Annotated in this window: 109 protein-coding genes, 2 tRNA genes and 6 pseudogenes (1 of these 117 only partly in view); 58 read left to right on the top strand and 59 right to left on the bottom strand. The window is 63.7% G+C overall.

Translation table 11 applies throughout. The annotated features are described in order from the left end of the window. Together AUC70_RS18280 and hpt are read left to right on the top strand one after the other, a co-directional pair. A partial coding sequence (locus AUC70_RS18280; protein WP_162273586.1) for an FxLYD domain-containing protein occupies window positions 1-801 on the top strand: 801 nt, incomplete at its 5' end. Between the two features lie 66 nt (window positions 802-867). Further along, on the top strand, window positions 868-1,413 hold the full coding sequence (hpt, locus tag AUC70_RS03215) for a hypoxanthine phosphoribosyltransferase (protein WP_069443577.1): 546 nt from the start codon (window positions 868-870) through the stop codon (window positions 1,411-1,413). Here the strand turns inward: hpt and AUC70_RS03220 are convergent. The 5 genes from AUC70_RS03220 to argH form a co-directional block, all read right to left on the bottom strand. Then, window positions 1,410-2,516 (bottom strand): DUF2333 family protein, encoded by a 1,107-nt coding sequence (locus tag AUC70_RS03220; RefSeq protein WP_069443578.1) that lies wholly within the window; start codon window positions 2,514-2,516, stop codon window positions 1,410-1,412. The two genes, hpt and AUC70_RS03220, sit on opposite strands and share 4 nt — an antisense overlap. A 98-nt stretch (window positions 2,517-2,614) precedes the next feature. Then, a complete protein-coding gene (locus AUC70_RS03225; protein ID WP_069443579.1) occupies window positions 2,615-5,335 on the bottom strand; it encodes a TIGR02302 family protein in 2,721 nt (906 codons plus the stop codon). 114 nt (window positions 5,336-5,449) lie between these two features. Next, the gene (gene lysA, locus AUC70_RS03230) at window positions 5,450-6,733 is read right to left on the bottom strand and encodes a diaminopimelate decarboxylase (protein WP_069443580.1); all 1,284 of its coding nucleotides are present in this window, start codon (window positions 6,731-6,733) and stop codon (window positions 5,450-5,452) included. Between the two features lie 40 nt (window positions 6,734-6,773). Continuing rightward, window positions 6,774-6,962: an LPS translocon maturation chaperone LptM gene (gene lptM / locus AUC70_RS03235; RefSeq protein WP_158007347.1), complete on the bottom strand. Its 189-nt coding sequence runs from the start codon at window positions 6,960-6,962 to the stop codon at window positions 6,774-6,776. Between the two features lie 106 nt (window positions 6,963-7,068). Continuing rightward, entirely contained in the window at window positions 7,069-8,466 is a 1,398-nt protein-coding gene (gene argH / locus AUC70_RS03240; protein WP_069443582.1) for an argininosuccinate lyase, read from the bottom strand. A gap of 268 nt (window positions 8,467-8,734) precedes the next feature. Here argH and AUC70_RS03245 point away from each other — a divergent pair, with 268 nt between their 5' ends. Together AUC70_RS03245 and AUC70_RS03250 are read left to right on the top strand one after the other, a co-directional pair. Continuing rightward, window positions 8,735-9,205 (top strand): TlpA family protein disulfide reductase, encoded by a 471-nt coding sequence (locus AUC70_RS03245; protein ID WP_141701930.1) that lies wholly within the window; start codon window positions 8,735-8,737, stop codon window positions 9,203-9,205. After that, window positions 9,202-9,750 carry a DUF924 family protein gene (locus AUC70_RS03250; RefSeq protein WP_342021948.1) on the top strand — a complete coding sequence of 183 codons (549 nt, stop codon included), beginning with the start codon at window positions 9,202-9,204 and terminating at the stop codon, window positions 9,748-9,750. The genes AUC70_RS03245 and AUC70_RS03250 overlap by 4 nt, the downstream gene beginning before the upstream one ends. 7 nt (window positions 9,751-9,757) lie before the next feature. On the opposite strand, the gene AUC70_RS03255 is transcribed toward AUC70_RS03250, so the two are convergent. The 3 genes from AUC70_RS03255 to AUC70_RS03265 form a co-directional block, all read right to left on the bottom strand. Continuing rightward, on the bottom strand, window positions 9,758-10,159 hold the full coding sequence (locus AUC70_RS03255) for a hypothetical protein (protein ID WP_069443584.1): 402 nt from the start codon (window positions 10,157-10,159) through the stop codon (window positions 9,758-9,760). Between the two features lie 96 nt (window positions 10,160-10,255). Continuing rightward, window positions 10,256-11,245, bottom strand: a complete 990-nt coding sequence (locus AUC70_RS03260) for a D-alanyl-D-alanine carboxypeptidase family protein (RefSeq protein WP_069443585.1) — start codon at window positions 11,243-11,245, stop codon at window positions 10,256-10,258. A 268-nt stretch (window positions 11,246-11,513) separates the two neighbouring features. After that, window positions 11,514-12,287 (bottom strand): TIGR01458 family HAD-type hydrolase, encoded by a 774-nt coding sequence (locus AUC70_RS03265; protein ID WP_069443586.1) that lies wholly within the window; start codon window positions 12,285-12,287, stop codon window positions 11,514-11,516. A 175-nt stretch (window positions 12,288-12,462) separates the two neighbouring features. Here AUC70_RS03265 and AUC70_RS03270 point away from each other — a divergent pair, with 175 nt between their 5' ends. Next, window positions 12,463-13,197, top strand: a complete 735-nt coding sequence (locus AUC70_RS03270) for a polyamine aminopropyltransferase (protein ID WP_069443689.1) — start codon at window positions 12,463-12,465, stop codon at window positions 13,195-13,197. Continuing rightward, window positions 13,194-13,535, top strand: a complete 342-nt coding sequence (locus tag AUC70_RS03275) for a TraR/DksA family transcriptional regulator (protein WP_069443587.1) — start codon at window positions 13,194-13,196, stop codon at window positions 13,533-13,535. The genes AUC70_RS03270 and AUC70_RS03275 overlap by 4 nt, the downstream gene beginning before the upstream one ends. A 12-nt stretch (window positions 13,536-13,547) precedes the next feature. Here AUC70_RS03275 and AUC70_RS03280 read toward each other — a convergent pair whose 3' ends face one another. After that, complete coding sequence (locus AUC70_RS03280) at window positions 13,548-14,810, bottom strand: glycerate kinase type-2 family protein (protein WP_069443588.1); 1,263 nt, start codon at window positions 14,808-14,810, stop codon at window positions 13,548-13,550. Between the two features lie 146 nt (window positions 14,811-14,956). Here AUC70_RS03280 and AUC70_RS03285 point away from each other — a divergent pair, with 146 nt between their 5' ends. The 9 genes and pseudogenes from AUC70_RS03285 (at window position 14,957) to AUC70_RS03325 (ending at window position 26,712) form a co-directional block, all read left to right on the top strand. Further along, window positions 14,957-16,663 (top strand): formate--tetrahydrofolate ligase, encoded by a 1,707-nt coding sequence (locus AUC70_RS03285; protein WP_069443589.1) that lies wholly within the window; start codon window positions 14,957-14,959, stop codon window positions 16,661-16,663. A 128-nt stretch (window positions 16,664-16,791) separates the two neighbouring features. After that, entirely contained in the window at window positions 16,792-18,003 is a 1,212-nt protein-coding gene (locus AUC70_RS03290; RefSeq protein ID WP_069443590.1) for an aminotransferase class V-fold PLP-dependent enzyme, read from the top strand. Window positions 18,004-18,131: 128 nt separating this feature from the next. Continuing rightward, window positions 18,132-19,073, top strand: a complete 942-nt coding sequence (locus AUC70_RS03295; RefSeq protein ID WP_069443591.1) for a D-2-hydroxyacid dehydrogenase — start codon at window positions 18,132-18,134, stop codon at window positions 19,071-19,073. Between the two features lie 19 nt (window positions 19,074-19,092). Continuing rightward, on the top strand, window positions 19,093-19,953 hold the full coding sequence (locus tag AUC70_RS03300; protein ID WP_069443592.1) for an NADP-dependent methylenetetrahydromethanopterin/methylenetetrahydrofolate dehydrogenase: 861 nt from the start codon (window positions 19,093-19,095) through the stop codon (window positions 19,951-19,953). Next, window positions 19,953-20,585, top strand: a complete 633-nt coding sequence (gene fchA / locus AUC70_RS03305; protein WP_069443593.1) for a methenyltetrahydrofolate cyclohydrolase — start codon at window positions 19,953-19,955, stop codon at window positions 20,583-20,585. The genes AUC70_RS03300 and fchA overlap by 1 nt, the downstream gene beginning before the upstream one ends. A 66-nt stretch (window positions 20,586-20,651) precedes the next feature. Next, window positions 20,652-21,830 (top strand): malate--CoA ligase subunit beta, encoded by a 1,179-nt coding sequence (locus AUC70_RS03310; protein ID WP_069443594.1) that lies wholly within the window; start codon window positions 20,652-20,654, stop codon window positions 21,828-21,830. A gap of 25 nt (window positions 21,831-21,855) precedes the next feature. Continuing rightward, window positions 21,856-22,740 carry a succinate--CoA ligase subunit alpha gene (gene sucD / locus AUC70_RS03315; RefSeq protein WP_069443595.1) on the top strand — a complete coding sequence of 295 codons (885 nt, stop codon included), beginning with the start codon at window positions 21,856-21,858 and terminating at the stop codon, window positions 22,738-22,740. Window positions 22,741-23,015: 275 nt separating this feature from the next. After that, window positions 23,016-25,723: pseudogene (locus AUC70_RS03320) on the top strand (phosphoenolpyruvate carboxylase); the annotation flags it as partial. 17 nt (window positions 25,724-25,740) lie between these two features. Further along, entirely contained in the window at window positions 25,741-26,712 is a 972-nt protein-coding gene (locus AUC70_RS03325; RefSeq protein WP_069443596.1) for an HpcH/HpaI aldolase/citrate lyase family protein, read from the top strand. 128 nt (window positions 26,713-26,840) lie between these two features. On the opposite strand, the gene AUC70_RS03330 is transcribed toward AUC70_RS03325, so the two are convergent. The 3 genes from AUC70_RS03330 to AUC70_RS03340 form a co-directional block, all read right to left on the bottom strand. After that, the gene (locus AUC70_RS03330) at window positions 26,841-27,626 is read right to left on the bottom strand and encodes a hypothetical protein (protein WP_069443597.1); all 786 of its coding nucleotides are present in this window, start codon (window positions 27,624-27,626) and stop codon (window positions 26,841-26,843) included. 177 nt (window positions 27,627-27,803) lie between these two features. After that, on the bottom strand, window positions 27,804-28,250 hold the full coding sequence (gene lysM / locus AUC70_RS03335) for a peptidoglycan-binding protein LysM (protein ID WP_069443598.1): 447 nt from the start codon (window positions 28,248-28,250) through the stop codon (window positions 27,804-27,806). A 124-nt stretch (window positions 28,251-28,374) separates the two neighbouring features. Further along, the gene (locus tag AUC70_RS03340; protein WP_069443690.1) at window positions 28,375-29,343 is read right to left on the bottom strand and encodes a tellurite resistance TerB family protein; all 969 of its coding nucleotides are present in this window, start codon (window positions 29,341-29,343) and stop codon (window positions 28,375-28,377) included. A 773-nt stretch (window positions 29,344-30,116) separates the two neighbouring features. On the opposite strand from AUC70_RS03340, the gene AUC70_RS03345 reads away from it, so the two are divergent. Beyond that, the gene (locus AUC70_RS03345; protein WP_069443599.1) at window positions 30,117-30,353 is read left to right on the top strand and encodes a hypothetical protein; all 237 of its coding nucleotides are present in this window, start codon (window positions 30,117-30,119) and stop codon (window positions 30,351-30,353) included. Here the strand turns inward: AUC70_RS03345 and AUC70_RS03350 are convergent, their stop codons facing one another. After that, entirely contained in the window at window positions 30,354-30,818 is a 465-nt protein-coding gene (locus tag AUC70_RS03350; protein ID WP_069443600.1) for an MEKHLA domain-containing protein, read from the bottom strand. 799 nt (window positions 30,819-31,617) lie between these two features. Between AUC70_RS03350 and AUC70_RS17035 the strand changes: the two genes are divergently transcribed. The 3 genes from AUC70_RS17035 (at window position 31,618) to AUC70_RS03365 (ending at window position 33,889) form a co-directional block, all read left to right on the top strand. Next, a complete protein-coding gene (locus AUC70_RS17035) occupies window positions 31,618-31,893 on the top strand; it encodes a phasin family protein (RefSeq protein WP_158007349.1) in 276 nt (91 codons plus the stop codon). An 85-nt stretch (window positions 31,894-31,978) separates the two neighbouring features. Further along, on the top strand, window positions 31,979-33,244 hold the full coding sequence (locus tag AUC70_RS03360) for a type I glutamate--ammonia ligase (protein WP_069443602.1): 1,266 nt from the start codon (window positions 31,979-31,981) through the stop codon (window positions 33,242-33,244). A gap of 93 nt (window positions 33,245-33,337) precedes the next feature. Next, window positions 33,338-33,889 carry a hypothetical protein gene (locus AUC70_RS03365; protein WP_141701931.1) on the top strand — a complete coding sequence of 184 codons (552 nt, stop codon included), beginning with the start codon at window positions 33,338-33,340 and terminating at the stop codon, window positions 33,887-33,889. 6 nt (window positions 33,890-33,895) lie between these two features. On the opposite strand, the gene AUC70_RS03370 is transcribed toward AUC70_RS03365, so the two are convergent. Continuing rightward, window positions 33,896-34,516, bottom strand: a complete 621-nt coding sequence (locus AUC70_RS03370) for a cysteine hydrolase family protein (protein WP_069443604.1) — start codon at window positions 34,514-34,516, stop codon at window positions 33,896-33,898. Between the two features lie 84 nt (window positions 34,517-34,600). Between AUC70_RS03370 and AUC70_RS03375 the strand changes: the two genes are divergently transcribed. From AUC70_RS03375 to AUC70_RS03385, 3 genes are read left to right on the top strand one after another with little or no spacing between them, the layout of a single operon-like run. After that, window positions 34,601-35,041, top strand: coding sequence for a nuclear transport factor 2 family protein (locus AUC70_RS03375; RefSeq protein ID WP_083241218.1), 441 nt, complete (start codon window positions 34,601-34,603; stop codon window positions 35,039-35,041). Beyond that, window positions 35,031-35,411 carry a cupin domain-containing protein gene (locus tag AUC70_RS03380; protein WP_244505476.1) on the top strand — a complete coding sequence of 127 codons (381 nt, stop codon included), beginning with the start codon at window positions 35,031-35,033 and terminating at the stop codon, window positions 35,409-35,411. Before AUC70_RS03375 ends, AUC70_RS03380 begins: the two co-directional genes overlap by 11 nt. Before the next feature lie 5 nt (window positions 35,412-35,416). Next, window positions 35,417-35,680: a DUF6582 domain-containing protein gene (locus AUC70_RS03385; RefSeq protein ID WP_069443606.1), complete on the top strand. Its 264-nt coding sequence runs from the start codon at window positions 35,417-35,419 to the stop codon at window positions 35,678-35,680. A 13-nt stretch (window positions 35,681-35,693) separates the two neighbouring features. On the opposite strand, the gene AUC70_RS03390 is transcribed toward AUC70_RS03385, so the two are convergent. Next, window positions 35,694-36,164: a DUF6790 family protein gene (locus AUC70_RS03390; RefSeq protein WP_069443607.1), complete on the bottom strand. Its 471-nt coding sequence runs from the start codon at window positions 36,162-36,164 to the stop codon at window positions 35,694-35,696. A gap of 59 nt (window positions 36,165-36,223) precedes the next feature. Here AUC70_RS03390 and AUC70_RS03395 point away from each other — a divergent pair, with 59 nt between their 5' ends. After that, entirely contained in the window at window positions 36,224-37,495 is a 1,272-nt protein-coding gene (locus AUC70_RS03395; protein WP_158007350.1) for a cytochrome P450 family protein, read from the top strand. A 3-nt stretch (window positions 37,496-37,498) separates the two neighbouring features. Here the strand turns inward: AUC70_RS03395 and AUC70_RS03400 are convergent, their stop codons facing one another. From AUC70_RS03400 to AUC70_RS03415, 4 genes are all read right to left on the bottom strand, one after another. Continuing rightward, complete coding sequence (locus AUC70_RS03400; protein ID WP_069443608.1) at window positions 37,499-37,852, bottom strand: hypothetical protein; 354 nt, start codon at window positions 37,850-37,852, stop codon at window positions 37,499-37,501. Window positions 37,853-37,964: 112 nt separating this feature from the next. Then, window positions 37,965-39,083: a ligand-gated ion channel gene (locus AUC70_RS03405; RefSeq protein ID WP_141701932.1), complete on the bottom strand. Its 1,119-nt coding sequence runs from the start codon at window positions 39,081-39,083 to the stop codon at window positions 37,965-37,967. Beyond that, window positions 39,067-40,011, bottom strand: a complete 945-nt coding sequence (locus AUC70_RS03410; protein WP_083241220.1) for an alpha/beta hydrolase — start codon at window positions 40,009-40,011, stop codon at window positions 39,067-39,069. Before AUC70_RS03410 ends, AUC70_RS03405 begins: the two co-directional genes overlap by 17 nt. 343 nt (window positions 40,012-40,354) lie before the next feature. Next, a complete protein-coding gene (locus tag AUC70_RS03415; RefSeq protein ID WP_069443610.1) occupies window positions 40,355-40,900 on the bottom strand; it encodes an SH3 domain-containing protein in 546 nt (181 codons plus the stop codon). 228 nt (window positions 40,901-41,128) lie between these two features. Between AUC70_RS03415 and AUC70_RS03420 the strand changes: the two genes are divergently transcribed. Then, window positions 41,129-42,478: a CapA family protein gene (locus AUC70_RS03420; protein ID WP_069443611.1), complete on the top strand. Its 1,350-nt coding sequence runs from the start codon at window positions 41,129-41,131 to the stop codon at window positions 42,476-42,478. A 39-nt stretch (window positions 42,479-42,517) separates the two neighbouring features. On the opposite strand, the gene AUC70_RS03425 is transcribed toward AUC70_RS03420, so the two are convergent. Next, window positions 42,518-42,603, bottom strand: a tRNA-Leu gene (locus AUC70_RS03425). Window positions 42,604-42,740: 137 nt separating this feature from the next. Between AUC70_RS03425 and AUC70_RS03430 the strand changes: the two genes are divergently transcribed. The 4 genes from AUC70_RS03430 to AUC70_RS03445 all read left to right on the top strand — a co-directional run bounded on the left by AUC70_RS03430 (window position 42,741) and on the right by AUC70_RS03445 (window position 45,064). Continuing rightward, complete coding sequence (locus tag AUC70_RS03430; protein ID WP_069443612.1) at window positions 42,741-43,322, top strand: YqaA family protein; 582 nt, start codon at window positions 42,741-42,743, stop codon at window positions 43,320-43,322. Window positions 43,323-43,415: 93 nt separating this feature from the next. Beyond that, a complete protein-coding gene (locus AUC70_RS03435; protein WP_141701933.1) occupies window positions 43,416-43,823 on the top strand; it encodes a disulfide bond formation protein B in 408 nt (135 codons plus the stop codon). A 107-nt stretch (window positions 43,824-43,930) separates the two neighbouring features. Further along, window positions 43,931-44,323, top strand: coding sequence for a thioredoxin family protein (locus tag AUC70_RS03440; protein ID WP_069443613.1), 393 nt, complete (start codon window positions 43,931-43,933; stop codon window positions 44,321-44,323). 21 nt (window positions 44,324-44,344) lie between these two features. Then, window positions 44,345-45,064: a cytochrome c biogenesis CcdA family protein gene (locus AUC70_RS03445; RefSeq protein ID WP_069443614.1), complete on the top strand. Its 720-nt coding sequence runs from the start codon at window positions 44,345-44,347 to the stop codon at window positions 45,062-45,064. Window positions 45,065-45,087: 23 nt separating this feature from the next. On the opposite strand, the gene AUC70_RS03450 is transcribed toward AUC70_RS03445, so the two are convergent. The 4 genes from AUC70_RS03450 to AUC70_RS03465 all read right to left on the bottom strand — a co-directional run bounded on the left by AUC70_RS03450 (window position 45,088) and on the right by AUC70_RS03465 (window position 47,281). Further along, window positions 45,088-45,654: an HNH endonuclease gene (locus tag AUC70_RS03450; RefSeq protein ID WP_069443615.1), complete on the bottom strand. Its 567-nt coding sequence runs from the start codon at window positions 45,652-45,654 to the stop codon at window positions 45,088-45,090. A gap of 118 nt (window positions 45,655-45,772) precedes the next feature. Then, window positions 45,773-46,444 carry an alpha/beta hydrolase gene (locus AUC70_RS03455; protein WP_069443616.1) on the bottom strand — a complete coding sequence of 224 codons (672 nt, stop codon included), beginning with the start codon at window positions 46,442-46,444 and terminating at the stop codon, window positions 45,773-45,775. Window positions 46,445-46,473: 29 nt separating this feature from the next. Continuing rightward, a complete protein-coding gene (bfr, locus tag AUC70_RS03460; RefSeq protein ID WP_069443617.1) occupies window positions 46,474-46,971 on the bottom strand; it encodes a bacterioferritin in 498 nt (165 codons plus the stop codon). A 58-nt stretch (window positions 46,972-47,029) separates the two neighbouring features. Then, entirely contained in the window at window positions 47,030-47,281 is a 252-nt protein-coding gene (locus tag AUC70_RS03465) for a (2Fe-2S)-binding protein (RefSeq protein ID WP_069443618.1), read from the bottom strand. A 375-nt stretch (window positions 47,282-47,656) separates the two neighbouring features. Here AUC70_RS03465 and AUC70_RS03470 point away from each other — a divergent pair, with 375 nt between their 5' ends. Together AUC70_RS03470 and AUC70_RS03475 are read left to right on the top strand one after the other, a co-directional pair. Further along, a complete protein-coding gene (locus AUC70_RS03470; RefSeq protein ID WP_069443619.1) occupies window positions 47,657-48,613 on the top strand; it encodes a sensor histidine kinase in 957 nt (318 codons plus the stop codon). Next, window positions 48,613-49,008: a response regulator gene (locus tag AUC70_RS03475; RefSeq protein ID WP_244505484.1), complete on the top strand. Its 396-nt coding sequence runs from the start codon at window positions 48,613-48,615 to the stop codon at window positions 49,006-49,008. Before AUC70_RS03470 ends, AUC70_RS03475 begins: the two co-directional genes overlap by 1 nt. 6 nt (window positions 49,009-49,014) lie before the next feature. On the opposite strand, the gene AUC70_RS03480 is transcribed toward AUC70_RS03475, so the two are convergent. Beyond that, window positions 49,015-51,015 carry a protein meaA gene (locus AUC70_RS03480; RefSeq protein WP_069443621.1) on the bottom strand — a complete coding sequence of 667 codons (2,001 nt, stop codon included), beginning with the start codon at window positions 51,013-51,015 and terminating at the stop codon, window positions 49,015-49,017. A 394-nt stretch (window positions 51,016-51,409) separates the two neighbouring features. Here AUC70_RS03480 and ccrA point away from each other — a divergent pair. From ccrA to AUC70_RS03535, 11 genes and pseudogenes are all read left to right on the top strand, one after another. Beyond that, a pseudogene (ccrA, locus tag AUC70_RS03485) lies at window positions 51,410-52,716 on the top strand (crotonyl-CoA carboxylase/reductase). Window positions 52,717-52,908: 192 nt separating this feature from the next. Beyond that, window positions 52,909-54,557: pseudogene (locus tag AUC70_RS03490) on the top strand (acyl-CoA dehydrogenase family protein). Window positions 54,558-54,566: 9 nt separating this feature from the next. Then, window positions 54,567-55,076 (top strand): TspO/MBR family protein, encoded by a 510-nt coding sequence (locus AUC70_RS03495; RefSeq protein WP_069443622.1) that lies wholly within the window; start codon window positions 54,567-54,569, stop codon window positions 55,074-55,076. A 10-nt stretch (window positions 55,077-55,086) separates the two neighbouring features. Next, window positions 55,087-55,914: an SDR family oxidoreductase gene (locus AUC70_RS03500; protein ID WP_069443623.1), complete on the top strand. Its 828-nt coding sequence runs from the start codon at window positions 55,087-55,089 to the stop codon at window positions 55,912-55,914. A 79-nt stretch (window positions 55,915-55,993) separates the two neighbouring features. Continuing rightward, window positions 55,994-56,194, top strand: a complete 201-nt coding sequence (locus tag AUC70_RS03505; protein ID WP_069443624.1) for a twin transmembrane helix small protein — start codon at window positions 55,994-55,996, stop codon at window positions 56,192-56,194. Between the two features lie 126 nt (window positions 56,195-56,320). After that, complete coding sequence (locus AUC70_RS03510) at window positions 56,321-56,899, top strand: cob(I)yrinic acid a,c-diamide adenosyltransferase (protein ID WP_069443625.1); 579 nt, start codon at window positions 56,321-56,323, stop codon at window positions 56,897-56,899. A gap of 17 nt (window positions 56,900-56,916) precedes the next feature. Continuing rightward, window positions 56,917-57,630 carry a rhomboid family intramembrane serine protease gene (locus AUC70_RS03515; protein WP_069443626.1) on the top strand — a complete coding sequence of 238 codons (714 nt, stop codon included), beginning with the start codon at window positions 56,917-56,919 and terminating at the stop codon, window positions 57,628-57,630. 138 nt (window positions 57,631-57,768) lie between these two features. Continuing rightward, window positions 57,769-58,518 carry an electron transfer flavoprotein subunit beta/FixA family protein gene (locus AUC70_RS03520; RefSeq protein WP_069443627.1) on the top strand — a complete coding sequence of 250 codons (750 nt, stop codon included), beginning with the start codon at window positions 57,769-57,771 and terminating at the stop codon, window positions 58,516-58,518. After that, window positions 58,519-59,469 (top strand): electron transfer flavoprotein subunit alpha/FixB family protein, encoded by a 951-nt coding sequence (locus tag AUC70_RS03525; RefSeq protein ID WP_069443628.1) that lies wholly within the window; start codon window positions 58,519-58,521, stop codon window positions 59,467-59,469. It abuts the gene before it with no gap. A gap of 41 nt (window positions 59,470-59,510) precedes the next feature. Beyond that, the gene (locus AUC70_RS03530; protein WP_069443629.1) at window positions 59,511-60,434 is read left to right on the top strand and encodes a 3-hydroxybutyryl-CoA dehydrogenase; all 924 of its coding nucleotides are present in this window, start codon (window positions 59,511-59,513) and stop codon (window positions 60,432-60,434) included. A 69-nt stretch (window positions 60,435-60,503) separates the two neighbouring features. Further along, window positions 60,504-61,127, top strand: coding sequence for a hypothetical protein (locus AUC70_RS03535; RefSeq protein ID WP_069443630.1), 624 nt, complete (start codon window positions 60,504-60,506; stop codon window positions 61,125-61,127). Between the two features lie 3 nt (window positions 61,128-61,130). Here AUC70_RS03535 and AUC70_RS16645 read toward each other — a convergent pair whose 3' ends face one another. The 11 genes from AUC70_RS16645 to AUC70_RS18730 form a co-directional block, all read right to left on the bottom strand. Further along, a complete protein-coding gene (locus AUC70_RS16645) occupies window positions 61,131-61,610 on the bottom strand; it encodes a hypothetical protein (RefSeq protein WP_141701934.1) in 480 nt (159 codons plus the stop codon). Window positions 61,611-61,715: 105 nt separating this feature from the next. Next, entirely contained in the window at window positions 61,716-62,408 is a 693-nt protein-coding gene (locus AUC70_RS03540; protein ID WP_244505477.1) for an ion transporter, read from the bottom strand. 41 nt (window positions 62,409-62,449) lie between these two features. Further along, window positions 62,450-62,593 carry a hypothetical protein gene (locus tag AUC70_RS17755; RefSeq protein ID WP_244505478.1) on the bottom strand — a complete coding sequence of 48 codons (144 nt, stop codon included), beginning with the start codon at window positions 62,591-62,593 and terminating at the stop codon, window positions 62,450-62,452. A gap of 197 nt (window positions 62,594-62,790) precedes the next feature. Then, on the bottom strand, window positions 62,791-63,075 hold the full coding sequence (locus tag AUC70_RS03545) for a hypothetical protein (RefSeq protein ID WP_069443631.1): 285 nt from the start codon (window positions 63,073-63,075) through the stop codon (window positions 62,791-62,793). A 212-nt stretch (window positions 63,076-63,287) separates the two neighbouring features. After that, window positions 63,288-64,121: an LssY C-terminal domain-containing protein gene (locus AUC70_RS03550; protein ID WP_069443632.1), complete on the bottom strand. Its 834-nt coding sequence runs from the start codon at window positions 64,119-64,121 to the stop codon at window positions 63,288-63,290. Between the two features lie 105 nt (window positions 64,122-64,226). After that, entirely contained in the window at window positions 64,227-65,537 is a 1,311-nt protein-coding gene (locus AUC70_RS03555; protein ID WP_141701935.1) for an outer membrane protein, read from the bottom strand. A 114-nt stretch (window positions 65,538-65,651) separates the two neighbouring features. Then, a complete protein-coding gene (locus AUC70_RS03560) occupies window positions 65,652-66,476 on the bottom strand; it encodes a 3-hydroxybutyrate dehydrogenase (RefSeq protein ID WP_069443634.1) in 825 nt (274 codons plus the stop codon). Window positions 66,477-66,652: 176 nt separating this feature from the next. Next, window positions 66,653-66,787 carry a cytochrome bd-I oxidase subunit CydX gene (cydX, locus tag AUC70_RS03565; protein WP_069443635.1) on the bottom strand — a complete coding sequence of 45 codons (135 nt, stop codon included), beginning with the start codon at window positions 66,785-66,787 and terminating at the stop codon, window positions 66,653-66,655. 17 nt (window positions 66,788-66,804) lie between these two features. After that, window positions 66,805-67,968, bottom strand: a complete 1,164-nt coding sequence (gene cydB / locus AUC70_RS03570; RefSeq protein WP_069443636.1) for a cytochrome d ubiquinol oxidase subunit II — start codon at window positions 67,966-67,968, stop codon at window positions 66,805-66,807. A 5-nt stretch (window positions 67,969-67,973) separates the two neighbouring features. Continuing rightward, window positions 67,974-69,635: a cytochrome ubiquinol oxidase subunit I gene (locus AUC70_RS03575; protein WP_069443637.1), complete on the bottom strand. Its 1,662-nt coding sequence runs from the start codon at window positions 69,633-69,635 to the stop codon at window positions 67,974-67,976. A 108-nt stretch (window positions 69,636-69,743) separates the two neighbouring features. Next, window positions 69,744-70,580 (bottom strand): ATP-binding cassette domain-containing protein, encoded by an 837-nt coding sequence (locus AUC70_RS18730; protein WP_141701936.1) that lies wholly within the window; start codon window positions 70,578-70,580, stop codon window positions 69,744-69,746. 112 nt (window positions 70,581-70,692) lie between these two features. On the opposite strand from AUC70_RS18730, the gene AUC70_RS16655 reads away from it, so the two are divergent. Then, window positions 70,693-71,106, top strand: coding sequence for a hypothetical protein (locus tag AUC70_RS16655; protein WP_141701937.1), 414 nt, complete (start codon window positions 70,693-70,695; stop codon window positions 71,104-71,106). Window positions 71,107-71,401: 295 nt separating this feature from the next. Here the strand turns inward: AUC70_RS16655 and AUC70_RS03585 are convergent, their stop codons facing one another. Next, window positions 71,402-73,111: an ABC transporter ATP-binding protein/permease gene (locus AUC70_RS03585; protein WP_069443638.1), complete on the bottom strand. Its 1,710-nt coding sequence runs from the start codon at window positions 73,109-73,111 to the stop codon at window positions 71,402-71,404. A gap of 167 nt (window positions 73,112-73,278) precedes the next feature. On the opposite strand from AUC70_RS03585, the gene AUC70_RS03590 reads away from it, so the two are divergent. Then, window positions 73,279-73,683 carry an Ivy family c-type lysozyme inhibitor gene (locus AUC70_RS03590; protein WP_158007352.1) on the top strand — a complete coding sequence of 135 codons (405 nt, stop codon included), beginning with the start codon at window positions 73,279-73,281 and terminating at the stop codon, window positions 73,681-73,683. A 63-nt stretch (window positions 73,684-73,746) separates the two neighbouring features. Here AUC70_RS03590 and AUC70_RS03595 read toward each other — a convergent pair whose 3' ends face one another. The 3 genes from AUC70_RS03595 to AUC70_RS03605 are packed head-to-tail and all read right to left on the bottom strand — an operon-like array spanning window position 73,747 to window position 76,027. Then, complete coding sequence (locus AUC70_RS03595) at window positions 73,747-75,072, bottom strand: sensor histidine kinase (protein WP_069443640.1); 1,326 nt, start codon at window positions 75,070-75,072, stop codon at window positions 73,747-73,749. Next, window positions 75,069-75,737 carry a response regulator transcription factor gene (locus AUC70_RS03600; protein ID WP_069443641.1) on the bottom strand — a complete coding sequence of 223 codons (669 nt, stop codon included), beginning with the start codon at window positions 75,735-75,737 and terminating at the stop codon, window positions 75,069-75,071. The genes AUC70_RS03595 and AUC70_RS03600 overlap by 4 nt, the downstream gene beginning before the upstream one ends. Beyond that, complete coding sequence (locus AUC70_RS03605) at window positions 75,737-76,027, bottom strand: PepSY domain-containing protein (protein ID WP_069443642.1); 291 nt, start codon at window positions 76,025-76,027, stop codon at window positions 75,737-75,739. The genes AUC70_RS03600 and AUC70_RS03605 overlap by 1 nt, the downstream gene beginning before the upstream one ends. 165 nt (window positions 76,028-76,192) lie before the next feature. Between AUC70_RS03605 and AUC70_RS03610 the strand changes: the two genes are divergently transcribed. Further along, entirely contained in the window at window positions 76,193-76,477 is a 285-nt protein-coding gene (locus tag AUC70_RS03610; protein ID WP_069443643.1) for a PepSY domain-containing protein, read from the top strand. Between the two features lie 187 nt (window positions 76,478-76,664). Here the strand turns inward: AUC70_RS03610 and AUC70_RS03615 are convergent, their stop codons facing one another. After that, window positions 76,665-77,072: a DUF3138 family protein gene (locus AUC70_RS03615; RefSeq protein ID WP_069443644.1), complete on the bottom strand. Its 408-nt coding sequence runs from the start codon at window positions 77,070-77,072 to the stop codon at window positions 76,665-76,667. Window positions 77,073-77,141: 69 nt separating this feature from the next. Beyond that, entirely contained in the window at window positions 77,142-77,561 is a 420-nt protein-coding gene (locus AUC70_RS03620) for a winged helix-turn-helix domain-containing protein (protein ID WP_069443645.1), read from the bottom strand. Window positions 77,562-77,939: 378 nt separating this feature from the next. Between AUC70_RS03620 and AUC70_RS03625 the strand changes: the two genes are divergently transcribed. The 4 genes from AUC70_RS03625 to AUC70_RS03640 all read left to right on the top strand — a co-directional run bounded on the left by AUC70_RS03625 (window position 77,940) and on the right by AUC70_RS03640 (window position 81,024). Further along, window positions 77,940-78,236, top strand: coding sequence for a hypothetical protein (locus AUC70_RS03625; protein WP_069443646.1), 297 nt, complete (start codon window positions 77,940-77,942; stop codon window positions 78,234-78,236). A 9-nt stretch (window positions 78,237-78,245) separates the two neighbouring features. Further along, window positions 78,246-78,710, top strand: a complete 465-nt coding sequence (locus tag AUC70_RS03630; protein ID WP_083241224.1) for a substrate-binding periplasmic protein — start codon at window positions 78,246-78,248, stop codon at window positions 78,708-78,710. After that, window positions 78,707-79,033: a type 2 periplasmic-binding domain-containing protein gene (locus AUC70_RS03635; protein ID WP_069443648.1), complete on the top strand. Its 327-nt coding sequence runs from the start codon at window positions 78,707-78,709 to the stop codon at window positions 79,031-79,033. The genes AUC70_RS03630 and AUC70_RS03635 overlap by 4 nt, the downstream gene beginning before the upstream one ends. Window positions 79,034-79,332: 299 nt before the next feature. Continuing rightward, window positions 79,333-81,024 carry a mechanosensitive ion channel family protein gene (locus tag AUC70_RS03640; protein WP_141701938.1) on the top strand — a complete coding sequence of 564 codons (1,692 nt, stop codon included), beginning with the start codon at window positions 79,333-79,335 and terminating at the stop codon, window positions 81,022-81,024. Window positions 81,025-81,128: 104 nt separating this feature from the next. On the opposite strand, the gene AUC70_RS03645 is transcribed toward AUC70_RS03640, so the two are convergent. Beyond that, window positions 81,129-81,205: transfer RNA gene (locus AUC70_RS03645), tRNA-Arg, on the bottom strand. A 173-nt stretch (window positions 81,206-81,378) separates the two neighbouring features. On the opposite strand from AUC70_RS03645, the gene AUC70_RS03650 reads away from it, so the two are divergent. Next, window positions 81,379-82,788 carry a multicopper oxidase family protein gene (locus tag AUC70_RS03650; protein ID WP_069443650.1) on the top strand — a complete coding sequence of 470 codons (1,410 nt, stop codon included), beginning with the start codon at window positions 81,379-81,381 and terminating at the stop codon, window positions 82,786-82,788. Window positions 82,789-82,823: 35 nt separating this feature from the next. On the opposite strand, the gene ppk2 is transcribed toward AUC70_RS03650, so the two are convergent. Beyond that, the gene (gene ppk2 / locus AUC70_RS03655; RefSeq protein WP_069443651.1) at window positions 82,824-83,753 is read right to left on the bottom strand and encodes a polyphosphate kinase 2; all 930 of its coding nucleotides are present in this window, start codon (window positions 83,751-83,753) and stop codon (window positions 82,824-82,826) included. Window positions 83,754-83,954: 201 nt separating this feature from the next. Here ppk2 and AUC70_RS03660 point away from each other — a divergent pair, with 201 nt between their 5' ends. Further along, window positions 83,955-84,791 (top strand): thermonuclease family protein, encoded by an 837-nt coding sequence (locus AUC70_RS03660; protein WP_069443652.1) that lies wholly within the window; start codon window positions 83,955-83,957, stop codon window positions 84,789-84,791. A 94-nt stretch (window positions 84,792-84,885) separates the two neighbouring features. On the opposite strand, the gene AUC70_RS03665 is transcribed toward AUC70_RS03660, so the two are convergent. The 3 genes and pseudogenes from AUC70_RS03665 to AUC70_RS03675 all read right to left on the bottom strand — a co-directional run bounded on the left by AUC70_RS03665 (window position 84,886) and on the right by AUC70_RS03675 (window position 86,773). Then, window positions 84,886-85,581, bottom strand: coding sequence for a CarD family transcriptional regulator (locus tag AUC70_RS03665; protein ID WP_371515046.1), 696 nt, complete (start codon window positions 85,579-85,581; stop codon window positions 84,886-84,888). Window positions 85,582-85,845: 264 nt separating this feature from the next. Further along, a pseudogene (gene fdxA, locus AUC70_RS03670) lies at window positions 85,846-86,183 on the bottom strand (ferredoxin FdxA). 224 nt (window positions 86,184-86,407) lie between these two features. After that, window positions 86,408-86,773: an RNA-binding S4 domain-containing protein gene (locus AUC70_RS03675; protein WP_069443654.1), complete on the bottom strand. Its 366-nt coding sequence runs from the start codon at window positions 86,771-86,773 to the stop codon at window positions 86,408-86,410. Between the two features lie 214 nt (window positions 86,774-86,987). On the opposite strand from AUC70_RS03675, the gene AUC70_RS17770 reads away from it, so the two are divergent. After that, window positions 86,988-87,305 carry a hypothetical protein gene (locus tag AUC70_RS17770; RefSeq protein WP_244505479.1) on the top strand — a complete coding sequence of 106 codons (318 nt, stop codon included), beginning with the start codon at window positions 86,988-86,990 and terminating at the stop codon, window positions 87,303-87,305. A gap of 94 nt (window positions 87,306-87,399) precedes the next feature. Then, window positions 87,400-87,726 (top strand): hypothetical protein, encoded by a 327-nt coding sequence (locus AUC70_RS17775; protein WP_244505480.1) that lies wholly within the window; start codon window positions 87,400-87,402, stop codon window positions 87,724-87,726. 472 nt (window positions 87,727-88,198) lie between these two features. On the opposite strand, the gene AUC70_RS17780 is transcribed toward AUC70_RS17775, so the two are convergent. The 3 genes from AUC70_RS17780 to AUC70_RS03690 all read right to left on the bottom strand — a co-directional run bounded on the left by AUC70_RS17780 (window position 88,199) and on the right by AUC70_RS03690 (window position 93,341). Continuing rightward, a complete protein-coding gene (locus AUC70_RS17780; RefSeq protein WP_244505481.1) occupies window positions 88,199-90,001 on the bottom strand; it encodes a helicase-related protein in 1,803 nt (600 codons plus the stop codon). A 447-nt stretch (window positions 90,002-90,448) separates the two neighbouring features. Then, on the bottom strand, window positions 90,449-91,654 hold the full coding sequence (locus tag AUC70_RS03685) for a hypothetical protein (RefSeq protein ID WP_069443655.1): 1,206 nt from the start codon (window positions 91,652-91,654) through the stop codon (window positions 90,449-90,451). 589 nt (window positions 91,655-92,243) lie between these two features. Next, the gene (locus AUC70_RS03690; RefSeq protein WP_083241225.1) at window positions 92,244-93,341 is read right to left on the bottom strand and encodes a DUF3108 domain-containing protein; all 1,098 of its coding nucleotides are present in this window, start codon (window positions 93,339-93,341) and stop codon (window positions 92,244-92,246) included. A gap of 241 nt (window positions 93,342-93,582) precedes the next feature. On the opposite strand from AUC70_RS03690, the gene rpmB reads away from it, so the two are divergent. Next, window positions 93,583-93,891, top strand: a complete 309-nt coding sequence (rpmB, locus tag AUC70_RS03695; RefSeq protein WP_069443657.1) for a 50S ribosomal protein L28 — start codon at window positions 93,583-93,585, stop codon at window positions 93,889-93,891. Between the two features lie 34 nt (window positions 93,892-93,925). Here rpmB and AUC70_RS03700 read toward each other — a convergent pair whose 3' ends face one another. From AUC70_RS03700 to AUC70_RS03715, 4 genes are all read right to left on the bottom strand, one after another. Beyond that, window positions 93,926-94,972 carry an esterase-like activity of phytase family protein gene (locus AUC70_RS03700; RefSeq protein ID WP_069443658.1) on the bottom strand — a complete coding sequence of 349 codons (1,047 nt, stop codon included), beginning with the start codon at window positions 94,970-94,972 and terminating at the stop codon, window positions 93,926-93,928. Beyond that, window positions 94,973-96,868: a cobaltochelatase subunit CobT gene (gene cobT / locus AUC70_RS03705; protein WP_069443659.1), complete on the bottom strand. Its 1,896-nt coding sequence runs from the start codon at window positions 96,866-96,868 to the stop codon at window positions 94,973-94,975. Between the two features lie 49 nt (window positions 96,869-96,917). Then, on the bottom strand, window positions 96,918-97,907 hold the full coding sequence (cobS, locus tag AUC70_RS03710; protein ID WP_069443660.1) for a cobaltochelatase subunit CobS: 990 nt from the start codon (window positions 97,905-97,907) through the stop codon (window positions 96,918-96,920). 103 nt (window positions 97,908-98,010) lie between these two features. Then, on the bottom strand, window positions 98,011-98,634 hold the full coding sequence (locus AUC70_RS03715) for a J domain-containing protein (RefSeq protein ID WP_069443661.1): 624 nt from the start codon (window positions 98,632-98,634) through the stop codon (window positions 98,011-98,013). 179 nt (window positions 98,635-98,813) lie between these two features. Here AUC70_RS03715 and AUC70_RS03720 point away from each other — a divergent pair, with 179 nt between their 5' ends. Then, window positions 98,814-99,098, top strand: a complete 285-nt coding sequence (locus AUC70_RS03720) for a BolA family protein (protein WP_069443662.1) — start codon at window positions 98,814-98,816, stop codon at window positions 99,096-99,098. Window positions 99,099-99,104: 6 nt separating this feature from the next. On the opposite strand, the gene AUC70_RS03725 is transcribed toward AUC70_RS03720, so the two are convergent. The 3 genes and pseudogenes from AUC70_RS03725 to AUC70_RS03735 form a co-directional block, all read right to left on the bottom strand. Next, window positions 99,105-100,427: an HlyC/CorC family transporter gene (locus AUC70_RS03725; protein WP_069443663.1), complete on the bottom strand. Its 1,323-nt coding sequence runs from the start codon at window positions 100,425-100,427 to the stop codon at window positions 99,105-99,107. Beyond that, window positions 100,424-101,591 (bottom strand): annotated as a pseudogene (aroB, locus tag AUC70_RS03730) (3-dehydroquinate synthase). The gene AUC70_RS03725 and the pseudogene aroB overlap by 4 nt, the downstream one beginning before the upstream one ends. Before the next feature lie 6 nt (window positions 101,592-101,597). Continuing rightward, a complete protein-coding gene (locus tag AUC70_RS03735; protein ID WP_069443664.1) occupies window positions 101,598-102,212 on the bottom strand; it encodes a shikimate kinase in 615 nt (204 codons plus the stop codon). 450 nt (window positions 102,213-102,662) lie between these two features. On the opposite strand from AUC70_RS03735, the gene xerD reads away from it, so the two are divergent. The 4 genes and pseudogenes from xerD to AUC70_RS03760 all read left to right on the top strand — a co-directional run bounded on the left by xerD (window position 102,663) and on the right by AUC70_RS03760 (window position 106,964). Further along, window positions 102,663-103,640, top strand: a complete 978-nt coding sequence (gene xerD, locus AUC70_RS03745) for a site-specific tyrosine recombinase XerD (RefSeq protein WP_083241226.1) — start codon at window positions 102,663-102,665, stop codon at window positions 103,638-103,640. Window positions 103,641-103,812: 172 nt separating this feature from the next. Further along, a pseudogene (locus AUC70_RS03750) lies at window positions 103,813-104,764 on the top strand (acetyl-CoA carboxylase carboxyltransferase subunit alpha). Between the two features lie 218 nt (window positions 104,765-104,982). Beyond that, the gene (locus AUC70_RS03755; RefSeq protein WP_069443667.1) at window positions 104,983-105,972 is read left to right on the top strand and encodes a L,D-transpeptidase family protein; all 990 of its coding nucleotides are present in this window, start codon (window positions 104,983-104,985) and stop codon (window positions 105,970-105,972) included. Window positions 105,973-106,082: 110 nt separating this feature from the next. Further along, complete coding sequence (locus tag AUC70_RS03760) at window positions 106,083-106,964, top strand: L,D-transpeptidase family protein (protein ID WP_069443668.1); 882 nt, start codon at window positions 106,083-106,085, stop codon at window positions 106,962-106,964. On the opposite strand, the gene AUC70_RS03765 is transcribed toward AUC70_RS03760, so the two are convergent. Further along, window positions 106,939-108,711: an SLC13 family permease gene (locus tag AUC70_RS03765; RefSeq protein WP_069443669.1), complete on the bottom strand. Its 1,773-nt coding sequence runs from the start codon at window positions 108,709-108,711 to the stop codon at window positions 106,939-106,941. The two genes, AUC70_RS03760 and AUC70_RS03765, sit on opposite strands and share 26 nt — an antisense overlap. A 76-nt stretch (window positions 108,712-108,787) precedes the next feature. Further along, window positions 108,788-111,015: the 3' portion of a preprotein translocase subunit SecA gene (secA, locus tag AUC70_RS03770; RefSeq protein WP_069443670.1), read on the bottom strand. 538 nt of this gene lie beyond the right edge of the window; only the last 2,228 of its 2,766 coding nucleotides appear in the window; its start codon lies beyond the right edge, outside the window; it ends in the stop codon at window positions 108,788-108,790.

Here is a 111,015-nt window from a genome sequence, read left to right on the forward strand (position 1 = left end):
GCTGCGCCGCCGCCGGCACCTCCGGGCTCGCCCTCTGGTTATGCGCCGCCCCCAGGGCCCGGCCCGGCCGCACCCCCGTCGCCGCCCGAGCCGGAAGCCGGAGCAAAGGGCGGCCTCTTCGGTAAGCTGATGGGCAAGTCCAAGCCTGAGCCTGCAGCGCCGCCGCCTGAGATGGCGCCGCCGCCCGACATGGCTCCGCCGCCGGGCGAGATGCCGCCTCCGGGTGCTGCGTCAGGGCCGGCGGATGCCGCGTTCGACGCATCCTTCCCGGGCATCGATGACGACCCCTCGGCGGCGGATGCGAATTTGGCCGCTGAGGCCTTCGGCGAATCGCTTGCCACCGCGAGCGCGGAGCCGGAAAAGAAGAAGCCGCCTGTCGTGGCGATCGGCTGGGGCATCCTCGGCATCATCGTGTTGGGCGTGCTCGGCCTGTTCTTCCTCGCGCCGCAGACCACGGTCTCGATCCTTCCCGGCGCCTCCCATCTGTACTCGGCGCTCGGCATGCAGGCCGGTGCGCAAGGCCTCCAGTTCGAGGGCGTGCGCTACGGCTGGACTAATGCCGGCGGACAGAACGTCCTCGAGGTGCAGGGCAGCGTGCGCAACACGAGCTCAGGGGCGATGAGCGTACCGACGGTGATCATCGTTCTACGCGACGAGAACGGGGAGGAGATCTCCGAGTGGACGACCGAGGTGGGTGCCGCAGAGCTCGGGCCCGACGAGGATGCACCGTTCTTGAAGCAAATTCCGGCGCCGCCCAGCAATGTGCGCAGTCTGAAAGTGCGCTTCGCAAAGGCAGGCTAGGGATCGTTCGGCCCGGCCGATGCCGGGCCGTTGATACAAGGCCGGCTGGGCAAGGGCAGCTTTGCAATGGCGGAACCGCCCGCGTTACATCCGATCGCGACACTCTACAGCGCGAAGGCGATCGCGGCGCGTGTCGATGCGCTGGCGGCCGGGATCGCCGATCGCAAGCTGCATGCCCCCCTCGTCGTCGCGGTGCTGAAAGGCAGCTTCATCTTCGTCGCCGATCTGATCCGCGCACTTCACGCCCATGGTCTGACGCCTGAGATCGACTTCATCTTTCTGGCGAGTTACGGCAGCGATACAGAAGGCGGTGCCGTCGAAATTCTGCGTGACGTGGAATCGGATATCGCCGGCCGCGACGTGATGATCGTCGACGATATCCTGGACTCTGGCCGGACGCTTCTCTTCGCCAAGGAGCGGCTGCGCGCCAAGGGCGCACGAACCGTGCTGAGCTGCGTTCTCCTCGACAAGAAGGCCCGCCGGACAGAGATGGTGACCGCGGACTTCACCGGCTTCGAATGTCCAGACCGCTTCGTGGTCGGCTACGGCATGGACCTCGGCAACCGCTACCGCGAGCTGCCCTTCATCGGCACTATCGAACCGGCCGGCTAGCGGTCGAGGATCGTGCGGATCTCCACCAGGTTCGCGCGCACCCTCAGAATGTAGAAGCCGAGCGTTGCCAGATGCGACGGCATGATCCAGCCGGCCTCCGCGCCGTTGGAAATGATGAACGGCGTGATGTTGAGCGAAGCGCGCAACTGCTCTTCCAATTCATCCCAAATGGCTTCCAAGCGTCGTTCCTTGATGACGTCCTCGAAGTCCGCGCGCGCCGCGGTCAGGATGCCGTAATAGGCATACACCTGTCCGTACGCGAACCAGAAGCGGTCGTCGGCCCGCGTGTCGAACCAGCCGCTGTTGTAGTTCTCGGAGCGCTCGCGCAACACGGCGGAGGTCGCGCCGATGTCCCTGGCGATGCGGTCGACAAATTCCAACAGGTTGTCGGCCCGTGCATCGAAGACCGCGTCGCATTTCTCGAGCCGGTCGTTGAACTTGTTCAGATCCTTGATGGCCGACCGGTAGAAGCTCGGCGTCGGCGTCTTGGGGCCGAATGGGCTCAGGGAAAAATACCACGTGGATTCGTTGAACTGCAGATCGCCGCGCGCTTCCTGCAGGTCCTTGTCGACCTGGGAGGTGCCCCGCACGCGGCCCAAAGCGTCGACCAGTTCCACCGAGGTCCGCTGGACGGCCTGATGCGCGCCGCGCTGGAACGCCGCCTTGTTGTCGAAGAACGGCGTCGCCTCCCACGGGATGCCGAACAGGCCCATCTTGTACAGCAGCATCGACGAGATCCAGGCGTTCTCGTTGACGTTGAAGTCCGTCAGGTTCGCGGTGGCATCGACGATCATCGAACGCCGGCAAGTCTTGTCGTTCGACCGGCTGGCCGCCTTGTCGGCTTCGTCCGGGTCGCCGCTGACAATGCCGCCGCTCGGCTCGGGAAGGTCGCCCGCTTCCTTCGTGGCGTTGGAATAGGCCTGCGCGTAATCGGGGTCGAATCCGTTCCAGACCTGGGTAGTCCAGAAGAAATAGCCGTAGAGCGGCACGAGCACGATGAGGAGGACGATGATCGTTATTTTGAGGATCATGCCGACGCGTCCGAACAGACCGCCGAGCCAAATGAAGGGTTTCGCAATGAAATTGAGAATGGATTTCAGCATGGACGGGCCGTCTCCTGACGCGAAAGGACTGTTGCCCAGACATATAGGGTGAGGGATGGCAGTTTTCTGACGGCGCCGTCAAAAAAGGCGCGGGAAACCTAGAAGGAGCGGATCAAGCGCTCCAGGTAGTCGAGCTCGAGGGTCGGCCGGCTGGGGTCGCCGATCCGCCGGCGCAGCTCGTCCAAGACCTCGCGGGCCTTTTGAATGTCGATCTCGTCGGGAACCGCTACCGACAGTCCAAGGTCGGGACGGTTGGAGCGGTCCGGCCGTCCCAGCGGGTCGCGGCCGTTGGAGCCGGGGCCTTGTCCGCCCTCCATCTCGCCTTGCGCCATCATTTGCTGCGCCATGGACTCGGTGCCTTCGCGCATCCGGTCGAGGGCCAGCGTCTGGTTCTGCGCCGCGCGGTCGTAGTTCTGCTCGGCGATGTCCTGCTCGGCCTGCTCCATCGCATCGCTCGCGCCTTCGAACTGCTCGGGCGGCTCTCCGCCCGCTTGGCGCATGCGCTCGATCAGCTGGTCCAGCTTCTTGCGCAAAGCCTCCTGGCGTTGCTGAAGGCTGCCTTGCGAGCCTTGCTGTTGCTGCTGGCCGAGTTGCTCTTCTCCGCCGCCGGGGGCGTCGCCTTGGCGTCCCGATTGGCCTTGCGCCCGTGCGCCGGCCTGACCGCCTTGGGGCATCTGGTCCGACAGCGGCGACATGGCGTCGCCGAAGCCCATGGGTGAGCCGGGCGGGCTGACGTCGAACTGCTGGTTCTGGCTACGGCCCTGACCCTGGCCTTCGCGCTGCTTGCGCTTCTCGCCAAACGTCTCGTCGAGCAGTTCCTGCTGGTCCGAGGCGACCTCGTCGAGATCGCGCATCATCTCCTGCGCCTTTTGCTGCTGCTCGCTCTGCGGTTGGTTGTCCGCTTGCAGCCGGTCGAGGATGTCGTTCAGCTCCGACAGCATCTTCTCGGCCATGTCCTTCGAGCCCGCTTCCGCGAGGTCCTTGATGCTCTCCAGCATCTTGTCCAGGTCCTGCTCGGAGACGAGATCATCCCGATTGTTCTTGGGCTGACCGGCAATGTCGGTTTGGTCTTTCTGCTGCGCCGCGAGGGCCTGCAGATAGCGCGACAGCGCCGCGCGCAATTCTTCGATGCGCTTCTTGATCTCTTCGGCCGGCGCGTTCTCGCGTAGCGCCTGCATGAGAGCATCCTGTGCGGACCTCAGATCCCGCTCCGCGGCCGGCAGGTCGCCTTCTTCGATGCGCAGGGCCGTGGACCACAGTTGATCGACGACTGCCTTCACCGACTCGATCGAGGGATCGTTGTCGAGCCGCCAGTATGCGTTACGCAGGGATAGATAGACGACCGTGTCTTCGGTCGCCTTCTCGCCGCCGAGCGTCAGCGCGCCCAGCGCGCGGGCGACGCGGGGTGTTTGGCCGGGGTCCATCACCAGGTTGCGGCGCTGCTCGATCACGGCTCTGGCCAGCGGTTTGGTGAAGCTGCGGGCCGGCAGGATCAGCGGATAGGGTTCGCTCGTGCCGACCTGGTCGGCCTGGTCGCGTGCGGTCAGGGTCATCACGACCTGAAGTCCGGCCCAGGGATGGGCGGTCAGATCCTGGGTGGCCCGGCCTTCGACCTTTTTCGCGTTGCTGCGCGGCAGCTGCAGCACGATCTTCGGCGGCGCGAACAGGGGCTCGACTTCGGCGAGGTCTCCCCGCTCTTCGTCGGGCATGTCTCCGGCCATGTCTTCAGCCATGTCGGACATTTCGCTTCCGGCCAGAACGAACTGAGCCTCGGCGCTCGCCACGCCGTAGTCGTCGGTTGCGCCGTACTCGACCCGTAGAGCGCCGCGCGGCATTGAGGTCGGCGCGGTCAGAAGGCTGATCTGGGGCGCGGCGTCCTCGATCATCGAAAGTTGCCATTGTGCGACCGTCGATCCGCCGATGCGGAGATCGGCCGTCACGGGGCTTAGGAGGCCGGCGTGAAATTCCATCAGACCCGCTGCCGACCCTTCCTTAGGCTCGACGGTCCGGGTCTCGCCCGTTTCGTCGGCAAGCGTCAGGGTCACGCGATCGCCGTCGGGCGCATGGGCGCGGACAATGAGTTGGCTGCGCACGGGTACGGACAGGGCCCGGAAGGTCTCGGCTCCCCGGCCCACTTGTTCCGTTCCGTCGGCGAGGACCACCGGCGCCATGGCGGTATAGACAGGCGGCGTGATCCACGCATCGAGGCGCACCAGTTGCGTCGAAGCGGTGGCTGCCGGAAGGAATGCTGCCTTGATCCGCGATCCCGCATCGCCGCCCGCGGCGAAGAATGCCACGACGAGCGTCAGCACCAGTGCGGCCCGGATTGCAAAGGGATCGTCGCGATCCGCCCGCGGCTTCGGCCAGGACGGCTTCAAGCGGGCCACCAGCCGCGCCAGACGCTTCCGGTGCAACGCCCAAAGCTGAGCCGGTGCCGTACCGGGAGCCGCTTCGAGCGTGTCCTCGTAGGACGAGGCGGGCCGGTGCTGGATCCCCGAATCGCGTTCGAGCCGCCGCAGGGCCTCGGCGCGCGTCGGTACGTCGATGCGCCAGAGCGGCACCAGCGCGACCACGAAGGCGACGAGGAAAAGGCCAAGAAGGATCTGATGGGCCAGCGCCGGGAGCAGGCTCCAGCCGCCGAGCAGGGAAAAGACGAGGAACGCGCAAACCACGACGAAAGGCCAGAGCAGCGCCTCGAACGCGCGCTCGACCAGAAGCGAGAGCCAGCTCAAGCCGACACGGCGCTCGAAGCGGCGCTTCAGCGTGTCCGGGGCGGGTGCAGTGGTTGCAGCGTCTTTCGAGCGGGACGGTCTCGCCATGATCCGAAATATCTAGCACAGACGGGCGCGGAGCCCAGATTACATCACGGTAATTTTCCTAGAACTTTCCTTGGCCAACCGGGCGAATTCGGGGCGCGGCGGCGCCGAATTCGCCTAGAGCCAGTCCGGAAGGCGCTCGGCCGCCAGCATGTCCTCGTAGCTCGGCCGGGGCCGGGTCACGCAATAGTCGGAGCCCGAGACCAGCACTTCGGGGACCAGGAGGCGGCTGTTGTATTGAGAGGCCTGGACCGCGCCATAGGCGCCGGCGGTCATGACGGCGATGAGATCGCCGGGATTGAGCTCCGGCAGGGGCCGCGCGAGAGCGAGATAATCGCCGGTCTCGCAGACGGGTCCCACCACGTCCGTGATGCGTGTGGCCGTCTCGGGCCCGGGTTCGACGACCGGCAGAATCCGGTGATAGGCCTCGTAGAGCGTCGGCCGGATCAGATCGTTCATGGCAGCGTCCACGATCGTGAACGTCTTTTCCGGCGCGGTCTTCACGTAAAGGACTCTCGACACGAGGATCCCCGCATTACCGGCGATCATCCGGCCCGGCTCGAACAGAAGCCGCACGCCGAGGTCGCCCATGGACTCGTTGACGAGCCGTGCATAGTCCGTCGGCAGCGGCGGATCCGGCTCGTCGGTCCGGTAGGGAATGCCGAGCCCGCCGCCGAGATTGACGAACTCGATGGCAACGCCCGACCCGCGCAACGTCGTGACCAACTCCTTGAGGAGCGCGAAGGCGTTTGCGAACGGTGCAAGGTCGGTGATCTGGCTGCCGATATGCATATGGACGCCCGCCGGCTGGATGCCGGGAAGCTCGGTTGCCTGGCGATAAAGCGAGGGCGCCGCGCCGAAGGGGATGCCGAACTTGTTCTCCGCCTTGCCGGTCGAAATCTTGTGGTGCGTGCCGGCGTCCACGTCCGGGTTCACGCGAAAGGCGATACGGGCCGTCTTGCCCTTCGCGGCCGCGACCTCGCTGAGGGCGTAGAGCTCCGGTTCGGACTCGACGTTGAAGGCGTAGATGCCTGCGTCCAGTGCGAACGCCATTTCGTTCTTGGTCTTGCCGACTCCGGAAAAGACCACGCGCTCACCCGGCACGCCGACGGCCAGCGCCCGGCGCAGTTCGCCTTCGGAGACAACATCCATGCCGGCGCCTTGCTTGGCGAGCGTCGCCAGCACGCCGAGATTGGAGTTGGCCTTGATGGCGTAGCAGACGAGCGTGTCCGCGCGCGCGGCGAACGCATCGGCGAAGACGCCGATGTGCCGCTCGAAGGTCGCGGTGGAATAGCAATAGAAGGGCGTTCCGACGTCGGCGGCCAAAGCGCACAGATCGACGTCCTCGGCGTGCAGCACAGGGTCCTCGGATACGCCGCGCCGGTAGGCGAAATGATGCATGGGACGAAAGTTGTCTGGGGCCTAGATCGTTCGGGCCGGGCTAGTGAATAATGTCGTCGAGGATCGGGATGCGCCGATCAGGAGCGTCGGACTGTTTGGTGGAGGGGTCGGCGGGAACCTCGGGGTAGCGGGCCTCGGGACGCTCGAGCGAACCGCGGCGCCCGCAGCCGGAAAGGCCGACGGCGAGAACAAGCGCCAATGATAAGAGAATGCGCGCGGCGCTTCCCATCACTACCATCCCTTGAGGGTCTGACCCTGTCTTCGTCTAAAACGCGTGTCCCGCGAAATAAAGTCCCGTACCGGCGGGCGTCTTGCGCGCCCGTCCAGACCTTCTTTTATCGCGAGACGGCGTCCTTCTCCAAACGCTTTATCCAGCGCTTGGCCTCGCGCCTCACGTTCGAGGGGGCCGTGCCGCCGTAACTGGTCCGGCTTTTCGCGGAGCGGGCGGGATCCAGGACGTTGAACACGTCGTCGGTGATCCTGGGTTCCACGCCCTGCAGGTCGGACAGCTGCAACCGCTTGAGGTCTATGCCTTTTTTCTCCGCAAGCGCCACGATCGTGCCGGTGATGTGGTGCGCCTCGCGGAAGGGCGTGTCGAGGTTCTGCACGAGCCAGTCGGCCAAATCCGTCGCCGTGGAGTATTCGCTCCCGGCGGCTTTCTTCATGGCCTTGGCGTTCACCTCGAGGTCGGCAACCATGCCGGAAAGGGCGGAAATCCCCAATTTCAGGGCATCGAGCGCGTCGAAGACGGGCTCCTTGTCCTCCTGCATGTCCTTCGCATAGGCCAGCGGCAGCCCCTTCATGACCATCAGCAGCGCCTGGAAGGCGCCGGCGATGCGGCCGGTCTTGGCCCGCACCAGCTCCGCCGCGTCCGGGTTGCGCTTCTGGGGCATGATCGAGGACCCGGTGGAGAACGAATCCGACAGCCGGGCAAAGCCGAACTGAGGCGATGTCCACAGCACGATCTCCTCGGCAAGCCGGGAAAGGTGGATCGCCGCGATGGAGGCGGCCGCCAGCGTCTCGAGCGCGAAGTCCCGGTCGGAGACCGAATCGAGGGAATTGGCCGTCGGCCGGTCGAACCCAAGCGCCTTCGCCGTGTGCTGCCTGTCGACCGGGAAGCTCGTGCCGGCGAGCGCCGCCGATCCCAGCGGACACTCGTTCAGCCGCTTGGCCGCGTCCAGAAACCGGCCGCGGTCGCGGGCGAACATCTCCACATAGGCGAGGCAATGATGGCCGAACGTGATGGGCTGGGCGGTCTGCAAATGGGTGAACCCCGGCATGACCGTCGCGGCTTCCTCGAGCGCCCGGGTCGCCAACGCAAGCTGAAGCTGCGCGAGTCCAGCCTCGATGAGGCCGATCTCGTCGCGGACATAGAGCTTGAAGTCGGTGGCAACCTGGTCGTTGCGGGACCGGGCCGTATGGAGCTTGCCGGCCACCGGACCGATGATCTCCTTCAGCCGGTTCTCCACATTGAGGTGAATGTCCTCCAAGGCTCGCGAGAAGTTGAAGTCGCCCGCCTCGATCTCGGCAAGGATTTGGTCGAGTCCATCGGCGATCTTGGACGCATCGCCGGGCGCGAGAATGCCTGTCGCCTCGAGCATGGCGACGTGCGCTTTGGACGCCTCGATGTCGTGCCGCCAGAGCCGCTTGTCGAAATCGATGGAGGCATTTATGTCCTCCATGATGTCGGAGGGGCTAGAGGCGAAACGGCCGCCCCACATTGTGTTGGTCATGATGGTCCGGTCTGAAACTTAGGTGAGTTCTTAAGAACTCAGGTTCAAAGAGAACGTCGTGAACAGTTCGCAGAAACGCAAGCACACGATATCCCCGGCCACATATGCGGTCGCAGTCGCGGTCGCACTCCTTGCCGGGTTCGGCACGGTATATTGGCTTTCCACCCCCTCTGACAATCGTTCGGACGCAGCTTCCTCGTCAGGGTCCGCTTCGGACCGGACCGGCGGCGCGGTCGCGGGGCCTCTCAAGGGACTGAATACCGGCGCTATGACGGCTTTCGTTGTGCGGCCCGAGCCTGTGACGCTCCCTGATTTCGCCTTCGAAGCCCCCGGCGGAGCGACGGTGACGTCCGAGGATCTGAAGGGCAAGGTTGTGCTCTTGAACGTCTGGGCCACGTGGTGCGTGCCATGCCGGGAGGAGATGCCCCAGCTGAACGCGCTGCAATCCGAGCTGGGCGGCGATGGCTTCGAAGTGGTCGCCCTCAATATCGACAAGGGCGGTCCGGAAAAGGCCGAGACGTTCCTGGAGGAGACAGGGGCGACCGATCTCAAGGCCTATTACGATCCGAGCGGCAAACTCTTTTCGACGCTCAAGGCGGTGGGCATGCCGACCACGCTGCTGATCGGCCCGGAAGGGAAGGAGATGGGGCGTCTCGTCGGCCCCGCTAATTGGGCCGCCCCCGAGGCCAAGGCCTTGATTGAGGCTGCGATCGGCGCAGCGCAAAGCGGATCCAAGTGACGCAAGTCCAGCCCGACGAGGTGGTCCGCTATTGGTTCGAGACGCTCTCGCCGGATGACTGGTATCGAGCGCCGCCCGAGGTCGATGCGGAGATCGCGCGCCGGTTCGGCCAACTCTATGAGAGTCTGAGAGATGCGGTCCCCGGCGACTGGCTACGGACGCCGCAGGGCAGGCTTGCTGCGATCCTCGTGCTCGATCAGTTTCCCCGTAACATCCATCGCGGCACACCTCAGGCGTTTGCGACGGACGACAAGGCCTTGGCGCTCTCGAAGGACGCCATCGCGGCCGGGGCGGATATGGAACTGCCGGAGGAGCAGTGCGCCTTTCTCTATATGCCGTTCCAGCACGCGGAAAACTTGGCGGAGCAGCGCCGGTCCCTCGAGCTCTTCGAGGCCCTGGGCAACCCGAACAATCTGGATTTCGCCGTCCGCCATTATGACATCATCGCGCGGTTCGGCCGGTTCCCGCACCGGAACGACGTACTCGGCCGGGAGTCCACGCCGGAAGAGCTCGCGTTCCTGAAAGAACCCGGCTCGTCGTTCTAGGCCGCCGCTAGCGCACGGGCGCGAGCGCGTCTTCCTCGAGCCGATAGGTGTAGTTGCAGGTTTCTTCCTTGGGCCGGTTGCAGGGCAGACCGTAGGTCGTCACATGCATCTGACGCTCTTTTCCGCTCGTGGAGAATTTGTGGCTCTTCACGAAATCCTCGAAGACCTTGTCCCAGTCATCGCCGCTCGAATAGTAGAGCTGCAACAGGCAACCGTTCTCGCTACAGGCCGGGTTGCTTCCGTTCTTACAGACGAGCTTGCTGTAGTCGGCGATCCAGTCAGGCCGGCCGTCGCCGTTGAGGTCGTCACTCTGCAAGACGTTGGCGACGTCGGGCTTCCCGTCTTCCTTGCGACACCGATCCGCGGCCTCTGCGACGGTCTCGGCCATCTCGTCCGGGAACTCCGCCATAAGCTCCGCCGCCGCATGTGGCGCAAGCGGGCCCGATAAACAGGCCAAGGCTGCGAGGGTCGAAAGGGTAAGCCTGAATGTCACGGTGCGAGGGCTTCAGTTCAAGGGTGGCAACGGTGTCGGTATGTCAGCCAGTCGCGTGACCGGCGTCTGCGACGGGAACAGGTCCGGCGTGAGTTCCGGCCGAATGGCCCCGTAGTTCGGACCGCAAATGATCTTCCCAAGATGTACCGGACGGTCGTCCCGGTCGGCCGGCAGGGGCAGACCGTTCAAACTGGTTCCGAACAACGATTTCCAGAAATAGCGTTTGAAGCCGTTCTCGAGGAGTTGAGCGGCGCGTTCGTTTCGGATGCGGGTCGATTTTTCACCGAGGACAACGGCTACCAGCTTACGGCCGTCCCGTGTCGCGCTGACCACGATGTTGAAGCCGGAGTGGCAGATGAATCCCGTCTTCATGCCGTCGGCACCGTTGAAGGTGCGCAACAGGCCGTTATGTGTCCGGAGCTGCCGCTTCGCGACGCTGACCGATTTCATCGAGAAGATATCGGCGTATTCCGGGAACTCGATAATGAGCGCGCGCGCAAGGCGCCCCAAATCGCGTGCGGTCGTATATTGCTGCTCGTTCGGCAGGCCGTGCGGATTCGCAAATTGGGTGCTGGTCATCCCCAGCCGTTTAGCCGCCTCGTTCATGCGTTCGATAAAGGCTTCCTCGGATCCGCCGACGGTCTCCGCCACCATGACGGCGACGTCGTTGGCGGACTTGACGATGATGACGCGGATCGCTGTTTCGAGCGGAATCGACGAGCCGACGGGCAGTCCTAGCTTCGTGGGCGGCTGGGCCAGGGCATTCTTGGTGACGATGGCCGGCGTGTCAGGCTTGACCTCGCCGTTGCGCAGCGCGTGGAAGGCGACATAGGCCGTCATCATCTTGGTGAGCGAGGCCGGAAACCAGAGCGTGTCGGGGTCCTCGGCGTAGAAGACGGTGCCGTTGTAGGGTTCGAAGACGAGGGCGGGGCTGGCTTTGGCGGCGCTTGAACCCAGAAGCGCGGCAACGGCGACAAGGCAAAAAAAGGCACGCCTCAGCATGAAAATTTATCCCCTTCGGTCCTTGCGCCGCGCATATGTCCGGATCGCCGCGGCACGGCCGAGACTGCACGGAAACATGTCTCCGGCTCAATCCCCCAGCGCGGATCGGCCGCCTTGTTTCACACGCAAATTCGACTGTTCCGTGACAGGCACCACCCTGGTGGCCGCAAGACCTGTGCAGCCACTCTACCCGCCGCAACACTAGCGTCCTTGCGCGGTTTCGCAAGCCGCGGCGGGTGACTTCCGGGCCCTTTTCCGCCGGCTGAGGCTAGACGGCACGGTGGTCGAGGATCCAATCGGCTGCGGCCGGGAGGTCCTCCGCCATTGCCGTCGGCGAGGGCTCGAAGCGGTGCTCGTCCCTATCGCGGTATTTGCCGGTGCGCACGAGAATGGCCTGTGTCAGGCCGGCCTTGAGTGCGCCGGCGACATCGCTTTCCGCGTCGTCGCCCACCATCACGGCGTCCTCGGGCCCGCAGTCCATGCTGGCAAGCGCCGCTTCGAAGAAATCGGGCGAGGGCTTACCGAGCACGATCGCTTCCTTGCCGCTCGAATATTCCAAGGCGGTCACGAAGGCGCCGGCATCCAGGCTGAGCTTCCCGTCGTCGTCCATGAAGGTGCGGTTCTTGGCGAGCGCCAGAAACGCGGCGCCATCGATGAGTTCACGGAAGGCGCGGTTCATATTCTCGTAGGAGAATTCGCGGCCCGCATCGCCGACCACGACCGCGCGGGCGGGCCCGTCGCAAGTATCGGCGAACTCCTTCTCTAGGTTCGGATGAACCAAAAGAAGCGGTGAAGCGTCGTGCTTGGCGAGCCAGGTCCGCGCGGCTTGGCCGGGCGTGAATAATTCTTCGCCGGTGATTTCGAGACCCAGCCCCGTCAGGCGGCTGACCAGTTCCTTCTTGGTCTTCGTCGTCGTGTTGGTGACGAAGCGGATTGGCAGCCCGGCCTCGTGCAGCCGGTGCACGGCCTCGACCGCGCCGGGGAGCACATGGTCTCCCTCGTAGACCACGCCCGCCAAATCGAGAAGGACACCACGGATCATATCCGCAGCGTGGCGTAGAACGCGTGCCCGGATCAAGCGCCGCAGCGTCGCGGGGCTGGCACCGGGAAGGGCTGTGCAGGGCCGTGCCCTATCACCGCGCGATCAATCGCCCTAGTGTTACGCTTTGATCCGCAAGCCAACGACAAGCCAACAAGAAGTCAGTGCGAACCCGCGCATGAGTGCCCTTTTCGAAGAACTTGATTATTGCCCGACCCCGATCGGGGCAGTGAGCTTGCGCCGGCGCCGGGATCTCAAGCTCGGCGTGGACGTGTTCGAAATCAAGCTCGGCGACGAGTCCCTGATGACGAGCCTCTTCACCGCGTCCGAGATCGCCTTGGCGCGACTCGGGATTGCGGCGCTGGACGATGCCAGGGCGCCCAACATCGTCGTCGGCGGTCTTGGGCTCGGCTACACGGCGCAAGCTGTTCTGGAAGGCGCACCGGACGCCTCGCTGATCGTTGTGGAAGCGCTCGCGCCCGTGATCGAATGGCACGAAAACGGGTTGCTGCCGCTCGGAACGGCGCTCGCGGAAGATCCGCATTGCCGCCTGGTCCAGGGCGACTTCTTCGCGATGGGGGCGTCGGAGGAAGGGTTCGATCCTGAGACGCCCGGGCGCTCGTTCGATGCGATCCTCGTCGATATCGATCATTCGCCGGCGGCGCTGTTGGACGAGCGCAGCGAGTCCTTCTATCAGCCGGATGGTTTGCGCAAGCTCGCCCGGCATCTTCGGCCCGGCGCCGTGTTCGGCTTGTGGTCGGACGCGCTGCCCGACGACGCCTTCCTCGCGCGCCTGGACAGTGTCTTTGCAGAGGCGCGCGCCGAACCGGTCACGTTTCACAATCCGCTGCAGGACCGGCCGTTTACCCAGACGGTCTATGTCGCGCGAACCGAACCGGGAGCGGCGTCATGAGAGCGACGGAAGCGGACCTGCGCGCGCTGAGGGCGCAATTGGCGGAACGGCTGCGCGACTTGCGCGATACGAGCGAGACGACGGCGGACAATCGCCGGCCCGTCGAGCTCGACCAGACGTCCGTGGGCCGGGTGTCGCGCATGGACGCTATGCAAGTCCAGGCCATGGCCGTGGCGACGGAGCAGCGCCGTCACGACGAGGCGCGGCGCATCGAGGCCGCAATCCAGCGTATCGACGAGGGCGAATACGGGTATTGCACCGCCTGCGGCGAGGAGATCGCCGAAAAGCGCCTGGCGGCGGATCCTGCCGTCGCCACGTGCATCAAGTGCGCCGCGTGAACGGCGCCGGACTCAGAGTCTCTCGGTGATCAGCACGAGCCGCAGGTCGTTGACATTGGTCATAGTCGGGCCCGTTTCGAGCAGGTCGCCGATGCCTTTGAAGAACGAGTACGGATCATTGTTGGCCAGCATGGCCTTGGCGCTGATGCCGGCCGCCTCGGCGCGCTTCAGCGTGTCCGGATAGAGCAGCGCGCCGGCATTGTCTTCCGATCCGTCCACGCCGTCCGTGTCGCCGGCCAGGGCGTAGATGTTCGGCATGCCGTCCAGCGCGATGCTCATGGATAGCAGAAACTCCGTATTCGGACCGCCTTTGCCGTTGCCGGTGAGCGTGACCGTAGTCTCGCCGCCCGAGATGAGCACGCATGGCGGCTCCACGGGCTGACCGCGCATGGTGCATTGGCGCGCGATGCCTGCGTGAACCAGCGCCACGTCGCGGGACTCGCCCTCGATGCTGTCGCCGAGGATCACCGGCGTCACGCCGGCGTCCCGCGCGACCGCGGCCGCGGCTTCGAGCGAGGCCTGAGGCGTGGCGATCATGACGTTCTCGACACGGTCGAAACATTTGTCGCCGGGCTTGGGCGTCTCCTCGATGGTCTCAAGCACCTGCCGCACATTGGCGGGCAGATCGATCCCGTATTTGTCGACGATGGCGATCGCGTCGGCATTGGTGGACGGGTCGGGAACGGTCGGTCCGGATGCGATGATGGAGGCATCGTCGCCCGGCACGTCGGAGATCATCAGAGCCACGACTTTCGCGGGGTATGCGGCACGCGCGAGCCGTCCGCCCTTGATGGCCGACAGATGCTTCCGCACCGTATTCATTTCGGAAATGGTCGCGCCGCTCGCGAGCAAGGCCTTGTTCACGGCCTGCTTGTCTTCAAGTGAAATTCCGTCCGCGGGCGCCGCCAACAGCGCGGAGCCGCCTCCAGAGATGAGCGCAAGCACGAGGTCGTCCTCGGTCAGATCTTGCACGGCCTTGAAGATGCGCTGCGCGGCTTCGCGGCCCGCGGCGTCCGGTACGGGGTGCGCGGCCTCGACGACCTCCAAGCGCTCCGTGGGCAGCCGATAGCCGTAACGCGTGACGACGACGCCGTCGAGCGGGCCATCCCAAGCGTCTTCCAGCGCCTTCGCCATGGCGCCGGATGCCTTGCCAGCACCGATGATGACGGTGCGGCCTTTGGGGCGTTCGGGCAGGTGAGGCGGTACGCAGAGCGAGGGCAGGGCGGCATCCACGCCGGCCTTGAACATGGCCTTCAGCAAGTCTTCTGGGGACATCTGGTCCGCTCCGCTCCCTGTTGATTGTTGTTGGCGATGAAACTGCACAGACGATTGCCAGAAGGCAAGCGAATGAATACGGTGCGCGTCCGTTTCGCGAAAATTCGCGTGTTCCAAAAGACAAGTGAGGCTGGGAGTAGACGATTATGTCCGAGGGCTCGAGCGAACAACACAGGAAGCCGAAATCTGATATCGAGATCAGTCAGGCGGCCACGATGCAGCCGATCCTGGACGTGGCTAAGGACAAGCTCGGCATCGAGGCGAAGGACCTTATTCCTTACGGGCACTACAAGGCCAAGGTCTCTCTCGACTATATCGACAGCCTCAAGGGCAAGCCGGACGGCAAGCTCATCTTGGTCACCGCGATCACGCCGACGCCAGCCGGCGAAGGCAAGACGACGACCACGGTCGGGCTCGGCGACGCGCTCAATCTGATCGGCAAGAAGACGATCATGTGCCTGCGCGAACCGAGCCTTGGTCCGTGCTTCGGCATGAAGGGCGGTGCGGCCGGCGGCGGCTACGCACAGGTCGTGCCGATGGAGGACATCAACCTTCATTTCACCGGCGACTTCCACGCGATCGGCGCCGCCAACAATCTGCTCGCCGCGATGATCGACAACCACATCTATTGGGGCAACAAGCTCGACATCGACGCGCGGCGCGTCACGTGGCGCCGCGGCATCGATATGAACGACCGTGCGTTGCGTTCCATCGTCACGTCGCTAGGCGGCGTGACCAACGGGTTCCCGCGCGAGGCGGGCTTCGACATCGTCGTAGCCTCGGAGGTCATGGCGATCTTCTGTCTGGCGAAAGACCGGGCGGACCTTCAGCGGCGCCTGGGACAGATTCAGATCGGACAGACGCGCGACAAGGCGGCCGTGACGGCCGACCAGATTTCGGCGGCGGGCGCCATGGCCGCGCTGCTGAAGGACGCGCTGGCGCCGAACATGGTGCAGACGCTTGAGAACAACCCGGCGTTCATCCATGGCGGCCCGTTCGCGAACATCGCCCATGGCTGCAACTCCGTGATCGCCACCAAGGCCGCGCTGAAGCTTGCGGACTACGTGGTGACCGAGGCTGGCTTCGGCGCCGATCTCGGCGCGGAGAAGTTCTTCGACATCAAGTGCCGCAAGGCGGGCCTCAAGCCCGATTGCGTGGTGATCGTGGCGACGATCCGCGCGCTCAAGATGCATGGCGGCGTCGCCAAGGACGATCTCAAGAAGGAGAATCTCGACGCGCTGGAGAAGGGCTTCGCCAATCTCGAAAAGCACATCGAGAATGTCCGCAAGTTCCACGTTCCGGTGGTGGTTGCGGTCAACCGCTTCTCGCTCGATACGGACGACGAGATCGCCCTGCTTCAGCGGCTCTGCTCGACGGCCAGCGCCGAATGCGTGATGTCCGACCACTGGGCCCTTGGCGGGGCGGGTGCCAAAGACTTGGCCGAAACCGTGGTCAAGACCATCGACACCAAGCCGTCGGACTTCCAGCCGCTGTATCCGGACGACACGCCGCTGTGGGACAAGGTGCGCACGGTCGCGCAGGAGATCTACGGCGCCGAGGACATTACCGGGCCGAAGGCGGTCCGCGACAAGTTCGCGGAGCTCGAAAAGGAAGGGTTCGGTAAGCTTCCGATCTGCATTGCGAAGACCCAGTACAGCTTCACGACCAATCCCGATGCCAAGGGTGTGCCGCTTGGTCACACCATTCCGGTCCGCGAAGTGCGGCTTTCGGCCGGCGCGGAGTTCATCGTGGTGATCTGCGGAGACATTATGACAATGCCGGGTCTGCCACGGGTTCCGGCCGCCAATAACATCGAATTGGACGCCGAAGGCAGGATTACCGGACTGTTCTAGCCGGGCCCTTCCAGGGAAAGCAAAAGGGTTGCCAGGGGCGCGAGCGGGCGCTACCACCATACGAAAGTCGTATGGTCTGGGCCTGCTTGGGCTCCGGGCAAACAACAATTCCCTAGGAGAGGAATCCCATGGCTGGAGCCAGGCGGCCAGGTCGTAATTTTCTATTTGTGCCGGGTCCGACCAATGTGCCGGACCGCATTCTCCGGGCCATGCACGTGCCGATGGAGGATCATCGGTCCCCTGACTTTCCGAGCCTGACAATCCCGCTCTTCGAGGAGATGAAGAAGGTCTTCCAGACCAAGGAAGGCCAAGTCGTCATCTTCCCGTCCAGTGGTACGGGCGCCTGGGAATCGGCTCTGACCAACACCCGTTCGCCGGGCGACAAGCTCCTCGCGCCGCGCTTCGGCCAGTTCAGCCATCTGTGGATCGAACTCGCCCGCCGTCATGGGCTCCAGGTCGTCGTGCAGGAGGAAGAATGGGGCACGGGCGCCGATCCGGACCGGATCGAAGAGGCGCTCCGGGCGGATAAAGCACACGAAATCAAAGGTATACTGGTGGTCCACAACGAGACCGCCACGGGCGTGACCTCCGACGTTGCCGCCGTACGGCGCGCCATCGACGCGGCCGGCCATCCGGCGCTGCTCTATGTGGATGGCGTCAGCTCCATCGGCAGCATCGACTTCCGCTTCGACGAATGGGGTGTCGACCTCGCCATCACCGGTTCGCAGAAGGGCATGATGCTCCCGGCCGGTCTCGGCATCCTCTGCGCGAGCCCCAAGGCGCTGGCGCAGATGGAAGCGGCCAAGTGCACGCGCGCCTATTTCAACCTCGCCGACCACATCAACGCGAATGCGGGCGGCTACTTCCCGTACACGCCTGCGCTGCCGCTGCTGTATGGCTTGCGCGAATCCCTGGCGATGATGTTCGAGGAAGGCCTTGAGAACGTGTTCGCCCGCCATCGCTATCTCGCGAGCGGGACACGGGCCGCCGTCGATGCCTGGGGTCTGTCGCTGTGCGCGAAGGAACCCAAGTGGCAGTCCGATACGGTCAGCGCGATCATGGTGCCGAACGGCTTCAACGGCGCCGATGTGATCGAGCGCGCTTATCGCCGCTACAATCTCGCGCTGGGTGCAGGCTTGTCGGAAGTCGCCGGCAAGTTGTTCCGTATCGGCCATCTTGGCGATCTCAATGAACTGATGTTGCTCGGCGCCATTTCCGGGGCCGAGATGTCAATGCGCGATGTCGGCATCCAGGTCGAGCCCGGTTCGGGCGTGGCAGCCGCGCAAGAGTATTTCCGCAACGCCTATGGCGCCGCCGATCAGCGCTTGGCCGCGGAGTAGGGAGCCGGGCACTTCACCAGCAAGGGCTAGGTTCATGACGAAACGCTACCCGGGGTAGGGCTCGCCCGCACCGGGGAGGTCATCACGGCGCGGGCGGTAGCCGCCGGCCGCACAAACAGGGGGGTTCAGTGGAACACGAGATCGTCTTCCTCGATCGCGAGTCGGTTGGCGCCGATGTCCGCAAGGCCAAATTTCCGCACAACTACACGGAGTACCAATCGACTTGGACTCCCGAGGATATCGTCGAGCGTCTGAAAGACGCGAGCATCGCGATCATCAATAAGGTGCCGATGCGCGAGGAGGTCCTCAAGCAGCTTCCGAAGCTCAAGCTGATCGCCGTCGCGGCGACCGGCACCGACGTCGTCGACAAGGCCTACTGCAAGGCCAACGGCATCACCGTCGTCAACATTCGCGGCTATGCGTTCAACACCGTGCCTGAGCACGTGATCGCGCTGATGTTCGCGTTGCGGCGTAATCTTCTCGCCTACATCGAGGACACGCGAAACGGACGCTGGGCCGAGGTCGACCAGTTCTGCTTCTTCGATCATCCGATCCGCGACATTGCCGGCTCCACCATGGGCGTCGTCGGCTACGGCGCCATCGGCAAGGCGGTCGCCAAGCGGGCCGAGTGCCTTGGCATGAAGATCCTGCCGTATGACGTGTTCCCGCAGGACGGGCTCGTCGATCTCGAGACGGTGCTCAAGGAAAGCGACGTCATCACGCTCCACTGCCCGCTGACGCCCGAGACGGCGAACATGATCGGCGAGAAGGAGCTGAAGATGATGAAGCCCACGTCGATCCTGATCAACACGGCGCGAGGCGGTCTCGTCGACGAAGCGGCGCTTGCCGAAGCGCTGAAAGCCGGCACGATCGCGGGCGCAGGGTTCGATGTGCTCACCACCGAGCCGCCGAAGGACGGAAACATCCTTCTGGATCTCAAGATGCCGAACTTCATCGTCACGCCGCACGTGGCGTGGGCGAGCCGCGAGGCCATGCAGATCCTGGCCGACCAACTCATGGACAACATCGATGCGTTCGTTGCGGGCAACCCGCAGAACGTCGTCGAATAACGCGTAAAGGGAAACCGCAATGAAGAAACTGCTGTTCTTGTTCGACACCGATCCTGTGCCGAGCGTCTTCGATACGGTTGTCGGCTACGACGGCGGTGCAGACAATGTCACCGGCTATGCGGCAGTCGCGCCCGATAATGTCGGTGCACTGATCGATGGCTGCATTTACACGCGCGGCGGCAAAGACAAGCAGAACACCGCGATCTTCGTGGGCGGTGGCAACATGGCCAAGGGCGAAGAGCTGTTCGAGACGGTGAAGAAGCACTTCTTCGGCCCGTTCCGCGTCTCCGTGATGCTGGACTCGAACGGCTCCAACACGACGGCAGCCGCCGGCGTGGCGCTGCTGGCCAAGGGACGCGATCTCAAGGGCAAGAAGGCCGTGGTTCTCGCCGGTACGGGCCCCGTCGGCATGCGCGCCGCGGGCTTCTTCGGTATGGAAGGATGCGACGTCACCATCACTTCGCGCACGAAGGAGCGCGCCGAAGAGGCGGCGAAGGTCATCGCGAAGCGTTTCGGCATCAAGGTCTCAGGCGCCGCGGGCGCGACGGATGAGGAGCGCGCCGAGGCCGTCAAGGACGCCAATATCGTTTACTCGGCCGGCGCGATCGGCGTGCAGCTGCTGCCGAAGTCGGCCTGGGAGAACAATCCCAATATCGAGCTCCTGGCGGATGTGAACGCGCAGCCGCCCATGGGCATCGAAGGCGTCGACGCCATGGACAAGGGCAAGGATGTCGGCGGCGGCAAGCTCGGCTATGGCGCGCTTGGTATCGGCGGGCTGAAGCTCAAATTGCACCGCGAATGCATTGCCAAGATGTTCGAGAGCTCGGAAGGCGTTTACGACGCCGAAGAGATCTACGCGCTCGCGAAAGAGATGGCCTGATGACCGAGATCAAGGACACAGCGATCGAGCCGTTCCTCGATCAGCTTGCCTCCAGCGCGGCGACGCCGGGCGGGGGCAGTGCTGCCGCCATCCTCGGCGGCATGGGTGCGGCCCTCGTCAGCATGGTCTGCAACTTGACGATCGGCAAAAAGAAGTACGCCGAGGTCGAGGAGGACATGAAGGAGATTCTGGCCAAGGCCGAGGATCTCCGTCACCGGATGACGGCCATGATTCAGGACGACGTTCGCGCCTTCGATACGGTCATGGGAGCCTACGGCATGCCCAAGGAGACCGACGAGGAGAAGGCCGCCCGGGGCGAGGCGATCCAGGACGCCCTCAAGATGGCGACCGATGTCCCGATCCGTTGTTGCCGGTTGGCCCGAGAAGTCATCGATCTGGCGCTAATGGCGTCGGAGAAAGGCAACGTCAACGTCATCTCGGATGCAGGTGTTGGGGTCTTGTCTGCTTACGCAGCACTGCGGAGTGCTGCCCTAAATGTATACATCAATGCAAAAATGATTTCCGACACCAGCTTTGTGGAGTCTAAGCTAAGCGAACTGGAGGGTCTTCTCGCCGGCGCCGAGGCAACGACCGAGAAGGCATACGATATCGTAAAGGGCAAAGTGAGCTGACGCTGTCCGGCGTGGGTTCTCCCAAAAGAAAGCCCGGCGAAGTGACTTTTTAGAAGGAGGAACGACGTGGACGTTCACGAGTATCAAGCCAAAGAACTTCTGGGTAGCTTCGGCGTTCCGGTGCCGAAAGGCGCGGTGGCATTCAGCCCCGATCAGGCCGTTTACGCGGCGACCGAGCTTGGCGGTTGGAGCTGGGCGGTCAAGGCGCAGATTCACGCCGGCGCGCGCGGCAAGGCCGGCGGCATCAAGATTTGCAAGACCTATCATGAGGTCCGCGAGGCGGCGCAGGAGCTGCTCGGCAAGCGTCTGGTCACGCATCAGACCGGCCCCGAAGGCAAGCCCGTTCAGCGCGTCTATATCGAAGCGGCCGAGCCCTTCGAGAAAGAGCTTTATCTCGGCTATGTCCTCGACCGTAAGGCCGAGCGCATCCGTGTTATCGCCTCGCAGGAAGGCGGCATGGAGATCGAAGAGATCGCCAAGAACAACCCCGACGCCATTCTTCAGGTCATCGTCGAGCCGGCCGTCGGTCTGCAGTCCTTCCAAGCTCGCGAATTGGCGTTTCAGCTGGGTCTGTCGATAAAGCAGGCTCAGAGCTGCGTCTCGACCATCATGAACGCCTATCGCGCTTTCCGCGATTGCGACGCTCAGATGCTGGAAATCAATCCGCTGGTCGTGACGAAGGACGATCGCGTTCTCGCCCTCGACGCCAAGATGTCGTTCGACGACAACGCCCTGTTCCGCCGCCACAACGTTGCCGACATGTACGACCCCTCGCAGCAGGATCCGCGCGAGGCCCAGGCCGCCGAGCACAATCTCAACTATATCGGTCTGGAAGGCGACATCGGCTGCATCGTGAACGGTGCGGGTCTTGCCATGGCCACCATGGACATGATCAAGCACGCGGGCGGCGCGCCGGCCAACTTCCTCGACGTGGGCGGCGGCGCTTCGCCTGACCGCATCGAGACGGCCATGAAGCTCGTTGTTTCCGACGCCAACGTGAAGGCGATTCTGGTGAACATCTTCGCCGGCATCAATCGCTGCGACTGGGTCGCCAAGGGTGTCGTTCAGGCCTGCGGGAACCTCGACATCAAGGTTCCGCTGGTCGTGCGCCTCGCCGGCACCAATGTCGAAGAGGGCCGCAAGATCCTCGAGGAGAGCGGGCTCAAGCTGATCACGGCCGACACGCTCGCCGAGGCCGCCGAGAAAGCGGTTCAGGCCTGTCAGGGCAAGTTGCAGGCCGCGTAAAGACGATCATCGGAGAACATTCACAATGAGTATTCTGATTGACGAAAAAACCCGGGTGATCGTTCAGGGCATGACCGGCGACAAGGGTACCTTCCACGCGAAGGAAATGATCGAGTACGGCACGAACGTGGTCGGCGGTGTGACGCCGGGCAAGGGCGGCGGCCGGCATCTCGACCGTCCTCTCTTCAACACGGTCAAAGAGGCGGTCAAGGAAACCGGAGCAGAGGCTTCGATCACCTTCGTCGCGCCGGCCTTTTGCGCGGACGCGATCATGGAATGCGCCGACGCCGGTATAGAGCTGGTTTGCTCCATCACCGACGGCATCCCGGCGCAGGACATGATGCGGGTGAAACGCTATCTGATGCGCTATCCGCGCGACCGCCGGACCATGATGGTTGGTCCCAACTGCGCGGGCATCATCAGCCCCGGCAAGTCCATGCTCGGCATCATGCCCGGCCACATCTATCTGCAGGGCCGGGTCGGCGTCATCTCGCGCTCCGGCACGCTCGGATACGAGGCTGCGGCGCAGATGAAGGATCATGGCATCGGCATCTCGACATCCGTCGGCATCGGCGGCGACCCGATCAACGGGTCCTCGTTCCTGGATCACCTTGCTCTGTTCGAGGAGGATCCGGAAACCGACGCTGTGCTGATGATCGGCGAGATCGGCGGTCCGCAGGAGGCCGAAGCCTCGGCATGGATCAGGGACAACATGTCCAAGCCGGTGGTCGGCTTCGTCGCGGGTCTCACGGCACCGAAGGGTCGCCGCATGGGCCACGCCGGCGCGATCATCTCGGCAGCGGGCGACAGCGCAGCCGAGAAGGCCGAGATCATGAAGGCCAACGGGCTCACCGTGGCCCCGAATCCGAGCGAGTTCGGTTCCACCGTCGCCAAGGTTCTGGGAGTCTAAGGAAGACGCCGGACACCCCCGGGTCATAGATGCGGCCTATGCTAGAACCGGCCTTTTCCAGACGAGCCAACAATTGCAGGTGGGACCGATCGGCCCCATCTGGCTGCCAGTCGCCGGACACGGCGGTCGGAATACAGTGTGCTGAGCGTCGCGTTCGACGTTCGGCTTCGAATAAGAAAACCGGTCGGTGAGATCGGAGTGCGGGCGTTAATCATGGACGAGGATGTGAGAGATGGCGATGTGGTGGCCGATGTGGCCACTGCAGCCAAGATCACGGGTACATCGCCGGAAGCGCCGCCGAGATCTTGTTCGACCTTCTGCTCGACGTCGTCCGCCGCCACCAGCCCGAGCTCGAGCCGGTCCTGACCGGCTCGGCCGAGAAATCCATCACGGAGTTCTCGCCCGAGCTGATGGCCCGCGCTCTGTCCGCGCAAGGAATCTGGTTCCAGCTCCTGTCCCTCGCCGACCAGAACGCGACGATGCGCCGGCGCCGCTTCATCGAACGTACGCGCGGCCGTGATGCGTTGCTGGGGACCTTCGATCACGTCCTGACCGAGGCCCGCTACGCCGGTGTCGGCGCGCGTGAAATCCAGAACCTCCTGGAGACGTTGCGCATCCGTCCGGTGATCACCGCGCATCCGACGGAGTCCAAGCGCGTCACCGTCCTCGAGAAGTACCGCAAGATCTACCTCCTGCTCCGGGAGCTTGAGGGGGTCCGCTGGACCGACCGGGAGCAGCAGCAGATACTGGCCGACATCAGGGATCAGATCGAACTGGTTTGGATGACCGGCGAGCTGCACCTGCAGAAGCCCACGGTCGAGCATGAAGTCCTCCGGGGGCTGCACTTCTTCGACGAGACCCTGTTCGAGAAGGCGCCGGAGATGATGGGTCTGCTCGAAGGCGCGCTGAAGCGGAACTATCCCGACACCGATTTCGACCTGCCGCCCTTCTTCCAGTTCGGTTCTTGGATCGGTGGCGACCGTGACGGCAATCCGTTCGTGACCACCGAGGTCACGGGCTGGGCGCTCCGCAAGAACGCGATGGCCGCCTTGCACCACTACCGCGATCGTCTCATCGCCCTGGCCCGCTCGCTGTCCATCAGTCAGCGCGCTCTTCCGGTGCCGGAGGCTTCCAGGAGGACCTGGCATACGAACTGCGGGCGAGCGGTGCCGGAGACACGATCAAGGAGCGCAATCCTGGCGAGCCTTACCGTCAGTTTCTGACCTGCATCTTGCGCAAGCTCGACGCCACCATTCAGCGGGCCGAGGGCACGGAGATCGAAGTCGGCACGCCCCACTACACCAATGCAGACGAGTTGATCCACGATCTGCGGCGCATGGAGCGCGCGCTGACGGAAGCAAGAAGCCCGACGATCGCGGCCGACATGGTGTGCCCGGTGCGGCGCGCGGTCGAGTTATTCCGTTTTTCGACAGTGCGGCTCGATCTTCGCGAGAACACGACACGGACCACACAGGCCGTGCAAGCCTTATGGTGGAGCACCGAAGGCCATGCCGAGGGCGATCCGCCGGAGCTTGGCTCACCGGAATGGCGCGCCTGGCTGCTACGGGCCCTGGCCCGTCCGCTTCCGTCCGATCCCACCGGCGAACCGATGCCGGCCGAGGCGGAAGAGACCATCGCGATGTTCAAGCAGGCGGCGGAGATCCGCCGCGGTCTCGACCCGGACGCCTATGGGTCCTTCATCATTTCCATGACCCGGTCGGTCGACGATATTCTCGGCGCATATCTCCTCGCAAAGCATGGCGGCCTGTTCCTGGACGCGGCGGGCACGGAGATCTGCTCCATGCCGATCGTGCCGCTGTTCGAAACGATCGACGACTTGCGCGCGGCCCCCGCCATCATGCGCGAGGCGCTCGCCATTCCGCTGATCCGGCGTTCGACCCACTGGCAGGGCGGTCTCCAGGAGGTCATGCTCGGCTACTCGGACTCGAACAAGGACGGCGGCTTCGTCGCCTCGAACTGGGAGCTGGCGAAGGCCCAGTCGCAGCTCACCCGTGTGGGCGAGCGAGCCGGGACGCCGATCTCCTTCTTCCATGGCCGCGGCGGTTCTGTGTCGCGCGGCGGCGCGCCTACGGGCCGCGCCATCGCCGCGCAGCCGGCGGGCTCCATTCGCGGCCGGTTCCGCGTCACGGAACAGGGCGAGGTCGTCTCGTACAAATATGCGAACAAGGGAACGTCGCTGTACCAGATGGAGCTGCTCGCCTCGAGCGTGCTGCAACATGCGCTGAAGTCCGAACGCGAAGCGGCGCTGAAGCCCAAAGGCGAGTTCGACGATGCGCTCGAGGCGCTGTCGGGCCTGTCGCGCGTGGCTTACGACAAGTTGCTTTCCAATCCGGATCTCGTTGCCTATTTCCAGGCGGCGAGCCCGTTGGAAGAAATTTCGATGCTCAATATCGGGTCGCGGCCGGCCCGCCGGTTTGGGGCGAGTTCGCTGAAGGACCTGCGGGCAATTCCCTGGGTCTTCGCCTGGTCCCAGAACCGGCACATGATCACCAATTGGTACGGTGTCGGTGGAGCGCTTCAGAGCTTTCTCGAAGTGCGCGGCGACAAGGGCGAACGCCTTCTCGCCGACATGTTCAAGAGTTCGCGCCTGTTCCGCCTGATCGTCGACGAAGTCGAGAAGGCGCTCGCGCGGGTCGATCTCAAGATCGCGCGGGACTATGCGAGCCTCGTGTCCGACGAGCAGGTGCGCGAAACCATCTTCACGATGATTGAGAACGAGTACGCCCTCACGCGGGACATGGTGCTTTCGCTTTCGGGCAGCACCTTCCCGGGTGAGCGTTTCAAGCAATTCCAAGCATCGCTGGCCGAACGGTTGCCGACGGTCAATCAGGTTAGCCGGGAACAGGTGGAACTGTTGCGCCGGTTTAGAGCAAGCGACAACGAGCAGGAACGCGAGTCCTACAAATCCGCGCTGTTGCTTTCCATCAATACCGTGGCCGCCGGTCTCGGCGCCACGGGTTAAATCAGGAGGAGAATGAAATGAGCTTTACGCTGATCCAGCAGGCGACACCCCGTCTGCATCGTTCGGAGCTGGCCGTGCCCGGCTCCAACCCCGGCATGTTCGAGAAGGCTGCGGCGAGTGCTGCGGACGTGATCTTCCTCGACCTCGAAGACGCCGTCGCTCCCGACGACAAGGAGCAGGCCCGCAAGAACATCATCGAGGGTCTGAACGACATCGATTGGGGCGACAAGACCATGATGATCCGCATCAACGGTCTCGACACCCACTACGCCTATCGCGACGTGATCGAGGTTTTGGAGAACTGCCCGCGGCTCGACATGATCCTGATCCCCAAGGTCGGTGTGCCGCAGGACGTCTATGCCATCGACATGCTCGTCACGCAGGTCGAGCAGTACAAGAAGTACGAGAAGAAGCTCGGTCTCGAGCTGCTGATCGAGACGGCGCTCGGCATGGCCAATGTGGAAGCCATCGCCCAGTCGAGCCCGCGCGTCGAGGCCATGAGCTTTGGCGTTGCCGACTATGCCGCGTCCACCCGCGCCCGCACCGTGGGCATCGGTGGTCCGCACCCGGACCACGGCGTGCTGACCGACGCCGACGAGAGCGGTGAGCGCCAGTATCATTGGGCCGACCCTTGGCACTATGCCCTGTCGCGCATGATGGTTGCGTGCCGCGCCTACGGCCTGCGTCCGATCGACGGTCCCTTCGGCGACTTCTCCGATCCGGACGGTTACAAGGCCGCCGCCAAGCGCGGTGCGGTGCTCGGCTTCGAGGGCAAGTGGGCCATCCACCCCTCGCAGATTCCGCTCGCCAACGAAGTTTTCTCGCCGGCAGCTGCCGAGGTCGAGAAGGCTCAGCGCATCGTCGACGCCATGAAGCAGGCCGCCAAGGAAGGTAAGGGTGCCGTGTCGCTCGACGGCCGTCTCATCGACATCGCCTCGATCCGCCAGGCCCAGGCCCTGCTGGACAAGGCCGCGCAGATCAAGGGCTAAACCCCTCGATAGCGCACATAGATACGCGCTCAAGCCGGCCGAAGGCCGGTAGCGCAAATCAAAACGGCCGGAGTTCGCTCCGGCCGTTTTTTGTTGGCTCGGGCAAAAGCCGCTGCTCGGCTCTTCGACTAGTCCGTCGCGGGCGCTTCGTCCGCGCCCTGGAGCAGCAACAGCAGCGGCCTCGCATCGACTTTGCCGGGCTCGTGATAGGGGTTGCTCATGGCAAAGATGATCGCGCCTGTGACGCCCGTCGTGAAATAGAAGATGCAGGCGAAGGCGATGTTGATGGGTGTGAGCCGAAATACGCCGAACAGGAAGGCGAGGAAGGCAAAGCAGATCGCGAAGAACGCCCAGAAGGGCGTCGAGACCAGGGGTTCGCGCGAGCTGATCAGCTTCTTACCGCGCAAGTCGATGAGCTTGCTGCAGGAGCGCTGAAATTCGCTCTTGGCCCACGCGATGTCGGGGGCGTCATTCTCGGCCGGCAGCATGCCGCGGCAACTCTCGCCCAAATAGGTGTTGGTGAGGCGGCCGGCACTACCGACCCCTTCGCGTGCCTGAAACTCCTTGAGAGACCGTTCCGCAAAGGCGCGCAAGTTGCCCTGGACCTCGGCCTTGTTTGGAAGTTCCTGGGCGTTGCGGACGAAAAATTGCAGCGTGCCGATCAGCCGCGCCTCCTCCTGCAGATCGCGTTTGGTCTCGATGAGGTAGGCAGCGGAGGCCGCGAAGATCAGGCCGCAGGCGATGCCGAATATGGCGGCCACGCGGAACCCGGCCACGCCGGCGACCTCCTTCGTGTCCTCGTCGCCAAACCGCTTGAACAAGAAGTGGCCGATAAACTGGAGGGCGATCCCCGCCAAGGTCACGGCAATGCCCGAGATGAGGCCCACCAGGAGAAAGTTGTCTTGAATTCCCATGCGCCCGTGTCTAGCGGAAGAAATGCCGGAAAGGCAATCGGCCGTCGTGGCGATTCACGATGCCTGGGGGCGGCACAGTGGAGGACACGCCCGGCCGACCGGCCGACATGAAAACGGCGGCCCCGCAGGACCGCCGTTCTTGAGCTCAAGCATCCGCCGAGCGCTTAGCCGAGAAATCTAGTCGACAAACATGGGAATGCGCAGCACCTGTCCCGGATAGATCTTGTCGGGATGGGAGAGCATCGGCTTGTTGGCTTCGAAGATGGTCATGTACTTGGAGCCGTCGCCATAAGACTTCTCGGCGATGGCCCAGAGCGTGTCGCCCTTGGCGACCGTGTGGAACTTGCCTTCCGGTTTGTCGTCGGCCGCCTTCAGGGATTCGTCGACCTTCGAGATGCCTTCCACATTGCCGGCAGCCACGATGATCTTCTCGCGCGTCTCCTGATCGGGTACGTCGCCGGTGACCTTTACGGTCTCGCCGTCGACCTCGACCTTGATCTTGTCGGCCAGGCTCGGATCGCCGATTTCCTTGGCGATGGCCGCGGCGGGATCGCCCTCCGCGGCATCCGCGCTCGATCCAAAGATGCTCTTGCCCGCGTTCTTCACGAAATCAAAAAAACCCATGTCGTTTCCTTTCCTCGAATGACAGGCCCTCAACCAAGTTTGAGGGCCGCTTGGTTAGTACCGCTCGAGCGCACCCGTCGGATGCGCTCGTCGCAGTCTCTCCGGTTCCTTGCAGACGGACAGCCTAGGCCGCCGGCGCGCCGACCATCTGATGCAGCCGGGCGACGGCATCGGGGTCGATACCGGCTCCCTGGGCCAGACCTTTCAGGAAGGTTTTCTCGGCCGGCGTGTCGACGGAGATCGCCATCAGTGCCGCCGCATAGACCTGAATGCCGACTTCCGGGTTGGGAATGGCTTTCACCAGCCCAGCCAGATCCTGCGGCTTCGCCATCTGGGTCTGAACGAATTGTTTCTCGTCGTCGGTGATGCCGCCCTCTGCGAGCTTGCCCGTCAGCTTCTGGATCTCGTCCTGCGAGACCTGGCCGTCGGACTTGATGGCTTCGATCATGCCGCGCAGGCATAGCTCGGCCGTCTCGGGAGCTGAAATCTGTTTCACTTCGGTCTCGGTGAGGCCGAGAGCATTGACGTTGTCGCCGGCGGCCGACTGGGCCTGCCAGTTCTTGAGAGCCGACAGGGCCAGCGTGCCGAGAATGGCCATGGCGCTGCCGCCAACCGCGCCCTTCGCGGAACTGCCGCCGCCGCCGAGGATCGCGCCCGCCAGAGCGCCGAGACCGCCGAGCTCGCCTTTGCTCATGCCGCCGACACCGCTCGGTGAGCCGAGCATGCCGCCGAGATTGCCGAGGATGTCGCCAAGCCCCCCGGAGGATTGACCGCCGGAAGCCTGGCCGCTGGACGAATTTCCACCGCCGAGAACGCTGCCGAGGATGTCGCCAAGACCGCCGGAACCTTGTCCACCGCTCTGGCCACCTAGAAGGCCACCCAAGATATCGCCCAGGCCGCCTGCCGAGCTGCCGCCTCCAGCGCTGCTGCCGGACGACGAGTCGCCTAGAATGCTACCGAGAATGGCGCCGAGATCGGCGGAACCCGATCCGCCGCCTAGGCCGTCCGGGCCCGTGGCATGTTCGACCCGCTGCTGTGTCTGGGGCGACATGCCCTGACGGATCATTTCACCGACAATATCTCCGAAGTTCATGACAGCCTCCGCTTGCAGAAACGCTTCACGCACAATGCACCTATTGGTGTGGCAGATGACAAACTGGCGACATTGTCTCTCGGACCCCTTGCGTCGCCTCGCACCCTCCGGCCCGCGGACGCGGACCGTCCACCAGGCGGTGGCCGCTGTCATGTAGGAACGGTCTCGCGGCATTACCAGGGTGTTACAATGCCCTGTGCAACAATCGAACGAAGGATGGCGTGATATGACAAGGTTAGTCACAGCAGCGGCCCTGGCCGCCCTGACAGTTCCCGCAGTTCTTAGCGTTTCGGCACAGGCGCAAGTGTCGGACGCGGTCCGTAATGCTTGCGAGAGAAAAGCAAACAAGGTGACGCCGCCGCTTCGAGCCGGTGAACGCGAGGCGTATATCACCAACTGTATTGCCGACGCGGCGCCGACACCCGGAGCGACCAAAAAGAAGAAGTACTAGCGGCGGATCTGCACGATTACAGAAGGCGGCGCCTCTCGATAGGTCACGGCGTTCGACGGCAAGGCTCTCCCGCATTCTCGTGAAATGGGTGCCGCGCGGTTCGGAATGCCGCGGCTCGGGGGGCGATTCGCAGGGCCCAAGAAACCGCCCGAGAATCCGTAAGTGCCGTCAGGGGGCCGCAAATATGGCCATGCATGCGCTGTTGCGCCACGCCCACAAAACCCGCGTTTTTTTGAATTTCGCGTCACGATCCGGAAAGTGGGCTTGCGCTGCCGGGGCTGTTTGGTAGGTTGCGCTGCCGGGAACAAAGGGACTTTGAATCATGAAGAGTGTATTTTTTGGACTGTTGATCGTGGGCTTTACGGCTGTCTCTTTCGCCGGTGTGGCCAGCGCGGATGCTTACACGAAAGCCATTCGTGCGAGCTGCAAGCAGGACTATAAGCGGCACTGCAGCGACAAGACGATCGGCTCCAAGCAGCTGGAAGTTTGCATGCGGCAGAAGCGGAACAGCCTTTCCAAGACCTGCCAGTCCGCTCTGAAGGCAGCCGGCTACCGCTAGTCAGCGCTCTATAATAGACGACCAATCGCTGAATGTTGCCGCGACGCCGTGGAGCGTACCGCTGGCGTCGCGCAACTGCCACAAGACGCCATCCTCGATACGGAACCGGCGGCCGGATTTCGATATCCGGATGCCGGTGTAGCCGGTTGCAAAGCCGTCACGCGCTACCGCGTCCAGGAGCCTCTGGCGTTCGGCCCGGTTGGGAGCCTCTGCGGACAATCGCGAGGGCATACCGACCATTTCCTCCCACTCGTACTCGAATAGGGCCTGTGCGGCCTTATTGGCGTAGAGGAACAGAGGGTCGGCCGCCGTGTTATGTGCCAGAACGCAGTTGGGCGCACTGGCGTAGAGCCAGTCTGGGCCGTCGCCGCCACATCCTTCGAGAAAGGGCGGCGAGCACGCAAGCAACCGCTTGTAACTGTCGGCAAGAAGTCGGAAAAAGGCGGGGTCTGTGGCGATTGTCATGGGTGGTGAGGTTTGAACGGGCGCTAGGGGCATGAGCCACGGTCCGTCTTTCGCGGGTAGCCAGCGATGCTGATTGTCGCCTTCGGTATGATGTTCACCGCTTTGCTGGTCTTCCTACTCTGGAACCTTTTCATCAAATGCCGCGCATTCTGGCGGGCACGCAAGTCCCGACCTCGGCGCCGCACGGGCGCGGCATAGACATCCGGGCATTGCCGGCCGGTACGTCTTGTTTACCCTTCGGCGCTAACCTTCCTCAAGAGCGGTGAGCCGGGGCGCGAAGCGGGAATCGTCACGCTGTCGCGGAATTGCCCGTAGCTTCCATTGAAACAGTCACACCAAGTCATCAGACTTGCAGCAACGTCGCCGCGAAATCGCCGTGGCGGCATCGTCTGATTGAAACTGCCTCTGCATGCCGCGCGTTATCCAGCGGCGGATTGGGGTATTCCATGCGTAGAGCGGGGTTTTGCGATGACCAAGGATACGACGATCACGGCACATGATGGCAAGTCACAGGCGAAGCCACGTGCTGTGAAGCCAGTTGCCTCAAAGCCAGCTGTTTCCAAGCGGAAATCTAACAAGAGCAAGGGCGGAGTTCCGGCCAAGGCCGTTGCGACGGCACCGACCAACGCCGCGGTCAAAAAGGCCGCCAAATCAGTGGCCAAGGTCCACAACAAGGCCGCCAGCAGGACGAAGGCGCGGCGAAGCGGGAGAAGAAGGTTGGTGCCGCAAAGCCGGCCGCCAAGCCGCTCAAGGCCAAGCCAGCCGCTCAGGCCATGCCGGCGGCCCAGACGAGGCGATCGTGCCGGCGCCATTGCTGGGACGGTCTCTGCAGAGCGCCGTTCCGGCCGCCCTCGCGGTGAATACCAAGCTGGTGGATATCGCCCATTCGAACGTCAGCGCGGGGCTCGAGCTCGCCCGCGATCTGGCGGGAGCGAAAACGCCGATGGAGGCCATGCGCCTCGGGGTCGCCTATTGGTTCAACCATATGGGGGCCGTTCAAACGCAGGCGCGCGAACTGCAAAGCCTGTCGGCCGCCTGGGTCAAGACGGCCAGCGATCAAATTCGCCCGCTCTAACGGTCCGCCGCCGACAATTGCGGCTCCCTAACGCCGCTGCCTGGCGTAGACTGACACACTCGCATCGTCGACGTGGGGAGGTGTCATGCTGCGCGAGGATTTGACGTTCGTCGGGACGTGCGACATTGCCGGACTCGTTCGCGGCAAGGGGTTTCCCTCCACCGAGCTGCCCGCCCGGCGGAAGCTCGGCATCGGTTGGACGCACTCCAATCTCATGCAGACCTGCTTCGGCCCCATTCTCGATACGCCTTTCGGCACGGCGGGCGATCTCATGATCGTGCCGGACCCGACCGCGGAGGTGCATGTCGACTTTCGCGATGGATCCGCACCCGAGCACTTCTTTCTCGGCGATATCCGCAACACGGACGGGAGCCCCTGGGAATGCTGTGTCCGTGCATTTCTGCGGCGCGCGACCGATGCGTTGAAAGAGGCCTGCGGTCTCGAACTCCTCGCCGCGTTCGAGCAGGAGTTCGTCTACACGGGCGTCGAGGACGTGCCGGGTCATGCCTATAGCCTGAATGCCTTCCGGCGCCAGGGCGTCTTCGGCGAGATGGTGATGGCGGCCATTCGCGCCGCGAGCGTCCATCCGGATTCCTTCCTGGCCGAGTATGGGCCCCGGCAATTCGAGATGACGGTCGGGCCCGACGCCGCACTCGCCGCGGCGGATGCAGGCGTGATCGCGCGCGAGATGGCGCGCGGTGCCGCTTTCCGTCTGGAGAACAGCGCCATCTTTTCGCCGATGCCCGTGGCGGGCGGGGCCGGCAACGGCGTGCACATCCATTTCAGCCTCCATGACGCCTCGGGCGCACCGGTGACAAGCGATCCAAACGGTCCCATGGGCCTGAGCGCTGTCGCGGCGCATTTCGCCGCCGGCGTCCTGCACCATCTTCCGGCTCTGTGCGCGGTGACCGCGCCGTCGCCGGTGTCTTACTTGCGGCTCGTGCCCGACCGCTGGGCGCCGACCGTGGCCGACATCAAACTGCAGGATCGCGGGGCCGCGCTTCGAATCTGTCCCGTCTTCGACGCGGCGGGAGAGGAGCAGCGGCAGGCGCAGTTCAATCTCGAGTTCCGCGTCAGCGATGCGGCGGCCAGCCCCTATATGGCGCTCGGCGCGATGATCTTCGCCGGGGTCGACGGGATCGCGCGCGAACTGAAAATTTCGAAGACGACGACGCCGCTGCCGTCTTCCTTGAGTGCCGCTTTGGATCTGATGGAAGCGAGCGAAGCGATGAGGTCGTGGTTCGGTCCGGTCTTCTTCGAGGCCTATTTGCGGCACAAGCGATCGGAAGCAGCCTATGTGGCGGACTTGCCTGAGGCGGAACTGTGCGCGCGCTATGCCGAAGTCTACTGAGCCGACTGGGGACAAAGCTCCGTCAACGGTGTTTCCAAGGCGAACCAGTCGCTAGGGATTGCCGCGATAGGATGGAACGGGAGGACCATGATCATGTGGATGCGGATTATCGCTTTTTCTATTGCCGCACTGGGCTGTCTTGCGCTCGCCGGATGTGACGAGGACTCGAAGGACAGCTTTGTTCTTTGCGAGAGTACGTATGCATTGTGCACGACGGCGGCCTGTACGCCTGCCGACGGCAGCACCGAGACGGTCTCTTGCGCTTGCGATGTGAAGACGGGGTATTCGGCGGGTCAGAAGCCATGCACCGGCAGCGTGGAGACCGACAAGGGCACTGAGATCAGCTCGCGCTACTATCCCATCAAGAGCTACGCGGCTTGCAACAACGACCGCCCTTGGGCGTGGTGTCTCGACAAGCCCTGCATTGTGGACATGGACGATCCTAAGAAGGCGTCGTGTGCCTGCACGGTCGACAGAAATCAGGGCCCGTATCTCGTTGTAACCGATACCTATACCGACACGACCTGCACGACGAACCTATGGTCGTCGGCAACCGTGGACGGCGTCAACGAGATCACGGATTTCCTCAAGACCACCAAGGAACTGAAGCCCTACGACATCAAGGTCTTGAACGCGCCGAACTAGCAGCGGTCAATCGCCGGAGAGCATGCTCAGCGCATCTTCCGTGCTGAGCATCCGGCAATAGCCGCCAAAGCAGGAGAGGGCCGCCTCGTGTCGTGCCTCCGTCTCCGCGACGCAGGCATCGTGGATGCATGTCATGTAGTAGCCGCGATCCGCGCCGTCCTTCACGGCATGGTCGATGCACTGATCCGTGAGACAGCCGGCGACGAAGACGTCCTCGATGCCGATATTCCGCAAGACATAGTCGAGCATCGTCGAGTTGAAGACGGACGACGACGATTTGGGGAGGACCAGCTCGTCCTCCTTGGGGGCGATCTGTGGGATCACTTGCGCTTCGTGCGAGCCTTTCTGGAACCCCATGCCAGAGAGCTTGTAGTCGAGGCTTCTGTCGCGGCCGTTTGCCGTCAAGTTCTCGATGACCGTGAAGATCACCTCCATGCGGGCGCGCCGGAACGCGTGGAGCAGGCTTTCGATGTGGGGCAAGACACGGTCCCTCAGCGCGGCGTGCAACTCGGGACGGCGCCGGGCTTGTTCGGGCCCGCAAGTTCCATTCTGCACGTCGATGATCAGCAGGGCGGCCGTGCCCTTAGAGATCGGCCGTCCTCGGGTTAGGAAGTCGGAAGATGCCATGGCATGGAAGGTCTGTTGTGTTAGTCGGTTCGTCGGGATGAAATAGCAATTGTCACTCGGTAGCGATCCGGACAGGAGCCTAGCATGATCAAAATACTTGCTACACTTATAACGTGCATTTTCCTTACAGTGCCAGCCTTCGCCGACGAGCGCCTTGCCGATGTCGAGGCGATCGACAATGCTGTCGGCCAGCTGGATGAGGCTTTCGCGACGGACGATCCCGATGCGCTCAAGGCACTTATGACCGAGGATCACATCGCCGTCTTGCCTTTTCATCAGGGGCCGGAGACGGTCGAGCAGATGATCGATGGGCTCTCGAAGACCGATATCAAGCAAACCGACCTCAGCGAGCCGACCGTCGTCTTCTTGGGCCCCGACAGCGCCATGCGGACGCTGACCGCAAAATTCGAAGGCACTTACGAAGACAAGCCCGTCGACAGCACCGTCTTCATCACGTCGATTATGACGAAGAAGGACGGGAAATGGCTGGAGAGCTTTTACCAGGTGACGACGATTGCCCCTTGAGCGCGACGGCCGGGTGCTGTCGGGGGCGCTGAACGTCGGGCTCCCGGCAGGTCCGCAAACTGAAGAACTCTTCGACGGGATATTCGAGAGTCCCGGGGTTCGCATCGAGCGAATCGTCTCGACCGGCCAGGCAACGCCTGACGGCGAGTGGTACGATCAGAGCCGCGACGAGTTCGTGTTGCTTGTCTCGGGGGCGGCTCGCTTGCGCATCGACGGCGAAAGCCGCGACCGCGAACTCGCGCCCGGAGATTGGCTGCTGCTGCCCGCTCATTGCCGTCACCTTGTGACCTGGACACAGGCCGAGCCGCCCACCATATGGTTGGCAGTCCACTTTGATGCGGCGCCGGCAGGCGCCGGCGATAAGGAGTAACTCCTATGGAAGCGACGTGGATGCCCCACAGCGAGCACGGCGAGATTCACGACCGTGCCGAACTTCCCGAAAGCGTGTACGCCTTTCCCCGCCAGCGCAAAGAGCCGCTGACGGACGCGACGCATGTGAAGAATGCGCTGGCCCGTTTCGATCAAGTCGAGGGAGTCTCGGACGCCGACCGGGATCTTGCCTTCGCCAACATAAAGAAAGCCGCGGCTCACTACGGCGTCGAGTTGCACGAGAACAATTGGCGGGAGCTCGGGCGCTAGGCGCGGGGCCCGTTTATCGGTGAAGAATCAGCAGCCCTATCAGGAGCGTGAGTGGGGTCAGGATGTCCCACCAGAAGATCGGCCCGGCATTGTTGATGGCGAAGTTTCGACGCTTGATCATGTCGGCGATGTGGACCGATGCCGCGCTCCACAGGAAGCCCGCCGCCATGAAGGTCATCGCCCACGCTGCTTCCGGCCCCAGGATGGATGCCGCGATAGCACCAAGGCCGATGCCGAGATTGGCGCCGGCAATTTCCTTCTGAAAGGGGCTCGGGGGCCAGCCGATGGACTGGGCGACATGATCGGCGAACACGGCATGGGAAAACGCGGCCCATAGACTGGGCACACCAAGCCCGAGGGACAGCATCCATTGCAAAGTCGGCCCAAGGCTCTCGGCTCCAAACGGCTGAGGGACCTCGAGAAAGCCGAGCGTGAGGGCGGCCGCATAGCAGAGAGCGGGAAGCGCGGCGATCAGTTGCTTCATGGGTCCGACGCTCCAAGAGGTGAATGATGAAACGAACGACTGATTCGGAGACCACTTCGATGGCTGCAGGCTATCAGAAATCCTATTCGTTGCGCGCGCCGTTGCGGATCGATCTGCAAAGCCGGGCGAGCAAGCAGGATCCATACTCGTTCTTTGCAGGTCTTCGCGAGGCGGGCCCTGTCGTCCCATTGAAGCTGCCTTTCGTCGGAAAGGTCTGGGCGACCACGACCTACGAGGCCACGGCCGCCATGCTGAAGGACAATGCGCTGTTCGTGCAGGAAGGCCGCCATGCGGGCAAGTCCGGTGTCGCGGGGCTGTCCTGGTGGATGCCGCACGCCATCAAGGTTCTCAGCAACAACATGCTGCTCAAGGACGAGCCTGATCATCGGCGCTTGCGCAAGCTGGTGGACCAAGCCTTTCAGCGGCGGCTCGTCCGGGACATGCGCGCCGAGATCGAGGGTCTGGCCGACCGGATTCTCGACGACATCGACGGGGTCGATGAAATCGACCTAGTGGGTTCTTACGCGCGCCGGTTTCCATTGGAAGTCATCTGCTGGCTTCTGGGCCTGCCGGAGGAGAACCGTGGCAAGTTCGAGGAATGGGCGGGGCACATGACGTCCGCCTTGCGCGGGTTCGCCGCGATACGGGTCGTGTTCACGATGCCGGGCGTCGTGAATTACGTCCGTGAACAGATCGAAGAGTGCCGTCGAAACCCGCGCGAAGGACTCATCAGCGAACTGGTTCGCGCGGAGCAGGACGGCGACAAGCTCAGCGAGGATGAGCTGCTGTCGATGGTGTTCCTGCTGCTGTTTGCGGGATTCGAAACGACGACGCATCTCATCGCCGACAGCGTGATTGCGCTGGAGCAGAATCCTGCGCAGAAGGCGTTCCTGTTTGCCGACCCGGCGACGCGCATGGAGCGCGCGGTCGAAGAGCTCGGCCGCTTCATGACGCCGGTGCAGAGCACCAAGCCGCGCTACGTGGCGCGGGACTGCGAGTTCTTCGGCCAGAAACTTCAGCGCGGCGAGAACATTGTCGGCCTCCTGGCGGCCGCGAATTCAGACCCGGCCGCGTTCGACGGACCGGACACGCTGAAGCTCGACCGCCTGCCCAATCCGCATCTCGTATTCGGGACGGGCATCCACTTTTGTCTCGGCATGCAGCTTGCGCGCGTGGAGGCGCAATCGGCGCTGTCCCGGCTCTATGGGCGCTATCCCGACCTGGAGCTCGCGGCGCCGGACGATCTTCCCTGGATCGAACGCTTCGGACTGCGCGGGGTGTTCGCGCTGCCGGTGCGGTTGAACGCCGGTAGCCGCCGAAAGGCGGCGTAACTGCTAGTCGTCGTAGTGGCAGCCTTCCTGAGCGTTCCACACCTGTCCGGCCGGACAGCCGCGCGAGCCTTTGGTGGAACCCTGGTAGGCGCCTTGGACGCACTTGTCGCCTTGGACGCGATAGCCCGGGCCACAGAAGCCTGCGGCCTCGCTCTTCTTGATGCACCGTCCTTCGAGCAGGATCGAGCGCGGCCCGCATCTCTTCTTGATGAGCACCAGCGGCGGGCCGGACCGCATCGCTTCCAACGACTGGGGCAGTCCCGCACCCACGTCGCCGGCGGGGAAGGCCTGGGCGGCCGACGCCGCAATCAACAGTGCGAGCGTCATCGTGGCGAGGCGTAGGGCCCTCATCGGCATTGGCGTGTCCTTCCGATCGTTAGGTGGAGTGTTCGAATCGCTGCCGGCCGGCAGCGTATTATCCGTCATGTACTAGCGTGGGCCGGATTGCAACCGGCGTCGACTTGAACGCTCAGCAAAGCGCGGTCCAGACAACCACCGCGCTCGCAATCAGATAGATCGACAGTGCCCAGACGGCCCAGCGGCGGTCCTGCGCCTTGGTCTCCGCTTCGCTGGCCTCGCCGCGCCAGGATGTGGCGACGACGCGCGCCAAGGCGACGATGATGAAGAGGTAGGCGAGCATGAAAATCTTGTCGATCATCATGAGGTAGTCGACATCCGGCAGCGACGATGTCGCCGTCAGCTGGATCGCCACCAGGGTCAGCAAGGCGGTGATGCCAAGGCCGATCCGGCCCTCGACATAAACGGGGCGCACGAAATAGACGAGCAGGGCGCACACCACGATCAGGGCGATAGGGATGAAGGTTTTGATCGACATAGCGACCATGGGACGCGTCACCGGGATCGAGAGGACGATGCGCGAGTAGGGCTCGGCATCGGACACGGACAGATCGCCGAAGTTCGTCGGATAGGTGTTTGTCGTAATCTTCATCGTGGGCGTTCCCACGTGGAAGCCCGGCAGTGTGATCACGGGATCGACGATGACGGGCGTCTTGCCGTCGGGCGCGTAGACCTGGTCCCCGGTGCCGGCGAGCGTATCCTCCATGATGACCGTGAGGTGCTGGGTGTCGAAGGGGAACGTCGCGAGCTGAAATTTCGTCGAGAAGAGCCCCTGATAGCGGAGGATCGAGTAGTAGCCGCCGTCGGGCATCCGTTCGGGTTCTTCGGTGAGCGCCTCGCGCAGATTGTCGTCCGACGCGAACCGGTTCATGAACTCCATGCTCTTGGAGGGATCGATGTCCGGCGACGTCCAACGGAACCAGACATACAGATCGATGACGTAGTTGTTCGCCTTGAAGTCGAGTTGCTGAATGTCGTTGATATAGGCGCCGACGACGACTTCCTCGGGACCGGGCGCCGGCGCGCCTTTGATCGCCTGCTGCACCGGCTTCGGGACGCTGGCCGGCGGTGTCTGGGCCATCGCCATCGGCAAGGTTGCTGCGGCCGTGCAAATGAAGGCGACGAGGGATGCCGCGATTACGGCAGCGGCGCGCGGCGCGGTGCGGCACAAGGCGTGAAGCAAGGAAGCCAGATGGTGGCTTTGCTCCGCTCGTCTAGGCGCCAGGGCCATCGAGTTGCTCCTTCAGCCAGGTGCTCATGCGCAGGCGCATGCTCTTGTACGCCACGCGCAGCATCCGGCCCATGTTCATGAAGCCGTGCACCGTGCCTTCATAGCACTCGTATTCAACCGGAACACCTGCGGCCGCGAGCCGTTGGGCATACTCGAAGCCCTCGTCGCGGAAGGGGTCGAAGCCGGCCGTAATGATGAGCGTAGGCGGCAGGCCGGAATCGTCCTCGTACAGCGCCGGAATCGCGCGCGGGTCCGCAATCGGCCAGGCCAGACCGAAATAGTGGTTGAAGAACCAGTAGAGCATGTCCTCGGGGATTGGGAACTGATCGACGAGGTCTTTGCGCGAGGGCTGTTTCGCGCGCAGGTCCAGGGCCGGGTAGATCAGGAGTTGGGCCGCCGCGGGCGCCACGAGCCGGCCCTTGGTCTCGTGCAACGCGACGGCGGCAAGCGACCCGCCCGCACTGTCACCGGCAACGGCGATGCGCGCCGGGTCGATGGACAGCTCGGGCGCGGCTGCGGTCAGCCACTTGAGGGCCGCGACGCCGTCGTAGACTGCAGCCGGGAACGGGTGCTCTGGCGCGAGGCGGTAGTCGACGGAAAACACCGTTGCGCCAGTATCGAGGCAGAGGGCCCGGCAGAGCGTGTCATGGGTATCGATATCGCCGAGCACACCGCCGCCGCCATGGAAGAAGAGGATGCCAGCGCCGCTGGGGACCGGGGCGATATATTCGCGGATGGGAATGGCGCCCGCGGGCGTCTCGATCTCCAGGTCCCGCGTGGACCCGATCTCGATCAGGCCGACATCGGTCTTGGAGATCGAGCGGCGATATTCCGCCCGAGCGGTCTCATGGTCCATCTGCCACAGAGGCTTGGTCGTGGATGACGAAACCCAAAAGAGCAGCGCCTCGGTCTCGCGGTCTAGTTTCACCGGTGCCCGTCCTGATGGTCCAATACGATATTGAATGCCGCGCGCAGCAAGGAAGAAAAGCGACACCGTACCTAACGGACTTGCGCCCCTCGGGTAAAGCTTTTCGGTGCTCTAAAGCCAGCCCAACCGCGACTAAAGCAGGTCTCTACATAAGCCCTTCTGACGAAGATTGAAGAGGCTTGGGGTGTGTTTCTCGCTACACCTTCTCAGGAACCGTCGAAACGTCCCGGATAGTTCGCGGCGCGTCCTGTTCAGCTTTGGGCCGGGGGACGCGCTGCATACGCGCGATGAGAGGCCGAGACAAGGTCCGGCCTCTCTTGCATTCCGCAGTGCCGATTGCGGATCAGTTGAGATAGCGGCTGTTCACCCAGCCGGTGGTGCCGTCCTTGGCGATCTTGAACCAGCGTCCGCGCTTGGCGATGACTTCGACGAAGCACGTGTGGTTCGTCAGCCGTCCGACGATCGCGTAGCTTGCGCTGGGGCCCGAGCGAACATTCAGCACGTCGTTCGAGGCGACGCCAACGACGCAGCGGAAAGCCGGGTCGTCGGCGTCTCCGCGCTGGCCGCCGCCATGGTCGCCATCGCCGCCTTCGTCTCGCTTCCTCAGATAGGCCGAATGGACGAAGCCGCCCCGGCCATGGTCGACCCAAATCCAGTTCCCCTCTCGGCGGCCGGTGACGACACCGCATTCGCCGGGCCGGATAAAGCCCACAATGTTGTAGCTGGAGGCAGGGCCGGTGCGGATATTGAGCACGTCGTTGCTCGCGACGCCGGAGACGCAAGCCGCCTGGGCATCGGTGAGCGTCGCGGGAGCCGAGATGGCAAAGAACGCAGCGCCAAGGGTGAGTGCGGCCAGCAGACGGCCGGAATTTGCGAACAGGGTTTTCATGGTCGTTGCCTCTCTCAATTTGGTTTCCGTCGATACGGAGGGAACTTGGATGGCCAAGGACTGGCCGATGAGGAGAAGCTAATCGGGCGCTGCGGCAGGCTCGATAGGGTGGATCCCCTATTTCGGTGCGTGTGAGGCGGGGTCTTTGCCGGCGACGGATGTTGGCCTATGCAACTACCCCAGCGGCGATCACGCGCCCGTCCGAAGGATCGGCATTGGAGACGAAGCATGAGCAAGACGCTCCCGAATTCTCCCGCGGAGACGGTCGAGATCTCTTCGAGCGAGCTCCGGTCGGCGCTCGATACGGCGCTCAAACTTGCCGGGAAGTTCGGCTTCTGGGAGGCGCCATACAAGGATGCCGCTACGACCTTCGAGGAGATGGACGAGTTCGACATCTTCTACTGGGTCTACAAGGCAGCCAACCCGGTCACCCTTATGGAGGACGGTGTTGCCGATTTGCTCACGACCGACAGCAGCATTGTCGCGCTCCCGCAGGGGTTCGAGAAACAGCACGTCGTTACGATGGGCGCGGCGGGCGACATCCTTCAGTTGCAAGCCGATGGCTTACGCTATTCGAGCGATCACCTCTTTGGCAATATCGCCGACCTGCTGTTCGACCAGTCGATCTCGTTTGCGAATTTGGAGTCGCCTATCACCACGCAGCCTTTGCAAAAGGAAGTCGTGAGCGACAGGGGGGCGCCTGTTCAATGTTGCTCGGAGGCGCAGTTCGACGTTCTCAAGGGCTACAAGGGCAAGACCTTCACGGCCCTCAACTTCGCGAACAACCATACGTTCGACTATGGCGTCGAAGGAATCGAAACGACCCAGGCTGTTTTTTCCAAGAATGACATTGCCGATATCGGCACGAACCGGGCTCGGGCCGAGTATGGCCGGGCTCAGGTGCTCATCAAGGACGGCATCAAGATCGGTTTCGCGTCCGCAACCTTCGGTCTCAATGGACGCGAACTGCCGGACGACGAGAAATACCGGATCCATGTGTCGCGGTTGAGTTCGAAGCTCGTGGAGCCCGAGCTCGATCTCGTGAAGCGGCAAATCGACGACTGCAAGAGCCAAGACTGCGACTTCATCATCGCGTCCTTGCACTGGGGCTGGGAGTTCGAGTTCTTCCCGCGCAGGAGCCAAGTCGTCGCGGCGCACGAGCTCATCGAGTACGGTGCGGACGCCATTATTGGCGGCCATCCGCACGTCGTTCAGCCGGTCGAGTATTACCGCACCAAGAGAGACAGCCGGCGTGTCGCCGTCATCGCCTATTCGCTGGGGACGCTGACATGGGGCTTCGACGCGCCCTATATCGCTTTGAGCATCGTCTTGAATCTTGGCCTTGCCAAAGGGTGTCTCGACGGAGAGCAAAGAACGTATATCGAAGGGGCGTGTGTGACGCCGGTGTTTCGGCGTTCCGTCGACAATTCCGGCACGCTGGAGACGCGGATCGAGAAGCTCTCCGACCACCTTGACGGCGCCAGCGGACTACATTGCCCTGAGTACATCGCCCGTATGAAGCGCTATGCGGATCTGGTGTTGGGGCCGGGCGTCGAATGGGCAGGGCCCGCCGAGTGACTTCGCACCTTAGGTTCGGACCGAATCGCTCAGGTCTTGTGGTGCCCCAGGCCGGACTCGAACCAGCACGCCCTTGCGGACAACAGATTTTGAGTCTGTCGCGTCTACCATTCCGCCACTGGGGCCAAGGGGGCGGAACATGGGCCAAGGCCCGCGCCGGGTCAATATCTTCGGATTCGCCAAAGCGGCATCGGCTCGTTTCGCCGCAGCCCTTCATCCGCGGCGATAGACAGGCGATGCGCGCACCGCTAAAGGAAGCGCCATGCTGAAGCGCGCGTACGACAAGATGATGGATCTCGCGGCGCACCGGAACGCGCCCTGGGCGCTTGCGGGGGTGTCTTTTATCGAGAGTTCGGTTTTCCCGCTCCCCCCGGACATCATGCTGATTCCGATGGTACTGGCGGAGCGGCGCAAGGCCTGGCTCTTTGCCACCATCGCCACCATCGCCTCCGTGCTGGGGGGCATCTTCGGCTACATCATAGGCTACTTCCTGTTCGATACGATCGGTCAGCCGATCCTGAACTTCTACGGCTACGGGGAGAAGTTCGAGGACTTCGCCGCCCGCTACAACGATTATGGCGCCTGGATCGTGTTCATCGCTGGCGTGACGCCCTTTCCATACAAGGTCATCACGATCGCCAGCGGCGTGACGCAGTTGAACTTCTTCGTGTTCATGGTCGCCAGTGTCGCCGCGCGCGGCATTCGCTTCTTCGCGCTCGCAGGCCTCCTCTACTGGTTCGGCCCGCCGATCAAGAACTTCATCGACAAGTATTTCGGCATCCTGTCGGTGGTGTTCGTGGTGCTGTTGATCGGCGGCTTCGTGCTCATCAAATACGTGATGTGACCATGGAAGACACGCGCGACACGCTGGCGGGGCGGATGATGGCGGCGAGCGCCGTTGTGTTCGGCGGCGCGCTGTTGATCATCCTCACCGCGCATGCATTCGAGCACATCGGCGGCTACCCCCCCGTGCCCGCTCTGCCTCCAGGAGCGTTACGCCTATTACTCCGGGGTGCCGGCGGCCGTGGTGGCTTTCCTCGCCGCCCGCGCCGAGAGCTTCGGCTTCACCCGCCTAGTGCTCCTGCTCATCGCGATTGGCTTTCTCCTCAACATGGGGCTTGGCGTCTACCACGCTGGGGCCGAGTGGAAGTTCTGGCCGGGCCCCGAGACCTGCGCCGGCGGATTCGATCTCCAATGGAGCCAAGAGGGCATCGTCGATACGCCGGTGATCCGCTGCGACGAGGCGTCCTGGCGGTTCCTCGGCCTGTCCTTCGCCGGCTGGAATGCGGTGGTTTCGCTGGCGCTCGCCGGGATTGCCCTGTGGGGCGCGACGCGGCGCCGTTGACCGGGCTCTTCAGGGTCTGCTCACGACAATTTCAAACACGTTGATTGGCGGCCGGGTCGGGCAGGCTGGTACCAAGATGGGGAATTTATCCCTTCTTGGAGGTTGAAATGACCCAGTTTCGCGCTCTGTTTGCCGGCCTTGTGGCCGTGTTTCTCGTAGCCGCGGTTCCTGCATCGGCCGCAGAGGTTCAGCCCTACAGCCCTGAGGCGTTGGCCGAGGCTCAAAGTGCCGGAAAGCCGATCCTGGTGGACGTCTACGCTGCCTGGTGCCCCACCTGCCGGGCGCAGAAGCCGATCATCGAGGATCTGACGCAGCAGTCGAAATACAAGAACCTGCTGATTCTGAGGGCCGACTTCGACAAGGACAAGGACGTCCTCAAGGAGCTGAACGTGCGCTCCCAGAGCACGCTGATCGTGTTCAAGGGCAAGGAAGAGCTGGTCCGGTCGGTCGGGTCGACGAGCCCGGTGGCCATCGAGGGTATGCTGGACCTGACGCTCTAGGCGTTCAGCGGGAGCCGCACCATGTTCGCAACACTCGGGCTCGCGCTTTTGGCCGGCATTCTGTCGGTGCTGTCGCCTTGCGTCCTGCCGTTGCTTCCCATCGTGTTCGGCACGGCGCAGAGCGAGCACCGGATGGGGCCGGCTGCGCTTGCTCTGGGCGTGGCGATTTCCTTCACCCTTATCGGCCTGTTCGTGGCGACGGTCGGCTTCGCGATCGGGTTGGATACGGATGTGTTCCGGCTCGTGGCGGCGGTGCTCCTCATTGCCGTGGGCATCGTGCTGCTCGTGCCGCGTCTGCAAACCCAAGTCGCCGTAGCGGCCGGCCCGGTCGGGAACTGGGTCGAGGATCGTTTCGGCGGGCTCACGGGCACGAGCCTGTGGGGCCAATTCGGCGTCGGCATTCTTCTCGGCGCGGTCTGGGCCCCTTGCGTCGGGCCGACCTTGGGCGCAGCGTCCGTGCTCGCGGCCAAGGGCGAGGATCTTGGACAAGTTGCGCTGACCATGCTTGCCTTTGGCGTCGGCGCGGCGTTGCCGCTGATGGCGCTGGGCTTTGCCTCACGCGAAGCCATGCTGCGCTGGCGGGGTAAGCTGGCCGAGGCCGGCAAGGGCGGCAAGATGCTGCTGGGTGTTGTGCTCGTCGCCGTCGGGCTTCTGGTGGCGACCGGCGCGGACAAGGCGCTCGAGGCCTGGCTCGTCAGCGCGTCCCCGGATTGGCTCACCAGCCTGACCACGCGTTACTAGCGGCGGTCCGAGACTGGCGGTTCTTACGGCTCCAGTTCCGTATCCCAGTACAGATAGTCGAGCCAGCTTTCGTGGAGATAGTTCGGCGGGAACAGCCGGCCGTTGCGGTGCAGCTCGAACACGGTCGGCCGGTAGGGCGTCTGCGCCGGCCACATCTTGCCCCGGCTCGGCATGTCGCCGCCTTTGGCCAGATTGCACGGCGCGCATGCCGTGACGACGTTGTCCCACCGCGTCAGGCCGCCTCTGTTCCGCGGAATGAGGTGGTCGAAGGTGAGATCCTGACCGGTCCCGCAATATTGGCAGGTGAAGCGGTCGCGCAGGAAGACGTTGAATCGGGTGAAGGCCGGGTAGAGCGCCGGGCGTACATAGCTCTTGAGCGAGACGACGCTCGGCAGCTTCATCTCGAAGGAGGGCGAGTGCACCGCGTGATCGTATTCGGAGACGATGTTCACGCGGTCCAGAAACACGGCCTTCACCGTGTCCTGCCAATTCCAAAGAGAGAGCGGGTAGTAGGAGAGGGGCCGGTAGTCAGCATTCAGCACAAGTGCGGGGTAAGTCCCCGGTGCGGCCGATGCTGTTGCGACGTTCAAGACCCTCAAGTCCTCTGCTTGGCCCGTCGGACTCAGGCTCAACCTCAGTTGTCGCGGGAGATACTATAAGCACGTGTCACGAATGTGAAGGACCCTAGATGATGTGATTGTGACACGCTCAATCCGCCACCAGGGTGCCCGCAAACGCCTGCTTGAGGAATTCGCCGCCGAGGCGCAAGCCATCGCCGTCGATCCCGTGGCCGATACCGCGGCTTACATGCCACTGCACGTTCAAACCCGCCTGACCCAAGGCTTCGCGGGCCATGGTCATCGCCTCGACGGGGATCACTTCGTCCATGTCGCCGTGAACGAGAAGGATCGCAGGCCCCTCTCCGGGGGGCGGCAATCCCTCCATGGTCGCCAGCGCGCCGGAATAACCGACAATCGCTGCGGGTCTCGCTTGTCGCGTCAATCCCACGGACAGCGCCATCATCGTGCCTTGGCTGAAGCCCACCAGGGCGAGCGATTCGGCGGTCAGTCCCTGGCGTTCGAGTTCGGCATCCAGAAACGAATCGAGGGCGGGCGCCGCGCGTTTGACGCCGGCCTCGATGATCGACATGTCGCCCATGGACAGGTCGAACCATTGGCGGCCCATCGGGGCCATGCCGCAGGGCTCGGGCGCATGGGGTGACACGAAGGCCGCGTGCGGCAGGAGCGGCGCCCATTCACGTCCGAGGGCGATCAGGTCGTTTCCGTCCGCGCCGTAGCCGTGGAGGAAGACGACAAGTTGCTTGGGTGCCCCGCCGGCGGCTGGCGCCAGGCGGGGACCGTCAAGCTCGGTAGTGGTCATGGAACTGCCGGAACCTGCTTTATTGAGACCTAGTCGTCGCCGCCGTCTACATCGTCGGCGGACTTGGCATTGAGCTGGCCGTAGTTCTGAGCGCCGATGTCGCTCAGGAGGCCGAGCTGGGTCTCAATATAATCGATATGGCCTTCCTCGTCCTTCAGAAGGTCTTCGAACAGCAACATGCTGACATAGTCTTCTTCGTCGCGGCAGGCGGCCCGGGCTTCCATGTAGAGCGCGCGGGCGCTGTACTCGGCCTTGAGGTCGCACTCCAGGATCTCTTTGACGTTCTGCCCGATCATCAGCGGATCGAGCTTCTGCATGTTCGGGAATCCCTCGAGGAAGATAATGCGCGTCACGAGCTTGTCCGCGTGCTGCATCTCTTCGATCGACTCTTCGCGCTCTTTCGCGGCGAGCTTCTGATAGCCCCAGTCGTCGAGCAAACGGTAGTGCAGCCAATACTGGTTCACCGCTGTCAGCTCATGCGTCAACGACTTGTTCAAATAGTCGATTACCCGTGGATTGCCTTTCATCGGAACCTCATCTCCATTGTCAGTTTAGAATGGTTATAAGGTAATTTCTCACGCGTGACTAGTCCGCAGGTGGAGTGTCGTCGAAAGGAGATCGATGCGGAAACGAGGCCGCCGACACCGGCCCGTCCTCATCGTAGCCAACGATGAGTTTCACCACCAAGGGCATGCAATCCCCGCATTTCGGCCGTTTGCCGAGCGTTCGGTAGATCAGCCCGGGCGTCAGGACGACGAACGGATCCTTCGTCCGCAATGCCGAGACGGCTTCGTGAATCTCCTCCGAGGTGAGGACGGTGCAAGAGCAGATAATCATCGTGTGTTTCTAGGTGCAGCGCATGCCTTTGTTTCCGGTCCCGCGAGAAGTGGGGCGGCCCAGCCGGCCGCCATGAGCAGGTCAGGCTTCGCTGCTGCCACTTTCGCGCAAGGAAACTGCGGAGTTTGGGGTCTTTAAAGCGGGGGCTTAGGGAATCGTCAACCAAGACACTTAGCGGCCTTTTAAATCATCTCCCCGATGCTCGGGCTTACGAACATGCAAGCTGACTATCTGGTGGGGCAAAAATGCAGCTAATGAAATTCGCGCCGACGTCTGTACGGACAGATCGAAGGCCTGGTCGCGCAACTCGAGTCGGAACGGCAGGCGCGCGCGGCTGCGGAGGCGGCGAACGCCGGGACACTGGGGCTTCTGGACGTGGTCAGCAAGAAGCTGCGCCCTCCGATGGAATCCGTCACGGCGCTGACTGACCGGATCCTGGACGGGCCGCTCAACCTTGCGCAGCGGCGCGACGCCGAAACCCTGGCCCATTCGATGCACCGCATCTTGAGCGCGCTGACCGAAGTGCTCGACTTCAGCACGCTCCAGTCCGGCGAAGCCGACTTTTCGGTGGAGCCGTTCGATTTTCACGCCCTCGTCCGGGAAACAGCCTCCGCCCTGCAGGCTTGCGCCGCGGCCAAGGGCCTGACCAGCAGCGTCGACATGGCGTCGAACTGCCCCCGCTACATCGTCGGCGATGCCATGCGCGTCCGCCAGGTGCTCATGGCGCTGATGGAAACATCCATCAAAGCCACGACCGAAGGGTCGATCCGTCTTTACGTCAGCGTCAACGACGCGGCGTCCCCGGTGACCGTTCGCTTCGACATTACCGACACCAGCCCCGGCATGACCCCGGAGCAACAGGCAGCGCTGTTCCAGCCTTCCACCGATACGTCGCGGTCCGACGGCGGTCTCGGCCTGCCAATCGCGCAACGGCTCGCGGATGCGATGGGCGGTGAAGTTTCGTGCGACAGCGCCATGGGTCAGGGCGCGCTGTATTGGTTCACGTTCAAGGCGCTGGTCGCCGAGCAGCAGACCGAGAACCGTCCGGCGCAGCCGGCCCCGGTCGAGATGCTCGAACTCGACGAGGTGGATGTTGTCGAGATGGGCGTCGTTGAGGCGGAGGTCGTTGCGCTCGACGCGCCGTTGACCGGCAGCCTCGAGGCTGAACGGGCCATGGCGGAGATGCTCGAGACACCGGCCCCGGAGCCTGTGCCCGAGCCGGCTCCGATGCCGGAACCCGAGCCCGATGCGGCGCCGCGCGCGCAGCCCGGCAGAAGCCGGAAACGGGGGAGAAGCGCGACCATGCAGGTTCGCTGGCGGGTCATGTGCTGATGATCGAGGACAACACGGTCAACCGGCTCCTGATCGGAGCCTATCTCGACGAGTTCGGGTTGACGTTCGATGTCGCCGAGACAGGCGCAGCCGCGCTGATGTGCCTGGCCCAGCGTCCCTACGATGTCGTGCTCATGGACACGGTCCTTCCCGACTATCGCGGGCTTCAGCTGGCGCAGCGCATCCGGTCGCAGGAATCGGTCTCGGCGCATGTGCCGATCGTCGCGCTCGCGACGCTGTCGGACACCGAAGACGAGAAAACCTATGTCGAGGCTGGCGTGAACGCCTCGGTCGACAAGCCCATTCAGGGTCTTGAACTTTATGCGGCGCTCGTCCCGTTGGTGCCTGCGCAGAAGGAAGACGCCGAGGAAGAGGATTGGACCCCGGTCTACTAGTCTTCGCTAGCCGGCTTTGGCCAAAGCGTCGACGTTCTCGTCCACGAGATTGACGATCCCGGCCATGATCTCGTTGAGTTGGAAGTCCTTGGGCGTGTAGACGGCCGAAGCGCCGCACTGCTTGAGGATGTTGACATCTTCCTGCGGAATGATGCCACCCACCACGACGGGGACATCGTTCATGCCTGCCTCGCGGAGCTTCTGCACGACATCGCGCACGAGCGAAACATGCGATCCCGACAGGATCGACAGCCCGACGACATGTGCCTTGGACTCCTTCGCTTGCGCGACGATCTCCGCGGGTGTCAGGCGAATGCCGTCATAAACGACTTTCATGCCCACATCGTCGGCGCGCACGGCAATCTGCTCTGCGCCGTTCGAGTGGCCATCGAGCCCGGGCTTGCCGACAACAAAAGTCAGTGTGCGGCCCAGCTTGCCCGAAACTTGGCTGACGAGATCGCGAATCTCCGTCATGCGCATCTCGTCGACAGCGTGTGCCGCGCCGATCCCGGTCGGCGCCCTGTATTCCCCGAAGACTTCGCGCAAGACCGCGCCCCACTCGCCGGTGGTGACGCCGACTTTGGCCGCTTCGATCGACGGCGGCATGATGTTGCGGCCTTCGCTCGCGGCTTGCTTCAATTCCGTGAGGGCCTGATTGACCGCAGCGTTGTCGCGGTTCTGGCGCCATGCCTGAAGCGCGGCGACCTGCTCGATCTCGACCGAGTCCGGCACGGTGAGAATACCTTCCATACCGGAATCGAGCGGCGAAGGCTCGGTCTCGGTGTAGCGATTGACGCCCACCAGAACCTGATCGCCCCGTTCTATGTCGGCCATTCGTGCGGCATTGGAGGCGATCAAGGCCTCCTTCATGTAGTCGATGCTCGCCACAGCGCCGCCCATGGAGTCGATCTTGGCAAGCTCCGCGCGGGCCTGCTCCTTCAGCTCCTCGACCTTGCGGTCGATTACGTCGGAACCGTCGAAGATATCCTGATACTCCAAGAGGTCTGTCTCGTAGGCGACGATCTGCTGCAGGCGCAGCGACCATTGCTGATCCCACGGGCGCGGCAGACCGAGCGCTTCGTTCCAGGCCGGAAGCTGCACGGCGCGGGCGCGGGCCTTCTTCGACAGCGTTACCGCCAGCATCGAAAGCAAAATGCGGTACACGTTGTTTTCGGGCTGCGGCTCGGTCAGGCCGAGGGAGTTGACCTGTACGCCGTAGCGGAAGCGGCGCAGCTTGGGCTCTTCGACGCCATAGCGATTGAGCGCAATCTCGTCCCACAGATCCACGAAGGCCCGCATCTTCGAGATTTCGGTGATGAAGCGGACGCCCGCATTGACGAAGAAGCTGATGGCCGCGACGACCTTGGGGAATCGCTCGTCGGGAACCTCGCCCGACTCCTTGACGCGGTCGAGCACGGCTTGTGCCGTGGCGAGCGCGAAGGCGAGCTCCTGGGCCGGCGTCGCGCCCGCCTCCTGCAAGTGATAGGAGCAGACATTGGTCGGATTCCACTTCGGCACTTCCTTGTTCGTGAAAACGATCACGTCCTTGATGAGCCGCAACGAAGGATCCGGCGGGAACACATACGTGCCGCGCGAGAGATATTCCTTGATGATGTCGTTCTGCGTCGTGCCGGTGAGCTTGGTCCGGTCCGTGCCTTGTTCGTCTGCGAGCGAGATATAGAGCGACAGCAGCCACGCCGCCGGCGCGTTGATCGTCATCGAGGTGTTCATCTCGCCGAGCGGAATGCTGTCGAGCAGCGTCCGCATGTCGCCGAGATGGGAGACCGGCACGCCGACCTTGCCCACTTCGCCGCGCGCCAGCGGAGAATCGGAGTCGTAGCCGGTCTGGGTCGGCAGATCGAACGCGATGGAAAGGCCGGTCTGCCCCTTGGCCAGGTTCTTCCGATAGAGTTCGTTCGACGCTTTAGCCGTCGAATGGCCCGCATATGTGCGGAACATCCACGGTTTATCGCGCACCGGCTTGTCGCTGTCTGTGTTGCCGCTCATAGCTCTTGCTGAAACCATCCCCTGTTCGTGTGCGGTGCATCGAAGCATGCCCGGGGCGTGCGGGCAATATGCCGTTAGAAGGGTTGTAAATTGCCCTGTCGGCCCTTTGAAAGTCCCAAAAGCAGGGGCCGACTGCCGCAGGCGGATGCCCCTCCGTTCGATTCTTCCTCTGGCAAGAGGCGATTCTTTTTGCTAACCCTCCTGACCGATTAAGGCAGCCCTGCCAAAATTTGGGCATTTCCATGTGAGCCCCGGCGCTTTCGGTGCGGGCAGGCCGACACAGTCTGCGGCCCGCAAAGATGTTGCAGTCGCGAGATGGATCGAAGACAATTCTCGCAAATGCAAAAAAGCGCCCCGACAAATAGAGGACTGGGGGGACAACCGGATGAATGAGATGTCGATAGGTGAAGTTTCAGCGGACGCGGCCGCCCCACGCGGCGAAATCAAAGATCTTTACGAGGTCGCGAAATTCCGCCGCTGGGCCACGTGCCGAAGAACATGTACGCCTGGGCAATCCGCCAGGACCGCCACGGTGCGCCGGACACGGCCATGCAGGTGGAAGTCGTTCCGACCTGGGAGCTGGACTCCCATGACGTGCTCGTCCTCGTGATGGCTGCGGGCGTCAACTACAACGGCGTTTGGGCCTCTCTCGGTGAGCCCATGTCCGTGTTCGATGTGCACAAGCAACCTTACCACATCGCCGGCTCGGACGCCTCCGGCATTGTTTGGGCCGTCGGCTCCAAGGTGAAGCGCTGGAAGGTCGGCGACGAAGTCGTCATCCACTGCAACCAGGACGATGGCGACGACGAAGAGTGCAACGGCGGCGATCCGATGTTCTCCACCTCGCAGCGCATCTGGGGCTATGAGACGCCGGACGGTTCGTTTGCGCAGTTCGCGCGCGTGCAGGATCGTCAGCTTCTGCCGCGGCCGCAGCACCTCACCTGGGAAGAAGCGGCTTGTTACACGCTGACCCTCGCGACCTCTTACCGCATGCTGTTCGGGCATCGTCCGCACACGCTGAAGCCCGGTCACAACGTCCTGGTCTGGGGCGCCTCGGGCGGCCTGGGCTCCATGGCCATCCAGCTCTGCGCGACGGCCGGCGCCAACGCCATCGGCGTTGTGTCCGAGGACGACAAGCGCGACTTCGTGATGTCGCTCGGCGCCAAGGGCGTCATCAACCGCAAGGACTTCAATTGCTGGGGGCAGCTGCCCAAAGTGAATACGCCGGAATACAACGCTTGGGCCAAGGAGTGCCGTCAGTTCGGCAAGGCCATCTGGGATGTCACCGGCAAGGGCGTGAACGTGGACTGCGTGTTCGAACACCCGGGCGAGGCGACGTTCCCGGTCTCGACCTTTGTCGTCAAGCGCGGCGGCATGGTCGTCTTCTGTGCCGGCACCACCGGTTTCAACCTGACCATGGATGCGCGCTATGTCTGGATGCATCAGAAGCGCGTTCAGGGTTCGCACTTCGCGCATCTGCAGCAGGCGAGCATGGCGAACAAGCTCGTGATCGAACGTCATATCGATCCGTGCATGTCCGAAGTGTTCCCATGGGAGCAGATCCCCAAGGCCCATATGCGCATGTGGAACAACGAGCACCGTCCCGGCAACATGGCCGTGCTGGTGAGCTCGCCCGTCACGGGTCTTCGGACATTCGAAGACGTGATCGAGGCGAGCGAAGAGACACACGGCAAGGCGTAACGCCCGGCCGGTTCTAGAATTCGGCTGCTCCGGCAGCCGCAGGCGCGCCTCGGGCATGAAGTCCGGGGCGCGTTGTACTTTCATGTCCCCCAAGCCGATTGGGGTTTGACTCACACTGCCGCGCGCGGTTCGGTGTGGAACAAACCCCGATCGCACGACCGGAGGAAGCCGACGTTGACCGCCAACGAATCCATGACCGACCGTTTGATCCCGCTCCTCGATGCCGCCGCCGAAGCGGCAGGAACCTTGGGGGCCGTGGCCACCGAGGCCGTGAAAGCCAAGCTCGCCCCTGACGGCAAAGTCGACAATTCCGCGCTGGAGCGCGAAGAGCATATCGCCCATGGCCTGGCCTGGATCGCTACCTATGTCGAGGGCATCCGGCAGATGGCCGAATATGCCAAGCGGACCACGGAAGAAGGGCGCTTCGGTGAGTTCGAGGGTCTGCTTACGCAGATCGTGGTCGGCGAGTATCTGGCCCAGCTCGCGGGCGGTGTCGTCATGAGCCAAGGCGAGATCGTCCGCCTGCATGAGCTCGGCGTGCCGGACTCCGCGAAAGAGGCCTTTCTGTCCGACAATGTGGTTGCTCTGATCCAAGGCGTGACGCCGGAGATGCGCGCGCGCGTTTCCACGTTGATCCAGGATGCCGAGGGTGCCGCGGCGGCCAATTTCGGCGATCCGGGTCTGGACGAGACCTATGAGGAGATCCGCAACGAGATGCGGCGTTTCTCCCAGGCCGAAGTGGTGCCCCACGCGCAGGAGTGGCACCTCAAGGACGACTACATTCCGCTCGAGTTGGTCAATCAGATGGCCGAACTCGGCGTGTTCTCGCTGACGCTGCCGGAAGAGCTTGGCGGCTTGGGTCTCGGCAAGGAGGCCATGTGCGTTGTCTCCGAGGAACTGTCCCGCGGCTATATCGGTGTGGGCTCGCTCGGCACGCGCTCGGAGATCGCCGAGGAGCTGATCCACAACGGCGGCACGGACGCCCAGAAGGAAGAGTGGCTGCCGAAGATCGCCAGCGGCGAAATCCTGCCCACGGCCGTCTTCACCGAGCCGAACACCGGCTCCGACCTCGCTTCGCTCTCGACGCGGGCCGTGAAGGACGGGGACGTCTACAAGATCACCGGCCAGAAGACCTGGATCACCCATGCCGCGCGCGCCGACCTCATGACCGTGCTGGCGCGCACCGATCCGAACGAGAAGGGCTATCGCGGCCTGTCGATGTTTCTGGCGCCCAAGCCGCGCGGCACGGACGACAAGCCGTTCCCGGCGGCCGGCATGTCCGGCGGCGAGATCGAGGTGCTCGGCTATCGCGGCATGAAGGAGTTCGACATCTCCTTCGACAATTTCGAAGTGCCGGCGGCCAACCTGCTCGGCGGTGTCGAGGGCCAGGGTTTCAAGCAGCTCATGCAGACCTTCGAGGCCGCCCGTATCCAGACGGCCGCCCGGGCCATCGGCGTGGCGCAGTCTGCACTCGATATTGGCCTCCGCTACGGCATGGAGCGTGTCCAGTTCGGCAAGCCGATCATCAATTTCCCGCGCGTGTCGGACAAGCTGGCCATGATGGCGGCGGAAATCCTGTTTGCCCGTCAGCTTACCTATTTTTCGGCGCGTAAGAAGGACCATGGCGAGCGCTGCGACCTGGAAGCGGGCATGGCCAAGCTCCTTGCCGCACGCGTGGCTTGGGCCGCCGCCGACAATGCGCTGCAGATTCACGGCGGCAACGGGTTCGCGCTCGAATACACGATCAGCCGGGTGCTGTGCGATGCGCGCATCCTGTCGATCTTCGAGGCGCGGCCGAGATCCAGGCCCATGTGATCGCGCGGCGTCTGCTCGAGCAGTGAGTGTGAGCCATGAGTAGTGCGGCCGAGCCCATCACCTCCAAACGGTCGCTGATAGGGCTTGGTGTCGCGCTGCTGATCTGCTTTGCCGCATCGCTCATCGGCAGCGCCTTCACGTCGCCCAATCTCGCCTGGTACGCCACGCTCGAGAAGCCGGGCTTCACCCCGCCGAACAGTGTCTTCCCCATCGTGTGGACGATCCTGTTCGCCATGATGGCGGTGTCGGCGTGGCTCGTCTGGCGGCAGCCTGCTGACGACGGCGACAAGAAGACGGCCCTGACCTGGTTCGGTATCCAGCTCGCCCTGAACGTGCTCTGGTCCTTCGCCTTCTTCCAGATGCACAGCCCCATCGCCGGTCTCGCAGTGATCTTGTGGCTGCTGGTCGCGATCGTCCTGACCATGGTGTTTTTCGACCGGGTCAGCCGCGTCGCCGCACTCCTTCTCATCCCTTATCTGCTCTGGGTCGGCTTCGCCGCCGGCCTGAATTTCGCGATCTGGGCGCTGAACGCCGGCGCGGCTTAGGGGCAGCGGCATGGCGCGGCGCTCCGTTCTCATCACAGGCTGCTCTTCCGGCATCGGGCTCGCGGCCGCCGAGACCATGAAGGAGCGCGGCTGGCGCGTGTTCGCCACAGCCCGCAAGCCGGAAGACCTGGCGCGACTCAAGGACGAGGTCGGCGTCGAGAGCGTCTATCTCGACTACACCGAGCCCGATTCGATCGCCGCGGCTGCGGATCACGTTCTGACGGCAACGGACGGTACGCTGACCGCGCTCTTCAACAACGGCGCCTACGGGCAGCCCGGCGCCATCGAGGATCTCCCGACCGAGGCGCTGCGCGCGCAATTCGAAACCAACGTGTTCGGCTGGCACGATCTGACGCGCCGGGTGATCGCGCCGATGCGGGCCCGCAATGAAGGACGTATCGTTCAGTGTTCCTCCGTCCTCGGCCTGCTTGCCGCGCCCTACCGGGGGGCCTATTGCGCCTCGAAGTTCGCCATCGAGGCGCTGACGGATACGCTCCGCATCGAGTTGAAGGACACGGCCATCCACGTGAGTTTGATCGAGCCGGGACCTATCGCCACCCGCTTCGTCGAGACGGCGATCAAGCACTACAAGCGGAATATCGACATGGAGAACTCGGCCCATGCCGAGATTTACCGGGAACGGCTTGCGAAGATGGAAGACGGCGGGCAGATGGCATTTAAGCTCGAGCCGGAGGCCGTTTGCCGCCGGCTCGTTCATGCGCTCGAGGCGAAGCGTCCCAAGACGCGCTACTACGTGACGGTTCCGACCTTTGTGGGCGCTTACCTGCGCCGGATTCTGCCGGCGCGCGCGCTCGATTTCGTCGCCGCGAAGAACTAGACTCATTTGCTTGGCGCGGATCGCGCCCAAACACAGCCCGTCAAACGGGGGCACTCGCACGGGCCACCTGGAGGCCACTTTGGAATACGTACTTCGCTGGATTCTGCCGTTCGCGGTATTGCTGGTCGTGATCGTCCTGGTCTTCGGCCTGTTCAACATGCTCCGGGGCAACAATCCGAATCTCAGCCAGAAATTGATGCGCGCGCGCGTCCTTTTGCAGCTCGCGGCCCTTATCGTGGCGATGGCAATTGCCTATCTTGCGGGGACGCGTCCCCACTAGGCAGGGTTGACCCCTCCCAGGGCAGGGCTACGCTGTTTTGGAATAGCAGGGTAGCGGTCGCGCGCCCGGCCCTTTGGGCAGTCGTTCCTCGGAGCGATGCCCCTTCGGGCGATCGTTTGGGGCACTATGGTCAAGCTGAACAAGATTTACACGCGAACCGGCGACGACGGGACGACGGCGCTCGGCACGGGCGACCGCGTCGCCAAGTACGATTTGCGCGTGGAGGCTTACGGCACGGTCGATGAGACCAATGCGACAATCGGGCTTGCGCGGGTTCACACCGGCACGTCGGACCCCAAACTCGACGCCATGCTCATGCGAATCCAGAACGATCTGTTCGATCTCGGCGCCGATCTTTGTTTCCCGGAGGAGATGAAGAAGGGCGAAGCGGCACTTCGCGTCAGCGACGCCCAGATCGCGCGCCTCGAAGCGGAGATCGACGAGATGAACGGCGTGCTCGATCCGCTCCGCTCGTTTGTCCTGCCGGGCGGCTCTCCCGCCGCGGCCTATCTGCATCTGGCCCGCACGGTTTGCCGCCGGGCCGAGCGTTTGGTCGTTGCGCTCGCGGCGCGCCCCGACGAGCCCGTCAGCACGCAAGCGGTCGGTTACGTCAACCGGCTCTCGGATTTCCTGTTCGTTGCGGGTCGCTACGCAAACGACAAGGGTGCGTCCGACGTGTTGTGGGTCCCCGGCCAGAACCGCTGAAGCGGGGTGATGCGCCCGTGTTCGTCCCCCTCCATGACACCAACCCTCTCAAGAAGATCAGCTTTCCCTATGTGACGGTGGGCCTCATCGCCCTCAATGTTGCGGTCTATGTGGTCCTGCAAACGGGCTGGGTGGTGCCGCTGGAGGACGAAGACCTGTCCGCGTTCGCGGTCGTCCCGGCGCAGTTTCTTGCGAACACCGCGGGCGACACGCCCTTTCTTGCGTCGGGCGGCGTTCTGGTCCCCGAACGTCTCACCCTCGTCACCTACATGTTTCTGCACGGCGGTTGGGTTCACCTGATCGGGAACATGCTGTTCCTGTGGGTGTTCGGCGACAATATCGAGGACGCGATGGGGCATATGCGCTTCATCATGTTCTATGTGATGTGCGGGATATTCGCCGCGCTGTCCCATACCTACATGCTGCCGCATTCGGACCTGCCGCTGATCGGCGCATCCGGCGCGGTGGCCGGGGTCATTTCGTCCTATTTGATCCTGCATCCGAAGGTGAAGGTTTGGGTGCTGGCCCTCTGGCGCGTTCCGATCCGCATTACTGCGGCCTGGGCGTTGGGTATTTGGATTCTGGCACAATTCGCCAATCTATTCTTTGCGAGCGAGGAAGCCGTCGCCTGGTGGGCGCATCTCGGCGGGCTGCTTTCCGGGGCCCTTTTGATCCTCTTCATGCGGCGGCGGGGAGTGGTACTTTTCGACCGCACGCGCGGTGGCGCCTAAGGCTTCACACGCCGCAATTCGGGACTCCGTGCCACCATTGACTTGAGACATTTCGGGCTTTACGGTCGCCGCCATTTCGCACGTGCGAGATATTGGCTTTGGGGCAAGTCAAACCCTCTTGGGGACCAAAAAGACCATATGAAAATCTTAGTACCCATCAAACGCGTCATCGATTCCAACGTGAAAGTCCGGGTGAAATCCGACGGCACTGGCGTCGACCTGGCCAACGTGAAAATGTCGATGAATCCATTCTGCGAGATCGCAGTCGAGGAAGCCGTCCGCATGAAAGAGCGCGGCGAGGCGAGCGAAATCGTGGCCGTCTCGATCGGTACCGCCAAGGCCCAGGATACGCTGCGGACGGCGCTCGCCATGGGCGCGGATCGCGCCATTCTGGTGAAGACCGACGAGACCGTGGAGCCGCTGGCCGTGGCCAAGGTGCTGCAGGCCGTCGTCAAGAACGAGACGCCCGATCTCGTCATTCTCGGCAAGCAGGCGATCGACGACGATTGCAATCAGACGGGGCAGATGCTGGCCGGCCTTCTGGATGTGCCGCAAGGCACGTTCGCCTCGAAGGTCGAGTTCGACGGCGACATGGTGAAGGTGACCCGCGAGGTCGATGGCGGTCTGGAGACCGTGTCGCTCACCAAGCCGGCCGTGATCACGACGGACCTACGCTTGAACGAGCCGCGCTATGCCTCGTTGCCGAACATCATGAAGGCAAAGAAGAAGCCGATCGACGAGACCACTCCTGAGGACCTCGGCGTCGACATCGCGCCGCGGCTGAAGGTGCTGGCGGTCGATGAGCCCAAGGCGCGCGAGGCCGGTATCAAGGTCGACGACGTGGCGGCCCTTGTCGACAAACTCAAGAATGAAGCGGGGGTTCTGTAGATGGCCGTCCTGCTGCTCGCAGAGCACGACAACAAGACCCTCGCACCGGCGACCGCCAAGGCGTTGACCGCCGCGAAGGCATTTGGAAGCGACGTGGACATTCTAGTCGCCGGCGAAGGCTGTCAGGCCGTGGCCGGCGAGGCCGCCAAGCTAGACGGTGTGCGCAAGGTCCTGCTGGCCGATGCGCCGCAACTGGCGCACCGTCTCGCCGAAGATACGACGGCGACGATTCTGCCGCTCATGGCAGACTATTCGGCGCTGCTGGCGCCCGCGACGACCATGGGCAAGAACGTTCTGCCGCGCGTGGCGGCGCTGCTCGACGTGGGACAGATCTCCGACATCATTGAAGTAAAGTCGCCTGACACGTTCGTGCGGCCGATCTATGCCGGCAATGCGCTGGAGACCGTCCAGACGTCGGACAAGACCATTGTCGCCACCGTGCGCACGACGGCGTTCGCGGCGACGGGCGAGGGCGGTACAGCGAGCGTTGAGACGGTTGGCGCCGGGGACGAGGTGCCGTCCTCCAGTTTTGTCGGCGCCGAGATCACCGAGAGCGAGAGGCCCGAGTTGACGGCGGCCCGCGTGGTGATTTCCGGCGGCCGCGGCATGGAGTCCGGCGAGAATTTCGAGAAGCTCATCGCGCCGGTCGCGACCGGCTCGGGGCGGGCAATCGGTGCGTCGAGAGCAGCCGTGGACTCTGGTTTCATGCCGAACGATTATCAAGTCGGCCAGACCGGCAAGGTGGTTGCGCCCGAGCTTTATGTCGCCGTCGGTATTTCCGGCGCCATTCAGCATCTCGCGGGTATGAAAGATTCCAAGGTGATCGTAGCGATCAACAAGGATGCGGAAGCCCCGATCTTCCAGGTTGCGGACTACGGTCTCGTCGGTGATCTGTTCGAGGTTTTGCCTGAGCTCAATGAAGAGTTGAAAAAGGCAGGCTACGGAGACTAGTCGCGTGCACGCAGTGCGCGGGACTGGCTGGGTAAGTCACGATGGATGGGCCGGTCGCCGGTCCGTTTTCGGAGCAGGAGCGTAGAGTGGAGCCTATTCGTAAAGTGGGCGTCGTTGGCGCGGGCCAGATGGGACGCGGTATCGCGCACGTGGTCGCGCTCAGCGGCTACGATGTGGCCATCAACGATCTTTCCAAGGAAGCCTATGACTCGGCCGTCGGGTCGATCACCAAGAACCTGACGCGCCAAGTGTCCAAGGGGAAGATTACCGAGGATGAAATGAACACGGCACTCGGCCGGATCTCCTTCGCAGAGAACTACGAGGGCCTGTCGGACGTGGATCTCGTTATCGAGGCGGCGACCGAGGACGAAACGGTCAAGCGCAAGATTTTCGTCGCGGTGTGTCCGTTCCTGAAGCCGGATACGATCCTTGCGACGAACACGTCCTCCATTTCCATTACGCGTCTTGCCGCCACGACCGACCGGCCCGAGCGCTTCATCGGCATGCATTTCATGAACCCGGTTCCGGTCATGGAACTGGTGGAGATGATCCGCGGCATCGCAACCGACGATGCGACCTTCGTGCGCGCCAAGGAGCTCGTGGGCTCGATGGGTAAGACCATCGCGGTGTCCGAAGATTTTCCCGCCTTCATGGTCAACCGCATCCTGCTGCCGATGATCAACGAAGCGGTGTACACGCTTTACGAGGGCGTGGGCTCCGTGGACGCTATCGATACGGCCATGCGGCTTGGGGCGAACCATCCGATGGGGCCCTTGCAGCTTGCCGATTTCATTGGCCTGGATACTTGCCTGTCGATCATGCAGGTCCTCTACGAGGGGCTTGCGGATTCCAAGTACCGGCCGTGCCCGCTTCTTGTGAAATACGTGGAAGCCGGGTGGCTGGGACGCAAGAGCAACCGCGGTTTCTACGACTACCGTGGCGATGAGCCGATGCCCACGCGCTAAGGCGCCAGACTTGACTTGGTATTGCGCCGGCGCGCGAGCCTGCCCTGCGGTCCCAATGGGAGGAAAGCAATGAGCTCTTCATTCTCGCGTTTCGCCGGCCTTCTGGTGGCGCTGACCGTGCTCGTTGCGGGTCATGGTGCGTTCGCCGCCTGCGATCCCGAAACCGCCCTGTACGAAGACGAATTCGATTTTCTCGATGTCTCGTGGGGCAGCGCGGACGACAGCATTCTCATCAATGACGATGCTCTCCAGATCCGAGGCTCGGGTGGGGTCGTCAATCTCGAGACGAAGACGAAGGCCGCCGACGTCTGCGTCGACGTGACTATCGAGGAAGCCGAGAAGGTTTCCGACAGTCCGGCGGGCGTCGTATTCTGGTGGCAAGATTGGCAGAACTACTACGCGGTCTTCGTCTGGTCCGATGGCTGGATCGAAGTGCGCCGCATGGAAGACGGCGAGTCGAAGACCCTGTTCACCCAGGAAACCGATGCGCTCAACGCGGGCGCCGGCGCCGTCAACAACATCGAACTCACGCTGCAGCCGAAAGACGCCACGCTGATCGTGAACGGGACGGAAGTCCGCCGTTTTAAGGCGAAGCGCCCCAAGGATGGCGGTGCGGTGGGTCTCTACGGCATCTCGCCGGATGGTGCGCCAGCTACTTTCAGCTTCGACAATCTCATCGTCAACGCGCGCTAAGCCCTAGCGGCCAAAGAGCCAGTCCTCGAAAGTCGCGCGTGACCTTCGCAGATCCCGTGTGGCACTCATGCGGGGGGCAAGGTTCGGCTCGCCGCGTTCGGGAGAGGGCGGCAACGGCGCCCGCAAATCCCGTTCAGCCGATCGGGTCATGGCCTGGCGCGGGGCGCCGGGGTCCGTTGCGTGCGGACTGACGGCCACGGCCGATCGCGCACCGGCCTGTAGGTCCGTATGGGCCAGCCGCGGGTTCGGTCCTGGCGCCGCGCCACGGGGCGACAGGCGCAGATTCGAAAAAGAGTGCCGCTGGTCGCGCCCCTCGCGCTCTGCCCGTGTGGCCCGCACCTGATCGAGTCCCGCCGGGGCGAGCCGGGGAGCCGGGGAGGGCTGCATGCGGCTGGTGGCTTCTCCGGACGGGGTTTCCGCATGCGCGGCAGCAGCGCATACGACCAGCGAAACGGAGAGCGTTCTCGCGAGGAGCTTCGGCATGCCTGTTTCTTACGTCCGTCCACCGGTTCCAGCAAGACGTACTTCTCGACGCACCACACGCCCCCCGGGGGCTTCCGGCCAGGGCAGGCTGTCTCGGCCTGCCCCTCAGGCCCCCTCGCGCTTGGCGTTCGAAAGCAGCGCTCCCGACAGGGTCTCGAGGCGTGCTTCGATCCGGGCAAGCCGCGCGTCGATCGACGGGGCGGTGATGGGGTTCTCGCTCGCGATCATCTCCGGCGCCTGTGCGTCGGGGTTTCCCTCCAGCTTTTCGTGTTCGGCCTGCAAGGTTTGGATGACGATGCCGATCATCATGTTGAGGAAGATGAAGGCCACCAGGAAGATGAAGCTGAGATAGAACAGCCAGCTTAGCGGATAGACCGCCATGGTCTCGTACATCACGTCGGTCCAATCCTCGAACGTCGCCACGCGGAAGAGCGTCAGCATCGCGATGGAGATGTTGCCCCACAGGGTCGGATTGATCTCGGCGAAGAAAATGCTGCCGGCGGCGCCGTAAATGTAGAAGATGATGAACATCAGAAGCGTCACGTATCCCATGCGCGGGATCGCCTGCAGCAGCGCATTCAGCAGCACCTGCAGTTCTGGGATCATCGACACGAGCCGCATTACCCTGAAGATGCGCAGGAGCCGTCCGAGAAGCGCCATTTCGCTCTCGTCGATGGGAATGAGGCTGGCGGTCACGATCACGAAGTCGAAGATGTTCCACCCTTTCGAGAAGAACCGCTTCAGATTGTGCTCCGCCGCCATACGGATGAGCAGCTCGACCAGAAAGAAGATCGTCACGGCATAGTCGAGGGCCTTGAGCCCCGCGGTGAGCTTCGGCCCTAGGGGGTAGTGCCGATGCCCACCTTGAGCGCCGAAATCACGATGACCGTGATGACGAACAGCTCGAAAATCTTGTTGCTGCGGATATCGATGAATAACTTTTTCAGACCGGGGGCCCGGTCCAGCACTGTCTTGTCGTTCATTCGTCTCTCGGTATCGGGTCCTTCGTGGCGCTCCGTTGATCGGCGATCCTAGCGAGGATTATGGTTGAAAGGCGTATGACACCGCGCCGCTCTTTGCCAGCCGTACGGGTCGCGCCGGTCCGGGCGTGGACAGGCCCAATCGGCTCCGGGGGCGGCTGCCCGGCCGTCGCCAATGGTCGTCGTGTCGATGCGATCGGCTAGGAGGAGAGGCCGCGCTTGAGATCGTCGAAGGTCAGGGCCGGAACGACGTCGATGGCCGCATCCAGCGCCGCGAACATCATCTCGTTCAATTTCGGTAGGAGAGCCACGTCCTCCAGGTCGAAGAAGATGTAGCCCGCGCGCTCGCCGCCCTCGAGCATGAAGTAGGCGGCTTCGGCCTGAGTTTCGGCGATCACGGCCTGGATGACCTGTCCCAAACTGCCATCCTGAAAGGCTTCGTTTCCGCGTTCCACGGGAATTGAGAATCGCATCATCATTCGCATTGCAGGCGTCTCCTTGGTGTCGGTTCACCGTAGCCAATCCGATATGCAGAAGAATGACTTAGGCAGGAATTTCTGCGGCTCGCCTTGTTGTAAATCTGTCATGAGAGAGGGCTACAGTCCGAACTTCCCTGACTATTATCTAGTCCTCAGAAAGCCCCGGGCGCCTCGTGCGGCCGGGGTTTTCTCTCGTCCTTGCCCGTTCGACGCGGCGCTCAGGCCACGGGCGGGGCCGCCTCCGCCGTGAGCGGCGCGACGGCAATGATCCCGTCGGTGACGTAGTGGTTGACCTTTCCCGCCCCCAATTCCTCGCCCGCCTCGTACAGATCGACGACACCGATCGTGCCGTGCCGGGAAAGCTCGGCCATGATGAAGTCCCGTTCGGCGTTGGTGTCCGAGTCGGTCGCGTGGGTGATCTGGAAGGTCAGGCGCGTCAGCGAAAAGCCCGTATCCTTGGTGCCCGCTCCCACCCAAAGGACGCGCTCGCGGGTGTCGGGCCGGTTGGTGCCATGCCAGAAAACATCGTCCACGGTCTGGGCCTCGGTCAGGCACTTCGCCCAGAACCGGACGTGGTGGCGTTTGCGCGGGCTGTTTCCGATGGGCTTCTGGAAGCCGATGTCCTGGCCGCGCCCGAACAGGTAGAGCGTCGAGAATGGGGCCTTGGGATAGGACGCGTTCAGGACGAACGCTCTGACCATGCCCCAGGAGCTCGACAGCGTGAGCGGGTCGGCCTCGTGCCACCCCGCCTTTGCGAAGGCGGCGCGCAGTTCGTCGAAGGTCCCCTCCAAGGCCAGGTTGACGGGATCGCCCGGCAGGCCGTCGCCGGTAATGGTGAAACTCGGCACGTGCTTGTGCCGGAGGACCATGAGGCCCATCCGCACGATGTAGGGAAGGATGACGTAGGCCGCGAGCGCATAGGTGGCCGCGAGCGCGAGGACCGACGGCAGTTCCCCGTCGACCCACTGGAATACGTTGACGATCAGCCAGATGCCAACGGCGCCGAGGCCGAGGACCACCAGACGCTGCAGGATCAGAATCACGAGTCTCACGGCGCTCAATAGAGCACAGATTCGGGTCTGTCGCTCTCGTACTGTAAGCGCTAGAGGGGAGCGCCGGGCGCTCCCCTGATAACTGTTTGAACTAGGCCCTTTGGTCTAATCGCCGAGGGTAAAGTAGCGCGTCACCCCAATTCGACCCACGTGCATATCGTTGTCGAAGTAGCCGTTGGATTGATAAGTGTCCTGATAGCTGTACGACTGCGTCTGGGCACTCTTCGACGAACTCTGGTAGGTGTAGCTGTCGCAGCACGAGCCGCCTTCGACGGAGCTAGAGGAGCCCTTGGATCGGGAGCTGTTGGTCAACCGAGCGCTCTTTGAGAACCTCTCCTTGCCGAAGTTCGTGTAGCGATACTCTGCCCGAAGCGTCCATTTCGAGGAGAGTCTTTGTTCGAGGCCGCCGCCCACCGTAATGCCGTGAGATCCGAAGTCTGAGATCTGGCCGTAGCCGACGCTAAAGGGGAGATCTTCGACATTGAAGTGTCCGTAGGACCATCCAGCCAGTCCGTAGACAAGCGTATTCGGCGTTGCGAGGTAACCGGCCCTGCCGATGACCGATACCATCCAGTCGAGTTCGAGCTTGTTATGTTCGTCGTATGTATAGGTCTGATTTTCGGAGTCAGTCTCGGTACTCTTTGATTGACCGGTGTCTCCGTCGCTTGAGCTGGACGACGACGACCCTCTTCCGGTGGTCCGCCTGCTTCTTTTCTCCTCCGGAATTGTCGACTGGAACAGCATTTGGCTCAGGCCCCCTTCCACTTGGATGCCGGCCACAACGCGCGGCGTAACGTGCATGCTCGCGCCGAGATAGATATCCGCGAGCGCGCCGTTGTTCCATTCGGTTCCGGCGCTTCGACCAGACACGTACTCGGTAGTGTCTTGGATGCTACGACTCAGATCGGTATTCGAATTGGTCGAACCGTCGGACCTATTGCTGCTGGTGCTGTCCCATTCCTGCGTGGACCGCGATTGATGCCGGTTCCAGTATCTTGAACTAGAGCCGGTCCCGCCGAAGCCCACGGATGCCCCCCAGTACAGCCCCGACCAGTCGTTTTCGCGTTTAGGCTCCATGTCATTCGCAGGAGAGGATACGCGCATTGGGCTTTGTTCTGAGCCTGTGCCTGCGAGGGAAGCCATGACGAGAGCCGTCTCAGGCGGTCCCGAGGAATCGCGATCTACGGTTTCCGCCTCAAGCTGCTTCAGCCTCGCTTCGAGCACTTTGACCCGTTGCTCCAAAGGTGCGAGCGCGTTCACCCGCGCTTCAAGCGCGGCTATAGATTCTTGAAGTTTTGAGATGGACGGTGAGCCGCTGGCCAATCCGACCGATGGAACTGCGCAGGCCGCGGCAACCCCAACTGAAAGTAATAGCGCGCGTGCCATGTGAGCACCGCCCTGAAAACGCTGCAACATACTACCCCCAAGTAGCTTTCTGGACTGCCGGAGCCATCGAGTGATGGACCCATCGACACTTTCTAGGGGGCTAGCTTAGCAGCAAAAATACAATCCAGGGTAGTCGTTGGAGTACTAGTGTGCCGTCCAGCCGCCGTCGGCGGAGAGGGTGGTGCCGGTGATCGAGGTGGCCGCGTCCGAGGTGAGGAAGAGCGCGATGCCGCCCAGTTCCTCGACGGTCGCGAAGCGCTTGTTGGGCTGGCCTGCAAGGAGAACGTTGCGGATGACGTCTTCGCGCGGGATGCCGTGGGCTGCCGCCTGTTCGCCGATCTGCTTCTCGACGAGCGGCGTGTAAACGTAACCGGGGCAGATGGCGTTGCAGGTGATGCCCTTTTCAGCCGCTTCCAGGGCCGTGACCTTCGTCAAGCCAACCATGCCGTGCTTGGCCGCCACATAGGCGGATTTGAACGGCGAGGCGATGAGGCCATGGGCCGAGGCGACATTGATGATCCGGCCCCAGCCCTTCTCGACCATGCCCGGCAGCGCGAGCCGGGTGGTATGGAAGGCCGAGCTCAGGTTGATCGCGAGGATCGCGTCCCATTTGGCCACCGGGAACGTCTCGAGCGGCTCGACGTGCTGGATGCCCGCGTTGTTGACCAGAACATCAATCGCGCCGAATTCGCCGAGGATGAACTTGAACATCTCTTCGATGTCCTCGGGCTTGGACATATCCGCGCCGGAATAGGTCACGGGCACCCCAAATTCTTCGGCGATCGCGTTCTGCTCCGCGTCGATTGCGTCGGGGTCGCCGAACCCGTTGAGGACCACGGCGGAACCGGCGGCCGCGAGCGCACGGGCAATGCCAAGACCGATACCGCTGGTCGAGCCGGTGACGAGGGAGACTTTGTCTTTCAGGCTTTGGGTTGCGGCCGTGCCTTGCTCGGGGGTCATGAGATCCATCGTCCTTGCGTCCTTCGCTGTCCAGTACCGGTCACGGCCGGGCGGGGCCGATGCCGGATACAGGTTAGCGTGCACAGGCTATTGGAACTATGACGCAAGCCGTCACACGTGGAAGCCCCGTGCGCGGCGTCCGGAGAGACTGCCGAAGCCCGTCGGGGGCCTGTCTTGCCGGACGTCTAGCTGCCGGTACGGTCGCCGCCGCCCTGCTGCTCGGTCAGCATGCGGTCGCGCTGCATTTCCAGCCACATGGCGTTCACGACCGCGAACATCGCGGCCAAGGGCAGCCCGAGAAGCCAAGCGAAATACCACATCGTGTCGGGCTCCTTTCTTAGTAAACGGAGTCGGAGGAACCGGTCACCTCCGCCTCGGTCACCTTGCCCCACAGGACCTTGTAGACCCAGGCCGTGTAGGCGAGGACGATCGGCATGAAGATGACCGTCGCGATCAGCATGATGAACAGCGTGTTGTGGGACGACGATGCATCCCAGACGGTCAGCGAGGAATTCGGATCGAACGACGAGGGCAGGATGAAGGGGAACATCGTCAGTCCGACGGACGAGATGGCGCCGAAGATGCCGAGCTGCGACCACAGCAGCGTGGAGACTTCGTGGTCCGAGCGCAGATCCCTGACGGCCATGATCATGCCGGCGAAGCCCAGGATCGGTGCGATCACGATCCACGGCCGGTCGGCATAGGCCGTCAGCCATGTGCTGGTGCGCGTCACCTCGGAAAAGAGGCGGGTTGGACGGCCCGTCGGCGACCTCTCCCACGATGGCGTAGCCTGGAAGCCGAAGGCGAGCCACAGGCCGGCCAAGGCAAAGCCGGCGATTGTCACCATGCCCGCTACCGATCCGATGGAGCGTGCCCGCGCGGCCACGGGGTCCTCGGCCTTCAGGGCAAGCCAGGCTGCGCCATGGGTCAGCAGCATGGCCACGGACACGATGCCGGTCAGAAGCGCAAAGGGGTTGAGCAGGTCGAGGAATTTCCAAAGATAGGAGCTGCCCTCGTAATAGGAGACCAGTTCCGGCGACAGCCTGAAGGGCACACCTTCGAGGACGTTTCCGACCGCGACACCGAAGATGAGAGCAGGGACCGCGCCGCCGACGAACAGCGCCCAGTCCCAGGTGCTGCGCCAGGCCTGTCCGTCACGCTTGGAGCGATATTTGAACGCGACGGGTCTCAAGATGAGTGCCGCGAGCACGGCGAACATCGCCAGATAAAAGCCGGAGAAGCTGACCGCGTAGACGAGCGGCCACGCCGCGAAGATCGCGCCGCCGCCAAGAATGAACCAGACTTGGTTGCCTTCCCAGACAGGGCCCACCGTGTTGATGGCGATGCGGCGCTCGATGTCGGTCTTCGCCACGAAGGGGAGAAGTGCGCCAACGCCCATGTCGAAGCCGTCCGTCATCGCGAACCCGATGAGGAGAACGCCCAGAAGCACCCACCAAATGACGCGAAGAACGTCGTATGTGATCAAGTCGGCAAGGATCATGACATTTACTCCGCGGGGGCCGGGGCGGCGAGAGCGCCCTCATCCATTGCACCCAGCCGGCGCTCATGCTGCGCCTGCCAGGCTTCGGTTTCCTCGACGTCCTGGAACGGCCCTTTCCGGATGTATTTGATCATCAGGGCCATCTCGATGATGAAGAGGATCGAGTAGAAAGTGACGAATCCGGCCAAGGTGATGAGCAGATCCTGCACCGAGAGCTGGCTTGCGGACAGCGCTGTCGGCAGCACCCCATCGACCGTCCAGGGCTGGCGGCCGAACTCGGCAACGAACCAGCCCATCTCGGCCGCGATCCAAGGGGCTGGGATGAGGAACACCGCGAAGATCAAGGCCCAACGCGGATAGCGCTCGCCGCCGAAGCTCGACTTCCAGAAGAAGTAGGCCATGAAGGCGATGAACAGGAAGCCGAGGCCCACCATGATGCGGAACGCCCAGAACAGCGGCGCGACCCCGGGGATCGTGTCGTTGGCGGCTTTCGCGATCTGCTCCGGCGTGGCTTTGGCCGGATCGTCCACATAGCGCTTCAGCAGGAGTGCAAAACCGAGATTGTCGGAATTGTCCTCGAACGCCTTGCGAAGTTCCGGCGCGATCGTCACGGCGGAGGGGTCTCTATCCGGTCGAATACCGCTTGCCCGGGCCGCCTCTCGTTCGGCGCGGATTTGCATCAGCGCGTCGTAGGCCACGACGCCGCTTTCGATGCGCTTTTGCGCTTCGGCGACGAGTTCCTCGATGCCGGGAATCGGGTCGGTCAGGGAGCGCGTGCCGATAATGCCCATGACCCAGGGAATGTGGACGGCGTAGTGCGTCTCGCGAGCTTCCTGATCGGGGAAGCCGATCAGCGTGAAGGAGGCCGGCGGCTTCTCCGTCTTCCACATGGCCTCGATCGCGGCGAGCTTCATTTTCTGGGTGTGGCTGGCCGTGTAGCCCGATTCATCGCCAAGTACGACGACGGACAGCGCTGAGGCGAGGCCGAACGCGGCTGCGACCGATATCGATCGGCGCGCCAGTTCCACATGGCGGTCCTTGAGCAGGTACCAAGCCGAGACGCCAAGGACGAAGACCGAAGCGGTGACATAGCCGGCCGAAACAGTGTGTACGAACTTGGCCTGTGCGACGGGGTTGAACAGGACGTCGTAGAACGACGTCATTTCCATCCGCATCGTGTCCGGATTGAAGACGGAGCCGACGGGGTTCTGCATCCAGCCATTGGCGATCAGGATCCAGAGCGCGGAAAGGTTCGACCCGAGCGCCACGAGCCAAGTCACCGTGAGGTGGCCGACTTTCGAAAGCTTGTCCCAGCCGAAGAAGAAAAGGCCTACGAAGGTCGCCTCGAGGAAGAAGGCCATAAGGCCCTCGACGGCGAGCGGCGCTCCGAAAATGTCGCCGACATAGTGGCTGTAGTAGCTCCAGTTCATGCCGAACTGGAATTCCATGGTGATGCCCGTCGCGACGCCCAAAACGAAGTTGATGCCGAACAGGGTGCCCCAGAACTTGGTCATCTGCCGCCAGATCGGCCGGCCGGTCATGACATAGACCGTTTCCATGATCGCGATGATGATCGACAGACCCAACGTCAGCGGGACGAAGAGAAAGTGATACATCGCGGTCATCGCGAATTGCAGTCGCGATAGTTCGACGACACCGAGTTCCATGACAAACGGTCTCCCAGCCTTTGGTGCGCACTTCTCAGCTCCGAGACCTTACAGCCACGGCGCGCGGGACGCTCTTAACACCCTGTCACAGGGACACTGTGACATACCTCAAATGCGGGGAGAAACAGTCAGGGCACACCGGTGCCCGAAGACGGGGTGCCCAGCCCCCCGATGAAGCGCCGCCACAATAGCAGCATCCGGCAGCGCCCGGCGAATGCCAATAAGTACGAGGTGTGAACTTTCATCGTCGAGCCCTTCGGTGGGCTCGTCGAGCAGCAGCAGGCGGGGGCGTTTCAGCACGGCGCGCGCGAGGCATAGTCTCCTGGCTTGCCCGCCGGAGAGACCGGCGCCGCTCTCGCCGAGTTGTGTATCCAACCCACCGCGCGCGCGAACGTGTGCTGGAGATCCGCCGCCGCCAAGGCCGCCCACATCTCGTCGTCGGTCGCGTCGGCGGCCAGGGCCAAATTCTCGCGGACCGTGCCGCGCAGAAGTGCGCTGCGTTGGGGGACCATGGTGACAACCTCCCGGAACGCCGTCTCTTCCCAATCGGACGGCGGCTTTCCGAGAACGGCGATTTCCCCGCCGCCGTCCTGCGGGTCCGTCGCCAGGAGCCCGGCGATCTGCAGCAGGAGTGTCGTCTTGCCGATGCCACTCGCGCCCGTGAGAGCGGCGGCGTCGCCGCGCGCAGGTCGAGGCTGAAATCGGGGCGCCGAATGGTGAGCACGGCCGGCTCATCTCCACGCGTGGGAGCCGGCGCTGGCTGGCGGGCGCTGCTTGTAGGAATCGCGGTGCGTAAAGGCTGGGCCGCATCGAAGCCGCCGATACGCTGCGCGGCGCCCGCCATGCGCCCGAGTTCGGCGAAGCCGCGCCGCAACGGCAGGACCGTCTCCGCGAGGGCCAATGCCACGAACACGCCGATGGCGGCGACGGCGGCACCTGTGCCATTTTCCGTCACCAGCCAGCCGCCGATCGCAAGCGCCGCCCCGGCGACGAGCGTGACGAGAACGCTCAAGCGGAACGCGGCGGCGCGCTCCGCCTCGTCGAGTTGCTTCGCAGCTTGCCGGAGCCTTCCGTCCGTCGTCAGCAGCACGTCTTCCCGTGCGCCGATGCGGCCCCGCAGGATCAGAGCTTCGCGGTCCCGGATCGTGTCAATCAGCCCACGCCGCAGGCCTTGGGCCTCTATCTCGGCTGTGTGCGATGGGTGCAGGCCCTCGCGACCGAGGTGCCACAGGATCAGCGCGGCGAACGGCACATAGCCGATGAGGATGGCCCAGGCCATAGGCCACCCGACGAGCCACCCCAGGACCCAGAACACGGCGACATGAGCCAGCAGTGCCGCCGTGACCGGGAGCAACAGGCGCAAGGCAAGCCCGTCCAGCGCATCCACGTCGGCGACGATGCGCGTCAGAACGCCTTCGCTGCGCAATTGCATGAGGCCGCGCGCGTCCCGCGTCGCCTCCTGTTCCAGTAGTCGTACGCGGAGCTTTGCCAGCGCGCGCAAGGTCGCGTCGTGGGTGAGGAGTCTTTCTCCATAGCGCGCAGCGGCGCGGCCGAGCGCCAGGAAGCGGACGCCCGCCGAGGGACGGAAGAAGTCGAAGGCGATGCCGATGCCGGCGATGCCAGCAAGGCCCGACGCGTGATGAACCAGCCCGACAGGCCAAGCAGGGCCGCGCCCATGAGCAGCACCGTGATCGACAGCAGGGCACCGCGGGCCATGGCCCAGGGCGCCGCGCTCAGCAGGAAGCGCAGGACATGGGCGAGCGCTTTCATCGGGCTCCCTCGGACGCGAGAGGTGCATGCACGAGCGGCAAATGCACTTGGCGGTCCATGGCGGCGGCCAGCGCCGGATCGTGGGTCGCAACAATAAGTGTGCGGCCTTGGTCTTTCAGCCGGCCCAGTGCCTCGATGACGCGCTTCGCGGTATCCGCATCGAGATCGGCCGTCGGTTCGTCTGCGAGAATGACGTCGCTCTCGTCGAGAGCCGCGCGTGCGATCATCAGGCGCCGCGCCTCGCCGCCCGACACGCCGCCGCCGGTCTCGCCAAGCGTCGTCGCGAGGCCGTGTGGCAATCGTTCGACGACGTCGCGTGCGCCGGCGATGTCGAGCGCGGGGGCAGGGTCGCGTCCCGTATCGTCCGGGTCGAGCCAAGCGGCAAGCGTCTCGTCGGGAAAATGGGGCCGCTGAGGGATCAGAGACAACCGCGCACGCCAGGCGTCGGCCGTCTCGGCTCCCAGCGCGTGCCCGCAGACCGTGATGGCGCCTGAACTCAGCGGTGCGAGCCCGGCAATGCTTGCGAGCGCCGTCGTCTTGCCGGACCCGCTGGGACCGGTCAGCGCAACCGACTCTCCGGCTTTGAACTCCAGGTCGGGGAGGGGAAGCGCACGGCCCGGCAAAGACGCGACCGCTTTCGACAGCGCGACGGACGCCGGCCCCTCGATAGGCGCGGCGCGCGTGCCCGTGCCCACCAAAGCCACGCGTTCCGCTTCATCGAGCGCGTCGAGGTCGGCGACGACCGCGAAGCCTGCCGCCCGATCGTGCCAGGCGGCGGCGAGGTCGCGCATGGGTTGGAAGAATTCGGGCGCGATCAGCAGCAGAAATATCCCTTCCCGCAAGCTGAGCGGCGTGCCCCAAGTGCCGAAATTGAGCTCGCCGAGGAGGGAAAAGCCGACGAAAACGGCCATCATCGCGACGCCGATGGCCGCGAATAGTTCGAGCACGGTCGAGGACAGGAAGGCGATGCGCAGCACCGCCATGCTCTTCTCGCGCAGGCTCTCGGCCCGCGTCTCGAAATCGCGCGCGGCCCGTTGCGTAGCGCCCAACAAGCGGATGTCGAGCATGGCCGACAGCCGCTCCATCAGCATGTCGTTCATGGTGCCGATCTCACGCATCTGCTGGCGCGACGCATCCTCCGCCGCCATGCCGACTAGCGCCATGAAGATCGGGATCAGCGGTCCCGAAATCAGAAGGATCAGGCCCGCGGCCCAGGACACGGTGAAGGCGAGCGCCGCGAGCGCCAGCGGCAGGATCGCCGTGCGCATCATGGCGACGTGGTAGCGCGTCACCCATGCCTGAAGCAGCGGCAGTTTCTGTACGGCGAGGGCTGCGATCTCGGCCGATCCCGCCTCGGAAGGGTTGCGCGCCTCGCGCCGGATCAGGATCTCGCGCTCGCGGGCGATGGTGCGGTCGGCGGCGTCGAACAGAAGACGGCCGGAGAGCCGGTCAAGCGCCGCCCGTATGACGCCCAGTACGACAAAACCCGCGATCGCGAGCAGCGTATTGTCCGCCATACTCGCGTCCGCGCCCGTGCTCGCGACCCAGACCGAGATGATCCAGGCGATCAGCGCGGCTTGAAGCGGCCAGATGAGCCCCGCGGCCACGGCGAGCAAGGCGGCACGGCGCAGCGTATCGCGAACGGGCGCAATGATCCGGGCTTGCGCGCGGCGCCGGCTGTCGTCGTGCTCCGTGCTGTCTTCCATCACGTCTCTATTATGCCACTCAACGGACCGCCCGCCGGGCGTTGGGCCTGGGGACCGGCCGCGGGAGAGGTTTTGCCATAGCAGATTGATCTATGGGGATCCGATCTGCTTTCCGGCTCCGGTTCGCATGCTAAGGTCGGCCTCCCTTTTTCGTCATGGAGCGATCGATGCTTGCCAGATTCCTGCTCACACTTCTTCTATTTGGGGCCACTCCGGCCATGGCGCAGGCCCCTGAGGGCCCGTATCTCCCCGATCTGATGAAGGAGCAGCCAGCCTATCTCACGGCCTGGAAAGAGATGGTCGCGGGCGAAAAGCTGCCGGCATGGGTCGACACGTTCACCAAGACTCAAGGAGCGGTCGCCACGCCGGTGAAGACGATTCCGGTGGCGGGGCAGCCTCATACGCTCGGCTGGATCTGCAAACCGCACGATTGCGGCGGCAACGAAGTCTATGTGCTGTTCGCGCCCGAAGCGCGCCAGGCGTGGGGCCTTATGATCAGCGACGACAAGCGCCGCTGGCTCGGCAATCCGGACGCGGCCGTTCAAGCCGCGATCGAGAGCGGCGTCCAGTAGCTCACGCCTCGCGCGCCGGGTTGAGCCGGATCACGGCGGCCTCTTTTGCCGGGATCGACATCTTCACACCGAACTGCCGTTCCGCCGTCTTGAAGGCAGGTCGGCCGACCAAACGTCGACGATGTCCTTGACGATGGCGAGGCCAAGCCCCGTGCCGGGCACGGAGGTATCGAGGCGCGCACCACGCGTCAGCATTCTGTCCCACTGCTCCGCAGGGATTCCGGGCCCGTCGTCGCTCACGACGATGCTGGTCGTGTCCGCGTCGCGCCGCGCGGCGATCGCGACCGTGGATTTGGCATGGCGCACGGCGTTCTCGGTCAGGTTTCCGATGGCTTCGGACAGATCGTCGGGATCGATCCGCGCGACAATCTCGGACGGAAGATCGAGCTTCCACTTGAGCCGGCGGCCTTCGGGGGTCCGCTGCATGACGCGCGCCACGCGCGCGGCGACCTCGCCGACATCGGCGGCGACGTTCGGATTGGGCGATGCGATGCGCGCCCGCGAAAGCTGATGGTCCGCGTGGCGCTGCAGCGCCTGGACGATCTCCTCGATCTCTGCGGCGACTTCGAACTCGCCCTTGCGCTTCAACTGATCCGCGTCGCTCAGAAGCACCTGTAGCGGCGTTTTCAAGCCGTGCGCGAGATCGGCGGCGCGCAGTCGCGCCCGCTCGACCTGCTGGTCGCGGGCGTCAAGCAGCGCGTCGACTTCCGACGCAAGCGGCTGGACTTCGTCTGGAAAGCCGCCGCCCAGGCGTCCGCGCGTGCCGGTTCGAATGGCGCCGAGTTTCTGCTGCATGGTGGCGAGCGGCCTCAAGCCGACGCGAACCTGGAACCAGGACGCGAGAACGAGCAGGACGCCGATAAAAAGAAGAAACGGTGCGAGCACCGAGGCGAATCGGTACACGGCCGCGGAGACCTCGGCCGCATCGACGGCGACGGCGGCCTGCGCCGTGGCCCCGCCGAGACGGTCGGAGAGCGCGACGCGGCGCTGGAGCAGATAGAGTTGGCTCCCGTCCGGCCCCGGCACGCGGTAATGATGCGCCTCGTCGTCGATGTCCCCGTCGGCCGGCAGATCGATCTCGAAGTCCCAGAGCGATCGCGAACGCAGGACGGGTCCGTCCGGTACGACCACGACCTGCCAGTACCGGCCCGACAAGGGCTGTTCGAAGCGTGGATCGGCCGGGGGCGCGGTCACGGTGAACGTGCCGGCGGCATCCTTGTCGATACCGGCGATTACCTGATCGAGATAGCCGTCGAGTTCGCCATCCACCCATCGCTCGACGTGATCCCGGAACAGAAATGTCAGGCCGCCGGCCGCGAGCGCCAGGGCCGTGAGCACGAAGCCGACGGCACCGAGGAGCAGCCGAAACCGCAAGGACGAGAAGCTCATGCGCTCTCTCCGTTGGCGACGGAGTAGCCGAACCCGCGCCGGGTCTCGATGGCGCCCGCGCCGAGCTTCTTGCGCAGACGGGTGATGACTGCCTCCAAGGCGTTGGCGTCGCGCGAATCGTCGTCGCCGTAGAGATGCTCGAGGAGTTCGCCCGCCGGAATGACGCGGCCCTTGTGGTGCATCAGATAAGCCATCAAGCGGTATTCGAGCGGGGACACCTGCACCTGAACCCCGTCCACGGCGAGGTGCATCTGCTTGGTGTCGAGCCGCATGTTCCCGGCTTCGAGTATAGGGGTTCCGTGGCCAGCTGCGCGCCGGATCAGAGCACGCACGCGCGCCACGAGTTCCTCCATGCGGAAGGGTTTGGCGAGGTAGTCGTCGGCGCCGGCGTCGATGCCCTCAACCCGTTCGGGCCATGCGCCGCGGGCGGTGAGCACCAGCACGGGCACCTGGCGCCCGGCGGCGCGCCAGCGTTTCAGCACGACCAGCCCATCCATCTTCGGCAAGCCCAGATCGAGGATGATGAGATCGTATGCCTCGGTTTCGCCCCGGAACCAGGCGTCCTCGCCGTCGGTGGCCAAGTCGCAGCCATAGCCCGCGGCCGAAAGGGTCCGCGCGATCTCCGAGCGGATGCGGGCGTCGTCCTCCACGATCAGTATTCGCATTAGTCGTCGTCCTCGATATCGAGGATCTTTCCGGTCGGCGCATCGACTTCGATTTCCCTGACCTTGCCGTCCGTCCCCAGGATCTTGAGCTCGTAGACATAGGCGCCGTCGTCGAGCTCGAGCTCGACTTCGAGCAGATCGCCCGATGCCTTGTCTCCGGCGCGTTCGAGGATTTCGGCGAGCGGCAGGACACGGCCTTCTTTCACAAGGCGCCGTGCCTCCTGGTGGCCGACATCGTCACCGCCATAGGCGGCTCCGGCGGCTATGGCCGCAGTGCAAGCCAGCGCCATAGCGGCAAGCCAAGCGCGGCGATGGAAGAGGGGTCCGGACATAAAAGAGAATGTGGGTGGGAATGGCTGACATTTCACTGACATGGCGGGTCAGGGCGCCGTCAGAGGGGTTCTGGCAGGTTCGGCGCAGGCAACAGAACACCGAAAAAACTGAGGAGCAAAACCATGAAGAAGTATGCCACCACCGCCGTGCTCGGACTGTCGATGCTGATCGCCGTTCCCACCCTCGCCTTGGCCGATCGGGACGCCAATCGCCTGAATGTGCCCCGGGATCAGTGGCTGGCGCCCTCCGAGATTGCCGATCGTCTCTCTTCGAAGGGCTACAAGGTCACTGAGATCGAGGCGGACGACGGCGCCTACGAGGCCGACGTCGTCAAGAACGGCACGCGCATGGAGGTCCATGTGCATCCGGCCACCGGCGAGATCCTCGTGGGCTACGACCGCGACTAGTAGCGTAGGGATATCGCGCGGCGAAATCGGCCGCGATGTCTCGGCATCCCAAGTGCCGGCTGTGATTTTCATGGCCGCCCCGCTCCGAGCCCTTGGAGAGCTCGGGGCGGGTTCTTGTTTGCTTCACCGGTCAGACGCGGGCGAGAGCTTTCGCAAAAGTCCGCGTTCTGTTTTTTCTGACGAGACGCTACCAATCGAGCTGCGCGCGGCGTAGCTCGACCGCGCTGACGTCGGGATCACCGGTGATCGCCGTGTCCTGATTGATGCCGTTGTAGTCGACATTGATCCGTCCACGTACTTTGAACTTGAACTTTCCGTCGTTGCTGGAGAGCTCCGGCGCGCCTTTCCATTTGACCTTCAGGTCGAGAGGCTCGCCGGCCGCGCCACGGTTCGACGAACGCGCCGCGGCGGCTTGGGCCTTGGCCTCGTGGACCTGGCGTTTCAGCTCTTGCAGCTGCACCTCCATGGCCCGCATCTGCGCTTCCAGCTCGTCGACATCGGCAGCCTTGGCCGCCGGTGCGTCTGCGATTGAGACAGCAAGCACAGCGATGCTTGCGAGCAGACAGAGTCCACCCTTGTGCAGTTTCCGGTTCATTGAAAAAGCCCCCGCTTTTTACTAGACGCCGACGTTCGGTTTTCGGCGTGCCAAGATTTCCGTGTGTTCCTAGTCGTCCCTCATGTCGTGCCCGATGCGGGCGAACTCTTCTTGGATGGCTTGATTGGATCGCGCGTCGGCGCGCCGGTACGCGTCAACGACCGTGCGGCCGAAGTCGGTAACTCGTGCGCCACCCCCGCCTGAGCCGCCGGGTGAGGTGTTCACGAGCGTCTTGCCGAACATCTCGTTGAGCGCACTGACGAGGAGCCATGCCCGCCGGTAGGACATGCCCAGCTCCCGCCCTGCGGCAGAGATGGAGCCGACGCGCTCGATTGTCTCGAGCAGATCTACTTTTCCGGGCCCCAGCACGAGCCCGGGCCGCACCATGATGCGGAGCCGGGGAAAAGGACGCGGTTGAGCCTTGTCCCGGCCAGACGATGGCCGCGCGCGAGTTGCGTCACCCTTCTTCTTCACCGGCCTCGGATTCATCGCGGTCGCCTCGCTCGACGCTCATGAGAGCTGCTGCATCCGCTATATCCGATCAGATATCGCGGAGCCCAGTGCTGTGTTGGGCGACCTGACGGGCGGAAGAAGCAGACTGCGTGCGGCTCGCGCGCTCGTCGCTCGTGCAAATGCACGCAGGACGGCGTGGCCGCACATACTTCGAGGTATGCGGTCTTGGAAGGTGTGTCTCGCGGCGACCGCTTCGTGCCGAAGACCCGCAGGAGGCCGGCATGTTTCGCCACGACGCCTGCCACTAAGACGGGAACGATTTTTACCAAGCTCTTCGGATGGCCGGGCCTATCGCCCACAAACGGCCCTAGTTCGCGCTGCATACCATACAGACAAACCAAGAGGAGGCGCTGGATGACGTTCAAAGGTTCGAGATCGGCGATCGTGTTTTCCGTGCTCGCGTGTGTCGCGGGTGCGAGCCCGTCGGTGGCGTGGGCACAAGCCGGCAATATCTCCAAGGATATGGAGACGTATTGCGTCAACGACTACAAGAAATTCTGCGGCGATTACGGGCTGCAAACCTCGGCACTCAATCTTTGCATGAGGAAGGCGGGTCCGAGCTTGTCGCCGGCGTGCGTCAAAGCACTGGTCCGGGCTGGAAAGATTTCGCAAGCCGAGGTGGATCGCATTAAGTCACAGATGGGTCGTTAGAGGGTTTCAATGATGAACAAATTTGCTTGTTTCGCTATTACCGCCGCCCTTGGACTTGCCTGCAGCAATGCCTTTGCGGACGAAAGCTGCACCAAGATTACGGCCACGGGGCATCCGGCCTATCCGGTCATCGCGTTCAAGGACGGCGACAACATCGCCGGCGCGGCGCCCGAGCTGGTTGCGAAGATTGCCAAAACCCTCAAGGTGCCGCTCGAGTCGAAAGACATGGGCACCTGGGAAGAAGCGCAAGCTGCAACGCGCGACGGCAAGGCCGATCTCATCTTCGGCATCTACTACAACGATGAGCGCGCCGGTTATCTCGACTACGTCCAACCCGCGTTCATGTACGACGACGTGGCGGTCTTTGTGCTCAAGGGCAAGGAGTTCCCTTTCAAGGACAAGAACGATCTGGTCGGCAAGAAGGGTGTGACGAACAAGGGCGAGAGCTACGGCAACGAGTTCGATGCTTCATGAAGGACAAGCTCGACGTCACGCGCACGGACGGCATCGGTGAAGCGTTCGAAGCGCTTACGTCGGGAAAGGCCGACTATCTGATCGCGGGCTACTATCCCGGCACCGCCGAGGCGGCAAAGGACGGGTTGAAGGACAAGGTCGTCCCGCTCGACCAGGCATTGCTGACCGCCGAGATGTTTGTTGCCTTCTCCAAGAAGTCGCCGTGCCGGTCTTTGGCCTCAGGCTTCGGCGAGGGCATCACGAACCTGACCACGGACGGAAGCTTCGACGAGATGATCAAAGACGCCTCGTCAGCTTGGGACAAGGTTCAAGCAAAGAACTAGGGCGCAAGGCAAGGTGAGCTTGAGAGCGACGCCTTGCCTTTGCCCACGATCGGGTCGCAGCTCGATATTTCTGTCTGACTTCAGCGCAGCGCCCGCTCTTTGACCTGGAGCGGGCGCAAGCGCGCCAGGACAACGACGGTGCCCAGCGACAGACGACGCGGGTATCTCGCTTCGCTCCAACACTTTGGAGCGCGCCGCTGCGTCACTTCTTCCGATCAACGACAACACGCTTATTGGATCAGAATTCTCTGATTGGGGCCTGAGCACGTAGGGCCGTCGAAAACGGAAGGACGCCGACGTTGATTAGAAGACTCTGGCATTGGGCCACCCTCTTCAGCACGTTGTTTCTTCTCGCAAGCGGAGCTTGGGCGGATACGGCCAAACCTCTTCTTGCGATCGATACGTCGAGCCCGCGGGCGACGATGCGAACGTTTCTCGACGTCACCCGGGCCCTTGAGTCCGCAGCGATCAAGCTGCGTTCCGAACCGGGCCCTGCGGCGCAGGCCGAAGCGGAATCTTTGATGCGCAAGGCGCTCAGAACTCTCGACCTAAGCCAAGTGCGGCCTAGCGCACGGCGCGAGATAGGCGGCGACGCGGTCGTCTTCCTCGTCGATATCTTGCGCCGCATCGAACTTCCTCCTTTGGACTCGATCCCCGATGCCGCCGATTTTCCGGAGGGTGACGCGCCAGCGAGCTGGACCATCCCCGGCACCGAGATCACTATCAGCCGGGTGATGGAGGGGCCGGCGAAGGGGCAATTCCTCTTCAGCCCTGACACAGTCACCAGGGCCGGGGAGTTCTACGACCTGACGAAGCAGCTTCCATTGAAGATGCCCTCTCAGGTGCCGAACTGGCGCGAGGCGCACCTTCAGTTCCACGGCTGGATGATTCCGCCGGAGCTGACCCGCTCCTTGCCGCGCGCGTTGAAGCAGCCCGTCCTCGATACCCCGATCTGGAAGATCATTGCCGCGATCGGCATCTTCTTGATTCTGGCCGCTGCCCTGCTGCTGCTCAGACAGCTCACGAAGCCAAAGCCGAGGGCACGTGCGCTCGGGCGCTATCTGCGCCGCCTCTTGCTGCCCGTTGCCATGTTGCTCGGGATCTTCGGCGCCGAGTTGCTCATCACCGAACAAGTCATGGTCCTCGGCACCTTCGCCGACATGGTCGATCTCTTTGTCGAGATCGCGTTCTACGTGGCGGCCGCGTGGGTCGCGTGGCTCTTCATCTCGATTCTCGTGGAATGGGTCATCACGTCTCCCCAGATTCCGGAAAAGAGCCTGGATGCCAATCTCCTCCGGCTGCTCGGCCGTGTCCTTGGGATTTTGGCGGTGGCAAGCATCGCGGCTTATGGCGCGCAACAGTTGGGTCTGCCGGTCCTGGGTGTCTTGGCCGGCCTTGGTGTCGGTGGCCTTGCCGTGGCGCTGGCCGCTCAGAACAGCCTGGAAAATTTGATCGGCGGTCTCAATCTCTACGCTGACCGCCCCATACGCGTCGGTGACTTTTGCGACTATGCCGGCATCAAGGGGACGGTCGAATACATCGGGCTCCGATCGACGCGGATCCGGGGATCCGACCGCACCGTAACGTCGGTTCCCAACTCGATGCTCGCCAAGACGCAAGTGACCAACTATGCGCTGCGCGATCAATTGCTGTTCCGGCATGTCTTGGACTTGCGGTACGAGACGACCACCGAACAGCTGCGCACGGTGTGCAACAGCATACGGGAACTCCTGTCCTCGCATCGGGATGTGAGTCAAACCCTCGCGCCTCCGCGGGCGCATGTGGTCTGCTTCGGCGAGTGGTCAATTCAAGTCGAAGTCCAGGCCTATCTCGATGCGGCGCCGGGCAAGTTTCTCGCCATACAGGAGGAACTGCTCTTGGCGATTGCGGAGATCATTGGTGAGGCCGGCACTGCGTTCGCCTTCCCGTCGCAAACCAACTACATCGTCACAGAGACGGCCGGCGAGGATCTTTCGGGTCCACGGGTGTAGAAAGCCCCACCCGAAGGAGCTGATTTGTCCTGCCGCAGGCTTCTCCGGCTCGTGCTCGGACCACGTCCCGGCATTGCTGACGGGACGTCAGCGGCTGTCTTGTTTGGTGACCCCGACAGGATTCGAACCTGTGACCCTCAGATTAGGAATCTGATGCTCTATCCTGCTGAGCTACGGGGCCATTGCCTTTAGTAGCTACACCGGGGTCTCGGTTTGCGCCACCCCGTTGGCCGCAATCCTGGCATCCGCACCCGACAACATGACGCGGCTCTTGAGTGACATTCGGCCCTGGAATCATGCGGTTTGAGCGCGTAGGGTCTCGCATAGATCGTTGAAAACATTGGAAATATTCTAATGAAAAAGAGCCCGGAGCTGGATCGCCGGTCGTTCCTGGCGCTCGCCGGCGCAGGGGCGGCCGGCCTTTCGCTCCCGGTCGGCGTCTCGGCGCTTGCCAAGTCCGCCGAGGCGACGCCATCGACATTTCGGATCCAGACCGCGCGCTACCACTTCCGCGACGCGGTGACCGAGAATCTGGTCAGCGTGTTTCCCGACGCGCCGCCACCGGTCTTGCGCATGACGCAAGGGGTGCCGTTCTCGATCGATGTGACGAACACGCTGGAGGAGGCCACGACGATCCATTGGCATGGCTTGCGCGTGCCGAACAAGATGGATGGCGTTCCGTATTTGACTCAGTTTCCGATCCAACAGGGCGAGACCTGGCGCTACAGCTACACGCCGGACGATGCCGGGGTGTACTGGTATCACCCCCATTGCCGCACCATGGAGCAGATCGCGCGCGGGCTCACCGGGATCATCGTGGTCGCGGAGAGGGAGGACCCCGGGTTCGACGGGGAGACGGTCCTGAACCTGCGCGACTTCCGCATCGGCAAGGACGATCAGTTCATGCAGCTCTATTCGGCGCGGGCGGCCGCGCGCGCCGGCACCTTTGGCACGGTGATGACGGCGAACTGGGAACAGAACCCGGTCTACGAGCATCCGGCCGGTTCGCTGGTGCGTCTGCGCCTCGGCGCCACCGACACCACGCGCTTCTATCCGCTCACCTTCGAAGGCGGGGAGGGACGCATTATCGGCGCCGACGGCCATCCTCTGCGTCAAGACTTGCCTTGGCCGACCGGGGAAACGCCGATCCTGGTCGCACCGGGCCAACGGCTCGACGTGGCGCTGCGGATGCCGGACACCGAAGGCGAGGAGATCGTGGTGACCTACCGGTCCCTCCAGAAGACCCGCAAGCTGGCAACGCTGCGCGCGACGGGATCAAGTCTTGGCCGCTCGCTCGAAGAGTTGAAGCCGCTGCCGCCCAACGACGTCCCGGACTTCGATCCAAAGGGGCTGGAAGTGGTGGAGATGGTTTTCGGCTGGTCGCCCGACGGGCTGAAGCCTAATAACGGCTTCTGCGGTTCGTTCGGCTACACGTTCTGGTCCATCGACCGCAAGCCTTGGCCGGGCGACGCGGCCAAGGGGGTAGCGCCGGTCGCGGACCTGAAGCTCGGCAAGGCCTATGTGCTTCGCTTACGCAATTCGAGCCCGAACCGGCACCCGATCCATCTCCACGGACAGGTGTTCCGCCCCTTGCGTTCGAACAAGCGCGCGCTGCCGTCCAATTGGACCGACACGGTCGTCCTCGACAAGGAAGAGACCATCGACATCGGCTTCGTGGCCGACAACCCGGGCGACTGGGCCTTTCATTGCCACGTGATCGAGCACCAGAAATCCGGCCTCGCGGGCTTCATCCGCGTGAGCTGAGAACCTGGGCGGCGTTCGCTTCTCCGTAAGTCTTCCTAGTAGATCTTCGGCACGTAGAGCTCGGGCGACAGTGTCTTGCGGTCATAGTCGGGGCTGAAGACACGGTCCGGCAGCTCGATCTTGTCGTAGGGCACGTCCTCATAAGGAATCTTCGACAGAAGGTGCTCGATGCAATTGAGCCGTTCGCGCTTCTTGTCGTTGCCTTCCACGATGTACCAGGGCGCTTCGGGGATGCTCGTGCGTGTGAACATCTCTTCCTTGGCCTTGGTGTACTGCTCCCAGCGGACGCGCGACTGCAGGTCCATCGGCGACAGCTTCCATTGCTTCATGGGATCGTGGATGCGGATCATGAACCGCAGCTGCTGTTCCTCGTCGGTGATTGAGAGCCAGTACTTCAACACGATGATGCCGTTGCGCACGAGCATGCGTTCGAATTCCGGTACGTCCTGAAAGAACCGTTCGACCTGGTTCTCGCTCGCGAACCCCATGACGCGCTCGACGCCGGCCCGGTTGTACCAGGAGCGGTCAAAGAGAACGATCTCGCCGCCAGAGGGCAAGTGCGGGACATAGCGTTGGAAGTACCACTGCGTCAGTTCGCGCTCGGATGGCTTCTGCAAAGCGACCACTCTGGCGGTGCGGGGATTGAGCCGCTGCGTGATGCGTTTGATGACGCCGCCCTTGCCGGCGGAGTCGCGGCCCTCGAAAATGATCAGGACCTTGGAACCGGTCGCCTCGACCCAGCTCTGCATCTTGATGAGCTCGGACTGCAGACGCAGGAGATTCTTCAGATAGATGCGCCGGTCGAGGGCGTCTGGGTGGGCCTCTTTGTAGATCTCCCGCAGCTCCTCGCTCAGCATCGGCTCGGAGAGTTCGGCTTCAAGGGTCTCGTCGAGAGTCTCTTCAAGCTCTGACTCAACCCAGTCCTTTATGTTCTTTCGGCCCGTCTCATTCGGATCGTCGGTCATCGGAGATCTCTCGTTGTTCGTCGTCTATGTGGGGTCGTCGGCTCAGCGGCAACTCTCGCCAGCGAGATTAAAACTTTTGTGTCAGCGGCAACACTTCTCCGAACCGGAACCCGACAAAGTCGACCGTCCGATGACATTGGGGGAACTTGAGGGTGCTTGCGTGCCCTGTTCGAGTGCTTGCGGCCTCCGTAGAATGCATGAATGCGCATCCGGGCTCTCGCGATCAGTGTCGGACTTGCTCCTCTCCTTGCTCTTGGCGCGCCGGTGTCCAAGGCGTTAGCCGGCGCGTGCGACCTGCCGGCTGGCGAAACGGTGGCCGTATCGTCGGTTGTCGACGGGGAGACGCTGGAGCTCGAGGATGGCCGCGCGGTGCGGCTGCTGGGGGGTGCTGGCGCCGGCGCGCGCGGCGTGGACTGGGATCGGTCCGAACCGTGGCCCTTCGCGGCGCAGGCTCGGCAGGCGCTTCGCCAGTTGGTGCAAGGCGCTTCGGTCAGCCTGCATTTCGATGCGCGGCAGGAGGACCGGTACGGGCGTCTGCTGGCGCAGGTCTTCCTTACCCGCGACGCCGAGCCGGTTTGGGTGCAAGAGGAACTGGTCGCGAAAGGTCTCGCCCGCGTGGCGGCGCAGCCCGACATGGCCGCCTGCCTCGAGCCGCTCCTCGCCGCGGAGGCTGAGGCGCGGGAAGGAAGGCGCGGGGTCTGGCGTTCTCTGACCTATCAGGTCCGCGATGCGCACGATCCCAAGTCGCTCGGCTACCGGCGTCACACCTACCAGCTCGTCGAGGGCAAGGTGCATGGCATCGGCGAGGGGAAGACACGCGTCTACATCAATTTCGCCGAAGACTGGCGGGAGGATTTCACCGTGGTCATCAAGCGCAAGCGGCTTCCGGTTCTGGAGGCCGCGGGCCTCGACCTGTTGAGCTTGCCGGGCCGGCGCGTGCGCGTGCGGGGCTGGGTCGAGTGGTGGAACGGCCCCATGATCGAGATTTCACATCCGGAAGAAATCGAAACCCTGGAGACTTCGTCCGGCGCGGGCTGAAACCTGGCTTCAGCGTCGGGCACGAGGCGCCCCAAATGAAAAGGCCGGGCGCGAGGCCCGGCCTTGTCTCAATCTTGGCAAGGGGAAGCTTGCCTTAAGCGGCGGCTTTCCCGGCCTCCGCGGCCTCCGCGGCGGCCTTGATCGTGCGCGCCGACTTCGCGAGGATGTCGTCGATCTTGGCGACGGCGCTTTCCTCGTCCAGCTTCTCGACGGCGGCCAGTTCGCGCGCCATACGGTCGAGCGCAGCTTCATAGAGCTGACGCTCGGAGTAGGACTGCTCCGGCTGAGCCTCGGACCGGTACAGGTCGCGGACCACCTCGGCGATGGAAATCAGATCGCCGGAGTTGATCTTGGCTTCATATTCCTGGGCGCGGCGCGACCACATGGTGCGCTTCACGCGGGCCTTGCCCTTCAGCGTGGTCAGGGCCTTCTTGACGATCTTGTCTTCGGAAAGCTTGCGCATGCCGACGCTTTCGAGCTTCGTGGTCGGCACCCGAAGGGTCATCTTGTCCTTGTCGAAGCTGATCACGAACAGCTCGAGCTTCGCGCCGGCGATCTCTTGCTCTTCAATGGACGTGATGCGGCCCACGCCATGGGCCGGATACACGATGTATTCGTTCGTCCGAAAACCGTTCCGCTGCTGGGGTCTCTTCTTTTCCGCCATATGCTCGCCTCGCTGTTTGAAAGTCGTGGGGCGCGTCGGAACCAAGGCGCTTGAGCTTGTCTGCGTCGATTTCGGCCAGCGACGGGGTCGCTGGCGTCGCCCGGTGGGGGCGGTCTCGCTGACAATAAAGAAGCGTTCGATCAGGGGGCCCGATCGCTCAACTCCTTGGAAGCTCAGAAAAAAAGCGCGCCCAACCGGCTCGCCTCTCTTGGTGCCTCACGCGCCGACAGTTTGCGCCATTTCGAACTCACCATATCACAAAAAACGCCAAATCGGAAGTCGCCGGCTCCGGCGGCATGGCCAATTTCAAGGCAGTGACTGTGGCATTTTGACCGAAAGGTTAACGCGAGGCCGCTTTTTCGGGCTGCGTCCGCGTGGGGCGCTCCTGCCCTAGTCGCCCTCGCCAGGCTCCACGGAGAAGTACTTCTCGAACTTGTTGGGCTCGGTCAGAAAGTTGTCGGCGTCGGCGGCGCGGGCTTCTTGGTGGTGATGTTCGGCCAGCTCTCCGAATAGTCCCGGTTCACATCGAGCCATTTGTCGAGATCCGGCTCCGTGTCCGGCTTGATGGCGTCGGCCGGGCACTCCGGCTCGCAAACACCACAGTCGATGCACTCGTCCGGATGAATGACCAGCATATTCTCGCCCTCGTAGAAGCAGTCCACGGGGCACACCTCGACACAGTCGGTGTACTTGCACTTAATGCATAATTCAGTGACGACGTATGTCATCGATTCCACATGCCATAGGGCTGTCCCAGCCCGGTTGCTTGAGCCCAGTACGGGCTCTCAGCAAAGCCCGGGGAGAAGGAGCCCTGCCTATAGCAATAGCGTCGGCAGCACAAGGCGTGGCACCTGCTGGGAAACCCCAATTTTTAGGATGGATTTGCGGCTTTCTGCCGCTCGTTGAGGCTGAATTTCTGCAGCCCGCGACCGCGCGTGCGCGGGAGCCGTTTCTAGCTCCAAAACGCCCGGAGCGTGTCGATGCGCCGGCGGTCCCGCTTGGTGGGCCGCGCGCCCACGCGGGCCTCGCGGGCAGGCCCGCCTTCGGTCTCGTCGATCGGCGGGGTCAGATCCTCGTAGAGGGTCCGGGCCAGGGGTGCCGGGCCGCGCCGGTCGGCGGCATCGAGGACGCGCCAGACCACGAGCCGTCCGGGCGGTGTTGCCGTGATGACGTCGCCGAGTTGCACGATCCGGCTGGGTTTCCGCACCCGTTCGCCGTTGATCCGGACTTTGCCGTCCGCGATGAGACGCGTCGCTGCCGAGCGTGTCTTCACGGCCCGCGCGCACCAGAGCCATTTGTCGAGGCGCTGGCCCGTCACGCGGCCGCGTCCTAGCTCCGGCCCGAGCGGCCGCGTGCCGCCAGGCTGTCGCGCAAATCCTTGAGGGCGGCGAAGGGCGAGTTCTCAGCCGCCTGTTCTCGTTTGGGCGACGAGCTCCATTCCTTGCTCTTGCCTTGGCCGCCGAAGCGATCGCCCTTGCCGCCTTTGCGGGGCGGTTTTCCGTGTTGGCGACTCTTCTTATTGGGCTTGCTTGGTGATCGCCCTGTTGGCCGCGTTGACGATGCGGACGTTCCGCGCCGTCGCTGGCCTGCTTGCCGTCGGCCCGGCCCCCATGGCGGCCCTTGCCGCGCTGGTGATGACCTTGCTGATGCCGGCGTTTCGCCGGGCGCCAGATCTCGTCGAAGACGGGTTCGGGCTCCGCTGGGGCAGTGGCTGCGCCAGCATGCTCGTCTTGCGCCGGAGCGTCTTGGGCCGGGGCATCTTGGGCGGGAGGCTCTTGAACCGAGGCCTCGCCGGTCGCGGCATCCGGTTCGGAAGCGGCCGGCGCGTCCTCGGACGGCGCTGCTTTTAGTTGCGGCTCGGTCGGCACTTCGATCTTCCGCCGCTCGAGACGGAAGCCAAGACCGCGCAGGATCGAGGCGAATTCCTCGCCGGAGCAACCGACCATGGACATGAGTTCCGGCACGACCCGGAAACCACCATCGCCCGTCGCGCCGGACGGCGGTTGTGGCGCCTCGGGCTTGGCCTTTGCTGCCGGTGCGGCTTGCGGCGTTGGGGCGGCCTCGGCAGGTGCGCCTTCCGTTTCGGTGGCCGACACCTCCGTTGGTGCCGCCCCGGTCTCCGAGGTTTCTGCCGCAGGTTCCGCTTCGGTCGCCGCCGCCGGTTCGGGCGTCTCGACCTTCTCCGCGGGGCGCCAGGTGACGCGGGCGCGGATCAGGTCCGACAGGCGCTCGAGCATGTCGATCCGCACCGCGCGGCTTCCCGCCACGTGAAAACCCGCCGCGCGCCAATAGGGTTCGGGCAGGGCGCCGTTCGCCGGGACGGATGTGAGGCCCTGTTGCGGCCGCTCCGGCATGGCGTCGATATCGATGCCGTACTCGGCGCCACCGTGGAGCGCCCAGAGCTGCAACAGCAGTTCCGCGGCCGCAGGCTTCAGAAGCGCGGGGAAATACAGATTGAAGGCTCCGAACCGCACGCCGTATTTGCGCAACTGTCCGCGGTCGGACTGGTCCAGCGCCTTGATGTCGTCGGCGGCTCCTTCGCGGCGGAGAACGCCGAGATTCTCCGTGAGACGAAAGGCGAGGCCGCGCGCGAGCCCGGTCAGGTCCTCCGCGCGGCTGAGATCCATCAGCGGCTTGAGCTTGGCGTCGAGGTGCGCCGTCAGCCAGGCATCCAGGCGCGCGGCGACCCGTTCCCGGTCGGGCGCGCTCAAATTCTCGTCGGCGAACACTTCGATGCGCGGTTTCAGGGCCGTGTCGCCCGCCACCAGCCGGCCGATCTCGCAGCTCTGCCACAGGATGCGGCCATTGCCCGACAGCGTGATCGCATCGTCGCCGCCGAGCCCAACGCGTCGGCCCGCTGCGCAAGCTCGCTCGCCAGGATCTGCGTGGCGGCGTTGCGCGCGGCTTTCCCGTGAATGCCCTCGCCCGCCGCATCCGGTGTAAATCGGAATCCGTCGAGCCGGCCCACGAAATGGTTTTCGACCAGGATCTGTCCGTCGTCGCCGATCTCGGCCATCATCTCCTCCTTGTCGCGCAGCCGCCGCATGAGCACGCTGGTTCGCCGGTCGACGAAACGTTGTGTCAGGCGTTCGTGAAGCGCGTCGGACAATTTGTCCTCAATCGATCGGGTGCGCTCTTGCCAGTGCTCCGGATCGTGCAGCCATTGAGCGCGGTGGGACACAAATGTCCAGGTACGAATTTGCGCAAGGCGGTTGGAAAGTGTGTCGATGTCGCCTTCGGTCCGGTCCGCCTGCGCCACCTGGCGGGCGAACCAGTCCTCGGGGATCTTGCCTTCGTCGCTCATGACGAAGCCGAACAGCGCCCCGACCAGGTCCGCATGGTCCGCCGGTGAGACGCGCTGGTAGTCGGGAATTTGGCACATGTCCCAGAGCAAGCCGACCGCCGCCGGCGACTTGGCCATGTCGCACACGGCCTCGTCGCGCGTGACGTTCTCCAGCGCAATCACGTCGTCCACCATGCGCGACCGGGTAAGGCGCGGGTGGATGGGCATTTCGCGCAGGCTCTCTTTGAGGGCCTCGATGGAGGCCATGTCCAGCGTGCGGCTGCGCCATTGCAGGACGCCCACCTGGTCGAAGCTATGAGTCTCCAGCCGCTCGATCAATTCAGCGTCGAACGGCTGCGCCTGCCCCGTGACCCCGAACGTGCCGTCGTTCATATGGCGTCCGGCGCGGCCGGCGATCTGTCCGATCTCCGACGGGGTCAGGTTGCGGTGGGTATGGCCGTCGAATTTCCGCACGCCCGCGAAGGCGACATGATCGAGATCGAGGTTGAGCCCCATGCCGATGGCGTCGGTGGCCACCAGATAGTCCACGTCGCCGTTCTGATAGAGCGCGACCTGCGCGTTGCGGGTGCGCGGGGAGAGGGCACCGAGGACGACGGCCGCACCACCGCGCTGGCGCCGCACGAGTTCGGCGATGGCGTACACGTCGTTGGCCGAGAAGGCGACGATGGCGGAACGGCGGGGCAGCCGCGTGATCTTCTTCTCGCCCGCGTAAGTGAGGCTCGACAGGCGCGGCCGAGAGACGAGGTTGGCGCCGGGCAGCAGCTCGCGGATGGCATCGCGCATGGTCGCCGCGCCGAGCAGCAAGGTCTCGGACGTGCCGCGCGCATGGAACAGGCGATTGGTGAAGACGTGGCCGCGCTCGCCGTCGGCGGCGAGCTGAATCTCGTCGATGGCGACGAAGTCGGCCTCGAGCTCGCGCGGCATGGCTTCCACCGTGCACACATAGAAGCGGGCGCGGGGCGGCTTGATCTTCTCTTCGCCGGTGATGAGGGCGACCTGGCCGGCGCCAGCCTTGGCGACGACCTTCTCGTAGACCTCGCGGGCGAGCAGCCTGAGCGGCAGTCCGATGACCCCGACCTCGTGGGCGAGCATGCGCTCGATGGCGAGATGGGTTTTGCCCGTGTTGGTCGGACCGAGGACGGCGGTCACGCCGCGCCCGCGATTGGGCGGGCCGTGAGCCCCGGTCGTTGGCGCACCCGTGGCCGGGCGGCCTGTGGATTGCGTGGATAAGGCTTTGGACATACGGAGAAATTCTTAAGGCGATCCGGTGTCAGCCGCGAACGGGGGGAGAACGAATCCCGTCCGAATCGCTGACTCCAGCGTATTCGACTTATGTTCCGTTCCAAAACGGAACAACGACGCAGGTGTGCGGCCCCCCGCTCACATGTAAGCGGCCTTGGGCCCGCGCGCTATATGTAGTTTTCTTTTCTCGCCTGGGTTTCCCTCGCGCCGGGTCGCAACGGGAACAGAGCAGGGGCGAATCAGGGGATCGTAAATTTTCGCGCGCCGTTCCCTACGACATGTTGTGGTTTTGGGGTGCAGCGTTAACCAAGGGCGGTTGCGCGTCTCTGGCCGTCACCCCCGGGCTTGTCCCGAGGGTCCATTCAGACCGACCGACTGGAGCCTTTGCCTCTAGGAGGCGGTTGAACAGGCCCCCAACTGCCTTTAGTTCGTCGTTGCCGTGCGCCTTTAGCTGTTCCAGTCCTCAATCAACTGATCAAGTCGGCTGGAAAGTTGTTGGACTCTGTGTCGGAAACTCTTTGCGGCCTGGACACCGCTGTAGCGTCCATCTTCGACCGCCTTCACGTAATTCTCTAGCTCGGCCTCTCGCAACTGATAGGCCGTGACCAATTCAACCTGTCGCGGGGACAGCTTGGATTTGTCTGCGTTCATGAGGTCGTCGGAATGCAGACGTTGCTCAGGCATTATCGTCACCAGCCGGTCCCACTGGCGAGCAGCGCACCTGTCGATGGTGGCCTTCAGCCGACCAACCACTATCCCATCACGGTAACCAATCGCAGCGTGACGCAGTTGCGTGGCATAACTGTTTGAGCCTTCTCGTGAGGGCCCGTAGTTAGAACGCTTCGGCTTGGGCTTCAGCTCTTCATCGAGCCATTCCGCCTGCTTCCAGACCTCCTCTTCAGTGAACCGATGCGTAAAGGTCTTGCCGCCGTACTCGATAATGAATGTCAGTGCGCCAAATTCGGAGAGGAATTGGACTACAGGAATCCCGTTCCCTCCAAAGAAGAGCGTTCTTACGCCGAATTGGTTGCCGTCTGGAATTCCGCGACCTTCAAGTGGGACCAAATCGTTATCTTCATGTAGCAGCAGCGGGTAGACCTTGCCGTTGCGGGCCGACCGGACCTCTCCTTTTAGGCCGCCCAGGTACTCGCCAGTGGCGTTCTTGCCATAGGCTTGAAAGCCTCTGATCTCGACCCCGTAGTCGGTCGTCTTCCCCATCAAAAAGTTCTTGGCACCTGGTGTGTCAGCCAAGAATGACCAACGAAGCGGGTCCGCTTCGACCCGGTTGTCTTCAGGGTGCTCCCCAGAGGAAATCCACCAAACAAGGCACCCTAAGAAGCCTAGTCCAAAGATCACCATGCCTATGATGGGTGCAGACATTCCGTTCTTCTCCGAGGAGGGAGAGCTGACTGGAACACCGTTGCGCCGGTGTGCGTACTCAATACTGAATATCGTAGTCATCACAGCGCCGACGACCAACCAGACCCACCAATCAAAAAAGCCACTTGTCTTGGCAAGTATTTCGTAGACGTTCGGCATCTTCACCGCCCACGAGCGAGGAAGAAATTGGGCGACCATCGTGTCCCACGTTCCGATGACAACCCACGCGGCCAGCAGCATTTTGCGGAAGCGCCCGGCAAAAATGTTGGCCAATGTTCGGCGCCTAGCCTCAAACCAATTTGCCGACATCGCCCGCAAACCCCTTCAAGTTGTGCACTCATCTTAGCACGCCCCACGGCTTGCCTTCGCCGACGGGATGGATGCCCCTATGCCCGTCCGGATCACGATGTGGACTAGATATTGTCGTCACGCGATCGCGATGCAGCGTTCGCGCAAGCTCACACCGTGAACAGAGCGGCGACGAATCAGGGGTTCGTAAATTTTCGCGGGCCGTTCCCTACGACATGTTGTGGTTTTGGGGTCTGGCGTTAACCACGGGGCTGCGTGAGGCATCCGCCACCGCTCTTGGCGTGTCATCGCCCGGCTTGACCGGGCGATCCAGTAACCACTGCCCTGCCGGATCATGACGGGCGGTGAGTACTGGATGCCCGCGTGCGCGGGCATGACGCGGGCTACATCTTGTCTTGGCACTCGAGCGGGGCGCCGTCGGCGCAAGCTCACACCGTGAACAGAGCGGCGACGAATCAGGGGTTCGTAAATCTTCGCGGGCCGTTCCCTACGACATGTTGTGGTTTTGGGGTCGCGCGTTAACCACGCCGTTCCGAACGGGCCACGAAGTGGCTCAACGAGCCTCGGCGCGGCCGGCGCGGCCCACGCGCATGGACGTGGCCACCGCCACGGCGGTGTAGCCGCCGAACGCCGGGATCGTGATCTGGTAGGGCACGTACATGCCCGTGCCCCGCAAGGGGACGAGCCAGGCTTCGATGCCGCCCGCCTGGCGCAGTTCCTCGATCCCCGGGTCGCCGCGCGGATAGCCGGAGATCGGCACGAACTTCACCTGGCACACCGCGGCGGGCCCGGAGTAGTTGCCCTTGCCCCGGTTCTGCACCATCACGCGCTTCTTCGGCTTGAGGACAAGATCGTAACGGGAGCGCCCGTCGAAAACGGGGATCACCTGGTTGCAGACGCTGAGATTGGCGCGGGTGTCGTTGGAGCGCGCGGTCAGAAACGCGCCTGAGAGCGGGTCCACCACGCGCTGAACCTGTTCCTTCGTGACCTTGATCTCGCCGGGATAGGGGCGGGGCTTCGGCCAGATCTTCACCGACTGCACGTAGCCGTCTCCGAAGTCGATGCTGAGGCGCTCCTGGTACTTGCCGTCGCTCTGGCTGAACGAGTAGGAGCGGGGGTTCGCGCCGTCCGTGGTGGCCTCGCCGGAGCCGTGGAGCCGTCCCTGCCAGTTGAACACCCATCCCTTCAGCACGGAGAAGGTGCCGTTGCCGCGCAAGGAATATTGGCCGTTCTGCACCGTGCCCGAGATGCTGAAATTGCCGAGGTTGAAGCGGCCGAGGCTGACATTGTAGACGGCCTGGAAGCGCGCCGAGGTGTCGACCGGGCCGGCCCTTTGTTCAGGTTCTGCGGGCTCGGGTTCCGGGTTCGGCTCCGCGAACTCGCTATCGTGCGGCGGGGCGTTCTCGTCCCCCGGCTTGTTCTTGTCGTTGTAGAGGCCTTCGATCGGGAAGGGTTCGGCCTCGTCCAGGATTGAGCCGCGCGCGCCAAAGTCAGCGTCAGGCGCCGGGTCCTCGGGGGCGGTTTCGGCCCGCGCGATGCCGTGGGGAGATGCGTCCAGCGCGACCAGCGCCAAAACGGCGATGCCCAGCACAAGCGCGGCCACGGCCACAACGCTGGCCGCAATACTCAAGACGTGTCGTGCGACCCGCATCTATCGCAGTCCCTCCAGGCCCCCCGGCCACCTTATATCTTGACTGGCCAGTGAGCAGGATTAGTCGGATTCGTCAATTCGGCCAACACAGGCGGAAAACCCTCCGAATGGCCGAAAAGCGTATGGCACCTTGACCGAAATCGGTCATCCCCGTATATGTCCCGGCCTTGAGCCTCGCGCTTGTGAAACGTCACGAGCTGCGACAGGTATTCACAAGATTTTCGTTAGAAGGACAAGGACCATGGCCCGTCGCTGCGAGCTGTCCGGCAAAGCCGTGCTCACCGGCAACAATGTGAGCCATGCAAAGCGCCGCACAAGGCGCCGCTTCCTGCCGAATCTGAGCAATGTCACGCTTCAGAGCGACACTCTGAAGAAGGCTGTCCGCCTCACCGTCTCCGCCAGCGCCCTGCGCTCGGTCGAGCACCGTGGCGGTCTGGACGCCTATCTGCTCAAGGCCGGCGACGACGAGCTCTCGCTGAAGGCACGCCGCCTGAAGCGCGAGATCGCCAAGGCGAGCGAGAAGGCGACCGAGGCGCAGGCGGCCTCTTAAGGCTTTCGCCGCGCCGCGACCTCGCCGCGTCGCCCTACGGCAGCGTAAACTGCATGATCAGCGAGCGCTGAAAAGCGCTGAAGTTATCGTCCGACATGAGCGTCAGGACGGTGGCGCCGTCTTGCGCGCGGTGGACCGCGATCGCCTCCATATTGTCGATATTCAGAAGATCGTCGGTCTCGAGCAGCGTCTCGCCGGTGATCAGCTTGCCGGGGCGGAGGTCCGCCGGCGCGATCCGCCGGATGCGCATCTTGACCCCTTCGCTGTAGCGGAAGCGCCGCTCCAGAAGCAGCAATCCGCCATCGGGCAATCCGGCGGCGTCCGTGATGTCGAACCCCCCGAGCCGGCGGATCGTGATTGTCCCGGGCGAAGGCCCGCCGATGAGCCAGCCGATCAGATTGCCGGCCCGGTCTCTCAGATACTCCGGCAGCGCCACCACCGTTCCTTCCATGCGCCCCGACCGGATCGTGGCGATCGCCTCCAGCCCTTGGTTGGCGTTCATGGCGCGTGCTGCCTTGGGCAGCGGAATGGTCCCGTTCGGCGGGCCGAAACGGTCGGGCGTGAAGAGATAGCGCATGATGCGGTGATCCCGTTCGAACGACACGAGGGCGCTGCCCTCATGCGTGTCGCCGGAAAGAAGGGCCATGCCTTCCGCGTCCTGCCGGTTCTCGGAGCGTAGGGGGCTGCCGTCCTTGTCGAGGAGTGGGCCGAGCATGACGTTCGACAGGCTCGCAAGACGGCTCCCGTCGTAGTCGAGGGTCGCGCGCATCCACGAGCCCGCGTCTGATAGCGCCAGAAGTCTGGTGCGGCCGGAATCGAGCGCGATGGCCGAATAGCCGCCGAAATGCACCGAACGGGCGAACAGGTTGAGCCCGCCGCGATAGATCAGCTTGCCGAACCGCGTCTTCGTGGGGTCGTCGCGATCGAAAGTGATCGGGACCACGGAGACGCGCGTCTCCGTCGGACCCGACAGGGGCGTGGAGGGCTTCGCCACCAATGCGGAAGCGCTGAGATACAGGACGGCGATGGCGGCGAGCCCCGCTGCGAGCGCCGCCGTGGTCTTGGCCGGGATCAGCCGCACCTAGTGCAGCACCTTCCGTTTCGCGCGAGCGGCGCTCGGGTTGGCGCGTTGCAGCGCGCGCAGGGCGGCGTCTTCGTCGAACAGTTCGGCGAGCTTGTCGGTCATCGCGCCGGCGAGTTCCTCCGCGTCCGTGATGGTGACGGCGCGGCGGTAGTAGCGGGTCACGTCGTGACCGATGCCGATGGCCAGCAGTTCGATAGGGGAACGGGTCTCGATCTCATGGATCACCTGGCGCAGGTGCTTTTCGAGATAGGCGCCCGAATTGACCGACAGCGTGGAGTCGTCGACCGGCGCGCCATCCGAGATCATCATCAGGATCCGCCGCTGTTCGGGCCGCGCCAAAAGGCGCTTGTGCGCCCAAGCCAGCGCTTCGCCGTCGATATTCTCCTTGAGCAGTCCTTCGCGCATCATCAGGCCGAGATTGCGCCGTGCCCGGCGCCAGGGCGTGTCCGCCGCCTTGTAGACGATGTGCCGCAGATCGTTCAGCCGTCCCGGGAAGGGAGGTTTCATGGCGTTGAGCCAGGCTTCGCGCGCATGGCCGCCTTTCCAGGCGCGTGTGGTGAAGCCCAAAATCTCCACCTTCACGCCGCACCGCTCCAGGGTGCGTGCCAGAATGTCGGCGCAGCAGGCCGCGACCATGATCGGGCGTCCGCGCATGGAGCCTGAATTGTCGAGCAGCAAGGTCACGACCGTGTCGCGGAATTCGGTGTCGCGTTCCTGCTTGAAGGTCAGCGGGTGCATGGGATCGATGATGATCCGCGTGAGGCGTCCCGCATCGAGCGTGCCTTCTTCGAGGTCGAAGTCCCAGCCGCGATCCTGCTGGGCCAGCAACCGGCGTTGCAGCCTGTTGGCGAGCCGCGCCACCGCGCCTTGCAGCGAGACCAGCTGCTTGTCCAGGAACGACCGGAGGCGGTCGAGTTCGTCGGGGTCACACAGGTCCTCGGCCGTGACGATCTCGTCGAACGCCTCCGTGAAGACCTTGTAGCCGAACGCCGACGGGTCATCGAGAACCGAGAAGTTGGGACGCCAGGGATCGGAGCGGCGCGGCAGATCTGCCGATTCCGCGTCGTCGTCCAGCTGGTCGGTGGGCCCGTCTTCCTGGTCATCCAGCGTGTCTTCGGCGGCGTCGTCGGGTTCGGCTTCGGACTCTTGTGCGAGTTCGGTGCCGTCCTGGGCCTCGGCCGCGTCCCCTTGGTCCTCGGTCTGATCCGGCTCCGTCTCGCCGTCCTCGGACGACTCTTCGTTCTCTTCGCCCTGATCGAGGCTGGTCGGCCATGTGCGCCGGGAGGTCGCGCGCGAGCTGACCGAAGCTTCCTGATCGAGCACGGTGCCCTGCATCCGGTCGAGCTGCGTCTTGGCGCGCTCCTCGACCCAGGGACGCCACAGATTGACCAGCGGCCGCGCCCGGGCCGGCGGCGCCTCGCCCGTGAGACGTTCCCGGACCATGAGGGCGAGGGCGTCGGGCAGGGGCGCTTCGGAGCGCTCGGTCTCCCTCGGTGATGCGGCTGCGCGCGTAGCGTGCTCCGTGCGGGCGGCCAGATTTTGGGAAACCCCTTCCATCCGCGTCGCGCGATCGGCCTCGACACGGGCCTGCTCGAGGGCCTCGAACACGGCCCGGGCTTCGCCGCCCGAGGGGGCCAGGCGCCGGTGCAGCGCTTCGTCCCGGCAGGAGACCGTCAGCGCCGCGGCATCCGCATGGCCGCGAATGGCCGCCAGCTCCTCGCGCGTGGGTACGCGGGGCGGTTCGGGGATCCGCGCCGTTTTGCCGGAAAGTCCGGGCGGCTCGTTCGAGAACACGACCTCCACGCCGCTATCGGCGGCGATCGCTCGCGTCGCCAGCGTTACCGCGCGCTTGAACGGATCGAGGGGCGCCTCTTTCCGTTTCGGTCCAGCCATGACGTGTTCCTGGATGTCCTGCGGGCTTAAGTGTCCGAGGGGCTCGGCCTTAGCTCAGCGCCACATTGGCGGTTGAGTCCGGCAGATCCTCGCCGAAGCAGCGCTGATAGAACTCGGCGATCAGACCGCGCTCCAACTCGTCGCACTTGTTGAGGAACGACAGCGCGAACGCGGTGCCGACGTCGCCGAAGATCTCCGCGTTCTCGGCCCAGGTGATCACCGTGCGCGGGCTCATCACCGTGGACAGGTCGCCGTTCATGAAGGCGTTACGGGTCAGCTCGGCCACGCGGACCATGTTCGACACGATCTTGCGGCCCTCTTCGTTGCCGTACGATTTCACCTTCGCCATGACGATTTCGACCTCGTCGTCATGGGGCAGGTAGTTGAGCGTGGCGACGATCGACCAGCGGTCCATCTGGCCTTGGTTGATCTGCTGCGTGCCGTGATACAGGCCGCTCGTGTCGCCGAGGCCGATCGTGTTGGTGGTCGCGAACAGGCGGAAGGCTGGATGCGGCCGGATGACCTTCGACTGGTCGAGCAGCGTCAGCTTGCCCGACACTTCCAGCACGCGCTGGATCACGAACATCACGTCGGGGCGCCCCGCGTCGTATTCGTCGAAGCAAAGCGCCGTGTTGGTCTGCAGCGCGTAGGGCAGGATGCCCTCGCGGAACTCCGTGACCTGCTGACCGTCCTTGATGACGATCGCGTCCTTGCCCACGAGATCGATCCGGCTCACATGGCTGTCGAGGTTGACGCGGATGCACGGCCAGTTGAGCCGCGCGGCCACCTGCTCGATATGCGTCGATTTGCCCGTGCCGTGATAGCCCTGGATCATGACGCGCCGGTTGTGTTTGAACCCCGCAAGAATCGCGAGGGTCACGTCGCGATTGAAAAGATAGTCCGGGTCGACGTCCGGGACGTGCTCGTCCGGCTGGGAGTAGGCCGGCACTTCGAGATCGCTATCGATGCCGAAAACTTGTCGTACGGAGACGGACATATCCGGGAGACCGGCGTCGTTCGTCGCTGTTTCAAGAGTCATGGTCGATGATGAACCTTTATCGGTGATGGGCGCGCATCGCGTCACTGGGACGGCGCCGAGACCCCTGCAAAATGGCGATTTCGCGGGAGTGTGGCGGCGCAGGCTATGCGAGCCCCGCTTGCCTTAGATAGTTATAGGCTTGGATGACTTCACGCAACTTGTCCTCGGAAGACCGGTCGCCGTTGTTGTGGTCCGGGTGAAGCCGTTTCACGAGCTCCTTGAACCGCGTTTTGATGTCTTGCTTGGTGGCGTCGTCTTCCAGGTTGAGCTGGCGGAGCGCCTTGCGCTCGAGGCGTTTCAGCGGGCGCTTGACCTTGCCGGGGGCTTCGCCCGCGGGGCCCTTCTCGCCGAACAGGCTGAATGGGTCCTTGGTCTCGAAACGGTAGCCATAGCCGCCGCGCGCGCCTCGGCCGCGCCCCTTGCTCTTGCCGTACGCGTTGACGCCGACGAACCAGGTGGGCCGGTCGCCGATCTGGTCGGATTTTTGCTGCGCCACCACTTCTTCGTCGGGCACGCCGGAAAAATAGTTGTAGCCCTTGTTGTATTCGCGCACGTGGTCGAGACAGAAGCGGTGATACTTCCCCTCCATCCCGCGCCCCTTCGGCGCCGGATAGAGTCCGGGATTGTTGCACCCCTCCCACTCGCATTTGGGCGATGAGTCGCGCAGCAAGCGATCCTCGTCGGGCTTGACCCTCAGGTGGTCGAATATTTTTGAATCGAGTTTCATGTGATCGGCATTATGGGAATCGTTATTGGGCACAACAAGGATGGCTCGACGATGACAATGGCGGTACTCTGTCCGATTAAGCTGATGCGTTCGCCGCATGGCGGCGAGCCGCGTGTCCCCGTCCTCCGAAGCGATCCTCCCATGGGATTGCTTCCGTGCGATTAAGAGTGCCGAGCCGAATGAGTGTCGAACAAACCATCAAGGAAAAGCTGACCGCGGCCTTCTCGCCCGAAGCGCTGCAGGTCGTCAATGACTCCCACCACCATGCCCACCATGCCGGCTCGCCCGGCACGGGCGAAAGCCATTTCTCCGTTATCGTGGTGTCGCCGGCTTTCGCGGGCAAGTCGCGGCTGGAGCGCCACCGCATGGTCAATGCGGTCCTGGCGGATGAGCTGTCGGGCAAGATCCACGCGCTGGCCGTGACCGCGCTGACGCCGGAGGATGCGGCGAAGCAGCCGGCCTAACGACCCCTAAGACGCGGAGTTTGCCGGCGGCTTGGCGTCCTTCGCCTCCGCCTCGTCGGCGTCTTCGTCCGGCGGCACCACGCGCAGGCGCGTGATGCGGTTGCGGTGCCGGCGGAGCACCTCGAAACGGAAACCGTGGAAGTTGAATGTCTGTCCCGGATTGGGGATGGCCTGCGCCTCGTGGATGACGAGGCCGGCTACGGTGGTTGCTTCCTCGTCCGGCAGGTCCCAATCCATGAGCCGGTTCACATCGCGGATCGGCACCAGGCCCTCGACGATGAGCGAACCGTCGGCTTGCGGCTGTGCGTCCGTGGCGGCCACATCGGTCTCGTCGGTGATGTCGCCGACGATCTCTTCGATGATGTCTTCCAGCGTGAGCAGGCCCATGACCTCGCCGTACTCGTCCACGACGATCGCGAAATGAGCCTTCCGTTTCAGGAAGGCCGCCAGCTGGGCTTTCAGCGTCGTCGTGTCGGGTACGAACCAGGGCGGGGTCGCCAGCGCCATCACGTCGATCTTGCTGCTGTCGCCGTCGACGTCGCGCAAAGCCTTGAACAGGACTCGCGCATGCAGAATGCCGACGATCTCCTCGCGCTCGCCCTTCCACAGCGGCAGGCGGGTGTGGGAACTCTGCAGCGCCTGATCGATGATCTCCTCAGGCGGCAGGTCCGCGTCGATGGCTTCCATCTTGGTCCGGTGCACCATGATGTCGGACACGTCGAGATCCCGCAGGTCGAGCACACCGCCCAGCATGTCGCGGTCGCCCTTCACCACGCCGCCTTCCTTGTGATGCAGCTCGATCGCGCCGCGGATCTCCTCATGAGCCGACAGGACGTCCGTCTCGTCGTCAATGTCCGTCCCGAATAGGCGCAGTGTGTGGCGGACGAGAAACTGCAGCGCGGCCGTCACCGGGGCAAGCAGGGCGACAAGAACCTTCAGGGCGGGGGCGACGGCAAGAGCCATCTTGTCCGCGTTCAGGATGGCGTAGGTCTTCGGCAAGACCTCGGCGAAGACCACCACGAGCGCCGTCATGACGAGCGTAGCATAGGCGACGCCGGCCTCCCCGAAAACGGACAGGAAGAGGCTCGTGGTCAGCGCGGAAGCGGCGATGTTGACGAGATTGTTCCCGAGCAGCAGTGCCCCGATCAGGCGCTCGCGCGAGTCGAGCAGGCGGTTCACGAGGCCTGCCCGGGCGCTTCCGTCTTCCTCCAGCGCATGCATGCGCGCCCGGCTCGCCGCCGTCAGGGCCGTCTCCGAGCCGGAAAAGAAGGCCGAGACGATCAGAAGGCCGACAATCGCGCCAAGCGTCAGTCCCAGAGCCAGCGTCATTGGGGTGCGCACTCCCGCTTAAGGAAGTCCGTCAACTCGGCCATGGAAACGTCGTCCTCGACGAATGCTTCGCCGATGCCGCGCGTCAGTACGAGGACCATCTTGCCGCCCTTGACCTTCTTGTCTTGGGCCATGAGCCGCAGCATCTCACCGGGCGTCGGCTTGTCGCCGGGAATGGCGGAAACTTCCGTCGGCAGGCCGACGGCCTTGAAATGAGCTTCGCGCGGGCCGCATCGTCGGCGGCGCACAGGCCGCGCTCGACCGAGTATGAGAAGGCCTGCCGCATGCCGATGGAAATCGCCTCGCCGTGGAGCAAGCGATCAGAATAGCCGGCGAAGGCCTCCAGCGCGTGACCGAAGGTGTGGCCGAGATTGAGAAGGGCGCGTTTGCCGCTGGTCTCGAGCTCGTCTTCCATGACGATGGCGGCCTTGGCGCGGGCGCTGGTCTCCACCGCGTGGCGGCGCTTGGCCGTGTCGCCGGCGAAAATGTCCCGCCAGTTCTCTTCGAGCCAGGTGAAGAATGGCGCATCGCCGAGAAGGCCGTATTTGGCGACCTCCGCATAGCCCGCGCGGAACTCCCGGTCGCTCAGCGTCGAGAGAACGGAGATGTCCGACAGGACGAGGCTCGGCTGATGAAACGTGCCGATCAGGTTCTTGCCCTGTTTCGTGTCGATGCCCGTCTTGCCGCCGATCGCGGAATCGACCTGGGCCAGCAGCGTTGTCGGCATCTGCACGACCCGGACGCGCGCCGCAGGATCGACGCGGCAAAGCCCGCGAGGTCGCCAACGACGCCGCCGCCCAGCGCGACGACACAATCGCCCCGCTCGACGCCGAGTTCGAGAAGCGTCTCGCTGAGCTTGGCGAGCACGGGAAAACTCTTGCTGGATTCGCCGGGTGCGACGACCGCCGAGCCGAGGAACAGGCCTTCCTCTTCGAGCCCGGCCTTGAGCGGGGCAAGATGCAGCGCGGCCACGTTGGCGTCGCTCACCACGGCAAAGCGCGCGCCCGGAAGCAGTGCCTTCAAGCGCTGGCCGGCGCCGGCGGTGAGGGCCTCGCCGATAACGATCGGGTAGCCGCGCGCGGTCAGCGCGACCAGGATCTCCGTCTCGCCGTTGTTCGTTCCGTGGGCTGTCTGCGTCTGCACCAAAATACTTCCGTTCCTCATTGCGCCTTATTGCGCCTTCGCCGGATCGCCGGTCTCTTGAGCGAGCCGGGCCGAAAGCGCGTCGATAATACTGCCCACCATGACGTCGTGGGGGGCTTCCTTGCTCTCCACGGTGATGTCCGCCTGCGCGTAGACAGGGTTCCGCTCGGCCATCAGTCTTTTCATCACGGTCTCGGGATTGTCCACCTGCAGCAAGGGTCTGTTGTCGCGGCGTCCGACACGTTTCATCAGGACGCGCAAGTTTGCTTTGAGCCAGATCGAAATCCCGTGCTCTTTGATCGCGGTTCGGGTGTCGGGATCCATATAGGCTCCGCCTCCCGTCGCCAGTACCTGGGGACCGTTTTCCAAGAGCCGCGCGATCACTTTCCGCTCGCCGGTCCGGAAATAGGCCTCGCCGTGCTCTGTGAAAATCTCGCTGATGCTCTGACCCGCGGCAGCCTCGATCTCGCTGTCGGCGTCCGTGAAGGGCAGGTTGAGAGACGCCGCCAGGCGCCGGCCCACGGCGCTCTTGCCGGCCCCCATGAGCCCGATCAGCACGAGGGAGTTCTTGCCCAAGGAGCGGCGGATTTCCGCGAGTTGCCGGTCGCGGTCGCTATTTTGTTCGGCAGTACGGTGAGTCATAAGACTAAGTCATAAGACATTGGGGTCGACGGACGTTTAAGTCGGGAGCGGAAGCCGCTAAAAAGGGGCCATGCTGACAGGGCGCCGCCGAATCGTCCATGATGGGATTCGCGAGGGGTTAAGGTGCTGCGGCGTTTTGAGTCATAATGCGGCCCTGTTCGAAACTGGACGATAATTAGGAAAACGAGCGCCCCGATGCCAACATTGTTTCGTTTCCTCGCGGTCTTAGGGACGATTGCCGGTGTCGTCGCTGGAAGCCTTTATGTGCTCGCTGAGTATTTTCAGCCAGAGCCGAAAGAAATCACCAAGGCCGTGCGGGGCCTCAAGGCCGAGCCGCGGCCAGTTTCGCCCACGGCCGCCACGGCGCAGGAGCCCTCCCTTGCCCTGCCGCCAAGCCATCGCGCCCAGTAGGCGCTGCCGGCCGATCCTCCGCCGAAACGTGGCGAGGGCATGAAAATGGCCCGTTCGAGCCCCTCTTTGCCGCCCACGTCGTCCTCGGAACTGGCGCTGTTCGTGGAAATGCTCATGGCCGAGCGTGGGGCGGCGTCCCATACAATCTCGGCCTATGCGCGCGACCTCTCCGGTTTCCTCGCGTTTCTCGCCGCCAAAAAGACGGATGCGGCCGCAGCCACTGCCGATCACGTTCGGGCCTATCTCGAGGTTTTGTCTGCCGACGGGCTGGCGCCGACGTCGCGGGCCCGCAAGCTCTCGGCCATCCGGCAATTTTTCCGGTTCCTGCTAGCTGAGGGGGTGCGGAAAGACGATCCCACGTCCGCGATCGACAGTCCCCGCCGGGGACGGCCACTGCCCAAGGTCCTGTCTCTCGCCGAGGTCGAGACCTTGATCGGGACGGCCAAGGAGGCCTGCCAAACTGCCGCCGAGGGCGCTCCGCGCCGCCGCGCCTACCGGCTCAACGCTCTCTTGGAAACGCTCTATGCCTCGGGTTTGCGGGTTTCTGAGCTCGTGGCTCTCCCACGCAACGTCCTTGCGGTCGACGACCGCGTCATGACCATCAAGGGCAAGGGCGGGCGTGAGCGCCTGGTGCCGCTGAACGATGCGGCGCGGGAAGCGCTCGCGGCCTATCTTGCCGTCCTGGCGCAGGAGCCGACGCTCAAGGCATCGCCCTTCCTATTCCCGACCGGCGACGGGGGCCAGCACATGACCCGACAGCGTTTCGGCCAGGAACTCAAGGCCCTGGCTCTGGCAGCGGGTCTCGATCCCGCGCGCGTCTCGCCCCACGTGCTGCGCCATGCCTTTGCCAGTCACTTGCTGGAACGGGGCGCCGACTTGCGGACCGTCCAGCAGCTCCTGGGGCATGCTGATATCTCCACGACGCAGATCTACACTCATGTGATCGAGGAACGGCTGCGGCGCTTGGTCGAGGAGCACCATCCGCTGGCCAAGGCGCAGTTAACGAAGCCGCGCTAGACTTGTTGCGGCCGGGCAGCCAATGGGTCCCAGTTGACAGGGCCTCGCGTCGAGGCCACTTAGAGCCGAATTTTGGTTGTTTTCTCTTTTGTCTTACGGATGCCCGCCTTGTGTCTTAAGGATGACCTGTACTTGGACAGGTTTGGGCGTCCAACGGGTTTAGCCGGGCTGCATGCGTACTTATCTCGATTTCGAAAAACCGATCGCGGAGCTTGAAAGCAAGGTCGCCGAATTGAAGGCTCTTGCGACCGATGGCGATTCCGTACCAATCAACGACGAGCTGACGCGGCTCGAAACCAAGGCGCGTGAAGCCCTCGTGGAAACCTATGCCGCGCTCACGCCCTGGCAGAAGACGCAGGTGGCGCGCCATCCGGAGCGGCCCCATTTCACCGATTACGTCCGGGATCTCGTGCGCGATTTCACGCCCATGGCGGGCGACCGCTATTTTGCCGAAGATGAGGCGATTATCGGGGGTATCGGCCGGCTCGCGGGCCGGTCCGTCATGGTCATCGGCCACGAAAAAGGGTCCGACACAGAGGGACGCATCAAGCACAATTTCGGCATGGCCGCCCGGAAGGGTACCGCAAGGCCGTCCGGCTGATGGAAATGGCCGACAAGTTCTCGCTGCCCGTGGTGAGCCTCGTGGACACGGCCGGTGCTATCCCGGTATCGGCGCGGAAGAGCGCGGCCAGGCCGAGGCGATCGCCCGGAGCACCGAGTGCTGCATGCGTCTTGGCGTGCCCATCGTTTCGCTGATCATCGGCGAGGGGGGGTCCGGCGGTGCCGTGGCCCTCGCCACCGCGAACCGGATCTTCATGCTCGAGCACTCGATCTACACGGTGGCGTCGCCCGAAGCCGCCGCGTCGATCCTGTGGCGGGATTCCGCGCGAGCCCAGGACGCGGCCACCAACATGAAGATCACCGCTCAGGACCTGAAGAATTTCGGCATTGTCGACGGGATCATCCCGGAACCCGTGGGTGGGGCGCATCGCGACCCGGAGGCCGTCCTGCGGGCGGCTGGCGATGTCATCGTGAACGCGATTGCCTGGTTCGACGACTACACGCCCGACCAGATCAGGAAAGAGCGGCGCGAAAAATTCATGGCCATGGGGCGTGAAGCTTAGGGGGCGCGAGTCCTAAGGGCAGTGAAGCGTAAGGGCCGCGACGCTACGTCTGCGAAGATGCATCTGACCCTCCAAGTCTCTTTTTGGTCCAACTGGCGCGCGAAAATCCTATAGTCTAGAAGCGATTGGGCTGTGGGGACGGCCTGATCGCGCCGAGGGTCGTGCCTCGCTAGCCAATCCGAATTGAACTCTGCCGGGGGTGCAAAAGGGCTCGCCGCATGCGTCGTTTCACGATCTTAGGGGCCATTCTTTGGGCCTGTGCGGTCGTCTCGGCGGCCGTCCTGGCAGGCTGCACGGACTACTACCCCCCGCATATGCGGCCCATGTCGAGCAAGATGCGCGCGCTGATGGCCGAAAAGGGTATGACTCCGTCCCAGCCCATCCTCATCCGTCTCTTCAAGTCCGAAGCCGAACTCGAGGTTTGGAAGCAGAAGGACGACGGGCACTACTACCTCCTGAAGACCTACTCGATCTGCAAATACTCCGGCGGGCTGGGGCCGAAGCAAAAGCAGGGCGACCTGCAGGCGCCGGAAGGGTTCTATGTGGTCGACAGGAAGCGGCTCAACCCGAAGAGCCATTATCACCTGTCCTTCAATATCGGCTATCCGAACGCGTTCGACCGGTCGCTGAATCGAACGGGCGCCAATCTTATGGTTCATGGCGAGTGCAAGTCGCGCGGCTGCTACGCCATGACGGATCCGGTCATCGAAGAGATCTATGCGCTTGTCGCCGAGGCCTTTGCCGGCGGGCAGGAGAAGTTTCAGGTCCACGCCTTTCCGTTTCGCATGACCACGGCCAACCTGGCGGCGCAGACCAGCAGCAAGTGGTTCGACTTCTGGGTCAACCTCAAGGAAGGTTACGACTACTTCGAAGCCACGCGGCTTGAGCCCCCGATCGCGGTTTGCGGCAAACACTACGTGTTCAATGCCGCCTTTCCGGGTGGGAACTACCCCGACCCCAGGCGTGCCTGCCCGCGGTATCAGAAGCTTCCCATGATCGCGTTCAAGCCCAAGCGGGAACAGCGCACCGTGGCGCAGTCCTCGCTCGCCGAACCGCTGGGCAAAGACATCAAGCTGCGCGTGGGCGAGGCAGCCCCCGTCTACAGCGTTATGACGCTGGGGCCGGCGACACCCGATCCGGAGGTGCAGGGCAAGGTGAAGGCCGGCGACAAGGATAAGGTCGCGCAGCGAGGCGCCTACCAGAACTGATGGGAGGCGCCTTCCCGGTTTCGGGGATCATCCTCTGGCCCTCTTTCTCAGGCTGATTGGCGCCCCTAGCATGGGGGTCCAACAACCGCGCTTGTCCGAAAGGGCTGACGATGCTGCGCTTACTCTTCGTCTCTGTACTCGTGGCCGTGCTCGCAGGTGGTGCGTACTACCTGTTCACGCCCGAGGGGCGGCAGCTCATCGACCGCGTGACGATCAACTGGGACCGCCAGGAAAATCGTGGGCACTTCCGGGCCGGCAGGCCCCTGCCGGGGACGCCGGACCTGAGCCGTTTCTCCGCGCGGATGAACGAAGCCAGCGTGAAGCCCGGCATGCCGGTCCACATCCGCATCTACAAGCTCGAGTCGGAGATCGAACTCTGGGTGCAAAAGAACGGCCGCTTCGAGCGCTTCGCCACCTATCCGATCTGCATGTGGTCCGGGCGCCTCGGTCCGAAGCTGAAGGAGGGCGACCGGCAGGCGCCCGAGGGCTTCTATACGGTGACAAAGGACGCGCTCAATCCCAACAGCGTCGAGCACCTGTCGTTCAATCTCGGCTTCCCGAACGCTTATGACCGCGGCAAGGGCCGCACCGGCTCGTTTCTGATGGTGCATGGCGGCTGCGCGTCGATCGGCTGCTTTGCCGTGACCGACGGGGTGGTGGACGAGCTCTGGGCGTTTATCACCGCGGCGCTCGACAACGGTCAGGCCCGCATCCCCGTCCACGCCTTTCCCTTTCGGATGACCGAGAAGAATCTGAGCCTCCGCTCGGGAGACAAATGGGCGCCGTTTTGGGCCAATCTGAAAACGGGGCACGATCTGTTTGCCCGCGACCGGGTGCCACCCAAGGTCAGCGTTTGCGACGGGGCGTACGTGTTCGAGCGGGGCAGCGCCGCCACGGTAGACAGCGTGGTCGAGGAGAATTGCCCCGATAGGGTAGCTGGCGACGGTCAGCGTGAACGCGCCGGCACTACAGAGGCCAGAAATACAGAATGAGCGGCGTGCCGGCGAGCAGCACGATAACGGAGAGCGGCAGGCCCAGCCGCCAGTAATCGCCGAAGCGGTAGCCGCCTGGGCCCATCACCAGCGTGTTGCATTGATGGCCGATGGGCGTCAGGAAATCGCAGGCCGCGCCGATGGCCACTCCCATCAGGAACGCATCGGGGTTGTAGCCCAGATTGCCGGCGAAGCTCGCGGCGATGGGCGCCATGACGAGTACCGTGGCCGCATTGTTGAGGAACGGCGTGACGGCCATGGCGGCGGCCATGAGCAGGAGCAGCGCCCCGTAGGCCGGCAGATAAGACGCGGTCTCCGACAGCCATCCGGCGATGAGGTCCGTGCCGCCCGTGGTACGCAGCGCATCACTGACGGGGATGAGCGCCCCCAGCATGACGAGGATCGGCCACTCCACCACGTCATAGGCTTCGCGCAGAGACAGCGAGCGCAGGAGCAGCAGCACGACCGCGGCGCCAAAGAAGGCGATGGCCACCGGCACGATGCTGAAGGCGACAAGCCCCATGGCGACGGTCAGGATGGCCAGGGGCAGGAGGCTGCCCCGCCGCCCGATCCGCAAGTCGCGTTCGGCCAGCGGCAGAAGGTGCAACTCGCCGAGCGTCTCCGGCATGGTGGTCAGATTGCCCTGAAGTACGACCACGTCTCCGGCGCGGAGCTTCACCGCGCGCAACCGGTTGGCGATGCGGCGCCCGGTCCGGCTCACGGCGAGGAGGTCCATGCCGTGCCGGTCGGCGAGCTTCAACTGGCCGACCGAATAGCCGATCAGCTCGGAATCCGGTGTGATGACCGCTTCCATGATGCCGATCTCGTCGCTGGGCGTGTCGCGCCCGTTGCCCTCTGCATGAGGCACCAGTGTCAGCTTCTCCAGCGCGACAAGCCGTTCCAGGGCGGAGGGCTCGCCGCGCAGGATCAGCACATCGCCCGCCCGGATGATGTTGTTTCCCGCCGGGTCGAAGCGGCGCACCGTTCCCCGAATCAGCGAGATGACTTCGACGTCGCCCTCGCTGAGATCCTCGAGCGCCTTCACGGTGATGTTGGCGGCAGGGGAGTCTTCGGGAACGGCGACCTCGGTCGTGTAGCCTTCCAAGGTGAAGGCCGCATCCATGGAGACGATCCCTTTGCGGTCCTTGGGCAAGAGACGCCAGCCGACCAGCAGAAACAGGAAGCCGATGAGCGAGAGGCAGGCGCCGACGGGCGCGAAGTCGAACATCTCGAAGGGCTGCCCGAGGGTCTGTTCGCGGACCCGGCTCACGATGATGTTCGGCGAGGTCCCGATCAGCGTGACGGTGCCGCCGAGGAGCGCGCCGAACGACATCGGCATCAGGAGGGACGACGGTGACGTTCCGCTGCGGCGGGAGACCTGGAACGCGACCGGCATCAGCATCGCCAGCGCGCCGATGTTCTTCACGAACCCGGACATGACGGTGACCGAGCCCACGAGGGCGGCGATCTGCCGGTAAACCGTCGTGAGGTAGGGGCCGAACTGGCGCACCAGCCGTTCGATCACGCCTGACCGGCCCACCGCGGCACTGACGATGAGGGCGCTGCCGACGATGATGACAATGTCGTCGCTGAACCCGGAGAAGGCTTTTTCAGGCGGCACGATGCCCGCGGCGATCGCGGCCAGGAGCGATAGCAGCGCGACGACGTCGTAGCGCAGGCGTCCCCAGATGAAGAGCGCCATCATGCCGACGACGATGGCGAAGGCGAGCGCTTGGTCGACCGTCATGGCGTTCGCGGGGTCCCCCTCTAGGCTTTCGCCCTACCGCGCCACCGGTGCGTTGGCTTCAAGCAGATAGTTGTCGCTAAAACGCCCCGTGGCAGTGCTTGTATTTCTTGCCCGACCCGCACGGGCAGGGCGCATTGCGCTGGACCTTGCCCCAGGTCGAGGGATCGGAAGGGTCAAGCGCCACGGCCGCGGCCTTGCGGGTGCGCATCGGCGCGGCCGCGCCGGATGCGGGCGCGGCTTCCGCACCCTCCAACGCAAACTCGTCCTCGCCCGTGGTGGGGTCGATGTGGTGGGCTTCCATGGGCGGCAGGTCGGTGATGTCCAGAGACGGCGCGTCGGATTCCTGCGCGATCTCGGCGTGCATAATTTGCCCGGTCACCGCTTCGCGCAGGCGCGCGAGCATCTGTTCGAACAAGGTGAAGCTCTCGCTCTTGAATTCGTTCAGCGGGTCCCGCTGGCCGTAGCCGCGCAGACCGATGACCTGACGCAAATGCTCGAGGGTCACGAGGTGCTCGCGCCACAGGCCGTCCAGGGTCTGAAGCAGTACCGCGCGCTCGAGTTGACGCATGGTCTCCGAACCGAACTTCGCGGCCTTGCGCGCGGCTGCTTCGTCGGTCGCCTTGATCAGCCGCTCGTGAATCTCGGCCTCGGCGATGCCTTCCTCGTCCGCCCAATCGGCGATCGGCAAGTCGAGGGCGAAGACGTCGTTGATTTTTTCCTTGAGCCCCTCCAGGTCCCATTGTTCGGGATAGGACTTCTCGGGGACTGCCTCGGCCACCAGATCGTCGACGACCTGACGGCGCATTTCCGCGACGGTCTCGGCGAGATCCTCGTCCGCCAGGAGTTCGCGCCGCTGCTCGAAGATCGCCTTGCGTTGGTCGTTCATCACGTTGTCGAACTTCACGACGTTCTTGCGGATGTCGAAGTTGCGCGCCTCGACCTTGCCTTGCGCCTTCTCCAGGGCCTTGTTGATCCAGGGATGGACGATCGCCTCGCCTTCCTTGAGGCCGAGCGCCTGCAACATGCCGTCCATGCGCTCGGATCCGAAGATGCGCATCAGATCGTCCTCGAGGGACAGGAAGAACCGGGAGGCGCCGGGATCGCCCTGACGGCCCGAACGGCCGCGGAGCTGATTGTCGATGCGGCGGCTTTCATGGCGTTCGGTGCCCACGACATAGAGACCGCCGGCCTCGAGCGCCTGCTTCTTCTTTGCCTGAATGTCCGCGTCGATCTCGGCGCGCTTCGCTTCGACTTCCGCGGGGCTGGGCTCCTTGCCTTTTTCGGCCTGCTGGGCGACCCAGTCCTCCAGCCGCATATCCAGATTGCCGCCGAGCTGGATGTCCGTGCCGCGGCCGGCCATATTCGTGGCGATGGTGATCGCGCCCGGCACGCCGGCCTGCGCAACGATATGCGCTTCCTGCTCGTGATAGCGCGCGTTGAGCACGTTGTGCGGGACTTTGCGCTTTTTCAGCAGCTCCGAGAGGATTTCCGATTTCTCGATCGAGGTGGTGCCGACGAGCATCGGCTGGCCGCGCTCCTGCGCGTCCCGGATCAGCTCGATGATGGCGTCGTATTTCTCTTTCGCCGTCCGGTAGACCTCGTCGTCTTCGTCTGCGCGCGCCATGGGCCTGTTGGTCGGCACTTCGACGACATCGAGACCGTAAATGTCCATGAACTCGTCTGCCTCGGTCAGGGCCGTGCCGGTCATCCCGCCGAGCTTGTTGTAGAGGCGGAAATAGTTCTGGAACGTGATCGTCGCGAAGGTCTGGTTCTCGGGCTGGATCTCGACGTGTTCCTTGGCCTCGAGTGCCTGGTGCAGGCCCTCGGAGAACCGGCGGCCGGACATCATGCGGCCCGTGAACTCGTCGATCAGGACGACTTCGTCGTTCTTCACGATGTAGTCGCGGTCGCGCTGGAACACTTTGTGGGCGCGCAGCGCCTGCTGGACGTGGTGAACCACGCTGACATTTCTCGCGTCGTAGAGAGAGTCGCCCTTGAGGAGGTCTGCTTCGATGAGGAGCTGTTCGATATGCTCGTTGCCCTCCTCGGTGAGCGACACCTGGCGGGTCTTCTCGTCGAGCTCGAAGTCTTCGTCTTTGAGCCTGGGGATGAACACGTCGATCGTGTTGTAGAAATCGGAGCGGTCGTCGAGCGGGCCGGAAATAATGAGTGGGGTCCGCGCCTCGTCGATCAGAATGGAGTCCACCTCGTCGACGATGGCGAAGGGGTGTCCGCGCTGGACCATCTCGCTTTCGAGATACTTCATGTTGTCGCGCAGATAGTCGAAGCCGTACTCATTGTTCG

The sequence above is a fragment of the Methyloceanibacter stevinii genome (assembly GCF_001723355.1).
GTDB lineage: Bacteria > Pseudomonadota > Alphaproteobacteria > Rhizobiales > Methyloligellaceae > Methyloceanibacter > Methyloceanibacter stevinii.

What these genes read in the sequence shown, in the direction of transcription:
- hpt (WP_069443577.1), top strand. Translation starts at nt 868, where the DNA reads ATGGCGGAACCGCCCGCGTTACATCCGATCGCGACACTCTACAGCGCG.
- AUC70_RS03220 (WP_069443578.1), bottom strand. Translation starts at nt 2,516, where the DNA reads ATGCTGAAATCCATTCTCAATTTCATTGCGAAACCCTTCATTTGGCTC.
- AUC70_RS03225 (WP_069443579.1), bottom strand. Translation starts at nt 5,335, where the DNA reads ATGGCGAGACCGTCCCGCTCGAAAGACGCTGCAACCACTGCACCCGCC.
- lysA (WP_069443580.1), bottom strand. Translation starts at nt 6,733, where the DNA reads ATGCATCATTTCGCCTACCGGCGCGGCGTATCCGAGGACCCTGTGCTG.
- lptM (WP_158007347.1), bottom strand. Translation starts at nt 6,962, where the DNA reads ATGGGAAGCGCCGCGCGCATTCTCTTATCATTGGCGCTTGTTCTCGCC.
- argH (WP_069443582.1), bottom strand. Translation starts at nt 8,466, where the DNA reads ATGACCAACACAATGTGGGGCGGCCGTTTCGCCTCTAGCCCCTCCGAC.
- AUC70_RS03245 (WP_141701930.1), top strand. Translation starts at nt 8,735, where the DNA reads ATGACGGCTTTCGTTGTGCGGCCCGAGCCTGTGACGCTCCCTGATTTC.
- AUC70_RS03255 (WP_069443584.1), bottom strand. Translation starts at nt 10,159, where the DNA reads ATGGCGGAGTTCCCGGACGAGATGGCCGAGACCGTCGCAGAGGCCGCG.
- AUC70_RS03260 (WP_069443585.1), bottom strand. Translation starts at nt 11,245, where the DNA reads ATGCTGAGGCGTGCCTTTTTTTGCCTTGTCGCCGTTGCCGCGCTTCTG.
- AUC70_RS03265 (WP_069443586.1), bottom strand. Translation starts at nt 12,287, where the DNA reads ATGATCCGTGGTGTCCTTCTCGATTTGGCGGGCGTGGTCTACGAGGGA.
- AUC70_RS03270 (WP_069443689.1), top strand. Translation starts at nt 12,463, where the DNA reads ATGAGTGCCCTTTTCGAAGAACTTGATTATTGCCCGACCCCGATCGGG.
- AUC70_RS03275 (WP_069443587.1), top strand. Translation starts at nt 13,194, where the DNA reads ATGAGAGCGACGGAAGCGGACCTGCGCGCGCTGAGGGCGCAATTGGCG.
- AUC70_RS03280 (WP_069443588.1), bottom strand. Translation starts at nt 14,810, where the DNA reads ATGTCCCCAGAAGACTTGCTGAAGGCCATGTTCAAGGCCGGCGTGGAT.
- AUC70_RS03285 (WP_069443589.1), top strand. Translation starts at nt 14,957, where the DNA reads ATGTCCGAGGGCTCGAGCGAACAACACAGGAAGCCGAAATCTGATATC.
- AUC70_RS03290 (WP_069443590.1), top strand. Translation starts at nt 16,792, where the DNA reads ATGGCTGGAGCCAGGCGGCCAGGTCGTAATTTTCTATTTGTGCCGGGT.
- AUC70_RS03300 (WP_069443592.1), top strand. Translation starts at nt 19,093, where the DNA reads ATGAAGAAACTGCTGTTCTTGTTCGACACCGATCCTGTGCCGAGCGTC.
- fchA (WP_069443593.1), top strand. Translation starts at nt 19,953, where the DNA reads ATGACCGAGATCAAGGACACAGCGATCGAGCCGTTCCTCGATCAGCTT.
- sucD (WP_069443595.1), top strand. Translation starts at nt 21,856, where the DNA reads ATGAGTATTCTGATTGACGAAAAAACCCGGGTGATCGTTCAGGGCATG.
- AUC70_RS03325 (WP_069443596.1), top strand. Translation starts at nt 25,741, where the DNA reads ATGAGCTTTACGCTGATCCAGCAGGCGACACCCCGTCTGCATCGTTCG.
- AUC70_RS03330 (WP_069443597.1), bottom strand. Translation starts at nt 27,626, where the DNA reads ATGGGAATTCAAGACAACTTTCTCCTGGTGGGCCTCATCTCGGGCATT.
- lysM (WP_069443598.1), bottom strand. Translation starts at nt 28,250, where the DNA reads ATGGGTTTTTTTGATTTCGTGAAGAACGCGGGCAAGAGCATCTTTGGA.
- AUC70_RS03340 (WP_069443690.1), bottom strand. Translation starts at nt 29,343, where the DNA reads ATGAACTTCGGAGATATTGTCGGTGAAATGATCCGTCAGGGCATGTCG.
- AUC70_RS03345 (WP_069443599.1), top strand. Translation starts at nt 30,117, where the DNA reads ATGAAGAGTGTATTTTTTGGACTGTTGATCGTGGGCTTTACGGCTGTC.
- AUC70_RS03350 (WP_069443600.1), bottom strand. Translation starts at nt 30,818, where the DNA reads ATGACAATCGCCACAGACCCCGCCTTTTTCCGACTTCTTGCCGACAGT.
- AUC70_RS03360 (WP_069443602.1), top strand. Translation starts at nt 31,979, where the DNA reads ATGCTGCGCGAGGATTTGACGTTCGTCGGGACGTGCGACATTGCCGGA.
- AUC70_RS03365 (WP_141701931.1), top strand. Translation starts at nt 33,338, where the DNA reads ATGTGGATGCGGATTATCGCTTTTTCTATTGCCGCACTGGGCTGTCTT.
- AUC70_RS03370 (WP_069443604.1), bottom strand. Translation starts at nt 34,516, where the DNA reads ATGGCATCTTCCGACTTCCTAACCCGAGGACGGCCGATCTCTAAGGGC.
- AUC70_RS03375 (WP_083241218.1), top strand. Translation starts at nt 34,601, where the DNA reads ATGATCAAAATACTTGCTACACTTATAACGTGCATTTTCCTTACAGTG.
- AUC70_RS03385 (WP_069443606.1), top strand. Translation starts at nt 35,417, where the DNA reads ATGGAAGCGACGTGGATGCCCCACAGCGAGCACGGCGAGATTCACGAC.
- AUC70_RS03390 (WP_069443607.1), bottom strand. Translation starts at nt 36,164, where the DNA reads ATGAAGCAACTGATCGCCGCGCTTCCCGCTCTCTGCTATGCGGCCGCC.
- AUC70_RS03395 (WP_158007350.1), top strand. Translation starts at nt 36,224, where the DNA reads ATGGCTGCAGGCTATCAGAAATCCTATTCGTTGCGCGCGCCGTTGCGG.
- AUC70_RS03400 (WP_069443608.1), bottom strand. Translation starts at nt 37,852, where the DNA reads ATGCCGATGAGGGCCCTACGCCTCGCCACGATGACGCTCGCACTGTTG.
- AUC70_RS03405 (WP_141701932.1), bottom strand. Translation starts at nt 39,083, where the DNA reads ATGGCCCTGGCGCCTAGACGAGCGGAGCAAAGCCACCATCTGGCTTCC.
- AUC70_RS03415 (WP_069443610.1), bottom strand. Translation starts at nt 40,900, where the DNA reads ATGAAAACCCTGTTCGCAAATTCCGGCCGTCTGCTGGCCGCACTCACC.
- AUC70_RS03420 (WP_069443611.1), top strand. Translation starts at nt 41,129, where the DNA reads ATGAGCAAGACGCTCCCGAATTCTCCCGCGGAGACGGTCGAGATCTCT.
- AUC70_RS03430 (WP_069443612.1), top strand. Translation starts at nt 42,741, where the DNA reads ATGCTGAAGCGCGCGTACGACAAGATGATGGATCTCGCGGCGCACCGG.
- AUC70_RS03435 (WP_141701933.1), top strand. Translation starts at nt 43,416, where the DNA reads ATGCATTCGAGCACATCGGCGGCTACCCCCCCGTGCCCGCTCTGCCTC.
- AUC70_RS03440 (WP_069443613.1), top strand. Translation starts at nt 43,931, where the DNA reads ATGACCCAGTTTCGCGCTCTGTTTGCCGGCCTTGTGGCCGTGTTTCTC.
- AUC70_RS03445 (WP_069443614.1), top strand. Translation starts at nt 44,345, where the DNA reads ATGTTCGCAACACTCGGGCTCGCGCTTTTGGCCGGCATTCTGTCGGTG.
- AUC70_RS03455 (WP_069443616.1), bottom strand. Translation starts at nt 46,444, where the DNA reads ATGACCACTACCGAGCTTGACGGTCCCCGCCTGGCGCCAGCCGCCGGC.
- bfr (WP_069443617.1), bottom strand. Translation starts at nt 46,971, where the DNA reads ATGAAAGGCAATCCACGGGTAATCGACTATTTGAACAAGTCGTTGACG.
- AUC70_RS03465 (WP_069443618.1), bottom strand. Translation starts at nt 47,281, where the DNA reads ATGATTATCTGCTCTTGCACCGTCCTCACCTCGGAGGAGATTCACGAA.
- AUC70_RS03475 (WP_244505484.1), top strand. Translation starts at nt 48,613, where the DNA reads ATGATCGAGGACAACACGGTCAACCGGCTCCTGATCGGAGCCTATCTC.
- AUC70_RS03480 (WP_069443621.1), bottom strand. Translation starts at nt 51,015, where the DNA reads ATGAGCGGCAACACAGACAGCGACAAGCCGGTGCGCGATAAACCGTGG.
- AUC70_RS03495 (WP_069443622.1), top strand. Translation starts at nt 54,567, where the DNA reads ATGAGTAGTGCGGCCGAGCCCATCACCTCCAAACGGTCGCTGATAGGG.
- AUC70_RS03500 (WP_069443623.1), top strand. Translation starts at nt 55,087, where the DNA reads ATGGCGCGGCGCTCCGTTCTCATCACAGGCTGCTCTTCCGGCATCGGG.
- AUC70_RS03510 (WP_069443625.1), top strand. Translation starts at nt 56,321, where the DNA reads ATGGTCAAGCTGAACAAGATTTACACGCGAACCGGCGACGACGGGACG.
- AUC70_RS03520 (WP_069443627.1), top strand. Translation starts at nt 57,769, where the DNA reads ATGAAAATCTTAGTACCCATCAAACGCGTCATCGATTCCAACGTGAAA.
- AUC70_RS03525 (WP_069443628.1), top strand. Translation starts at nt 58,519, where the DNA reads ATGGCCGTCCTGCTGCTCGCAGAGCACGACAACAAGACCCTCGCACCG.
- AUC70_RS03530 (WP_069443629.1), top strand. Translation starts at nt 59,511, where the DNA reads ATGGATGGGCCGGTCGCCGGTCCGTTTTCGGAGCAGGAGCGTAGAGTG.
- AUC70_RS03535 (WP_069443630.1), top strand. Translation starts at nt 60,504, where the DNA reads ATGAGCTCTTCATTCTCGCGTTTCGCCGGCCTTCTGGTGGCGCTGACC.
- AUC70_RS16645 (WP_141701934.1), bottom strand. Translation starts at nt 61,610, where the DNA reads ATGCCGAAGCTCCTCGCGAGAACGCTCTCCGTTTCGCTGGTCGTATGC.
- AUC70_RS17755 (WP_244505478.1), bottom strand. Translation starts at nt 62,593, where the DNA reads ATGAACGACAAGACAGTGCTGGACCGGGCCCCCGGTCTGAAAAAGTTA.
- AUC70_RS03545 (WP_069443631.1), bottom strand. Translation starts at nt 63,075, where the DNA reads ATGCGAATGATGATGCGATTCTCAATTCCCGTGGAACGCGGAAACGAA.
- AUC70_RS03555 (WP_141701935.1), bottom strand. Translation starts at nt 65,537, where the DNA reads ATGTTGCAGCGTTTTCAGGGCGGTGCTCACATGGCACGCGCGCTATTA.
- AUC70_RS03560 (WP_069443634.1), bottom strand. Translation starts at nt 66,476, where the DNA reads ATGGATCTCATGACCCCCGAGCAAGGCACGGCCGCAACCCAAAGCCTG.
- cydX (WP_069443635.1), bottom strand. Translation starts at nt 66,787, where the DNA reads ATGTGGTATTTCGCTTGGCTTCTCGGGCTGCCCTTGGCCGCGATGTTC.
- cydB (WP_069443636.1), bottom strand. Translation starts at nt 67,968, where the DNA reads ATGATCCTTGCCGACTTGATCACATACGACGTTCTTCGCGTCATTTGG.
- AUC70_RS03575 (WP_069443637.1), bottom strand. Translation starts at nt 69,635, where the DNA reads ATGGAACTCGGTGTCGTCGAACTATCGCGACTGCAATTCGCGATGACC.
- AUC70_RS18730 (WP_141701936.1), bottom strand. Translation starts at nt 70,580, where the DNA reads ATGGCACAGGTGCCGCCGTCGCCGCCATCGGCGTGTTCGTGGCATTGG.
- AUC70_RS03585 (WP_069443638.1), bottom strand. Translation starts at nt 73,111, where the DNA reads ATGGAAGACAGCACGGAGCACGACGACAGCCGGCGCCGCGCGCAAGCC.
- AUC70_RS03590 (WP_158007352.1), top strand. Translation starts at nt 73,279, where the DNA reads ATGCTTGCCAGATTCCTGCTCACACTTCTTCTATTTGGGGCCACTCCG.
- AUC70_RS03595 (WP_069443640.1), bottom strand. Translation starts at nt 75,072, where the DNA reads ATGAGCTTCTCGTCCTTGCGGTTTCGGCTGCTCCTCGGTGCCGTCGGC.
- AUC70_RS03600 (WP_069443641.1), bottom strand. Translation starts at nt 75,737, where the DNA reads ATGCGAATACTGATCGTGGAGGACGACGCCCGCATCCGCTCGGAGATC.
- AUC70_RS03605 (WP_069443642.1), bottom strand. Translation starts at nt 76,027, where the DNA reads ATGGCGCTGGCTTGCACTGCGGCCATAGCCGCCGGAGCCGCCTATGGC.
- AUC70_RS03610 (WP_069443643.1), top strand. Translation starts at nt 76,193, where the DNA reads ATGAAGAAGTATGCCACCACCGCCGTGCTCGGACTGTCGATGCTGATC.
- AUC70_RS03615 (WP_069443644.1), bottom strand. Translation starts at nt 77,072, where the DNA reads ATGAACCGGAAACTGCACAAGGGTGGACTCTGTCTGCTCGCAAGCATC.
- AUC70_RS03620 (WP_069443645.1), bottom strand. Translation starts at nt 77,561, where the DNA reads ATGAATCCGAGGCCGGTGAAGAAGAAGGGTGACGCAACTCGCGCGCGG.
- AUC70_RS03625 (WP_069443646.1), top strand. Translation starts at nt 77,940, where the DNA reads ATGACGTTCAAAGGTTCGAGATCGGCGATCGTGTTTTCCGTGCTCGCG.
- AUC70_RS03630 (WP_083241224.1), top strand. Translation starts at nt 78,246, where the DNA reads ATGATGAACAAATTTGCTTGTTTCGCTATTACCGCCGCCCTTGGACTT.
- AUC70_RS03635 (WP_069443648.1), top strand. Translation starts at nt 78,707, where the DNA reads ATGAAGGACAAGCTCGACGTCACGCGCACGGACGGCATCGGTGAAGCG.
- AUC70_RS03650 (WP_069443650.1), top strand. Translation starts at nt 81,379, where the DNA reads ATGAAAAAGAGCCCGGAGCTGGATCGCCGGTCGTTCCTGGCGCTCGCC.
- ppk2 (WP_069443651.1), bottom strand. Translation starts at nt 83,753, where the DNA reads ATGACCGACGATCCGAATGAGACGGGCCGAAAGAACATAAAGGACTGG.
- AUC70_RS03660 (WP_069443652.1), top strand. Translation starts at nt 83,955, where the DNA reads ATGCGCATCCGGGCTCTCGCGATCAGTGTCGGACTTGCTCCTCTCCTT.
- AUC70_RS17775 (WP_244505480.1), top strand. Translation starts at nt 87,400, where the DNA reads ATGGACATGAGTTCCGGCACGACCCGGAAACCACCATCGCCCGTCGCG.
- AUC70_RS17780 (WP_244505481.1), bottom strand. Translation starts at nt 90,001, where the DNA reads ATGTCCAAAGCCTTATCCACGCAATCCACAGGCCGCCCGGCCACGGGT.
- AUC70_RS03690 (WP_083241225.1), bottom strand. Translation starts at nt 93,341, where the DNA reads ATGCGGGTCGCACGACACGTCTTGAGTATTGCGGCCAGCGTTGTGGCC.
- rpmB (WP_069443657.1), top strand. Translation starts at nt 93,583, where the DNA reads ATGGCCCGTCGCTGCGAGCTGTCCGGCAAAGCCGTGCTCACCGGCAAC.
- cobT (WP_069443659.1), bottom strand. Translation starts at nt 96,868, where the DNA reads ATGGCTGGACCGAAACGGAAAGAGGCGCCCCTCGATCCGTTCAAGCGC.
- cobS (WP_069443660.1), bottom strand. Translation starts at nt 97,907, where the DNA reads ATGACTCTTGAAACAGCGACGAACGACGCCGGTCTCCCGGATATGTCC.
- AUC70_RS03715 (WP_069443661.1), bottom strand. Translation starts at nt 98,634, where the DNA reads ATGAAACTCGATTCAAAAATATTCGACCACCTGAGGGTCAAGCCCGAC.
- AUC70_RS03720 (WP_069443662.1), top strand. Translation starts at nt 98,814, where the DNA reads ATGAGTGTCGAACAAACCATCAAGGAAAAGCTGACCGCGGCCTTCTCG.
- AUC70_RS03725 (WP_069443663.1), bottom strand. Translation starts at nt 100,427, where the DNA reads ATGACGCTGGCTCTGGGACTGACGCTTGGCGCGATTGTCGGCCTTCTG.
- AUC70_RS03735 (WP_069443664.1), bottom strand. Translation starts at nt 102,212, where the DNA reads ATGACTCACCGTACTGCCGAACAAAATAGCGACCGCGACCGGCAACTC.
- xerD (WP_083241226.1), top strand. Translation starts at nt 102,663, where the DNA reads ATGAAAATGGCCCGTTCGAGCCCCTCTTTGCCGCCCACGTCGTCCTCG.
- AUC70_RS03755 (WP_069443667.1), top strand. Translation starts at nt 104,983, where the DNA reads ATGCGTCGTTTCACGATCTTAGGGGCCATTCTTTGGGCCTGTGCGGTC.
- AUC70_RS03760 (WP_069443668.1), top strand. Translation starts at nt 106,083, where the DNA reads ATGCTGCGCTTACTCTTCGTCTCTGTACTCGTGGCCGTGCTCGCAGGT.
- AUC70_RS03765 (WP_069443669.1), bottom strand. Translation starts at nt 108,711, where the DNA reads ATGACGGTCGACCAAGCGCTCGCCTTCGCCATCGTCGTCGGCATGATG.